This window comes from Streptomyces wedmorensis (assembly GCF_000716445.1).
Taxonomy (GTDB): Bacteria; Actinomycetota; Actinomycetes; order Streptomycetales; family Streptomycetaceae; genus Streptomyces; species Streptomyces wedmorensis.
On sequence record NZ_JNWK01000013.1, the window covers coordinates 57,672 to 145,583 of the forward strand.

Below are 87,912 nucleotides of genomic sequence, written 5' to 3' on the forward strand. Positions count from 1 at the left end.
CCAGCGTCGAGGGCGGCGACGACCGCAAGATAGATTACAGCCGTCATCTAAATATCAGTCTAGAATAGATTTCACTCGACATCCAACTGGGAGGGGTGACCGATGGGCCGCGTATCGCAGGCACAGGCACAGGAGAACCGCCGACGGGTCGTGGAGACCGCCTCCCGGCTGCTCCGGGAGCAGGGCACCCACCTGAGCGTCGCCGACCTCATGAAGTCGGCCGGCCTGACCCACGGAGGCTTCTACAAGCAGTTCGCCTCCAAGGAGGCCCTCATCGACGAAGCCACCGCCCACGCGTTCGCCGAACTCGCCCAGCACCACGAGGACGGGCTCGATCAGTACGCCGGGCAGCGCGACGCCGCCCAGCGGGCGCTGATCGACGCCTACCTCTCCGTCGAGCACCGCGACAGCCCGGCTGACGGCTGCCCCGCCGCCGCACTCGCCACCGACATGGCCCGCGACGGAGGAGAGACCGAGGCCCGCCGCGTCTACACCCAGGGGGTGGGTGACTTCGCCGACTTCCTCGCCGCCAAGGACCAGGACGGCATCACCCGGCTGTGCACCATGCTCGGCGCACTCGTCCTGTCCCGAGCCACCAACGGCACCCCGCTCTCCGACGAGATCCTCACCGCCGCACGCACGGCACTGATCGGCACCAACTGACCGCAGAAACGGTGCAGGGCGGCACGCCGCAGGAAGGGCGCGCTTCTTTGCACCCTGTCGCCCTCCACTTCTCGTGAACGGCTCTCCCGCGTTGCATCGCACCGCCGCACGCACCCGGGCACCCTGCCGCCCAGATCGAGAAGCGCAAGGTCCGCAGCCGAGTCCACTCCGAAACGATCAGTAGTCGGTGGGACGGGTTCTGTGGCGGCGCCACTCGCTCGGGGTGGTTCCGTAGGCGGCGCGGAAGCGCCGGGTGAAGTGGCTGGGGCTGGTGAAGCCGCACCGGGCCGCGACGGCTGAGACGGGTAGTGCCGCGTGACGGGGTGAGACCAGGAGTCGGCACGCCGCTTCCAGTCGCTCGGCGATGAGCCACTGTTCGAGCCGGATGCCCGCGCGTGCCAGCACGACGTAGAGCTGCCGTTTGGAGATGGCGTGTTCCGCGGCGATGTGTTCCGGCCCGAGATCGGGATCTGTGAGGTGGCGGCGTGTGTACGCCATGATCCGGGTAGCCAGGGAGTTGTCCATGGCCTCTCTGACCCGTTGGTCCCGTTCGTCGTGTGCAGCCGAGGTCAGCAGGGCGCGTACGAGGTCGGTGGTGGCGTTGGCGAGGGCGCCGGCTCCGGGGTCCGCTTCGAGACGGCCCGGATCCCGGAACAGCGACCGCAAGTGCCCCAGCAGCAGGTCGTGCACGGGGCTGGAACGAAGTCGTACGGAGGCCCGGATCACGGTGTCGACCGGCAGGCCGAGATGCTCCATGTCGACGGTGAGGGCCTGCGAGGCGCCGTGCCCGGACCAGCCGTAGGTGCGGGGTGCGAGTTCGTGGAAGACGCAGATGTCCTGCGGCCCGAGGGTGAACCGGGTGCCCGCCTGTTCGGCTCGGTGGATGCCTTGGGTCTGGAGTGAGACCGACACCACGGGGCGGTCTCGGTGCTGGCGCACGTGCTTGGCCGTGCGGCGGACCTCGAGCCCGGAACTCCGCATGTCGAAGAGGTCCAGGCCGCCCATTCGCCAGCCTTCGATGCGGGCGCTGATACCCGTCTCGCATTCCTCGTGGACGATCTCGTTCGGCACGGAGTTGTCCGTCATCGCGTGGCGGAACGCGTCCACCCTGTCGCGTGGCGCGAGGTCCTCCAGGTCCAGCAGCAGCACGAACCAGCCCTCCAGCGCGGTCTTCGGGTGCGGCGGCGCCCATCCTCCCGGTGACACCGGGCACCCGGTTGCCCTCCCGTGCACGGGTCTGTTCCTTTCGTGCCCGCACGCCTGTGAAGGCCTGCGTCGAGGGGCAGCAGGCCAGCACGTACAGGCAACCGGTCCTCTCGCCTGGCCTCTAGCTTCGGATGTGCGCCGCCTGACCCGCGCGGCGTGCACCCTCGATCCGCAGAGAGGTCCGATCCGTGACTGACCACGCATTCGTCGCGCCGGTTCTGGAGCCGCTGGCCGCAGCCTTCGCCGAGGCGACCGGAACGCCGCCGTTCCTGTTCGAGCTGGCTCCGGTGGAGGGCCGTAAGACCGTCGAGGAGGTGCAGTCCGGCGATGTCGAGCTGCCCGCGGTCGACGAGGAGTGGGTGACCGTCGAGGGCGGGCCGACCGGCGAGGTGCGGGCCAGGATCGTGCGGCCCGCCGGCGCGCAGGGTGACCTGCCTGTGATCGTCTTCGTGCACGGCGCCGGCTGGGTCTTCGGCAGCGCCCACACCCACGACCGGCTGGTGCGTGAACTGGTGGTCGGAACCGGTGCCGCGGTGGTCTTTCCCGAGTACGACCTTTCCCCCGAGCACCGTTACCCGGTCGCCGTCGAGCAGGTCTGGACCGTTGCCCGCTGGGTTGTCACCGACGGTGGAGCGCACGGGCTGGACGCCGGCAGGATCGCGGTGGCCGGCGACTCGGTCGGTGGCAACATGAGCGCGGTGCTGACCCTGCTCGCCAAGGAGCGCGGCGGCCTGACGCTCGCTCACCAGGTGCTGTTCTATCCGGTGACCGACGCCAACTTCGACACCGGCTCCTACCGCCAGTTCGCCGAGGGCTACTTCCTGCGGCGCGACGGTATGCAGTGGTTCTGGGACCAGTACACCACCGACGACAGCCAGCGCGCCGAGATCACCGCCTCCCCGCTGCGAGCCACCGTCGAGCAGCTCGCCGGCCTGCCCCCGGCGCTGGTGATCACCGCGGAGGCGGACGTGCTGCGCGACGAGGGCGAAGCGTACGCCGCCAAGCTGCGGCAGGCCGGCGTGGCCGTGACCGCCGTCCGCGTCCAGGGTGTGATCCACGACTTCGTCCTGCTCAACGCCCTGCGCGGCACCCAGGGCGCCGAGGTGGCCATCGCGCTGGCCATCGCCACGCTGCGCAAGGCCCTCGCCGCCCACTGACACCCCCCGGTCGGACGGCGGGCAGGGGATCGGAGCGCCGCCACGGCCCGGGCCCCGGCCGCCGACCGCGCCCGTGCCCAGCCCGAGGAGACCCCATGGCCACCAGCGACAGCAGCCCCGAGGAACCCGCGGCTCCAATCCCGCCCGCCGGAGGCCGCCACCACGAGCCTGATCTGCGCGGCATGACCCGCATCACCCTGCGGCCCATCGCCTCGCCGATGCCGCTCGGCTTCTATACCGTGGCCATCGCGTCGACCATCGTCGGCTGCCTCCAGCTCGGCCTGTTCGAGGACGGTGCCGAGCGCGCCGTCGCCCTTACCATCCTCCCTGCGTTCGTCCTGCAACTCCTTGTCGGATGGTTGGCGTTCGGCGCCCGGGATGTCCTGGCGGCGACCCTGATGGCCTGCTTCTCCGGTATGTGGCTGGCCAGTTCGCTGGTCCTGGCCACCGCGCCGACGGGTGGCTCCCGGGTGCTGGGCGTGCTGAACCTCTGCTTCGCCCTGTTCGCCCTGCTGATGGCCGGCGTCGCCAAGCCCAAGCGTGCGCTGTGGCTGGTGCTGTGCACCGCCGTGCCGCGCTTCTCGGTGGCCGCGGCCGCCAACCTGACCGGCGTGCACTGGCTTCTCAACCTTTCCGGCACGCTCGGGCTTCTGCTGGCCGCGGTCGCGATGTACGCCGCCTTCGCCCTGATGCTGGAGGACATGCGCGGCCAGGAAGTGCTGCCGCTCGGCCGCACCGGCCCCGCCCGCCAAGCCGTCGACGGCGACCTGACGGTCCAGCTGCGCAACCTCGAACGCCACGCGGGCGTCCGCCGCACCCTCTGAGCCCGCCAGCGGGCCGGCCAAGCAGCGCGCGGCCGTGCTTGTGCCCGCGCCCCTTTGACGTGACCCCACCGAGAGTGAGAGCCCCATGTCCACGATGCCGGTCAGCGGTGTCACCCCCGCACCCGGGACCGGCGAGCGCGCCGACATCGTCCTGCGCAACGCCAGGATCCACACCGGTGACCCGCTGCGCCCGGCCGCCACCGCGCTCGCTGTCCGCGCGGGCAAGATCACCGCCCTTGGCGACGACGCGGCGGTCGCCGCCCACGTCGGGCCCCGAACCAGAGTCGTCGACGCGCTGGGCCGACGCGTCGTCCCCGGCCTGAACGACTCGCACCTGCACGTCATCCGCGGCGGCCTCAACTACGTGCTGGAGCTGCGCTGGGACGGCGTGACCTCGCTGCGCCAGGCGTTGGCGATGCTGCGTGAGCAGGCCGGACGCACCCCGAAGGGGCAGTGGATCCGGGTGGTCGGCGGCTGGTCGGCCGACCAGTTCGCCGAGCGGCGGATGCCCACGCCCGCCGAGCTGAACCAGGCCGCCCCCGACACCCCGGTGTTCGTCCTGCACCTTTACCAGTCCGCGATCCTCAACCGGGCCGCCGTCCAAGCCGCCGGCTTCACCCGGGACACCCCCGACCCGCGCGGCGGGCAGATCGTCCGCGACCGTCACGGCCGGCCCAACGGGGTGCTGCTGGCAGCGCCGAGCGCGCTGATCCTCTACTCCACCCTCGCCGCCGCGCCGACCCTGGACGCAGCGGACCGCAAGGTCTCCACCCGGCACTTCCTGCGCGAGCTGAACCGCTTCGGCCTCACCTCCGCCGTGGACGCCGCCGGCGGCTTCCAGAGCTTCCCCGACAACTACGCCACCGTCATCGACCTGGCCCGCGAGGGCGAGCTGAGCGTGCGGATCGGCTACCACCTCTTCCCGCAGACCGCCGGGCAGGAGATCGCCGACCTCACCCGCTGGGTGGAGAGCGTGCGGCCCGGCGACGGCGACGAGTGGCTGCGACTCAACGGCGCCGGGGAGAACCTGACCTGGGCCGCGGCCGACTTCGAGAACTTCTCCGAGCCCTGCCCCCAGCTGTCCGCCGACTACGAGGGCGAGTTCGAGCGGGCCGTGAGGCTGCTGCTGGAGCACGGCTGGGGATTTCGGCTGCACGCCACCTACGACCAGACCATCCGCCGGGATCTCGCCGTCTTCGACAGGCTCGCCGCCGAGGGCCTGTTCCCCGGCGGCAACCGCTGGCTCTTCGACCACGCCGAAACGGTCACCCACGACAGTCTGGAGCGGATCGCCGCGCTCGGCGGCGCGATCAGCGTCCAGAACCGGATGTCCTTCCAGGGCCAAGCCTTCACCGACCGCTACGGCCCGCAGGCCGCCGCGCACACCCCGCCGCTGAAGGAGATGCTCGCCAGCGGCATCCCGCTGGCGGCCGGCACCGACGCCACCCGGGTCTCCTCCTACAACCCCTGGGTCGCCCTGCACTGGCTGGTCACCGGCCGCACCGTCGGCGACCTGGCGCTCTACCCGCCGGACCGGCTGGTCTCCCGCGAGCGCGCCCTGGAGCTGTACACGCGCGGCGGCGCCCGGATCACCGGTGAGGACGACGTCAAGGGCGTCCTCAGGGAGGGCTGGTACGCCGACTTCGCCGTCCTCAGCCACGACTTCTTCGCCGTGCACCCGGACGACATCGCGCACATCGAGTCCGTCCTGACCGTCGTCGGCGGCCGGATCGTCTACGCATGCGGCGAATACGAAGGCCTCGACGAAGCCCTCCCGCCGCTCAGCCCTGCCTGGAGTCCGGTCGCCCGCTTCGGCGGCTACCAGGCCACACCACCGCCGTCGGCCGGCGTTCGCCAAGCCGATCTCCTGACGCAGGCGGCCGCAGAAGGAGAGCAGCACCGGCAGTGGAGAGCCGCCCGCGGCCTCGCCGCCCCCGACGAGCAGCCCGCCGCCCTCGACCCCTGCTTCGGCCCCTGACCCGACCTGGGCAGCTACCCGCCGAGCCCCTGCCGCACCACCACAACCACCAGTCACCCAAGGAAGGGCCCCTCGTGTCCGACTTCAGCTTCGACCTCGACGCCGTCACCGCCGCCCCCAGCCGTGACCTGCTCACGCCCGACAACGCGATGATGCTGTTCGTCGATCACCAGCCGCAGATGTTCTTCGGCGCCGCCAGCGCCGACCGCGTCGCCGTCATCAACGCCACCGTGGGCCTGGCCAAGGCCGCCAAGGTCTTCGACGTCCCCGTCGTCCTGTCCACCGTGGCCGCCGCCTCCTTCTCCGGCCCCATCCTGCCGCAGCTGCGCGAGGTCTTCCCCAAGCACGACATAGTCGACCGGACCTCCATGAACGCCTGGGAGGACGCGGCCCTGGTGGAAGCCGTCAAGGCGACCGGCCGCCACAAGATCGTGCTCAGCGGCCTGTGGACCGAGGTCTGCCTGGTCCTGCCCGCCCTGTCCGCACTCAGCCAGGGCTACGAGGTGTACGTCGTCGCCGACGCCTCCGCCGGCGTCACCCCGGCCGCCCACGAACACGCCATCCAGCGGATGACCGCCGCCGGCGCCGTCCCCGTCACCTGGCTGCAGGTGCTCCTGGAGCTCCAGCGCGACTGGGCCCGCACCGAGACCTACGCCGCCACCACCGACGTGGTCAAGGAGCACGGCGGCGCCTACGGCCTGGGCATCGTCTACGCCCGCACCATGATCGACCCGCACGCCGCCGGCTGACCGGAGCCATCCGACCATGGACACCGACACCGGACTGCTCCTGCTGCGCCTCCTCGTGGGTCTGCTGATCGCCGCCCACGGAGTACAGAAGGTCAGCTTCCTGCTGGGCGGCAGCGGACTGGCGGGCGGCACCGAGGAGTTCCGGCACGACGGCTTCCGCGGCGGGACCCTCACCGCCCTCACGGCGGGAGCCGGCCAGATCGGCTCCGGCCTGCTGCTGGCCGCCGGAGCCCTCACCCCGCTCGCCGCCGCCGGAGCCATCGGCGTGATGACCGTCGCGCTCACCGTCAAATGGCCCAACGGCCTGTGGGTGCAACACGACGGCTACGAGTACCCCCTCGTCCTCATCGGCACCGCCACCACGCTCGCCCTCACCGGACCCGGCCGCCTCTCCACCGACCACGCCCTGAACCTTCCCCACTGGCCCGCCTGGTCCGCCCCGGCCGCACTGGCCCTCGGCGTGGCCGGCGGCCTGGCCGTGCGCGCCCTGCTCCACCACCCGCCCTCACCCCAGACTCCGCCGAGGTCCCCGTGACCCCACCCACGCACCACGCGTTGGTGCCCGCCCCGTACCCGGAAGGATTCCGATGATGACCGGCCGTCCGCTGAGCCGACGCCACACCCTCAAGGGCGCCGTCGGTGCCGCCGCCGCCCTCACCCTCGCCTCGGCCACCGGGGCCCCGTCGGCTTCGGCTGCCGACGGGGCCGGAACCGAGGCCGACGGGGCCGGAAAGGCGACCGTGGTCCTGGTCCACGGCGCGTTCGCCGACGCCGCCAGCTGGAACCCCGTCACCGAACGGCTCCAGCACCAGGGCTACACGGTGACCGCCGCGGCCAACCCGCTGCGCGGCCTCGCCCACGACGCCACCCACGTGGCGGCCCGGCTCGCCGCGATTCCGGGCCCCGTCGTCCTGGTCGGCCACTCCTACGGCGGCGCCGTCATCACCCAGGCCGCCGCCGACGCGCCCAACGTCAAGGCCCTCGTCTACGTCTCCGCGTTCGTCCCCGACGCCGGAGAGATCCTCGGCGAACTCGCCGCCCGGTTCCCCGGCTCACAGCTCGACGCCGCGCTCACCCCCGTCCCCGTCCCCGGGGCCGACGGCACCACCGCCACCGACCTCTACATCCGCCCCGACCGCTACCACGACGTCTTCGCCCAGGACGTGGCGCGCTCCACCACCCGGGTACTCGCCGCCGGGCAGCGCCCGCTCAGCGCATCCGCGTTCACCGACCGGGTCAGCGCCGCCGCATGGCGCACCCTTCCATCGTGGAACCTGATCTCCACCCAGGACCGGGGCATCGTCCCCGCACTCCAGCGGTTCCAGGCCGCCCGGGCCCGATCCCGGACCACCGAGGTGCCCACCTCCCACCTGCCGATGCACAGCAGGCCCGACGCCGTCACCGCCCTGATCCGCGCCGCCGCCCGCACCGTCCGCCCCTGACCCCCGCACTTCCGAGGAGCTTCCCCGTGTCGTCCCCCGAATCCACCGCGCCTCACGCGCGTGACCTAGCCCAGGTCGAGGCCGCCAACGCCACCGGCCGCATCCCCGTCGTCTTCATCCACGGCCTGTGGCTGCTGCCCACCAGCTGGGACCGCTGGGCCACCGTCTTCGAGCAGGCCGGCTTCGCCCCGGTCCTGCCGGGCTGGCCCGACGACCCGGCCACCGTCGAGGAGGCCCACGAGCACCCCGAGGTCTTCGCGGGCAAGAGCGTCGGACAGGTCGCCGACCACTTCTGCGACCTGATCGGCCGTCTGAAGCGCAAGCCGGTGGTGATCGGCCACTCCTTCGGCGGGCTGATCACCCAGATCACCGCCGGACGCGGCCTGTCCCAGGCATCAGTGGCGATCGACCCGGCGCCCTTCCGGGGCGTGCTCCCCCTGCCGCTGTCCTCCCTGCGCGCCGCGAGCGCCGTGCTCGGAAACCCGGCCAACTACCACCGCGCGGTGCCGCTGACCTTCGACCAGTTCCGCTACGCCTTCGCCAACGCCGTCAGCGAAGAAGAGGCACTGCGGCTGTACGGCACCTTCGCGGTGGCCGCCCCAGGCGAGCCGCTCTTCCAAGCCGCAGCCGCCAACCTCAACCCCTGGACCGAGGCGAAGGTCGACACCCACGCGGCCGGCCGCGGACCGCTGCTGATCATCTCGGGCCAGAAGGACAACACCGTGCCCTGGGCGATTGCGAACGCCGCCTACAAGAAGCAGGCGCAGAACGAGCACGCCGTCACCGAGATCACCGAAATCCCCGGCCGGGGCCACTCCCTGACCATCGACAGCGGCTGGCGCGAGGTCGCCGACACCGCGCTCACCTTCGTCCGCCGCTTCGTCGACCCGACCACCTGAGACACCCCCGACCACAACCGACCAAGCCGGACCCACACGGTGCCAGCCCCCCCGCCCACCGGACCTTCCACGAGGCGCACCGGCGGCCGAACAACCATGACAAGGAGAACCGATGGACCTGCCCAGTCAGCCGCCAGCAGCCAGGCGACCGGGAGCGCGCCGGGCGGCACGCCTGCCGATCGTGGCGCTCACCACCCTCACCCTGCTCCTCACCGCAGGGCTCTCGCCCGCGACGGCGACCGAAGGGCAGTGGCTCAACGAGGGAGGCCCGGCCCGCTCCCCCGAAGCCATGGCCTCCGACTGGTTCCGCGGCGACAACTACCAGTTCGTCCGCGGCGAGGACAACCAGATCTGGTGGCGCTACGCCAACGGCAGCTGGCGCGTCATGCCGGGCAACGGCCGCACCCACCACCGCCCCGAGGTCATGGTGATCGAGGACGAAGCCGGCCCCCACCTGGTCGTCTTCCACACCGGCGACAACGGGGAGGTCTACTACAGCCTCCTGGGAGGCGCCGCCGGAAACATCTGGTCGCCCTGGACACAGCTGGGCCACGTCGGCACGAGCAACGGCATCTCCGCCGCCGGATTCCGCAACAGCGCCCGGCTGACCACCGTCGTCGGCGACCGGGTATGGGTCGCGGAGATGACGATGTCCAACGGCCGGGTCACCACCGGCCCGTACTGGCGCCCGCAGACACACCCCCGGGTCTTCACCGCCTCCCGCTACATCCATGCCCCCATCATCACCAACGACGGCGTGTCGATCGCACGCGAGGTCGAACTCATGGATGCCATCATCGGGTGGGACCGCAACGTCTGGATCTCCCACACGAGTCTGGACAATTTCACCAATGCCACCTACGCCGCCGTACCCGGCAACGCCCAGTGCGAGTCCGTGAGCCTGGGCCGTGGCGGCCCGGAGCAACTGGTCACCGACCGCAACAACCCGGCCTGGAGGGCGCAGCGGAACGTGGTACTCGGCTGTATCAGCCCCAACGACCACCAACTGTGGCTCAACCGCTCCACCGACGGCGGCTACACCTGGCAGGGCTGGAACCACAGCACCGGCGGTCCCTCGCCCTCCGACGCCGCCCCGTCGATCGAAGGCGCACCCGGGGGAGAGGTCTTCGCCGGCATCTCGTGGGGGAACGACACCGCCCCCTTCTCGCGGCACATGGTCGTCAACAAGCGCGTCCTGTGACCATCCTCCGCTCCGCGATGGTGCCCGTTGGCGGTGTGGATGCCGCTTCGGTCATGGCAATCGAGCTGGTGGGTCCGCTGGACGGCCACGTGATCCCGGCCGTCCGCTCGCCTGCCATCGAAGAGGGCCGCAACCGGCGGCCTATGCGGCCCCCTGCCACCCCGGGTCACGGGTGGAGGGAGCGCGGGCTCCCACCGCTGCCCGCGTGTAGCGCCCGCCAGTCGCTGGGGGTGATTCCGAAAGCACCTTTGAAGGCGCGGCTGAAGTAGGCGGCGTTCGGGAAGCCCCACCGGTGCGCCACCGCCGCGATCGAGCGATGCTGTGCCCAGGGGGCCGCAAGTTCCGCGCGGCAGCGTTCGAGGCGCTGCGACCGAACCCACTCGCCCAGGTGCACACCGTTTCGGGACAGGACCTTGTACAGCTGCCGGAGTGAGACGTGGTGGTAGGCCGCGACACGGGCCGGCGTCAGGTCGTGATCACCGAGGTGAGCCCGGACGTAGTCGATGACTCGCAGGCACAGGGTCTCGTCCGCAGTCTGACAAGCCGTGCGGTGGTTGCCGAGCCGGGCCGTGATGAGGGCGCGCAGCAATTCGATGCCCGGCCTGCCCGCTGCCTGCAGGTCGTGCGCGGGAGACGCCGCGGGCCGGGCCTGCTGGCGCGCGATCCGCCGCAGGCACGTGGCGGTAAGGTCGGCCAGCGGGTCCCGGCGGCTGAACGGCACTGCGGTAGCCAGATTCAACAACCGTTCAGGTAGGGCGAGTTCGGTGCGCGGGATGCGGAAGTAGTGCTGATGGATCCCGTCCCTGTTCAGGAGCGTGTAGGGGCGCGTGGTGTCGTAAAGCGCCAGGTCACCGGGCCGCAGCACAGCTTCCCTGCCATCCTGCACGACCACGCTGCTGCCGGTGACCTGCAGCCCGACGAACACGCTCGGCTCCATGTCGTCCCGGGCAAGTGCGGGAGTGCGCCGAACGACGGTGGCGTTGGCTCGCACCGAGCAGACGGTCAACGGTCCGACACGGCTGATCACCCCTGCGGTGCGGATAAGCCGCGGGTCGGGCTGGTGGGTGATCTCCACCCGCACCACGCTGCTCCAGATCACCTCGCGAATCGCCTCCGCCCGCTCGCCAGGCGCCATGGCCGTGGTGTCGATCAACATCTGCTGGTCGCCTCCCCTTGGGCCCGCTCGACAGGCTGGCGCCTGAGCAAAGTCAAACGGGTGGCGGCACTGTTGACAAGGCGCGGCCTGGCTGACCACCTCAGAGTGAGCCCGACTGAGGGCCTTGTGCTTGCCGTTCATGGGCGCCAGGGTGTCCGGGTGCGTGCTGACCCTGTTCCTGACGGCCTGTGGGAACGGGTGGCCCGCTGCTGCCACCCGCTCCCGAACGTCGCCATCGGTATCCCGGTCGGCTTCGCGTTCCGGACCGGGCGGCTCTCGCCGGCATCATGTACGTCCTACGGACCGACGTCGCCTGGCGCGATCTCCCGGCCGAGACCGTGGGCTGCTCCGGAGTCACGGCCTGGCGCCGACTTCGGGACTGGACCGAGGCCGGCGTCTGGCCACGTCTGCACGCCGCCCTGCTGACTGAACTCCGCCGCGCGGACTCGTTGGACCTGGACGACTGTGGGCGTGCGGTACGGGTGGGCGGTGTCGGCGGCGTAGAGGCGGGCGTGGTGGTTGAAGTCCTCTTGGACGTGGACGATGTCGTACGGCGCGATCCGCCGGCCGATCTCGGTCGTCGCGGGCTCGCGGGGCGTCGGCGCGCTGGAGATGCTCTCGGGCAGCCCGGCGATGTTGTAGGTCAGCACGCTGAAGGTGCCCGATTCGGTGGTGCCGACGGCCGTTGCGGGTGGCACCGTCGCGGTTGGTCCGACGAGGGCGGCTGCCACGGCCGCCAGTCCGGCGAGGAGTCGGCGCATGGGCATCTCCTGGTGAGCGGGGCCGGCGGTGGCGGGGCGTCGGCCGGGCCCGACGGAGGTGCCCGTCCGGGCCCGGCCGGTCGGGTCAGGCGCAAGCGTCGGCGTTGAGCGTGAAGGCCGTGGGGGAGGGAGCCGAGCCGGTATGGGTTCCCTGGACTCCGAAGCTCACGGTCGCCCCCGGGGCGATCGTCCGGTTCCAGTCCGTGTGGCGGGCGCTGACGGCGGTGCCGCTCTGGGTGACGGCGGCGTTCCACGAGCTCGTGACGCGCTGGCCGGCCGGGTAGGTCCAGGCCAGCTGCCATCCGTCCACGGCCGTCGGACCGGTGTTCTTGACGGTGATGTTCGCGGTGAAGCCGGTGCTCCAGACGTTGCTCACCGCGTACGTCACCGTGCAGGAGGCGGTGGGCGGTTCGCCGCCGGCGGAGGTCCGCTCGGCGGCGTAGGCGGCGAGCCAGGCCAGCGGCGCGTTCCAGTTGACCGCCACCTCGTTGGTCGAGTACGAGTCGATGTGGTCGACGTAGCAGGCGGCGGGGGCGCAGCCGCGCAGCGTCTCCTGGGCCACGGGGTCCTGGAGCGCGCTGTTGGGGCCGCCCGCGAGCGAACCGGCGGGCGGGTGGGGCAGCGAGGCGTCCAGCTGGTGTGCCCAGAAGCGGTGGTGCTGGTTCTGCGAAGACGTCTCGCCGTGGCCGGTGACGTAGGACACGCCCAGGGCGTTGCGCCCCAGCAGGTAGTCCATGGTCTCCAGGGCACCGGCGCGGTAGCGCGCGTCGCCCGTCAGCTCCCCGGCGACGGCCATGACGATGGCGTCGTTGGCGACCGCACCGTTCGATCCCCAGAAGTAGCCGTCGGCGGGGACGGGTACGGCGTACCCCTGGGCGGCCATCCTGGACAGGTAGCCGTCGGCCGCGGCGGTCACCGAGGTGCGGATCCAGGCCGTGTCGGCGGCGGGCAGCCCGTTCGGGACGGTGGCCAGGACGAGCCGGCCGAGTGCGGCGGTGTCCGCCCAGCCGAAACCGTACGGGCTGAAGGCGTCTGCGGAGGTGTGCCAGGACGAGGAGGTGACCGCGTCCCGGTAGGCGCTCTCGCCGGTCGCCGCGTACAGCTCGGCCGCGGCCCAGTAGAACTCGTCGGTGACCCGCGTGTCCCCGTAGGCCCCGCCGCCGGTGCTGTCGGAATCCGGTGCGTACATTGCCGGGCTGGTCCGCGCGGCGCTCCACGCCCGGCGTGCGGCCGACAGGCAGCGGTCGGCGTAGGCGGAGTCGTACGGCCGGAAGACCCGGGCGCACTGCGCGGCGGCTGCCGCGAGGTTGAGGGTGGCCGCCGTGGACGGGCGGTGCAGCTCGCGTGGCTGGGAATCCTGTTCGGGGCGCGTCGGCATGCCGGTCCAGGCGGCGTCATGGATCTTGTGGAACGCCATGCCCGCGTGCGGCTCGCCGTCGGGCACCTGCATCCGCATCAGGAAGTCGAGTTCCCACCGCGCCTCGTCGAGGACGTCGGGTATGCCGTTGCCGCGCTCGGGGACGCGCAGGGTGGAGTCACCCAGCGCTGCGTCCTTGCCCGCTCGCTCGGCCCGCTCGAAGGAGTTGACGAGCAGCCAGGTGGAGATGCCGCCGTTGACCACGTACTTGCCGTGGTCGCCGGCGTCGTACCAGCCGCCCCTGACATCCTGGGTGTAGTCGCACACTCCGGCCTGACACGGGACGGAGACGTCGCCCTTGTTGGGTGCGACGCCGAGGTGTCCGGCCGGGCGTGCGTAGGCGGAACCCACGAGGGAGGCGTCGATCGCGATGCCGCTGCGCTGGTGGTGGAAGAACGCCATCGTGTCGGAGCGCAGCGTGTCGTAGAGGTCCACGCGGATGTCGAAGGGAGCGCTGCTGCTGCCGTCCACGGTCAGGACGTATCCGGTGCCCGCCGTCCGGTGCGAGGAGAAGTCCGCCACCTGGACGGACTGTCCAGAGGGGGCGTCCGCGCCGCGCGGGACGGTCGAACCGGAGGCGACCACCGCCCCGGACGCGTTCCGCACCTGCCAGCCGAGTGCCTGCGTGGCCGTGGTGACGACGGTGGCGCGCTTCGGCCCGTCGGGCAGATAGCCGACCTGGTTGACGCGTACGACTGTGGCCGCCGCCGTCGCGGCGGATGCGCCCGCAGCAGCCTCAGCCGGCACAAAACCCCCGATGAGGAGCGCACCCGTCAGGAGCGTGGCGGAGAGGCGTGCGGGGCGGCGCAGTAACGAAGCCGTGGTGGGGGGCATGGGCGGCTCCTACGGGATGTGGGGGTCAGCAGGAAGAAGCGCTGGTGGCGTCGCGAGCCGGCGGAGAGCCGGGGGTCATCTCGGATGAGCAGGTACTGACTCCCGCCTGCGGCCCACTTCTCCTTCGCCGGCGCCGCTGGTGGGGCACAGCCGGTGGGAGCGCTCCCAAGAAGATCTGCAGCGGACATTAGTGACGCCCGGAGCCGTCGTCAACGGTCCCGACGCGGGCACCACGAAGTCGGCTGCCCGTCGAAGCGCGACGCGCGAGATCCACCGGGGTAGCGTTCGGCGCGCTGGTGCAGGTGACCCACCCGTCGCGAGGGAAGGAACGGACACTGGCCCCCCAGCCGGCGGAGACGCTCTCCGTGGCCCTGCTCGTTCTCGTGCTGGCCTGTGCGGTCACGCGCCCTTTCGGGTGGCCGGAGGCGGTCGTGGCCGTCCCGGCCGCAGTCGTGGTGATCGCAACCGGAGCCGTCTCCTACGGCGACGCACTGGCGGAGGCGGAACGGCTCGCGCCGGTGATCGGGTTCTTGGCGGCCGTACTGGTGCTGGCCCAGCTCTGTGACGACGAGGGGTTGTTCCAGGCATGTGGAGCCTGGATGGCGCGTACGGCGGCGGGTCGGCCACGCCGGCTCCTCACCCAGGTGTTCCTGGCCGCGTCGGCGATCACGGCGGTGCTCAGCCTGGATGCCACGGTGGTGCTGCTCACGCCTGTGGTGTTCGCCACCGCGGCCCGGATCGGCGCCCGGCCGAAGCCACACGTCTATGCCTGCACCCACCTGTCCAACACGGCCTCCCTGTTGCTGCCCGTCTCCAACCTCACCAATCTGCTCGCCTTCGCCGCCAGCGGGCTCAGCTTCACCCGGTTCGCCGCGCTGATGGCCCTGCCGTGGGCGGTGGCGATCGGCGTCGAGTACCTGGTCCTCCGGCGTTTCTTCGCCACCGACCTGGACGCCGGGGCGCGGGCGCCCGCCGCCGTCGAACCGCCGCCACTGCCGCTGTTCGCCCTGGTGACCGTGGGATGCGCGCTCGTGGGCTTCGTGCTGACCTCGATGGCCGGCGTCGACCCGGCGTGGGCCGTCCTGGCACTGTGGCTCTCGCTGACCGTCATCGGAGGAGGCTGATACCCATGGCCGTGGTCGTCTGGATCGCCGAGGGCACCTGGCCCGCCTGTGTGGACGCCGCCCGCGCGCACACCCCGGCGGACGCCGAGACCGTCCTGCTGCACGTCACCTCGGTCGACGTCCCGGGTGCGGCCCATGGCGCTTTCGCCGGGCTCATGGGCCGTGGCCACCCCTCGGGGAACCGTCCTGCCGAAGGCTGGGGGAGGGACCCCGGAACGCACCTGGAACACCTCGCGGCCGACTCCGCGCGGCAGTTGCTCCAGGATGCCGCCGACCGTCTGGGGCGCCCCTGCACGCGTACCGAGCGCACCGGACGAGTCGAGTGCGAGGTCGTCGCCGCGGCCGAGGGGTGTGACCTGCTGATCCTGGCCCGGGACGGCGACCGTGCCCACCTCGGACCGCACAGCCTCGGTCCCGCCGCACGCTTCGTCGTCGACCACGCCCCCTGCCCGGTGCTGCTCGTGTGGCCCGAACCGCCGCCGGGACCGCCCACTTCGCCGCCTCCTCTTCCGCGTCGTACCGGCTGACGGGCGACGAACCGCCGGCCGGCGGGGCCGGTCACGCGCCCTGCTTCCGCGCGAGGCCGGCCGCGAGCGGGAGGCTTGCTGTGGCCGATGTGGCCGATGTGGCCGATGTGGCCGATGTGGCCGACGTGGAAGGGGGCTGAGCGGGACTCAGCGGTTGAAGGTCAGCCGGGGTGCCGCGTTGCGGGCCAGCGTGTGGGCCTGGTCGGGCCACCAGGTGCCGGCCGGCGGGTCGACGATGCCGTACTCGGGGTCGATCGTGCCGCCGGTGTTGCGCGTGCAGCTGCCGTCGGACTCGCCGGGGATCTTGACCCACAGATAGGCGTCGACGAGCGGGACACCGGTGTCGGCGGTCGGGCGCGCGCCGAGGCCGCGGCCGGGCGCGTTGCACCAGATCTCCGGGTCGCCGGTGTACTTGCCGGGCTCCGGGGTCCAGGCGCCCAGACCGTTGCGGCTGGTGTCGATGACGAAGTGGTGCAGGGCGTCGTTCGGCGGGGTGCCCACGTTCTGGTCGAACCAGGCGTCGGTCCAGCGCCAGGTGGCCGGGTCGGCGGAGTCGACCGCGTTGCCCGGGGCGCCGTCGTTGGGCGCGGCGGGCGAGTAGTACTGGGTGGCGCACCAGTCGGTGTGGCCGCGGGCGTGCTCGGGTCCTTCGGTGGCGAACCACATGCACTTGGCTATCCAGCCGCCGTAGCGCGCGTTGTGATCGGTGGGGTGGGTGTTGGACACGTTGAGGGCGAAGCCGTCGCTGTCCTGGACACCGGCGTCGAGCAGTCGTCGCGCCATGTCGCCGACGGGCCGCCACAGGACGTTGCCCGCGTCGAGGTAGACCGCGGTGCGGGCCTTGGCCTTGATGGTCCTGACGGCGTACGCGAGGTCGGCGACGCGGGTCGCCGTGAGTTCGCCGGTCGGGTCCACGCCCGGCCCGCAGTCGCTCGGGAGGAGGGCCAGGCCGTCGGGCTCGACCACGACGACGGCCTTGCTGTCGCCGATGCCGGCGGCGAAGGCGTCGATCCACTGCCGGTAGGCGGCGGAGGACGCGGCGCCGCCGCTGGAGTACTGGGTGCAGTCCCGGCCCGGCACGTTGTAGGCGACCAGGACCGGCGTCCGGTTCACCAGCCGGGCCTCGCGGACGAGGCTTCTCACCTCGGTCCGGACCTCGTCGGGTGTGCCTTCGGTGAACCAATCGGCCTGCGGCCAGCTCGCGAGCCTGGCCATGTTCAGGGCGTTCGCGAAGTCGCCGTTCCCGAGGTCGGTGAGCGCCTGCTTGGCGGCCTTGCTGTGCGGGTCCACGTAGAACCTCGTGGCCGGGGTGAGCGCGTCCGCGACGGGTGCGGCCTGCGCCTGCGCCTGCGTCGCGATGAGGGCGGCACAGGCCGCGAGCGCCGCGAGGGCGGCGGTCGTACGGCGCCGGAGGCTGCGTGGATTCATGGGGGCTCCTGGTCGGAGGGATGGGGCGAGGAGGGCCGGTGGTGCCTGTGGCCCGGTCGCGGGGCGGCGGATACCGGGCCACAGGAGTCGGATGTCAGTAGCCGTAGATCATCTTGTAGGCGGCCTCCGGGAGGAACTGGCCGGCCGTGGAACCGGTTCCGACGCCACAGTTGCCGTCGGACTCGCCCGGGGCCTTGATCCACAGCAGCATCTCGGCGCCGCCGCCCAGCCGGGTGGGCGTGCCGATGCGGCGGCCGGCCGCGTTGCACCACTCGCCGTTGGAGCCGTTGCCGTTGCGGCTGGTGTCGACGACGAACGGCTTGGTGTAGCCGTAGCGGGCGGCCAGTTCGCTGTTGACGGCGTTGCCGTAGGCGGTGTTCTGGGCGGTGGTGTAGTAGTTCGAGATGTTGAGGGAGAAGCCGTGCGCCTGTCGGAGCCCGGCTTCGTGGAGGCGCTGGGCCATCGTCGCCGCGCTCACCCAGCCGGGGTTGCCGGCGTCGAGGTAGACCCAGGTGTTGGGGGCCTGGCGGTTGAACTCGGCGAGGGCGCCGCTGATCATGCCCTGGCGTTCGCGGATCTGGGTCTGGTTCAGGCAGCCGTAGTCCGCGAGGGAGTCGGGTTCGAGGACGACGACGGCCGGGCGGTTGGCGATTCCGCCGGCGAACTGCGCGATCCAGGTCGCGTAGGCGGAGGCCGACGAGGCTCCGCCTCCGGAGTGCCCGCCGCACGAGTCGCGGAGGTAGATGTTGTACGCGACCAGGACGGGCAGCTTGTCGTGGAAGTCCGCTGCGCCGACGTACGCGCCCGCCGCGGTGCCGATCGTGCCGCTCCAGGCGCCGAACCAGCGGGCCATGGGCGTGTTGGCGAGGGAGGTGTTGATCGCGGGGGCCCGGCCGTCGCCGGGGTTGGCGGCGACCCACTTCCTCGCGCTGGAGTCCGGGTCCGTGTAGAACCCGCTGGTCATGGTGGTGGGATCCGCAGCGTGGGCGGACGGGGCGACGGCGAGCGCCAACGGCAGTGCGGAGAGGGCTGCGACGAGGGCGCGGATTCTGCGGCGCATGGCTGTACCTCGATTTCCTGACGGCGGACGCGTCGACCGCTCTCGTCCCGAGCGGTGCGACGCGGTGAGGAATTGCGGTGGTACGAAGTTCTCCGTGCGGCGGCTCACGGAGGCGGCGCCCCGGCGGGGACACCAGCGCACTCCGGACGCACAAGAGCCGGTGGAAGCGCTCCCACTGGAAGCGTTCCCAGGCCATGATCTGTGGGGCCGAGGTGTGGCCGTATCGTGTGATGCGCCCATCGAGACTGTCAAGTGCGCCCACTTGAACAGCACTTCACAGGACGAGGGGAAGGGTTTACAGTCCTGAAACTGGAAGCGCTTCCAGCCTTCCAGGTGTTCAGATGGAGGGAGGAGGGCAGCTCATGGCGCAAGGTGCGCCGAACCGGCAGTCGACACTCGACGAGGTGGCCGAACTGGCCGGCGTCTCGCGATCGGTGGCCTCGCGTGTGCTCAACAACGCCCCGCACGTCAGCCGCGCGAAACGCGAGGCCGTCGAGCGGGCGGTCCTTCGACTCGGATACGTGCCGAATCCGACCGCCCGGGCGCTGGCGACCCGTCAGACCGGTGCGGCCGCCCTGGTCGTCTCGGGAGAGGATCCGTCGATCTTCGCGGACCCGTTCTTCGCTCAGGTGATCGTGGGTGCCTCGGCCGCGCTGGAGGAGGCCGAACTGCACCTGATGCTGTGTCTGGCGGCCTCCGACCGGGGGCGCCGGCGCGTGGAGCGGCTTCTCCGGTCCAAGGGGGCCGACGGAGTGATGCTGATGGCGCTGCGCGAGGACGATCCGCTGGCCCGCATGGCGGAAGAGGCGGAGATTCCCGTGGTGTTCGGCGGGCGCCCGGTCGGTTTGGACCCGCGTTGGTATGTGGACGTGGACAACCTCGGAGGAGCGCGTGCGGCGACCGAGTACCTGATCTCGCTCGGCCGGACCAGGGTCGTGACGATCTGCGGGCGGCTGGACACCGAGGTGGGGCGCGCCCGTTACCGCGGCTACCAGGACGCCATGCTGGCGGCCGGCCTCGAACCGTATCCGCCGGAAGCCGGTGACTTCACCGAGTCGAGCGGCGCGGCCGCCATGGCGGCGCTGTCGGCGCGGCACCCGGAGCTGGACGGAGTGTTCACCGCCAGCGACAACATGGGGGCCGGGGCGTTGCGCACACTGCGTGATGCCGGCCGCCGCGTCCCCGTCGACGTCGCCGTGATCGGCTTCGACGACCTGGCCGTGGCCAGGATCTCCGATCCGCCGCTGACCACGGTGCATCAGCCCGTAGAGGGTCTCGGTCGTGAGATGGCGCGCATGCTCGTCGCGCTCATCAACGGGCAGGCCCCCACCCCACTGATCCTCCCCACGCGTTTGGTCACCCGCGCCAGCGCCTGACGAACCGCCTCCCGACGGGGCCTGGCGTACGGCCCCGTGCTCCGGCCCGCGCTCTGCGTGCGCCCCCCTTCCCGCTCACCCGTGCGCCCTTCCGCGCTCACCCGCGCCCCGCGTACGGCCTGCCCCCTGCCAGCCGGCTTGACAGACCGTCAAGGTGGCGGCAGGGTTTCGACGCCACCTTTTGGGAGCGCTCCCACTCTGGGAAGGAGCTCCAAAAGCATGGCTTCACCCCGGCCTTCGAAGGCCGCCTCCCACGCCGACCGCCATCGAAGCGACCTGTCGGCGTACCTCCAGCCCCCTGACGCATCGAGGAGATGCCATGTCCCGCTCGTCCGTGCCGCGCGCCCGTATCCGCTCCGTCGTACTCGCCTCCGCCGCGGCGACGCTGGCCCTCGCCCTCACCGGCTGCTCGACCTCCGGCGACGCTTCCGCCTCCGCCGACGGGAAGATCACCCTCACAGTCGGCACCTTCGGGACCTTCGGATACAAGGAGGCCGGCCTGTACGACGCGTACATGAAGCAGCACCCGGAGATCACCATCAAGGAGAACCCGACGACCGCCGAGGGCAACTACTGGACGGCCCTGCAGACCCGCCTGTCCGGCGGCGGACTCGACGACGTCCAGGCCCTGGAGGTCGGCCGCATAGCCCGCGCCACCTCCGAGGACCTCGCCGACGCCTTCGCCGACCTGTCCGACGCCCCCGGTGTCGAGAAGAAGAACTACCTGCCCTGGAAGTGGGACCAGGCCACCACTGCCGACGGCAGGACGATCGGCCTGGGCACCGACGTCGGCCCGATGGCCATCTGCTACCGCCAGGACCTGTTCAAGGCCGCGGGTCTGCCCTCCGACCCCGAGTCCGTCGGCAAGCTGTGGGCGGGCGACTGGGCGAAGTTCGTCGAGACGGGCAAGCGGTACCAGGCCAAGGCACCCAAGGGCACCTCCTTCATGGACAGCGCCACCGGTCTGTTCAACGCCGTCGTCTCCAGCAGCACCGTCCAGTACTACAAGGACGGCAAGCTCGCCTACAAGGACTCGCCCAGCGTCAAGACCGGCTGGGACCTGGCCGTCAAGGCCGTCCAGGGCAGGACCAGCCAGGGTCTGAAGATGTTCGACACCCCCTGGCAGACCGCGTTCTCCAAGTCCACCTTCGCCACCACGGTCTGCCCCTCCTGGCAGCAGGCGAACATCCAGCAGTTCTCCGGCCCGTCCAACAAGGGCAAGTGGAACATCGCCCAGCCCCCGGCCGCCGGCAACTGGGGCGGTTCCTTCCTGGCCGTACCGGCCTCCGGCAAGCACGTCGACGAGGCCAAGAAGCTCGTCGCCTGGCTCACCGCGCCCGAGCAGCAGGCGAAGGTCTTCCAGAAGGTCGGCAACATCCCCGCCAACCAGGCTGCCCATGACCTGCCGGGCGTCGTCGACTACAAGAACGCCTACATCGGCCCCGACGCCGCCACCGGACAGATCTTCTCCACCGCCGCCAAGGCCATCCAGCCCGCCGAGATCGGCCCGCACGCGCAGGACCTGACCGGGGCGTTCAGCACCGGCGTCCAGCTGATGGAGCAGAACGGCAAGAGCCCGGAGGAGGCGTGGAACGCCACGGTGCGCCAGATCGACAGCACCATCCAGTAGCGCTCCCCGCCCTCACCTCTTCCGGGCCGCCGTAGCGGGGGAGCGGGTGGCCGGCCACCGGGGAGCCGGCCGCCCCCACCCCGTAGCGACGCGACCGGCCGTGACCACCGAAGGAACCGCCCGTGGCCTCCACGACCGCACCCAGCCGCAACGGCCCAGCAGGCCGTCAGGACACTCCACCGCCCCACGCCCACCCCTCCGGCCCCTCGGTCCGGCGCAGCCGCCTGCACCGCTGGGACACCAAGGGCACGCCGTACGCCCTCGTCGCACCCTTCTTCCTCGTCTTCGCCGCCTTCGGCCTCTTCCCGCTGCTCTACACGGGGTGGCTCTCCTTCCACCGGGTGAGCCTGTACAACGTCGACCGCGCCGAATGGGTCGGCCTGCGGAACTACACCGACCTGTTCACCGGTCAGGTCAGCCACTACTTCTGGAACGCGCTCCTCAACACCTTCACCCTCGGTGTCCTGTCCACCGTCCCGCAGCTGCTGATGGCACTGGGTCTCGCCCACCTGCTCAACTACCGGCTGCGCGCCCGCGGGTTCCTGCGCACGGCGCTCCTCGCCCCGTACGCGACCTCCGTCGCCGCCGCCACCCTCGTCTTCGCCCTGATCTTCAGCCCCGAGGGGGGCATGGCCAACTGGTTCCTCGGCTTGTTCGGCGCCGGGCCCGTGCACTGGGAGGCCGGTCGCTTGAGCTCGCAGTTCGCGATCTCCGTGATCGTCACCTGGCGCTGGACCGGCTACAACGCCCTGATCTACCTCGCCGCCATGCAGGCCGTGCCGCGCGAGCTGTACGAGGCCGCCGCCCTGGACGGCGCCAGCCGCTGGCAGCAGTTCCTGCACGTCACGGTCCCCGCCCTGAAGCCCACGATCCTCTTCACGGTGATCGTGTCGACCATCGGAGCCACCCAGCTCTTCGGCGAGCCCTATCTGTTCGGTGGCCAGAGCGGCCACCAGGGCGGCACCGATCACCAGTACGAGACCCTCGGAATCCTCATGTACGACCAGGGCTTCCACTCCAGCATGCTCGGGCGCGCCAGCGCGGTCGCCTGGATCATGTTCGGCCTGCTGCTGCTCATCGGGCTCGTCAACGCGCTGATCACCCGCCGCCTGCGCGCCTCCCAGTGACGTGGAGTACGACATGACCACCACCGCCCCCGTGTCCGACCGTCCTCACCGGACGGCGACGCGACCGTCCGTCCGCGCCGGCAGGGCCGGCGGACAGCACCGGGCCGGGCCACTCGCCCACATCGTCCTCGGACTCGCTGCCCTGGCCTCGCTGTTCCCGCTGTACTGGACGCTGGTCGCCGCGTCCACCGACAGCCACGCGGTCGTCTCCAGCCCGCCCCCGATGCTGCCCGGCGGCAACCTCTTCGAGAACCTCACCTACGTCTGGCACAACGCCGGCGGGCGTGGCATGGGCGTCGCCCTGCTCAACTCCACGCTCGTCGCGGGCGCCGTCACCGTCACCACGGTGACCTTCTCCGTGCTCGCCGGCTTCGCCTTCGCCAAACTCCGGTTCCGGGGGAAGAAGGTGATGCTCGGCCTGGTCCTGTCCACCCTCGCCGTGCCCGCGCAGCTCAGCGTCGTACCCCTGTTCATCCTGACCAAGAACCTGGGACTGGGAAATCACCTCGGAGCGCTGATCCTGCCCGTCCTGGTCACCGCCTTCGGCGTCTTCTTCATGCGGCAGTTCCTCTCCCAGGCACTGCCCACCGAACTGCTGGAGGCCGCGCGCGTCGACGGCGCCAACTCGCTGCGCGTCATCTGGCACGTCGTCTTCCCCGTCGCCCGCCCGGCGATGACGGTCCTGGGCATGCTGACCTTCGTCCAGTCCTGGAACGACTTCCTCTGGCCGATCATCGTCATGAACGGCTCCACCAACCCGACCGTGCAGGTCGCCCTCGCCGGACTGGGAACCGGCTGGTCGACCGACTGGTCCGTCATCACCGCCGGAGCGCTCATGGGCACCCTGCCGCTCCTCCTGGTCTTCGCCCTCTTCGGCCGGCACATCGTCGGCGGCATCACCCAGGGCGCCATCAAGGGCTGACCTCTGCCTCCTCTCCTCGTCCCACACCTCCGCCAAAGGGAGACTCCGCCATGCCCGCAACCCCCGCCACCGCCCCCGCCTCCACGGCCGTCGACCGCCTCCACTTCCCGCCCGGCTTCCTGTGGGGCGCGGCCACCGCCGCCTACCAGATCGAGGGCGCCGTCGCCGAGGACGGCCGCACGCCGTCCATCTGGGACACCTTCTCCCGCACCCCCGGGAAGGTCGCCAACGGCGACACCGGCGACATCGCCTGCGACCACTACCACCGCTACCGCACGGACGTCACCCTGATGTCCCACCTCGGTCTTCAGGCGTACCGCTTCTCCCTGTCCTGGCCCCGCATCCAGCCCCGCGGGCGGGGCCCCGCCAACGCCGCCGGCCTCGACTTCTACAGCCGGCTCGTCGACGAACTCCTCGACGCCGGCGTCCAGCCCGTCGCCACCCTGTACCACTGGGACCTTCCCCAGGCGCTGGAGGACGAAGGGGGCTGGACGGTACGCGAGACCGCCGAGCGCTTCGGCGAGTACGCGGCGCTGGCCGCCGACGCACTGGGCGACCGGGTCGCCCTGTGGACCACGCTCAACGAGCCCTGGTGCTCGGCCTTCCTCGGCTACGGCTCCGGCGTCCACGCCCCGGGCCGCACCGACCCCGCCCTGGCCCTGCGCGCGGCCCACCACCTCAACCTCGGACACGGCCGCGCCACCGCGGCCCTGCGCGCGTCCCTGCCCGCCCACGCCCGGATCGCGGTCTCCCTCAACCTGCACCACGTCCGGCCGCTTACCCAGGAACCGGCCGACCTCGACGCGGCCCGCCGCATCGACGCCGTCGCCAACCGAGTCTTCACCGGCCCGATGCTCTCCGGCGGATATCCGGCCGACCTCCTCGCCGACACCGCCCACGTCGTCGACTGGGGCACCCTCGTCAAGCCCGGCGACGAGTCCGCCATAGGCGCCCCCATCGACCTCCTGGGCATCAACTACTACACGCCCGCCGTCGTCTCCGCCCCGATGCCCGGAGCGGCTGCGGTCAACCACGCCCACGGCGAGAGCGACCACTCCCCGTGGCCCGGCTCCGAGGGCGTCAACTTCCACCTCCCGCCCGGCGACACCACCGACATGGGCTGGACCATCGATCCCACCGGGCTCTACGACCTCCTCATGGCCACGTCCCGCGCCCACCCCGGCCTCCCCCTCGCGATCACCGAGAACGGCGCCGCCTTCCCCGACATCCCTTCGGCGGACGGCCAGATCCAGGACCACGACCGGATCGACTACCTCCACCGGCACCTCAAGGCCGTTCACCAGGCCATCGCCGACGGTGCCGACGTACGCGGCTACTTCCTCTGGTCGCTGCTCGACAACTTCGAGTGGGCGTACGGGTACGAGAAGCGCTTCGGCGCCGTCCACGTCGACTACACCACCCAGCTGCGCACCCCGAAGCGCAGCGCCCGCTGGTACGCCAGGGCCATCGCCGCGAACGCGATCCCGGGTCTTTGAGCCTCAAGGACGGAGCAGGATCCTCCCGACGCGGGGATCGCCGCTGCCCGTGAGTTCCATGGCCCGCTCGAACTCGTCGATGCCCAGCTGGTGCGTGACGAGTTCGAGCGGCGTCAGCCGTTCCGCGGAGAAGGCGCCTACGGCGTAGGACCAGGCGCCGGAGGAGGCTCCGAAGGCGGTGCCGATCGACAGCTGCCGTGCGACCACCTCGGTGGGATCGAGTCCTTCCGCTCCCTGGACCGGGATGCCCGTGAGAACCAGACGTCCTCCCGGCCGCAACAAGGACGTCGCGGCGCGCGCGCTCGACGTCGCGCCCGCGGCGTCGATCACCACGTCGAAGTCCGCGAGACCGGAGGCGCGGTCCCACGTCCGGTAGGCGGTGGCTCCGAAGCGACGGGAGAGATCGGCTCGGTCGGGGCTCGTACCGACGACCGTCAGCTCGCTCGGGGAGAAGGCGCAGAGGAGCTGTGCGGCGAGCAGCCCGAGGGCGCCGGAGCCGATGACGGCCACCCGTGAACCGGGCAGCGGGCGCGCCTTCAGGACAGCGGCGGCCGCGCAGGCGGCCGGCTCGAGGAACGCGGCGGCGGTGAGATCGGCGTCCGGCGCGAGCGTGTGCAGCAGACGAGCGGGGAGGACGAGGGTGGGGGCCATGGCGCCGGGAAGGGTGAACCCCGTCTCCTCGTAGCCGACGGTGCACAGGTTGGTGTCGCCGTCGCGGCAGGGCGCGCAGGTCTCGCAGTTCCGCAGCCCTTCGCCCACGACCTTGCGGCCGAGCAGGGAAGCCGGCGCGCCCTCTCCCACGGCGGTGACGGTGCCGGACCACTCGTGGCCAGGGGTGACCGGATAGCGCACGTACGGAACGGGGCGGCGACCCAGGTAGACGTCGCGGTCGCTGCGGCTGATCCCGACGGCATGCACGCGCACCTGGGCTTCGCCGGGCCCCGCCTGACGAGGCACGTGCTGCACGAGGCGAATCGTCTTGGGAGCGTCGAGGACGACAGCCTGCCCCCGGCGGCTCACAGGAAGCCGCCCTGGCCGGTGGGCGGAGTGGGACACATGGGGCGACTCCTGTCGTTCGATATTTCGGGCATCGTTCGAAATTGTGTCGCGACGATACGAAGCATGGTGGGGTGTGTCAACGGGCCTCATTCTGCGGGGCCTTCTGTGCCGCAAGGCGCCTCAGTAGCCTGTTAACGCTCACATCCTCGAGTCGCGACTGGCTGTGCAGCGACTGGTCTCTCTGCATAAAAAACCAGTAACCGCCGTACGAACCCTTGAGTTGCGAGTCTGTTAGCGCTCACAATGTGTCGCGTTCGACAGCCCGCCGGTCGTCGGGGGCCTACGCACACTCCGCCTCCGCCCAGCGCAACCACCGCTGCGCAGCCGCACCTTCGCCGGGCCCGGCCCCTTCAGGGCACCGCCCTGTACGACGCACGTCCCCGAAAGGAACCACGACATGGCCCACAGAGCCCTCCGTGTCTTCACCGCCGCCGTTCTGGCCGCTGGTGTGCTGACCGCCTGCACCACCGAGCCCGCGCCCACCGGTACCACCGGCGGCACCGGCAAGGGCTCCTCCGACGGCAAGCTGGTGCTCGGGTTCGCCCAGGTGGGAGCCGAGAGCGGCTGGCGCACCGCCAACACCAAGTCCGTACGCGAGGCGGCCGAGAAGGCCGGCATCACGCTGAAGTTCTCCGACGCGCAGCAGAAGCAGGAGAACCAGATCAAGGCGATCCGCACGTTCATCCAGCAGAAGGTGGACGTCATCGCCTTCTCCCCGGTGGTGGAGTCCGGCTGGGACACCGTCCTCAAGGAGGCCGAGAGCGCCGGCATCCCGGTGATCCTCACCGACCGTGCGGTCGACTCGCAGGACACCTCCCTCTACCGGACCTTCCTCGGCTCCGACTTCGTCAAGGAGGGGCAGGAGGCCGGCAAGTGGCTCGTGAAGGAGTACGAGGGGACCTCCGAACCGGTCAACGTCGTCGAGCTCCAGGGCACCACCGGCTCCGCACCCGCCAACGACCGCAAGGCCGGCTTCGCCGAGGTCGTCAAGGGCGACTCCAAGTTCAAGGTCGTCGCGTCCCAGACCGGGGACTTCACCCGCGCCAAGGGCAAGGAGGTCATGCAGGCCTTCCTCAAGTCCCACAAGGACATCGACGTCCTGTACGCCCACAACGACGACATGGCCCTGGGCGCCATCCAGGCCATCGAGGAGGCGGGCAGGAAGCCGGGCACCGACATCAAGGTGATCTCCGTCGACGGCATCAAGGACGCCTTCGTCGCCATGCAGGAGAAGAAGATCAACGTGGTGGTCGAGTGCAACCCGCTCCTCGGCGACCAGCTGATGGAACTCGCCGAGAAGGTCGCGGCGGGGGAGAGCGTCCCGCGACGGGTCGAGGTCAAGGAGGGCGTCTTCACCCAGGACCAGGCCGCGGCCGCCCTGCCCGGCCGCCAGTACTGACCCGACGCCCGCACCAGACCGGGGGCGGTCCTCGCGCCGCCCCCGACCCCTCAGGAGAGGAGGGCGGATGGCAGTCCCACCCACCCCCACACCCACCCGCACCGACCGGCCGGTCCTGGAGGCCCAGGGCATCCGCAAGGTGTTCCCCGGCGTCCTCGCCCTCGACGGCGTGGATCTGCGCCTCTTCCCCGGCGAGGTCCACGCCCTGATGGGCGAGAACGGCGCCGGGAAGTCGACCCTCATCAAGGTGCTCACCGGCGTCCACCCGCCCGACGCGGGAACGGTCTCCGTCGACGGCGGCTTCCAGCGATTCGCCGAACCGCTGGAAGCGCAGCACGCCGGAATCAGCACGGTGTACCAGGAGGTGAACCTGTGCCCCAACCTCTCGGTCGCGGAGAACATCCTCATCGGCCGTGAACCCCGGCGCCTGGGGCTGGTCCACTGGTCGGCCCTCCACGAACGCGCGGCACGGCTCATCACCGAACTGGAACTCGACCTCGACGTCCGCATGCCGCTGGGCACGTACTCCCTCGCCGTCCAGCAACTGGTCGCGATCGTACGGGCCGTGGACGTCAAGGCGAAGGTCCTCATCCTCGACGAGCCCACCTCCAGCCTCGACCGGGACGAAGTCGCCCAGCTGTTCACCCTGGTCCGCAGACTGCGCGACCGGGGTGTCGCGATCCTCTTCGTCACCCACTTCCTCGACCAGGTCTTCGACCTGTGCGACCGGGTGACCGTCCTGCGCAACGGGCGCCTCGAAGGCGAGTACCGGATCGACGAGCTGACACCCGTCACCCTCGTACACCGCATGGTCGGCAGCGAACTGGGCATTCTCGACGAACTGGCCGAGACATCCCACACCGGCACCACTGACGGCCCCGGTTCCGGGGACGCGCCCTTCCTCAGCGCCCGCGGCCTCGCGCGGGCCGGTGGCGTCCAGCCCTATGACCTGGACATCCACCGCGGCGAGGTCATCGGCCTGGCCGGGCTCCTCGGCTCCGGACGCACCGAGGCGGCCCGGCTGCTCTTCGGCGCCGACCACGCCGACGGAGGCGAGCTGCGGATCCACGGCAAGCGCGCCGTCCTGCGCTCGCCGCGCGCCGCGATTGCCCACAAGATCGCCTTCTGCTCGGAGAACCGCAAGGCGGAGGGTCTGATCGGCGAACTCACCGTCCGCGAGAACATCGTGCTCGCCCTCCAGGCCGCACGCGGCTGGACCAAACCCGTTTCCCGCACCCGGCAGGACGAGATCGCCGCCCGGTGGACCGAGGTTCTCGACATCCGCCCGGCCGACCCCGAGGCAGAGGTCCGCAACCTCAGCGGGGGCAACCAGCAGAAGGTGCTGCTCGCCCGATGGCTGCTCACCGACCCCGAGCTGCTGATCCTGGACGAACCCACCAGGGGCATCGACATCGGTGCCAAGACGGAGATCCAGAAACTGGTCACCAGCCTGGCCGCGGAAGGCACAGCGGTCCTCTTCATCTCCGCCGAACTCGAGGAGGTGCTGCGGCTGAGCCACCGCGTGGGCGTCCTGCGCGACCACCGGCTCGTCGCCACCCTCCCCAACGACACGACCCTGACGCCCGACCGGATCCTGGGCGCCATCGCCACCGGAGCCACCTCATGACACCACCTGACGACACCGGCGCTGGGGGGCGCCCGGTCCGGGCGCCCGGCACCCGGCGGCTCATGGAGCACCGCCTGTTCTGGCCCGCCGCCGTGCTGGCCGCCCTGCTGGTGGGGAACGTCGTGTTCACCCATGACTTCCTCGCCGTCCGCGTCCAGAACGGACACCTGTACGGCAGCCTGATCGACATCCTGCAGTTCGGTGCCCCCCTGATCCTCGTCTCGCTCGGCATGACGCTCGTGATCGCCACCCGGGGCATCGATCTCTCGGTCGGCTCGACGGTCGCCATCGCCGGCGCCCTCGCGTGCGAGCACATCGCCACCGCGAAGGACCCGGGGAGCCTGTCCACCGTCCTGTCCGCGATCGCGCTGGCGGTCGGCGTGGCCGCCGCGATCGGACTGCTGAACGGCTTCCTCGTCGCCCGGCTCGGCGTCCAGCCCATCATCGCCACGCTGGTCCTCATGGTCGCCGGGCGCGGCGTGGCCCAGCTGATCACCGACGGCCAGATCATCAGCGTGTCCAGCAGCGCCTACAAGATGATCGGCGGCGGCTACTGGCTCACCCTCCCCTTCGCCGTCCTCCTCGCCGCGGCCCTCGTCGCCGTCACCTCCCTCGTCACCCGGCGGACCGCGCTCGGGCTGCTCATCGAATCGGTGGGCGGCAACCCGGTCGCCAGCCGACTCGTCGGCATCCGGGCAGTCGGCCTCCTGGTCATGGTCTACGTCGTCAGCGCCGTGTGCGCCGCGGTGGCGGGCCTGATGATCAGCTCCAACGTGTCCAGTGCGGACGGCAACAACGCCGGCCTGTGGATCGAACTGGACGCGATCCTCGCCGTCGTCATCGGCGGCACCGCCCTGACGGGCGGTCGTTTCTCCCTCGGTGGGACGGTCCTGGGCGCGCTGATCATCCAGACCCTCTCGACCACGATCTACACCCTCGGCGTACCGCCCGAGACCACCCTCGTCTTCAAGGCCCTGGTCGTCATCGTCGTGTGTCTCGTCCAGTCGCCCGCGTTCCGCGCGCGACTCTCACGCCGTCGCCGAACGGCCGCCCCGGACCCGGCATCCGCGGCCGGCGACCTGACGGCCCGCCGGCAGGAGGTCCACCCGTGAGCACCACCCTCACCAAGCCGCTCCACCGCTTCTCGGCACGGCACGCCGCCCACCTGCCGCTCATGGTGACGGCCACGCTGCTGGTCGCGATGTTCTCGATCGGGTCCGTGCAGTACGAAGGCTTCTTCTCCGCGCAGGTCCTGCTCAACGTCCTGATCGACAACGGCTTCCTGCTCGTCGTGGCGATCGGCATGACGTTCGTCGTCCTCACAGGCGGGATCGACCTCTCGGTCGGCTCGATGGTGGCCCTGTCGACCATGCTGACGGCCTGGCTCGTCGAACAGAACGGCCTGCCGCTCGCGCTGGCGGTGCCGGTGGTCCTGCTGGTGGGAGCAGGGGGCGGTGCCCTCATGGGCTGGGTGATCCACGCCTTCGAGATCCAGCCCTTCATCGTCACTCTCGCGGGCATGTTCCTCGGCCGCGGCCTCTGCTACATGATCAGCACCGAGTCCATCTCCCTCACCGACCCGACGACCACGCGGATCGCCCAGACGCGGGTGCTCCTGCCCGGGGGCCTGTTCGTCTCACCCGCCGTGATCATCGCCCTGGTCGTGCTGGCACTCGCCTTCGTCGTCCTCCACCACACCCGCTTCGGCCGCACCGTCTACGCCTTGGGCGGCAACGAGTCCTCAGCCCGTCTCATGGGCCTGCCCGTAGGGCGCACCAAGGTCGCGGTGTACGCCGTGAGTGGCCTGTGTTCCGCCCTCGGCGGTCTGCTGCTGACCTTCTACATGCTGTCCGGCTACGCCCTGCACGCCGTCGGCATGGAACTCGACGCCATCGCCGCCGCCGTGATCGGCGGGACGCTGCTGACCGGTGGTTCCGGCTTCGTCCTGGGAACCGCCCTGGGCGTGACGGTCCTCGGTCTGATCCAGACCATCATCAGCTTCCAGGGCACGCTCAGTTCGTGGTGGACCCGCATCGTCATCGGCGGTCTGCTGTTCGTCTTCATCCTCCTCCAACGCCTCTTCGGAGGATCGCGCCAGGCGGAATAGACCCCTCGCCGAGTGCGAACCCCGAGCCGTCCGCCGCGTATGAACGCGCCCGGGGCGGGGGCAGGGCCATCCCTGCCCCCTTTCCGGCTGCGCCCTCTCGCCGACAAGGAACCTCCATGAACCCAGCACCGTCCCCCTTCACCGGGGTCCCTCCGGTCTGCCGTCCCGAACCGTACGCTGGACAACGATGGACCTTCGGCTTCCCCGGCGGACTCACGGCGGAGGTGCACACTCGCGGCGCCCGCCTCCACGGGCTGTGGGCGCCGGACCGGAACGGCACCCCGGCCGACATCGTCCTCGCTCCCCACGACCCCGCCCGGGCGGCCGACACCGCCCGGTACTTCGGCTCCACCGTCGGCCGCTACGCCAACCGCATCGCACACGGCCGGTTCTCCCTGGACGGGAAGCCGTACCAGCTGACCACGCAGGAGAACGGCCACTGCCTGCACGGCGGCACCGACGGCTTCGACCCCCGCCTCTGGGAAGCCGAGAGCGTGCACACCCCGGAGTGGACCGGTGTGCTCCTGCGCCTCCGGAGCCCGGACGGAGACCAGGGGTTCCCGGGAAACCTGGACGTCACCGTCAGCTGTCTCATCGGCCGCGTCGGCGAACTCGCCTTCACCTACTCGGCGGTCACCGATGCGGCCACCCTGGTCAACCTGACCAACCACGCGTATTTCAACCTCGACGGCGAAGGCGCCGGCGACATCCTCGGACACGAACTCGCCGTGCACGCCTCCCACTACACTCCGGTCGACAACGACCTCCTTCCCCACGGGGACCACCGCCCCGTGTCCGGCACCGCGTTCGACCTCCGCCGGCCGCTGAGGATCGCCGACGCCCTGGCCCGCCCCGGCGCGGACGGCGGGTACGACCACAACTTCGTCTTAAGTCCGCACGGCGACGAGGCACTGCGCCCCGCCGCCGTCCTGTACGCGCCGGCCACCGGCCGCCGCATGGAGGTGCTGACCACGGAGCCCGGGCTCCAGGTCTACACCGCGGGTCAGTTCGACGGCACGGTCCTCGGCAAGAGCGGTATGCCCTACGGGGCGGGCGCCGGCATCGCGCTGGAGACCCAGCACTTCCCCGACTCGCCGAACCGCACCGGTGACCCGTCTCCGGTGCTTCGGCCTGGCGAGGAGTACAGGTCGAGTACGGTCCTGAGGTTCGGCACCTGTGACTGACCGTGTGGACATGGCTGTGCCCGCCGGCGGAGGAGCCGGCGGGCACAGCCATGTCCGGAGCGGTGTCAGGCACCCGCCCTGCGCTTGTTCCACACGTCGAAGCCGACCGCCGCGAGCAGCACGAGGCCCTTGATGACCTGCTGCCAGTCGGTGCCCACCCCGACGAGGTTCATGCCGTTGTTGAGCACGCCGAGGACCAGGCCGCCGATGATGGCTCCCAGGACGGTCCCGACTCCACCGCTCATCGACGCCCCGCCGATGAACGCGGCGGCGATGGCCTCCAGTTCGAAGTTCACGCCCGCCTTCGGCGAGGCCGCGTTGAAGCGCGCGGCGAAGACGAGCCCGGCGAGCGCCGCGAGCATTCCCATGTTGAGGAACACGGCGAAGGTCACCTTCTTGTCCTTGACTCCGGACAGCTTGGCGGCCGGCAGGTTCCCCCCGATCGCGTACACGTGGCGGCCGATCACCGCGTTGCGCATCACGTAACCGAAGCCGACCAGCAGCGCGGCCAGGATCAGGAGGACCACGGGGGCGCCCTTGTAGCTTGCGAGCAGCAGGGTGGTGACCAGGACAGCGGCGACCAGTGCCGTCAGCTTCAGCGCGAACAGGCCCGTGGGGAGCGGCTCCAGAGCGAATTCGCGCTGGCGACGGCGGTCCCGCACCTCCTGGAACACCACGTAGGCGACCAGTCCCAGGCCGAGGAGCAGGGTCCCGTTGTGGTAGTTGGTCTGCGGTCCCACCTCCGGCAGGAAGCCGTTGGCGACCTTCTGCAGTCCGTCCGGGAACGGGCCGAGCGTCTGACCCTTGAGGAAGATCTCCGTGAACCCGCGGAACAGCAGCATGCCGGCGAGGGTCACGATGAACGACGGTATGCCGACGTACGCGATGAAGAAGCCCTGCAGGGCGCCGGCGACGGCTCCCAGCAGCAGGGTGAGGAGCACCGCGACGGGCCAGGCCACATGGTGCTCGACCATGAGCACCGCCCCGATGCCACCGACCAGCGCCATCAGGGAGCCCACGGACAGGTCGATGTGCCCGGAGATGATGACGATCATCATGCCGATGGCCAGGATGAGGATGTAGCTGTTCTGCAGCACCAGGTTGGAGACGTTCCGCGGCAGCAGGAGGTCGCCGCCCGTCCAGATCTGGAACAGGAGCACGATCAGGCCGAGTGCGAAGAGCATCCCGTACTGGCGCATGTTCCGCCGGACGCCGTCCAGAAGCACCCGGGCCAGCGGTGCCCCGGTGGACGGAGCCCCGCGGCCCGGGGGCGCCGGTGTGGTCGTCTTCGTGCTGACGTCGGTGCTCATGCCTGGTGTCCTTCGCTGGAGGCGGCGCCTGCGGTGACCGCCGGTAGTACGGGGGTGTCCTGCGTCATGTGCCGCATCAGGACTTCCTGGGTGGCGTCCTCGCGGGCGACTTCGCCGGTCAGCCGGCCTGCGGCCATGGTGTAGACGCGGTCGCACATGCCGAGCAGTTCGGGCAGCTCGGAGGAGATGAGGAGAATCGCCTTGCCCTCGGCGGCGAGCCGGTCGATCACGGTGTAGATCTCGAACTTGGCTCCCACGTCGACTCCGCGGGTGGGCTCGTCGAGGATGAGGACGTCCGGCCCGGCGAGGATCCACTTGCTGAGAACGACCTTCTGCTGGTTGCCGCCGGAAAGGCGGCCTACCGGCTCGAGGACGTTCGGAGCCTTGATGTTCATGGTCCGCCGGTACCGTTCGGCCACCTTGCGCTCCTCATGCCCGTCGACGACGCCGCGGCGGGCGAGGGCGCCGAGGGACGCGAGCGAGATGTTCCGGCTCACGGAGTCCCCGAGGTTGAGCCCGTAGTGCTTGCGGTCCTCCGTGACGTACGCGATGCCGTGGGCGACCGCCTCGGGGACCGTGCGTGTCCGTACCTCGCGGCCGTCCTTGAGCACGGTGCCCTGCTCGTAGTGGCCGTAGGAACGGCCGAAGACGCTCATCGCGAGTTCGGTCCGGCCGGCACCCATGAGGCCCGCGACGCCGACGATCTCCCCGCGGCGGACCTGGAGCGAGACCCCGTCGACGGCCTTGCGGCCGCGGTCGAGGGGGTGACGTACGGTCCAGTCCCGGATCTCCAGGACAGGGTCGGCGTCGGCCGGGCCCTCGTACGGCGTGCGGTCGGGGAACCGGCTGTCGAGGTCCCGCCCCACCATGCCGCGGATGATGCGTTCCTCGGTGGTGGCGGGGTCCCTGACGTCGAGGGTCTCGATGGAGCGCCCGTCGCGCAGGATGGTGACGGAGTCGGCGATCTGGGCGATCTCGTTCAGCTTGTGCGAGATGATGATCGACGTGATGCCCTGGCTTTTCAACTCCCGCATCAGCCGCAGCAGTTTCGCGCTGTCCTCGTCGTTGAGCGCCGCGGTGGGCTCGTCGAGGATCAGCAGGCGGACGTTCTTCGCCAGCGCCTTCGCGATCTCCACGAGCTGCTGCTTGCCGACACCGATGTCGGCGACCCGTGTCTCGGGATGTTCGTCGAGCCCGACCCGCCTGAGCAGTTCGGAAGCACGGCGCAGCGCCTCGTGCCAGTCGATGATCCCGCGCCGGGACGGCTCGTTGCCGAGGAAGACGTTCTCGGCGATCGACAGATAGGGAACGAGTGCGAGCTCCTGGTGGATGATGACGATGCCGCGCCGCTCGCTGGCCCTGATGTCCTTGAAACGGCACGGCTCGCCTTCGAAGAGGATCTCGCCCTCGTAGGTGCCGTGCGGGTGGACGCCGGACAGGACCTTCATGAGCGTCGACTTGCCGGCACCGTTCTCTCCGCACAGGGCGTGCACCTCGCCGCGCTCCACGGACAGGGTCACGTCGGACAGTGCTCTGACCCCGGGGAAGGTCTTCACGATGGACCGCATCTCGAGGACGGGGCCGGACGGGGACGAGACGGAGACGGGAACCTTGGGGGAGTCGGCCGGGGCGGGCGTCATCGCAGTTCCTCGGCGTTGATGTAGCCCGAGTCGACCAGGACCTGCCGGTAGTTCGTCTTGTCGACGCTGACCGGATCGAGCAGGAAGGCCGGGACCACCTTCTTGCCGTTGTCGTAGGTGGCGTCGTCGTTGATCTCGGGCTTCTTGCCGGCGAGGACGGCGGTCACCATGTCTGCGGCGACCTGCGCGAGTGCGCGTGTGTCCTTGTAGACGGTCTGCGTCTGCTGGCCCGCGATGATCGACTTCACGGAGGCGACCTCCGCGTCCTGGCCGGTGACGACCGGCAGCGGCTTGGCGGCGCTCCCGTAGTCGTCGGACTTCAGGGCGGACAGGATGCCGATGGAGATGCCGTCGTAGGGGGAGAGCACGGCGTCGACCCGGGCGGTGGAGTACGAGGAGGTCAGCAGGTCGTCCATGCGCTTCTGCGCCGTCCCTCCGTCCCACCGCAACGTGGTGACCTGGTTGAGCTGGGTCTGCTGGGAGCGTACGACCAGCTGCTTCTTGTCGAGGTAGGGCTTCAGCACCTTCATGGCACCGTTGAAGAAGTACTTGGTGTTGTTGTCGTCGTTGGACCCGGCGAACAACTCGATGTTGAAGGGACCCTTCTTCGAGCCGGCCTTCAGCCCCAGCTTCTCGACGATGTACGTGGCCTGGAGCTCGCCGACCTTCTCGTTGTCGAAGGAGGCGTAGTAGTCGACGTGCGGGGAGCCCAGGATGAGCCGGTCGTAGGAGATGACCGGGATGTGGGCGTCGGCCGCCTGCTGCAGGACGTTGGACAGCGCCTCGCCGTTGATGGCGGCCACGACCAGGGCGTCGACGCCCTGAGTGATCATGTTCTCGATCTGGGCGACCTGCTGGTCGGGGTCGTCCTCGCCGTACTGCAGGGTCGTGGCGAAGCCGGCCTTCTTCAGACTTTCGGTCATGTTGCGGCCGTCGGCGATCCACCGCTCGGAGGATTTGGTGGGCATCGCGATGCCGATGGTGAGGTCCTTCGTGTCCTTCGACTCCTGGCTGCCGCCCTCGCTGTTCTGCCCGCAGGCTGTCAGGAGCAGGGCACAGCCGGTGGTCACGGCCAGGAGGGCGGATGCGGATCGGAACTTCTTCATGGGTTACCTGGCAATCCCGTCGTCGAGTGCGGCTCCGGCCGAGGGACGGGTCCGGCGGCGGCGCGTGAGCTCGCACCACCGGGACGGCGCCGTTCCGGCTGGGTGGCCGGGGCGTCGGCGCCCCGGTCGAGGTTGATTGTTAGCGCTCACAACAGCGTGATACAAGAGGCGCTAAGGTTTTTCTCGCATCGATGTACAGCCGTAAACACGGAGAAGGGAGGCGAACGTGGCGAATCCCGCGGAAGACGTCCGCCCGCCGACGATGGCCGACGTCGCACGAGAGGCGGGGGTCTCCCACCAGACCGTCTCCCGGGTGCTGAGCGATCACCCCAACGTGCGCGCGGCCACCCGGGAACAGGTCACCCTGGCCATCGAGCGGCTGGGCTACCGTCGCAACTCCGCCGCACGCGCCCTGGTGACGCGCCGTACGAGGACGCTGGGTGTCATCGCCGTCAACACCGCCCTGTACGGCCCTGCCAGCACCCTGACCGGCCTGGAGGAGGCGGCCCGGGAGCAGGGCTACCTCGTCTCGACCGTCAGTCTGCGCACCGGAGAGGGGCAGGGGCTCAAGGACGCCATCGACCACCTCGCGTCCTGGGGCGTGGAGGGCGTTGTCGCCATCACCCCGCAACGCTCGCACGTGCAGGCGCTCGCCGAGCTGGACGCACCCTTCCCCGTGGTCACCGTGGAGGGTGGACACCAGCTCGACCTGCCCGGCGTCTCCCTCGACCAGGAGCTCGGCGCCCGCATGGTCACGGAGCACCTGCTCGCCGCCGGGCACGGCAACGTCTGGCACGTGGCGGGTCCCGACGACTGGCTGGAGAGCGAGGCCCGCACCGCGGGATGGCGCACCGTCCTGGAGGAGGGCGGCATCCGCCCTCCGCGCGTACTGACGGGGGACTGGAGCCCGCTGTCCGGGTACCGGGCGGGACAGGAACTCGCGGGACTCGCCCTGGCCCGTCGCGGGGCGACACCGGTCACGGCCGTCTTCGTCGCCAACGACCAGATGGCGCTCGGCGTCCTGCGGGCGCTGCGCGAGGGCGGGATCCGCACCCCCGGACAGGTCGCCGTCGCCGGCTTCGACGACATCCCGGAGGCCGAGTTCTTCCCTCCGCCGCTGACGACGGTCCGCCAGGACTTCGCCGCCATCGGGCGCCGGAGCATCGGGCTGCTGGTGGACCACATCGAGGGTCGCGCCCGGAAGGTCGAGCACCTCCTGGTGGAACCGCAGCTCATCATGCGTGCGAGCACGCGCCCCTCGAACGAATCCTGACGCGGGGGGCCGGGCTCTCCCACCACCTCCTGGCGGCCGGACTGGAGGCCGGTGACAGGTCTCCAGTCTGCTGTGTCTGCTGTGTCTGCTGTCTGGGGCCTGCCGTCTGATGTCCGGCGTCCGGCGGCGCACGCGCGTCGGTCCGCCCGCGCAAGCGCTCCGTCGACCGTTCCGTCCGCTCGGCCCTACCGCCTCCCGGCAGGCCGGGCGCGACGCCGGGGTTGCCCCCGGGACGGTAGGTGAGCGCTCACTTCAGAGGCCCTTCTTCTTGCCGAATGTTCGACAGAACTGCACGCAGCTCTTGCCCAGTCAATTGTGAGCGTTAACAATCAGGGTGCTCCTCTGGCCCTGTTCATGACGAGAGAGACCGCATCGTGACCACACACGCCCTTTCCGGCCCCGCAGCCCCTCACCAGTCCGAGGCATGCACCATCGGAGTCGACTTCGGCACCCTCTCCGGGCGCGCCGTCGTGGTCAGGGTCCGGGACGGCGCAGAACTCGGTTCGTCGGTCCACGAGTACCGCCACGCAGTCATCGAAGACCACCTTCCCTCCACCGGCGCCCCCCTGCCCCCCGACTGGGCCCTGCAACACCCCGAGGACTGGCGCGACGTCCTGCGTACCGCTGTTCCGGCGGCGCTCGCCGACGCCGGAGTCGACCCGGCCCGCGTCATCGGCATCGCCACCGACTTCACCGCGTGCACGGTCCTGCCGACCGCCCAGGACGGCACTCCGCTCGCCCTGACGCCCGAGTGGGCCGACCGCCCGCACGCCTGGCCCAAACTATGGAAGCACCACGCGGCCCAGGCCCATGCCGACCGCATCAACGCCCTCGCTCACGCACGCGGCGAGAAGTGGATCGCACGGTACGGCGGCAAGATCTCCTCCGAGTGGCAGTACGCCAAGGCCCTGCAGGTCCTGGAAGAGGACCCGGCCGTCTACGCCGCCTGCGCCCGCTGGATCGAGGCGGCCGACTGGATCGTCTGGCAGCTGACCGGAACCGAGTCCCGCAACACCTGCACCGCCGGCTACAAGGGCATCCACCAGGACGGGACCTACCCCTCGCCCGACTTCCTCGCCGGACTCCACCCGGACTTCGCCGACTTCCCCGCCACCCGCCTGGAGCACCCCCTCTCCCCGCTGGGCTCCCGCGTCGGCACCCTGAGCAGCCGGGCCGCACACTGGACCGGTCTCCCCGAGGGTATCGCCGTCGCGGCGGGCAACGTCGACGCCCACGTCGCCGCACCCGCGGCGGGCGCCGTGGAGAACGGCCGGATGCTCGCCATCATGGGCACCTCCACCTGCCACGTACTCAACGGCGCCACCCTCGCCGAGGTCCCCGGCATCTGCGGGGTCGTCGACGGCGGCATCGTCGAGGGTGCCTACGGTTACGAGGCCGGCCAGAGCGCGGTCGGCGACATCTTCGCCTGGTGGCTCCGCCAGGGCGTCCCGGACCACTACCGCGCCGAGGCCGAGGCAGCGGGCGAGGACCTCCACCGACTCCTGACCCGCAAAGCCGCCGACCAGCCGGTCGGCGCGCACGGCCTGGTGGCCCTGGACTGGATGAACGGCAACCGTTCCACCCTGGTCGACCACCACCTCTCCGGAGTCATCGCCGGCCTCACCCTCGACACCCGGCCCGAGGACGTCTACCGGGCCCTGCTCGAATCCACCGCCTACGGCACCCGGATGATCGTCGAGACCTTCGAGGGCGGCGGGATCCCCGTCGAGGAGTTCATCGTCACCGGAGGGCTGAGGAAGAACGCGCTGCTCATGCAGATCTACGCCGACGTGCTCCGCCGCCCAGTGTCCGTCGGCACCTCCGAGCAGGGTCCGGCGCTCGGCTCGGCCATCCACGCCGCCGTCGCCGCGGGCGCCTACCCCGACGTCCGTTCCGCCGCTTCCGTGATGGGCAGCGTCCAGCGCCACGCGTACGTGCCAGACCCCGCACGGGCGGACGCCTACGACGCGCTGTTCGACGAGTACCGCGCCCTGCACGACCACTTCGGTACCGGAGCGGACCTCCTCCTGCACCGCCTGCGACGGATCCGCAACACCGCACGCCTCGTCACCACCGGCTGACCGGGGCGCCTCTTCGCCCCGGCCTCCAGCGGCCCGACCTCTCCGCCCCAGCACCTCCGAGGAGCACACCCGACATGACGCTCGCCCAGCCCGACCGCGAGATCTGGTTTCTCACCGGAAGCCAGGCCCTCTACGGCGACGACACCCTGGCTCAGGTCGCCGACCAGTCCCGCGCCATCTGCGACACCCTCGCCGGGCAGCCCCGGATGACCGTCCGCCTGGTGTGGAAGCCGGTCCTCACCGACGCGGCCGCCATCCGCGCGATCTGCCTGGAGGCCAACGCCGACGACCGCTGCATCGGCCTTATCGCCTGGATGCACACCTTCTCCCCGGCCAAGATGTGGATCGCCGGCCTCGACGCCCTGAGCAAGCCCCTGCTCCACCTGCACACCCAGGCCAACCGCCAACTGCCCTGGTCCACCATCGACATGGACTTCATGAACCTGAACCAGGCCGCCCACGGTGACCGCGAGTTCGGCTTCGTCCAGACCCGCCTCGGTGTCCCGCGCAAGACCGTGGCGGGCCACGTCTCCACCCCCGAGGTCGTCGACCGCATCGCCGGTTGGGCCCGCGCCGCCGTCGGCCGCTCCGAACTCACCACCCTCAAGCTCGCCAGGTTCGGCGACAACATGCGCGACGTCGCCGTCACCGAGGGCGACAAGGTCGAGGCCCAGCTGCGGTTCGGCGTCTCGGTCAACACCTACGGCGTCAACGACCTCGTCGCCGCCGTCGACGCCGCCCCCGACGACACCGTCACCGCCCTCGTCAAGGAGTACGAGGACCTCTACGCCCTCGCGCCCGAGCTGCGGCCCGGCGGCGAGCGCCACGAATCCCTGCGCTACGCCGCCCGCATCGAAGCCGGCCTGCGCGCCTTCCTCACGGAAGGCGGCTTCCGCGCCTTCACCACCAACTTCGAGGACCTCGGCGGCCTGCGCCAGCTGCCCGGCCTCGCCGTGCAGCGCCTGATGGCGGACGGCTACGGATTCGGCGGCGAAGGGGACTGGAAGACCTCCACCCTGCTGCGCGCGCTGAAGGCGATGGCCCACGGCCTGCCCGGCGGCACCTCCTTCATGGAGGACTACACCTACGACCTCACACCAGGCCAGGAACTCATCCTCGGCGCCCACATGCTGGAGGTCTGCCCCTCGATCACGACGGCCAGGCCCGCCTGCGAGATCCACCCGCTCGGCATCGGCGGACGCGAGGACCCGGTCCGACTCGTCTTCGACGCCGACCCCGGTCCGGCCGTCGTCGTCGGCCTCGCGGACATGGGCGACCGGTTCCGTCTCGTCGCCAACCACATCGACGTCGTCGCCCCGCCCGAGCCGCTGCCCCAGCTGCCCGTCGCCCGCGCCGTCTGGCGGCCCCGCCCCGACCTCCGTACCTCCACCGAGGCCTGGCTGACGGCCGGAGCCCCGCACCACACCGTCCTGACCACCGCCCTCGGAGGCGAGGAGCTCGACGACCTCGCCGAGATGCTGCGGACCGAACTCGCCGTCATCGACGAGGACACGACCGTACGGCGCTTCACGCGCGAGCTGCGCTGGAACCAGGCCTACCACCGTCTGGCACAGAGCCTGTGAACGCCTCCGCCTCCACCCCGACCAGGACGGAGTCCTCCGTGAGCACCACCGTTTCCGAGGAGCTGCGCCGCGAGGTGCTGGAGGCCAACCTCCGCATCCCCCGGGCCGGTCTGGCCACCCTCACCTGGGGCAACGTGAGCGGAGTGGACCGACAAGCCGGCGTCTTCGTCATCAAGCCCTCGGGTGTGGCCTACGACGTGCTGAGCGAGGAGGACCTGGTCGTCGTCTCCCTGTCCGACGGAAGCGTCGTGGAGGGCCACCTGCGACCGTCCACCGACACAGAGACGCACCGGAGCCTCTACCTGGCCTTCCCCTCCATCGGAGGCGTGACCCACACGCACTCCACCCATGCCGTCGCCTTCGCCCAGGCCCGGCGCGCGATACCGGTGCTCGGCACGACCCACGCGGACACCTTCAACGGGCCCGTCCCCGTCACCGCGGCCCTCACCCCCGAGCAGTGCGCCAAGGACTACGAGTACAACACCGGCCAGGTCATCGTGGACCTGCTGGGCCGTGACGACACCCGGGCCAGGGAGGTCCCCGGCGCCCTCGTCGCCCACCACGGCCCCTTCACCTGGGGCGAGGACGCCACCGCGTCCCTGGAGCACGCCATCGTCTGCGAGGCGGTGGCCGAGATGGCGCTCCACACCATCGCCCTGGGCACGGTCGAACCCCCGCAGCACGTCCTGGACCGCCACTTCACCCGCAAGCACGGCCCGGATGCGTACTACGGCAACCGTCCCTCCCTCTGACACGCCGAAAGGGGAGCCAGGATCATCCTGGCTCCCCTCCGTCGGCGGTGTGGGATCAGCTGCGGGTCCAGCGCTGGTTGGTGCCGTTCCAGCAGGTGTAGAGCTGGATCAGCGTGCCGTTGGCCGTGCCGTTGGCGGCGGCGTCGAGGCAGAGGCCGGACTGGACGCCGACGATGGATCCGTCGGAGTTGAGGCGCCACTTCTGGTTGTCGGCGCCCCAGCAGTTGTAGATCTGGACCTTGGCGCCGTTGGCGGTGCCGGCGGCGTCGAGGCACTTGTCGCCGTAGACCCTGAGCTCACCGGCCGCGGTGAAGGTCCACTGCTGGTTGGTGCGGCCGTTGCAGTCCCACAGCTGGACCTGGGTGCCGTCCGTGGTGACGGCTCCGGGCACGTCCAGGCAGCGGCCCGAGGCGACTCCCTTGATCTGTCCGGCACCGGGAGAGGGGGTCGGCGTGGGCGTCGGCGTCGTGGAGACGGCGTTCAGCGCGTTGAGCACGGAGGTGTAGGCCGGCTTCTTGCTGCCGTCGCCGTTGAACAGGAGCGGAGTGTGCTCGGCCCGCCAGGAGTCGGTGTCGCGCACGCCCCACACGGTGATGCCGAGGCAGCGCGGGACCGCCAGGCAGTCGTTGGTCACGTTGGCGTAGGTGGTGCCCGAGGCGCCCTGGATGTCGAGCTCGGTGATGGCCACGTCGACGCCGAGGGCGGCGAAACTCTGGAGCGTGGTACGGAAGTTGCTGTTGTACGGGCTGTCGTTGTTGAAGTGCGACTGGAAGCCGACGCAGTCGATCGGCACGCCGCGCTGCTTGAAGTCCTTGACCATCGCGTACATGGCCTGGGTCTTGGCCCAGGTCCAGTTCTCGACGTTGTAGTCGTTGTAGCAGAGCTTGGCGGCCGGGTCGGCGGCGCGCGCGGTGCGGAACGCGACCTCGATCCAGTCGTTGCCGGTGCGCTGCAGGTTGGAGTCGCGCCGGGCACCCGAAGTGCCGTCGACGAAGGCCTCGTTCACGACGTCCCACTGGGGGATCTTGCCCTTGTAGTGGGCCATGACGCCGTTGATGTGGTTGACCATCGCCTGGCGCAGCGCGCTCCCGCCGAGGTTCTGCATCCAGCCGGGCTGCTGGGAGTGCCAGGCCAGGGTGTGGCCGCGCACCTGCTTGCCGTTCTGCACCGCCCAGTTGTAGACGCGGTCGGCGGCGGTGAAGGTGAACTGCCCCTGCTGCGGTTCGGTGGCGTCGATCTTCATCTCGTTCTCGGCGGTCACCGAGTTGAACTCGCGGTTGGCGATCGTCGTGTACGTCGAGTCGTTGAGCCGGCCCGAGGCGATCGCCGTGCCGAAGTACCGGCCGCTCTGCTTCGCCGCGCTGCCGAGCGTGGTCTCGGCGGCGTGCGAGGTCAGAGGTGCCACGATCACGGCGGTGGCACCGAGGACGCCGGCGATCAGCGCCGCGGACAGGCCGCCGGTCCTCCGGCGGAGAGCGGTCGGGGAAAGAGCGCGTGAGCGCATGAAAGAACCTCCTGGAGTGAATTCGCGGAAGGCTGTGAAGGCGGCAGAACGAATCCGCGTCGGTGCTGTCTTCGTGGATGAACAAAAGACCCGCGCACTAACTGGGCGTACCGAAAAGAGGGAGACGCCACCTCGGGAATCAGTGTGGAAACGCGGCGGAAACAAGTCAAGACTTTCGAAGATGTTTCGAAGGGCGGCCCGCTTCGAAAGAATTTCGATGCGGACCGCCCTTGATCTGTGCCTATCGTCAGACAGGGGTTTCCGGACAGGTGAGGTCGAACCACGGGAAATGGGCCTCATTGGTGGACGGACGGCCTTGGGAGCCGGCGTAGAGGCCGATATGCACACTGGTGAACAGCGGGGCGAGAAACGTCGCTTCGACGGTGGCCAGTTCCTTTCGGGAACCGCCGGGCGGCGCGTAGAAGAAGGAATGGCGGAAGCCGCGGATACGGACCTCCAGGCGGACAGGGCCCGGGGGGAGGGGAACGCCGGCGAGGACTTCGGTCCCGCGGCGCAGAGTCAACCCCTCCGTCGTGCGGAGGAACAGGAGGTGGGCGTCGTCGTCGAGGACCACGGCGAGGCCCGCCTCCTCACCCGGCGCACCGGGGGAGAAGCGCAGTTCGGTGGAGGCGTCGCAGTCGGGCTGCTCCTGCGGGCGGGCCAGGAGGGACGGGGTGGTGCGCTCGCCCAGGCGCTCGGGACGCAGCCGGAGCCGCAGCCCGTCGCCCGTGGACCAGAACCGCGAGCGCGGGGTGCGCAGGGTGCTCCAGTCGGCGGTGAGCGTCGCGAAGTCGTCGTGGAGGGGACTGTTGTGGCCGCGGTGGGCGACGGGGGCGAAGACCGGCCGGCCGTCCTCCCAGGTGACCCGGCTGAGGAACGTCTCCCGGCCGATGGCGGAGCCCGGCCGGACGCCCAGGAGGACGGCCCGCCAGTCTCCGTCCGGGGTCTGGACGAGATCCGCGTGCCCGGTGCAGGTGACCGGGCCCGCGGAGGGCGCGAGGACCGGATTGCCGGGGACGCCCGTGTAGGGCCCGGTCACCTGGTGGGCGCGGGCGGCCACCACGCTGTGGTCCACATCGGTGCCGCCCTCGGCGGTGAGCAGAAGGTACGTGCCGTCGATCCGGTAGAGGTGCGGGGCCTCCGACCAGCGGGCGCCCGGACGGCTCCCCGACCACAGGACGTACTCGGGCCCGGTGAGCCGCCGTTCGCGAGGCAGGTACTCGCGCATCCAGATCTCGGTGCGGCCCGCCGCCTCGTCGAGGACGCGGGCGGCGGTGAACCAGGCCCGCCCGTCGCCGTCCGGGCCGTCGTCGAAGAACAGCGACGGATCGAAACCCTCGCCGTCCAGCCGGTACGGCTCCGACCACGGCCCCGCCGGGTCGGTCGCCGTGACGACGAAATGGCCGGGGCCGTCCATCAGCGTGCAGACGAGATGGAAGACCCCGTCATGGTGCCGGATCGTCGGAGCGAACAGCCCCCGCGAGGGCCCGCACCCGTCGAGGTCGAGCTGCGACGCCCGGTCGAGCGCGGAGCCCAGTCGCCGCCAGTGCGTCAGATCGCGGCTGTGGAACACGGGAAGGCCGGGGAACCACTCGAAGCTGGACGTCACCAGGTAGTAGTCCGTCCCCATGCGGCAGACGGACGGATCGGGCCGGAACCCCGGCAGTACGGGATCGCCGAACCACCCGGTCACGGTACGGGGACGATCTCGACCGGCACGGACAGCACGCGGTCGGCCCCGGGGTGACGCACGGGACCGCGCAGGGTGAAGGAGCCCCGGAGCGGAAGATCGCCGCTGGACCGTCCGACGGCCACACCGATCTCCCCGGGTTCCACCCGCCTCCGCAGGTCGATCCCGGTGAAGGAGGTCCGGTCGGCATGGACGGAGAAGGTGATCCGGGCGGCCGCGCCCGGCTCCAGCTCGACCCTGCCGAACCCGGCGAGCCACTTCTCCGGCCGGACGACGGTCGCCTCGGGATCGGAGAGGTACAGCTGCACCACCTCCGTCCCGGCGACCTCGCCGACGTTCCGCACGGTCACCGAGACGGAGACGGCTCCGTCCGTCGCGGCGGCGGGATCCACGGAGAGGTCCGAGCAGGTGAAGCCGGTCCAGCTCAGCCCGTGGCCGAAGGGGAACAGCGGGGTCGGGTCCACCGAGCTCCAGTCGGTGGGCCCGCCGAGCCGCGAGCGCAGATACGTGCCGGGCTGGCCGCCGGCCTGGCGGGGGATGGAGACCGGCAGCCGCCCGGACGGCTCCGCGGCGCCGCTGATGATCCGGGCCAGCGCCGTCCCGCCCTCCTCGCCGGGGAAGAAGGCCTGCACCACGGCCGACGCGCGCTCCGCGAGCGAGCCGAGCGCGTACGGCCGTCCGGAGACGAGGACCAGGACGGTCGGCACCCCGGAGTCCAGGACGGCGGAGGCGAGCGCGGCCTGGTCGCCGGGCAGGTCGAGGGTCTCGGCGTCGCAGCCCTCCCCGGAGGTGCCCCGGCCGAACATGCCGGCCCGGTCCCCGAGGACGAGGACGTTCACGTCCGGCTCGTCCGCGGTGACCGTGAACCCGGCGGCGGCGAGTGCCTCGCCGAGCGTCGGTATCTCCACCCCGGGGGCCCCGGGCAGTGCGACATGGTTGGGGAAGGAGTAGCAGCCGAGGAAGGAGTGGGGGTCGTCGGCGTACGGCCCGCTGACGGAGACCCGGCACGGCCGCAGCGGCAGGATGCCGTCGTTGGCGAGCAGCACCGTGGACCGCTCGGCGATCAGCCGGGCCAGCTCCCGGTTCTCCGGCGGGTCGAGGTCGACCGGCTCGGGCTTGACGGGCTCCCAGTCGGGGTCGAGCAGGCCGAGTTCGGCCTTCTGCAGCAGGACCCGCTCCGCGGCCCGGTCGATGAGCTCCTCCCGTACCGCTCCTGCCCGTACGAGTGCGGTCAGCGGTTCGGCGTAGCAGCGGGCGGTCGGCAGCTCGACGTCGATCCCGGCGGTCAGCGCCAGCGCGCCGGCCTCGCCGCGCGAGCCGGTGACGCCGTGCCGGGTCTCCAGGAAGGAGACGGCGTAGTAGTCGGCGACGACCACCCCGCCGAAACCGAGCTCGCCCCGGAGCAGTTCGGTCAGCAGCCGCTCGTCGGCGGCGACCGGGACACCGTCCACGTCGGTGTAGCTGTTCATCACCGACCGGGCGCCCCCCTCGCGCAGCGCCCGGACGAAGGGCTCGACCAGCACGTCGGCGAACTCGCGCGGCCCCGAGGGCACGGGGGCCATGTTCCGGCCGCCGCGCGAGGCCGAGTACCCGGCGAAGTGCTTGAGCGTCGCCACGATCCCGGTGCCTTCCAGGCCCTGCACATAGGCGGTGCCGATCGCCCCGACGAGATAGGGGTCCTCGGCGATGCACTCCTCGGTCCTGCCCCACCGGTAGTCCCGGACCACGTCCAGCACCGGGGCAAGTCCCTGGTGGACGCCGACCCGTCGCATGTCGGTGCCGATGGCGGCGGCCATCCGGCGCACGAGACCGGGGTCGAAGGACGCGCCCCAGGCGAGCGGCCCGGGGAAGACCGTCGCCCCGAACGTCATGAAACCGGTCAGGCACTCCTCGTGCGCGACCGCCGGGATCCCGAACCGGCCGGACTCCGTCACCTGCCGCTGGAGCGCGGCGAGCCGCTCCATCCCGGCCTCGGCGGTGATCGGCGCGGTGCCGTACACCCGGGTCAACTGGCCGAGCCCGTGGGGGATGACGTCGTCGAAACCGGGCGCGGGCTCGCCGGAATCGTCCTCCATCGGCGCGACGGGTGCTCCCGGATTCGAGGGCAGCGCCCAGAAGCCGGCGAGCTGCCCCGCCTTCTCCTCCACCGTCATCCGTCTCAGGAGATCGGCGACGCGCTCGGACGCGGGCAGGAGGGGGTCACGCCAGGACTCGGTCAAGGGGTTCTCCTAGGAACGGGGCGGGGCGGTGGAGAGCCGGACCTTGAGCTCGGTCGACAGCTCCATCCGGGGGCTGACCAGGGGCTGGTCCTCCAGAAGCTGGAACAGGGTGCGGGCGGCGAGCCGGCCCATCTCCTCCAGCGGCTGGCGGACCGTCGTCAGCGGCGGCGACAGCCAGTCGCACATCGGCAGGTCGTCGAAGCCGACCACGCTCAGGTCCTCCGGGACGCTCAACCCGGCCTGCCGCGCGGCTTCGTAGACGCCCATCGCCTGCTGGTCGCTGCCGGCGAAGATCGCCGTCGGCGGGTCGGGGAGGGCGAGCAGTTCCTGGGCGCGCCGGAACCCGCCCTCGTGCTGGAAGTCGCCGAAGCGGATCAGGTCGCGGTCGACCTCGACCCCGGCCCGCTCGAGCGCCGCCCGGTACCCGTCGATGCGGGCCTGGCTGCAGAGCATCTCCTTGCGCCCGCCGATCGCGGCGATCCGGCGGTGCCCGAGCTCCAACAGGTGCTCGGTGGCGGCGAGTCCGCCGGCCCAGTTGGTCGCGCCGATACTCGGCACGCCCTTGTCCGGCAGGTCGATCGGGTCGATGACGACCAGCGCCACCCCGGCCCTTTCGACCTGGTCGCGCTGGGCCTGGGTGACCGAGGAGGTGACGAGGATGACGCCGTCGCTGTGGTGCAGGACCGGCAGCGCGGCCCAGCTCGACGGCGTGGCCTCGCCCGGCGGGACCAGCGACACGACGGTGCCGACGCTCCGCTGGGCGCACTCGGCCTCGACGCCGCGCAGGATCTCCACCGCCCACGCGCTGTCCAGACCACCCAGGATCAGGTCGACCAGGCCCGACCTGCGGGCCCTGGCCTGGCGGCCCGGGGGAAGGTAGTTGTGGGACCGCAGCAGAGCCTCGATCCGCTCGCGTGTCGACGGTGCGACATCGGAGCGGCCGTTGATCACCTTGGAGACGGTGGCCTGGGAGACGCCTGCCTCCGCGGCGATGACGGCCAGGGTCGGGCGCTGCTCGCTCAACTTCTCTCCTCTGCGCGGACGCCATCGACCGACGCCATGTACCGCAAACGTTTCGAAGAGTTTCGGATCACGTGACTGGCTTGTCAACCCTGGAAAACGCCGACGTTTCAGGGGAGTTCGGTGAGAAGTCTTGACCAGGACGTTGGTCGTTCCTAGTTTGTGGCCTCACAGAATTCGAGAGTATTACGAAAAGTTTTCGGGCTCGAATCGGCAATCCCCATCCCCGGAGGTCCCATGGCCAGCACCCACCCGAGCCGACGAAGCTTCCTCGCGCTCTCGGGCCTGACCGCACTGTCCGTCTCGCTGACCGCCGCCTGCGGCGGGGGCGGATCCGAGGGCGGAGCGTCGGCCGACGGCAAGGTGTCGTTCGAGTGGTGGAACATCGCCACGACGGAACCGGGCAAGTCCCTCTTCCCGCAGATAGCCACGGCGTTCATGGCCGCCCACCCGAACATCAAGATCCAGACGACCTCGTTGGAGAACGAGGCCTTCAAGTCCAAGCTCACCGCCACCACTTCGTCCGGCAAGCTCCCCGACGTCTTCCAGACCTGGGGCGGCGGCGTGCTGCAGCAGCAGGTCGACGCGGGGCTCGTCGAGGACATCACCGACGTGCTCGACTGGTCGACCCAGCTCACCCCGGTCTCGCTGGAGGCCTACCAGATCGAGGGCCGGACCTACGGCGTCCCGTACGACATCGGCATGGTCGGCTTCTGGTACAACAAGAAGCTCTTCGCCAAGGCCGGGGTCAGCACGCCGCCGGCCACCTGGGCCGAGTTCCTGGACACCGTCGGAAAGCTCAAGGCGGCCGGTGTCACCCCGATCGCCCTCGCGGGCAAGGAGAAGTGGCCGGGCCACTACTACTGGGCCTACCTCGCGATGCGCGTCGCGGGCCTCCCCGCCCTGCAAGAGGCCGCGGCGAGCAAGGACTTCACCGGACCCGGCTTCGTCCAGGCCGGTGCCCACCTCAAGGAGCTGGTCGACCTCCAGCCGTTCCAGCCGTCCTTCCTCGGCGCCGGCTACGCCACCCCGGGCGGCCAGGCCGCCTCCATGGGCAACGGCAAGGCCGCCATGGAGCTCATGGGGCAGTGGGCGCCCTCGGTGCAGAAGGACGCGGGCGCCGACCTCGGGGCGGACCTCGGCTTCTTCCCCTTCCCGACCGTCGAAGGCGGAGTCGGCAAGATCGACGAGGTGTTCGGCGGCGGCGGAGGCTTCGCCCTGCGCAAGGGCGCACCGAAGGAGGCCCTGGAGTTCCTGAAGTTCTTCGTCCTGGAGAACGAGTCCAAGCTGCTGGCCTCCAACGGCTACCTGCCCGTGGTCAAGGGCGCGGAGAGCCAGCTCACCGACGCCAACAAGAAGGTGGTGGCGGGCAGTCTGGCCAAGGCGACCGGCTTCCAGCTCTTCCTCGACCAGGCCTATCCGCCGGCGGTCGGCCAGGAGGTCAACGACAGCGTCGCCGACCTCATCGCGGGCAAGAAGACCCCCGAGCAGGTCACCCAGTCGATCACCGAGGCGGCGAAGAGTGCCTAGCTCCGTGGCCGCCCCGACCAAGGGCCCGGCCGACGAGCGGACGGGGGACGAGCGGACGGAGGGCGCCGCACCGGCGAGCCCGGCCGTCCCGGCCCGGTCGCTCCTGAGCGGCCTCGCCGGCTGGGCGTCGGTGGCCTGGTTCCTCGTCCCCGCCCTGGTCCTCTTCCTCGTCTTCGTCCTCGCCCCGATCGTCGTCGCCGTCCACAACAGCTTCTACAAATGGGGCGGGGTCGGCCCCATGGTCGACTTCGTCGGCCTCGAGAACTACGTCAGGCTCTTCGACGACCAGGTCTTCATCGGCGACATGGGCCGTGGCCTCTACCTGATCGTCCTGTCGATCACCGTGCAGCTGCCCTTCGCGCTCTTCACCGCGGTGCTGCTCAACCAGAAGCTGCGCGGCCGCGCCGTCTACCGGATGCTGTTCTTCGCCCCGTACATCCTCTCCGAGGTCGTCACGGCGGTCCTGTTCACCATGATCTTCCTCCCCGGCGACGGGATGGCCGACCACCTCGCCGGAGCCCTCGGCCTGGAAGGGCTCCAGGGCAAGTGGCTCGCCGACCCCTCGACGGTCATGCCGACCCTGTTCGTGGTCATGACCTGGAAGTACTTCGGCTTCCACATGATGCTCTTCCTCGCCGGACTGCAAGGCATCCCGCGCGAAGTCCTCGACGCCGCCTCCATCGACGGCGCCAACGCCTGGCAGCGCTTCCGGTACGTGACGCTGCCGCTGCTCGGTCCGACGATCCGGATCAGCGTCTTCCTCTCGGTCATCGGCGCGATCCAGCTCTTCGACCTCGTCTGGGTCATGACCGCCGGCGGCCCCAACCACTCCTCCGAGACGATGGCGATCTCGATGTTCCAGTTCGGGTTCAAGCGCTACCAGGTCGGCTACGCCAGCGCGATCAGCGTGGTGCTGTTCATGATCAGCCTCGTCTTCTCCCTCTTCTACCAGCGGTACGTGCTCCGCCGTGACCTGAGCGGGGCCGTCACCACGGGAGGTGGCCGATGAACGCCCGCAAGGCGGCACGCGGTCTGTCGCTGCACGGCGTGATCTGGCTGATCGGCGCCTTCGTCGTCGTACCGCTGATCTACGCGGTGATCTCCGGCTTCAAGAGCACCGGCGAGCTGACGACCAATCCGTTCGGCCTCCCGGAGCACTGGAAGACCGGCAACTACCTCGGCATCCTCGGCGACGGCATGTTCTGGCGGCAGATCGCCAACAGCGCCGGCATCGCGATCGGCACGACGGTGGTCACGGTGGCGGCCTCCGCCATGGCGGCGTTCGTACTGGCCCGCTACGCCTTCCGGGGCCGCGAGCTCTTCTACATGCTCTTCACGATCGGGCTGATGTTCCCGTTCGCGGTGGCCGTCCTGCCGCTCTTCCTGCTGCTGCGCACCTTCGACCTGCTCGACAACCCGCTCGGCGTGATCCTCCCGCAGGCCGCCTTCGGGCTCCCCATGACGATCATCATTCTCCGCGGCTTCTTCCGGACCGTCCCGGCCGAGGTCGAGGAGGCGGCCATCATGGACGGCTGCGGCAAGTTCCGCTTCTTCTGGAAGATTCTGCTGCCGATGGCGCGCCCGGCGCTCGGCACGGTCTCGGTCCTGGCCATCGTCGCGAGCTGGAACAACTTCTTCCTGCCGCTGCTGGTCTTCAACGACCCGAAATGGCAGACGATCCCGGTCGGCGTCCAGCAGTTCCAGGGCCAGTACTCGACCGACTACGCGCTCGTCCTCGCCTACATCGTGCTCGCCATGGTCCCCGCCCTGGCCTTCTACGCGGTCGCCGAACGCCAGCTGATCGGCGGCCTCACCGCGGGCGCCACCAAAGGATGACCCGCCCCGTGTTCCCCCCGTTCCGAGGAGCCCCCGTGAAACGTCTGACAGCCCTGACGGCCGTCATATTGTTAGCGCTAACATCCCAGGCGGTGGCCGAGCCCGCGCCACCCGCGGCCGAGCTCGTACGAGCCGAGGCCGGGCACGTGCGCCCCACCGTCGACTTCCGCACCGACCTCCAGCCCATCGACGGCTTCGGCTTCTCGATGGCCTTCCAGCGGGCCGACCTGCTCAACGGCGCGCGCGGCCTCAGCCCGGCCAAGCGGCGCGAGGTGCTCGACCTGCTGCTCAGCAAGGAGAAGGGCGCGGGCCTCTCGATCCTGCGCCTCGGCATCGGCTCGTCGACCGACAGGGTCTACGACCACATGCCGACGATCCTGCCGGCCGACCCCGGCGGCCCTGACGCCACGCCGACGTACGTCTGGGACGGCTGGGACGGCGGCCAGGTCTGGCTCGCCAAGGAGGCCAAGGCCTACGGCGTGAAACGGTTCTTCGCCGACGCCTGGAGCGCCCCGGCCTTCATGAAGACCAACGGGAGCGAGAACGACGGCGGCGAGCTCCGGCCCGAATGGCGTCAGGCCTACGCGAACTACCTCGTGCAGTACGCGAAGTTCTACCGCCAGGAAGGCATCGACATCACCGACCTCGGGTTCACCAACGAACCCGACTGGACGGCGACCTACGCCTCGATGCGGTTCACCCCGCAGCAGGCCGTGGACTTCCTCAAGGTGCTCGGGCCGACCGTCCGCGCATCCGGGCTGAAGACCCAGCTGGTCTGCTGTGACGCCGCCGGCTGGGACCGCCAGATCGCCTACACCCAGGCGATCGAGGCGGACCCCGAGGCCGACAAGGCCGTACGGACCGTCACCGGCCACCGCTACAGCGGTCCGACCGACGTCCCGCAGCCGACCGACAAGCACGTGTGGATGTCGGAGTGGTCGCCGGACGGCACCACCTGGAACGAGAACTGGGACGACGGCAGCGGCTACGACGGCCTCACCGTCGCCGCCGACATCCAGAACACCCTGACCGTCGGCAACGCCAACGCCTACGTGTACTGGACCGGCGCCTCCCTCGGCGCGACCCGGGGGCTCATCCAGCTCGCCAACCCCGGCGACGCCTACCGGGTGTCCAAGCGGTACTGGGCGCTCGCCGCCTTCAGCCGCTTCATCCGCCCCGGCGCCGTCCGCGTACCGGTCACGAACGCCGACCCTGACCTGCGGATCACGGCCTTCCGCAACACCGACGGCAGCCGCGTGATCGAGATCCTCAACACCGGGACCACCGCGACCACCACCGAGCTAGCCCTGCGCGGCGGGCGCGACCGGAGCCCCGAGGCCTACGTCACCGACGAGACCCGCTCGATCACCCCGGCCGCCGTCGCCACCACCCGCGGCACGACCCTCTCGGCCGAGCTCGCCCCGCGCGCGCTCACCACGATCGTCCTCGACTGAACCGATTCCGACCGAACCGTCCTTGAACGAACCGTCCTTGAACGAACCGCCCCACCCCACCAGGAGTCCGACCATGTCCACGTCCCGGCTTCGCACCGCGTCCCGGATAGTCGCCGCCCTCTCCGCCGCGGCCTGTCTCGCCGCCGGCCTCGCCTCCTCGCCCGCGGCCGCCGACCCCCGCCCCAAGACGCTCGGCGAACTGGCCAAGAAGCACCACAAGTACTTCGGCTCCGCCACCGACAACCCCGAGTTCACCGACGCCGCCTACATGGAGCTCCTCGGCAGCGAGTTCGGGCAGACCACCCCCGGCAACGCCATGAAGTGGTACGCCACCGAACCCGAGCGCGGCGTCTTCGACTTCACCGCCGGCGACGAGGTCGTCTCCTTCGCCAAGGCCCACCACCAGAAGGTCCGCGGCCACACGCTCGTCTGGCACAGCCAGCTCCCCGACTGGCTCACCCAGGGCACCTGGACCGCCGACGAGCTGCGCGCCGTCCTCAAGAACCACATCCAGACGGTGGCCCGGCACTACAAGGGCAAGGTGATCCACTGGGACGTCGTCAACGAGGCCTTCAACGAGGACGGCACCTACCGCGAGTCGATCTTCTACAAGACGCTCGGCCCCGGCTACATCGCCGACGCCCTCCGCTGGGCCCATGAGGCCGACCCCCACGCCAAGCTCTACCTCAACGACTACAACGTCGACGGCATCAACGCCAAGAGCGACGCCTACTACAACCTGATCAAGCAGCTGAAGGCCGACGGCGTCCCCGTCGAGGGCTTCGGCCTCCAGGGCCATCTGGCGCTCCAGTACGGCTTCCCGGCCGGCGTCCAGGAGAACATCCAGCGCTTCGCCGACCTCGGGGTCGAGGTCGCGATCACCGAGCTCGACATCCGCATGGAGCTCCCCGCGACCCCGGAGAAGCTCGCCACCCAGGCCGACTGGTACGCCGACTACGTCAAGGCCTGCCTCGCGGTCGAGAAGTGCGTGGGCGTCACCATCTGGGACTACACCGACAAGTACTCGTGGATCCCCTCCGTCTTCCCCGGCGAGGGCGCGGCGCTGCCCTACGACGAGAACCTGAAGCCCAAGCCCGCCTACCAGGCGATCAGGGAGGTGCTGGGCGGATGATCCGCACGGCGATCGTCGGTACGGGCGGGATCGCGGGCATCTGCCACGTCCCCGCCCTCCGGGCCCAGGCACACCGGGCCGAGATCGTGGCCGCCGTCGACGTGGACGCCGCGCGCGCCGAGGCGTTCGCGGCCGAGCACGGCATCCCCGCGGTCCACACCGACCTGGAGACGATGCTCCGGGAGGAGCGGCCGGACCTCGTCCACCTGTGCACGCCTCCGTTCCTCCACGCCGACCAGGCGGTGGCCTGTCTGGAGGCGGGGGCGTGGGTCTGGTGCGAGAAGCCGGTGGCGCTGTCCCTCGCCGAGCTCGACCGGATCCGCGCCGCCGAGGGGCACGCCGTCGCGGGCGCGGTGTTCCAGCACCGGTACGGCACGGGGGCCCGGTACCTCCGCGACCGCATCGCCGCCGGGACACTCGGCCGCCCGCTCGTCGCCCAGTGCGTCACGGCGTGGTACCGCGACGACGCCTACTACGACGTGCCCTGGCGCGGCACCTGGGAGAGCGAGGGCGGCGGCCCGACGCTCGGCCACGGCATCCACCAGATGGACCTGATGCTCGCGGTGCTCGGCGAATGGGCCGAGGTCCGCGCGATGGCCGGCCGGCTGGAGCGCGACGTCGAGACCGAGGACGTGTCCACGGCCCTGGTCCGCTTCGAGAACGGAGCCGTCGCCACGGTCGTCAACAGCGTCCTCTCTCCACGGGAGGAGAGCTACCTGCGCTTCGACCTCACCGAGGCCACGGTCGAGCTCCGCCATCTCTACGGCTACTCCAACGCGGACTGGACGTTCACCGCCAGGACGCCCGACGTGAAGTGGGACCCGCCGGGCGACGTGCCCAGCTCGCACACCGCCCAGCTCGCGGACTTCCTCGACGCTTACGAGGCGGGGATCCGCCCCGACCTCGGCAGGCACACCATGGAGCTGGTGACCGCCCTGTACAAGGCGGCGATCACCGGACTGCCGGTGCGGCGCGGGGAGATCGACACCGACGACCCGTTCTACCGCTCGCTCAACGGAGGGCTTCCGGGGGTGTTCCGATGACCTTCGAACTCGTCCAGCACGACGACACGTTGACCGTACGGGCCCGCGGTACCGACCTCTTCCGGTACGTGCACCGGCCCGTCATGGACCCCTTCGAGGCACCGAAGCCCTATCTGCACCCGGTGCGCACCCTCGCCGGCGACGTGGTCACCGGCTACCGGCCGCACGACCACCGCTGGCACAAGGGCATCCAGCTCACCGCCTCATGGGTGTCGGGGCAGAACTTCTGGGGCGGCGGCACCTACCTCCGCGGCCAGGGCTACGTGGACCTGCCGAACCTCGGCACGATGCGCAGCCTCGCCCTCTCCGCCGAGACGGGCCACGGCCGCGCCGTGATCACCGAGGACCTCGCCTGGCACACGATGGCGGGCGGGCACTGGATCGACGAGCGTCGCACGCTGACCGCGCGCGACCTCGAAGCCGACTCCTGGACCCTGGAGGTCACCACCGAGCTGACCAACGTCCACGGCGCCGACCTGGTGTTCGGCAGCCCGGGCACGCAGGGCAGAGAGCTCGCCGGATACACCGGCCTCTTCTGGCGCGGCCCGCGCGACTTCACCGGCGGCGCCGTGATCGGACCCGCCATGGGGGAGAAGGGCGACTGGCTGGCCTTCGTCGGCACCCACGACGAGGTCGACCGGTCCTCCACACTCCTCTTCCTGGACGATCCGGAAGCCCCCTGCCGGTGGTTCGTCCGCAGCGAGCCCATCCCCGCGGTCAACCCGTCCCTGGCGTTCGAGGAGGAACTGCCGCTGGCGCCCGGCGCCACCCTCGCGCGCCGCTACCGGATCGTCGTCGCCGACGGCGTCTGGACCCCCGAGCGCCTGGCCCGCCACGTCGAGGAGCACCCGTGGTGACCCCGTTCCCCGGCGGCGTGGGGATCTCCGGGGTGACCGTCTACGACTGGGAGACCGCCGACGGACTCTGCGGCGGCACGCCCCACATGCACCTCGTCTGCTCGGAGGCGTATGTCGTCATCGGCGGCGAGGGCAGCGTCCAGACGCTCACCACCACCGGCTTCGCCGAGACCCCGCTGCACCTCGGCGACGTCGTCTGGTTCACCCCCGGCACGATCCACCGCCTCGTCAACGCCGGCGGCCTGCGTCTCGTGGTGCTCATGCAGAACAGCGGGCTCCCCGAGGCGGGCGACGCCGTCTTCACCTTCCCCGCCCCCGTCCTCGCCGACCCCGAGGCGTACCACGCGGCGGCCGCTCTCGTCGGCGACCAGGCCACGGCGGCGCGCCGCCGCCGCGACCTGGCGCTCGAAGGATTCCAGGCGCTGAGGGAAGGCGGGCTGCCCGAGTTCCACAGCGCGGCCCACCGCCTGAAGCACGAGCTCCTGGACGACTGGGAGGCCCGCTGGCGCCGCGGCCCCCTGGCCGCCGCCCGCACCACCGGCCGCCAGCTGCAACGGCTGAGGGCCGGCGACCTCACCCACCTCGGCCACGGCGCGGTGTCGCGCCTCGAACGCCCGGAGCGCCCCCGCTTCGGCATGTGCGGCCTCCTCCACCCCTACTCCCTCCCGGCCGGACCGCGCAGCGGTCCGTCGGGATCACCCCACCCCCGTCCCCCGAAGGAACACTGATGCGATTCCGCCATCCACCCCTGGTCCTGAGTCTCGTCCTCGCGGTCCTGTCGTCCCTGCTGCTAGGGGCGTCTCTCCTCGGAGCCCAGCCCGCCGCCGCGGCGACCGTCGACACCAACGCCTGGTACGTCCTGGTCAACCGCAACAGCGGCAAGGCCCTCGACGTCTACAACCTGGCGACCGGCGACGGCGCCCGCATCACCCAGTGGACCAGGAACGACCAGAACCAGCAGCAGTGGCAGTTCGTCGACTCCGGCAGCGGCTACTACCGCGTCAAGTCCCGCCACTCCGGCAAGGTCCTCGACGTCCAGGGCGCGTCCACCGCCAACGGCGCCGCGATCACCCAGTACACCGACGCCAACGGCACCAACCAGCAGTGGCGCCTGGCCGACAGCGCGGACGGCCACGTCAGGCTCGTCGCGCGCCACAGCGGCAAGGCCCTCGAAGTCCAGGGCGCCTCCACCGCCGACAACGCGAACGTCGTCCAGTACGACGACTGGGGCGGCGCCAACCAGCAGTGGCAGCTCGTCAAGGTGGGCGGCGGCACCCCCGGCACCTGTGCCCTTCCCTCGACGTACCGCTGGTCGTCGACGGGCGCGCTGGCGCAGCCCAAGGCCGGATGGGCCTCGCTCAAGGACTTCACCGTCGCCCCCCACAACGGCAAGCACCTCGTCTACGCGACGACCCACGGCACCACGGGGACGGGAGTGGGCTGGGGCTCGATGAACTTCACCCCGTTCACCGACTGGTCGCAGATGGCCACGACGGGCCAGAACAAGATGTCGAATTCCGTCGTCGCACCCACGCTCTTCTACTTCGCGCCGAAGAACATCTGGGTGCTCGCCTACCAGTGGGGCAGGACCGCCTTCTCCTACCGGACGTCGAGCGACCCCACCAACCCGAACGGCTGGTCGGCGGAGCAGGAGCTCTTCTCCGGAAGCATCGCCGGGTCGGGCACGGGCCCCATCGACCAGACGCTCATCGGCGACGGGACGAACATGTACCTGTTCTTCGCCGGTGACAACGGCAAGATCTACCGGGCCAGCATGCCGATCGGGAACTTCCCGGGCAGCTTCGGCTCGTCGTACACGACGATCATGAGCGACACGGAGAAGAACCTCTTCGAGGCGCCCCAGGTCTACAAGGTCAAGGACCAGAACCAGTACCTCATGATCGTCGAGGCCCGGGGCGCGAGCGAGCAGCGCTACTTCCGCTCGTTCACGGCCTCCAGCCTGAGCGGCTCGTGGACGCCGCAGGCCGCGACCGAGAGCAACCCCTTCGCCGGCAAGGCCAACAGCGGCGCCACCTGGACCAACGACATCAGCCACGGCGAGCTGATCCGCGCCGGCGCCGACCAGACCTTCACGATCGACCCCTGCAACCTGCAGTTCCTCTACCAGGGTCGTGATCCCAACTCCGGCGGCGACTACGGCCAGTGGGCCTACCGCCCGGGTCTGCTGACGCTCCAGCGCTGACCACGTGGCGGGCCCGGTCGTCACCCGGGCCCGCCATGGTCGCGGGCCAGGGCCGCGTCCGGGACCGGCGTCACCTGTGCCGGCCGCCCACCGGGCGACGCCGGCGGACCGACCCCGTCTCACGTCGTATTCTTTGCCGACGCAGAGGCCGGTCGCCGTCCGCCGGTGGACCGCTTCCCTGGAGAGGGTGGGAATGGGGCTCATCGACGTGGACCACGCGGGGCTGGTCGTCGCGGCGCAGGCCGGTGACGACCGGGCGCGCGAGGAACTGATCGCCGCGTACCTGCCGCTGGTCTACAACATCGTCGGGCGAGCACTGAGCGGCCATGCAGACGTCGACGACGTCGTCCAGGAAACCCTGCTGCGTGTGGTGCGCGACCTGCCTGCCCTGCGCGCCCCCGAGAGCTTCCGGTCCTGGCTCGTGTCGATCACGCTCCGCCAGATCAACACCCACCTGCACCGGAAACACGCCTTCGCCGAACGGACCACGGCCATCGACGAGGCGCACCGGATACCGGATGCCGGCGCCGAGCCCGTGGACACGGCGATCCTCCGGCTGCATGTCTCGGACGAGCGCCGTCGCGTCGTCGAGGCCAGCCGGTGGCTTGATCCGGATCATCGGGTGCTGCTGTCGCTCTGGTGGCAGGAATGCGCCGGTTCGCTGAGCCGTGACGACATCGCCGCCTCGACGGGGCTCACGGTCGCCCATGTCGGCGTACGCCTGCAACGCATGCGCGAGCAGCTGGAACTGTGCAGGACGATCGTCGCCGCGCTGGAGGCCGACCCGCGCTGTCCCCGATTGGACGAGGTCGTCGTCGGCTGGGACGGCCTGCGCGCATCGGTGTGGCGCAAGCGCATGGCGCGGCACACCCGTGACTGCCCGGTCTGCACGGCGCCGACGGCGGAACGGGTTCCGGCCGAGCTGCTCCCCCTCGGCCTCGCGACACTGGCCGTGCCGGCCGGACTGGTCTCCGCGCTCGCCGCCAAGGGCCTGCTGTCGGGTACCGCCGCGATCGCCGCCGGGCCGGCCACGGCACACCTCGCTGTCGGCACCGCGACGGGGGGAGGTGGCCTGCCCGTCGCGCTGACCGGCAAACTCGCGGCGATCACCGCTCACCCGCTGGTGAGCCTCGCCACCGGCGCGGTGCTCATCGCCGGAACCGCCGCCTATGTGACCTGGCCCGAACCGGCGCCTCGGGTGCCCGCCGTCATCGCCGCCCCCACGGCCGGCACCGCCTCGCCGGTCCCGTCGCGCGCCACGACGTCGGACGAACCGTCCCCCGTGAGTCCGTCCGCCGCCGCAGCCACTGTTCCGCTCGGCGCGGGGTCGCTGGAGTCCGTGGACGAACCCGGCCTGTTCGTCACCCATACCGGCGACCACGCGACGCTCGGTCGGGTCTCCGCGTCCAGCGGCGCGCAGACCCGCAACCGGGGCACCTTCACGGTCATCGCGGGGCTGGCCGACACACGGTGCGTCACCTTCCGCGCCGCGGACGGCCGGTATCTTCGCCACTCCTACCTCCGGCTGCGGCTGAGCGCCGACGACGGCAGCAGTCTGTTCCGTGAAGACGCGACCTTCTGTCCGCGCCCTGGGTCGGTCGCGGAGTCGGTGACCCTGCATGCGCACAACTATCCCGGCTCCGTCCTCCGCCACCGTGACGGAGGCATCTGGCTCGACGGCTCCGACGGAACACGGGCCTTCGCCGGGCAGGCATCCTTCATCGTGCGCCGGACCTGGTCCTGAGAGTCGCTCCTGCACCATGCCGTTTCCCACCAGGCAGTGAGTCGGGTGCCTCGCACCGCCTCCGCGGGGACGACCGAACCGCGGGGCTCGGCATAACGCTTTCTGCCTGCGACATGCGTCACTGAGCGAACTTCCGGACGGCGCGACTTTTCTGTTACGCGACCGCGAGTTCGGCAGCCTCCACTTCAGGGGTGACTTTCCCCCACTGGCGTATCCCCCTGAAGAGAGGTCTCCCATGACGCAACGCCCCCACCTGAACCGCGACCCGCGAGGAAAGGCATGAAGGGCCTGCACCGGCTCCGCCGCCGTCGCCGGACCTGGGCGATAGGACTGTCGGCCGCAGCGGTGATCGCCGGTGCCCTTACGCTCCTCCCCAACTCCGCCGGAGCCGCGGCCCTGGGTACCGAGGCGGCCCCCTCGGGCCGGTACTTCGGCACGGCTGTGGCCGCAGGCCGGCTCGGCGACTCGGCGTACACCGCGATCGCCGACCGGGAGTTCAACATGATCACCCCGGAGAACGAGATGAAGTGGGACGCCATCGAGCCGTCCCGCGGCCGTTTCGACTTCGGTCCCGCGGACCGGATCGTCGACCGTGCCCTGGCACGCGGTCAGCGCGTACGCGGCCACACCACGGTCTGGCACTCGCAGCTTCCCTCCTGGGTGGGCTCCATCCGCGACGCGAAGACGCTGCGCGGCGTGATGAACCACCACATCACCACCCAGCTGACCCACTACAAGGGCAAGATCTACGCCTGGGACGTGGTCAACGAGGCGTTCGCCGACGGCGGCGGCGGCCGGCTCCGCGACTCGGTCTTCCAGAAGGTGCTGGGCGACGGCTTCATCGAGGAAGCGTTCCGCACCGCCCGCGCGGCCGACCCCTCGGCCAAGCTCTGCTACAACGACTACAACATCGAGAACTGGTCGGACGCCAAGACCCAGGGCGTCTACCGCATGTTGAAGGACTTCAAGTCCCGCGGCGTGCCCATCGACTGCGTCGGGTTCCAGAGCCACTTCGGGTCGGGTGGACCGCCGGCGAGCTTCAGGACCACCCTGGCCGCCTTCGCCGCCCTGGGCGTCGACGTCCAGATCACCGAGCTGGACATCGCCCAGGCATCACCCACCCACTACGCGAACACGGTCAGCACCTGCCTTTCCGTGGCCCGGTGCACCGGCATCACGGTGTGGGGCGTCCGTGACAGCGACTCCTGGCGGAGCGGCGAAAGCCCCCTGCTGTTCGACCGGAACGGCAAGCCCAAGCCCGCCTACACCGCCGTCATGAACGCTCTCACGTCCGGCTCCGGCACCACGCCGACCAAGCCGACCGACCGTGCCGGGGAGATCAAGGGTGTGGCCTCCGGCCGCTGTATCGACATCCCCGGCTCCGCCACGGCCAACGGCACCCGGGCGCACCTGTGGGACTGCGGCGGACAGGCCGGCCAGCGCTGGACCCACACCGCCGCCAAGCAGCTGAAGGTCCACGGCGACAAGTGCCTGGACGCCAAGGGAAAGGGCACCGCCAACGGCACCCCGGTGATCATCTGGGACTGCAACGGCGGCGCCAACCAGCAGTGGGACATCAACGCCGACGGCACGATCACCGGCATCCAGTCCGGGCTGTGCCTCGACGCCGTCGGCGCGGCCACCGCGAACGGCACCACGATCCAGCTGTACACCTGCGCGTCGGTCGGCAACCAGAAGTGGACCGCCCCTTCCGCGACGGGCAGCGGCGTGTGTGCTCTTCCTTCGACGTACAAGTGGAGCTCGACAGGTGCCCTCGCCCAGCCGGCAAACGGATGGGCCGCGGTGAAGGACTTCACCCACGCCATGCACAACGGCAAGCACCTGGTCTACGCGTCGAGCGCGTCGGGAACCTCGTACGGCTCGATGGCGTTCAGCCCCTTCACGAACTGGTCCGACATGGCGTCGGCCGGCCAGACGAAGATGAGCCAGAACGCGGTGGCGCCCACGTTGTTCTACTTCGCGCCGAAGAAGATCTGGGTCCTTGCGTACCAGTGGGGTGCGTCGCCCTTCAGCTACCGCACGTCCAGCGACCCCACCAACCCCAATGGCTGGTCCGCGCCCAAGCCACTGTTCACCGGCGGCATCCCCCGCACCGACTCGGGCACGGGCCCGATCGACCAGACCCTGATCGCCGATGAGAAGAACATGTACCTGTTCTTCGCCGGTGACAACGGCAAGATCTACCGGGCGAGCATGCCGATCGGGAACTTCCCCGGAAGTTTCGGCTCGTCGTACACGACGGTCATGAGCGACACGGCGAAGAACCTGTTCGAGGCGCCCCAGGTCTACAAGGTCAAGGGCCAGAACCAGTACCTCATGATCGTCGAGGCCCGGGGCGCGAGCGAGCAGCGCTACTTCCGCTCGTTCACGGCCTCCAGCCTGAGCGGTGCGTGGACGCCGCAGGCCGCGACCGAGAGCAACCCCTTCGCGGGGAAGGCCAACAGCGGAGCCACCTGGACCGACGACATCAGCCACGGTGACGTGGTCCGCAGCAACCCCGATCAGACCATGACGATCGACCCCTGCAACCTGCAGTTCCTCTACCAGGGCAAGTCCCGCACCGCGGGTGGCCCCTACGACCGACTGCCGTACCGGCCGGGCGTCCTCACGCTGCAGCGCTGACCCGCCCGATCCACGGTCACACAAGGAGAACACCCCCCTCATGAACAACCCCACGAACGGCGCGCGCCGCGGGCGTCACCGTCGTCGCTGGAGCGCCACCGCCCTGCTGCTCGGTGTGCCCGCCGCCGTCGTCCCGTACCTCCTGTTCACCCAGGAGGACTCGCAGGCCGCGACGGTCGACGCCAACGCCTACTACCGGCTGCTCTCCGTGCGCAGCGGCAAGGCCCTGGACGTCAACGCCTTCTCCACCGCCGACGGCACCCGCATCCAGCAGTGGACCGACCAGAACACCGCCAACCAGCAGTGGCGGCTGCGGCCCACCGGCGACGGCTACTACGAGCTGGTGAACCGCAACAGCGGCAAAGTGCTCGGCACAGCGGGCGATTCGACCGCACCGGCGGCGGCCGTCGAGCAGCAGACCGACAGCTCCTCCGCCTCCCAGGAGTGGCGGATCGACGAGGTGAGCGGTTCCGGCGCCGTCACCTTCACCTCCCGCAGGAGCGGCCAGGTCCTGGACGTCTCCGGAGGCTCCACGGCTCAGGGCGCGGCGATCATCCAGTATCCCGGCAGGGGCAGCGCCAACCAGCAGTGGAGGCTGCTGAAGGTCGCCGACGCGCAGGCGGCCGCGGCCGGACCGTACACGTGGCGGAACGCCCAGGTGGTCGGCGGCGGTTACGTCACCGGGCTGGTGTTCAACCCACGGGAGAAGGGGCTGCTGTACGCGCGTACCGACATGGGCGGCGCCTACCGCTGGGACAGCGCGGCCGAGCAGTGGATCCCGCTGACCGACTGGCTCGGTGAGAAGGACTGGAACCTGCTGGGCATCGACGCGCTGGCCACCGACCCCGTCGACCCCGACCGGCTCTACCTCGCGGCCGGCACTTACACCAACGAGTGGGCCGGCAACGGCGCGCTCCTGCGCTCCACCGACCGGGGCCGCACCTTCCGGCGCACCGACCTGCCGTTCAAGCTGGGCGGCAACGAGGACGGCCGCGGGGCGGGCGAACGGCTCGTGATCGACCCCTCGGACAACCGCACCCTGCTGCTGGGCACCCGCAAGAACGGCCTGTGGCGCAGCACCGACAGCGGTGTGACATGGCGGCAGGTCTCCTCGTTCCCCGTCAAGGACGGGGCGAGCAGCGGCGCGGGCATCTCCTTCGTGACGTACGGTCCGGCAGGCAGCAACACGGTCTACGTCGGCGTCGCCGACAAGTCCACCTCCCTGTATCGGTCCACCGACGGCGGCACCACCTGGCAGGCCGTCCCCGGACAGCCCACCGGCCAGTTCCCGCAGCATGGTGTCCTCTCCGGCGACGGCTCGCTCTACCTGACGTACACCAACGCCCCCGGACCCAACGGCGTGACGGCGGGCTCGGTGTGGAAGCACACGCCGAGCGGCGGGGTCTGGAAGAACGTTTCCCCCTCTCAGGGCAGCTACGGCTTCTCCGGACTGGCCGTCGACCCGCGCAAGCCGTCCACGGTGATGGTCACCACCCTTGACCGCTGGTGGCCCGAGGACGAGATCTACCGCACCGCCGACGGCGGCACGACGTGGAAGGCGCTGGCGGACAAGTCGGTGCGGAACGCCTCCGCCGCTCCCTACGTCGGCACCCACACCGGGCACTGGATGACCGCCCTGGCCATCGACCCCTTCGACTCCGGGCACGTGCTGTACGGCACCGGCAACGGCATCTGGCGCAGCAAGGACGCCACCGCCACCGACAGCGGCGGCACCAGCCACTGGACCGTCGGAGCGCGCGGCCTTGAGGAGACCGCGCTGATGGACGCGATCGCCCCACCGGGCGGCGCCACCGTCCTCACCGCCATGGGCGACCAGGGCGGATTCCGCCATGACGACCTGACCAAGGTGCCCGCCGGGCGACTGGGCAACCCGATGATGACCAACAGCACCGACATCGACTTCGCTCAGGCCAACCCCTCGATGATGGTCCGGGTCGGCCGTGGCGGCGCGCAGGACGGCGCATACTCCACCGACGGCGGCACCAGCTGGACCGGCTTCAAGGCGGAGCCGGCGCCCGGCGCCCAGGACGGCCATGTCGCGCTCGCGGCGGACGGCTCCACCATCGTCTGGACCCAGGCCGGCCAGGCCCCGTACCGCTCGACCGACAAGGGGGCGAGCTGGTCCAAGGCCCACGGCCTCGGCACCGACGCGGTCGTCGTCGCCGACCGCTCCTCGGCCAGGACCTTCTACTCACTGTCCGGCGGCACGCTCCACGCCAGCACGGACGGCGGCGCGACCTTCACCGCCCGCGCCACGAACCTGCCCGCCGGCCGGCTCACGGCCGTCCCCGGCGTCGCCGGAGACCTGTGGATCGCCGGCGGCGGCCAGGGGCTGCTGCACTCCACCGACGGCGGCCGCACCTTCACCACGCTCGCCACGGTGCGGTCCGCGTCCGCCCTCGGCTTCGGCAAGGCCGCACCCGGCGCCTCCTACCAGGCCCTCTATCTGATCGGTACGGTCAAGGACGTCACCGGCGTCTTCCGCTCCACCGACAAGGGTGCCACCTGGCTCCGCGTCAACGACGACGCCCACCAGTGGGGCGCCATCGGAGGCGTCGGCGTCGTCACCGGCGACCCCGACACCTACGGTCGCGTCTTCGTCGGGACCAACGGACGCGGCCTCCAGTACGGTGACCCGTCCTGACCCTCCCCCCGAGCGGGGCCGCAGGCACGATGCCTGCGGCCCCGGCAGGTGCTACGGCCTCCACCCGGAGGGCCGACCCGTTGGCGACACGCCTCGCGGGCTGCTTGCGCGGCCGGCTCAGTCGGACCGGGCGGGGGCTCGTAGTTCGACCTTGTACCCGCCCTGTGGGGTGGATTCGGCGGTGAGGATGCCGTCGAGCAGTTCGGCGCGTTCCTTCAGACCGATGAGGCCGTGGTGGGCGCTGGGCAGGGCGACAGACGGGCGGGTGGGGGCGGTGTTGGTCACGGTGACGCCGAAGTGGTGTGCGTCGTGCCACAGGCGTACCTCGGCGCGGGCGCCGGGGGCGTGTTTGCGCACGTTGGTGAGTGCTTCCTGGACCGTACGGTAGACGGTGCGCTGAGCGGTGGTGCTGATGCCGGCGGGGAGCTCCCCGGCCAGGGTGGTCTCGATGCCGCTGTTGGCGATGAGCTGCTGGAGTTCGGCGAGGGTGGGCTGGGGGGTGAGTGCGGTTTCCCTGCCGCCTGAGGCGCGGAGCAGGGTGACCATGTGGCGAAGTTCGTCCAGGGTGTTCGCGCTCAGGGTGCGGATGGTGCGAGCCGCCTCTCGGGCGTCGGGGTCCTTGGCGGCCACCTGCATCGCTCCGGCCTGTACGGCGATGAGGCTGACCTGGTGGGAGACGACGTCGTGCATCTCGCGGGCGAGTTGGGCGCGCTCGCTGGCGAGGACGGTCTGGGCGTGCAGGGCACGTTCGTGTTCCCGGGCCTCTTCGACCTCGACGAGCTGTCGGGCCACGTCGTGCCTGGCCTGCACGAGCTGGCCGAACAGCACGGGGGCGACGGCCGTGGCCAGCGTGTAGACGAACTGGACGAGCGTCCATGTCCGGTCGCCGTCGAACGCGTCGGACAACGGCCAGTCGAGGGTGTCCACCCCTGCGTTCAGCAGGGCACAGCCGGCCAGCATCGGTCGGTTGCGGGTGGACGCGGCCAGTGTGTACAGGGCGGTGATCGGCGCGACCGCGACGTCCATGAACAGGGTCATGGGCAGGGTGAACAGGAAGACGGCGAGCGGGAAGCGCCTGCGCAGGAACAACGCCGTGCTGCCGAGGGCGACGCAGGCCCAGACGAGAGGGGTCCCCTCGCCGTAGAGGTTGATCCAGGCGTCGAGCACGGCGAGGACGACGAGACCCCCGTCGACGACCCAGGGGGGTACGCGCCGCCACAGCGCCCGGCCCGTGCTCATCGCCCGTTGTCCCGTGACGGGTCGTCGCCGTTCCTGCCGAGCAGTCCGGCGCGCTCGGCGAGCAGTGCGGCCTGGACACGGCTGGCGACCCGCAGTTTGTTCAGGATCGAGCTGACGTGGTCCTTGACGGTGCCCGCGCTCAGATGGATACGGGTGCCGATCTCGGCGTTGGACAGTCCTTCCGCGACCAGGACGAGGACGGCGCGCTCCCGGTCGCTGAGCAGGTTCACCCGTGCCACCTCCGCGTCCTGGGGTGCTCCCGCCCCAGGGTGACCGCGCAGCAGCGCGCGTGAGGCTTTCGGGGACATCACCACTCCGCCGGCGGCCAGGGTGCGCACGAGCTGGGCGAGCTGCTCGGGCTCGGTGTCCTTGAGCAGGAAGCCGGCGGCACCCGACCGCAGCGCGGTGAGGATGTACTCGTCGGTGTCGAAGGTGGTCAGCATCGCGACGTGCGGCGGTGCGGCCAGTTCCTGGATCTTCCGCAGGACGGTCAGGCCGTCCACGTCCGGCATGCGGATGTCGAGGAGTACGACGTCCGGCCTCTCGCGCCGGATGACGTCGGCCGCCTGCGCCCCCTCCGCGGTCGCGACGACCTCGATGCCATCGGACGCGTTCAGGATCATCTGGAAACCGGACCGCACCAGGGCCTCGTCATCCACCACCACTACCCGGATCACCGGCGTTCCGCCTCACACTCGTCTGCTCCGTCCGGCCTCTCGGCGATCCGTGTCGGCACCCGCACCGGGGCGTCCACGCTCTCGTACGGTGATCGCCTGCCGTCGACAGTACGTCCGGCAGGGTACGCGGTGGCGCGACGACCGTGGAGTGTGGACATCCGGCGGGTCGGCTCCAGCCGTTCGGGGGGAACGATCCCGTCCGTCGGCGGGCAGGTGCACGAAGGACGGCGGATGGTGTCGGCCGTCCTCGTCCGCTGGAGTCGGTCCATGGGCCCGCACGAGTCCGCGGGCCGCAGCCGTTTCCCCACCATTCGAGGACGACCCCGTCATGCCCCGCCCGTTCCTGCGTCAGCCCGTCCGCGCTCTGCGTCGCTGTGCGGCGCGACCCCGTGTGCTCTTCGGGGGTGTGTACGGGGCGGTGCTGGCCAGTTCCATGGTGGCCGCCCTGACGGAACAGGGTGAGACGGCGCCCGCCGACCGGTTCAACAGCGCCCAATGGCTCCTGGTGACGGCTTTCGCCTCGGCCTTGGCCCACGGCTACGCGCATCTGATGGCCCTGCGTGGCGACCGGACCCATCACGGTGTGCGCGCCGGGGTGCGGCTGTTGCTGTCCGAGTGGCCGTTGGTGGTGGCGACGGTGCCGACGCTGGGCGTGCTGCTCGGCGCCGCCTGGGGATGGTGGCCCACGGCGGACGTCGAGTGCGTGGTCTTCGCCGTGAACGTGGTGCTGCTTTTCGCCTGGGGTCTGTCCGCGGCCCGCGCCGCCGGTCGCACCTGGGGCTCCGCCGTGAGGATCGGCACGGTGGACGCGTTGCTCGGCCTCGTGGTCGTGGTGGCCAACGCCGTCATCAAGTAGGACGGTGGGCCGTCCGGGCCCGCGAACCGTCCTGGGCGCTGTTCCGCCACTCGGCGGGGCTGGTCTCCGCCGGTCGGCGGGGATCTCATCGAAGCCCGTCGGATGGTCCGCCTCCTGGCGGCGCCCGGAGATTGTCCGTATGACACAGATACAGCCGCCGCAGGAGAACTCGCCTCCGCTGCCCCGCACTTCGACCGAGTCCGCCAGGAAGCTCTCCGGAGGTCCCTCGACGGGGCGCCTGGTCGGGGTGGATCTGGCCCGCGCGCTGGCGGTGTTCGGCATGTACATCGTGCACATCGGCCCGCCACTGTCGGCCACGGACGGCGTCGCCAGATGGGTCCGGTACCTTGCCGACGGCCACTCGTCGGTTCTGTTCGCCACCCTCGCCGGGTTCTCGCTGATGCTGATCGCCGGGCGCCGTGAGCCGAAGACCGGCCTGGCGGGCCGGCAGGCGAAGGCCCGGCTCGCGATCCGCGCCGTGGTCCTGCTGGCGCTGGGCACCGTGCTGGCGATGGAGTACGGGGAAGTGATCATCCTCGGCTTCTACGGTGTCTACTTCCTCCTCGCCCTGCCCCTGCTGCGGCTGTCCGCCAAGGCACTGGCGATCACCGCGGCCGGGCTCGCGCTCGTCACACCCCAGCTGGCGTTCGTCCTGAACGCGCGGCTCAGCGAGTCCGTCCAGCAGACCGTCGACTCCTACGACCCGCTCAAGAAGATCAGCGAGGTCGGCGTGCTCGACCTGCTGCTCACCGGCTTCTATCCGACGATCACGTGGATGTCGTTCGTGGTCGCCGGCATGGCGCTGGCCCGCCTCGACCTGTCGGCCGTCTCCGTCCAGCGTCGCCTGGCCGCGCTCGGTGCCGCTCTGACCGTCGGCGCGTACGGCCTGTCCCTGGTGCTGGCGGGCAAGGACGCGCTGCACAGCACGGCGGAGGACGGGAAGTCGTCCGCCGGGTTCGAGAAGGCCTCGTCCTTCGGCAGCGGATCCTTCGAGGCCCCCCGGCGGGCGGCCTCGGAACTGCTGTCCGCCGGGCCGCACAGCGGCACCACGTTCGACATCGTCGGCAGTGTGGGCGTCGCCATCCTCGTGACCGTGGGCGGGACGGTGCTGATGGACCGCCTGCCGCGCCTGCGCTGTCTGGCCAAGCCGGTCATCGCCGTGGGCACCATGTCCCTGACGGCCTACGTCGGTCACTTCCTCGCCCAGCCCATGCTCGGCATATCGGCTGGCGAAAGCAGCCAGACGTCCTGGATCCCCGTGCTCCTGTTCATCCTCGGAGCGATCGCGTTCGCCGCGGGCTGGTCCCGCTTCTTCCGCCGCGGACCGCTGGAGGCGTTGCTCAACGCCGCCACCAAGCCGGCGAAGCACATCCGATGAGGCCGGGCCGGGACGGTCGGCACGCATGGCCCGTCCCGGCTGCGCCGATCCACGTGACCCGCAAGGGCTGTTCCCATCAGCCCTTGCGGGGGCGGTGCCCGGCGCGGGCGTGCCGGTCACGGCTCACGGCGCAGCAGCGTAGCCCGGTGTCGGCGGCACGCCGCCGACTGGACCCCCGCTCGATCAGGCGTGGCACTCCTCGTGGTCTCTGCGTGGACCTCCGCCCCGCCGTGCGGCGGGGGCGGCCGGTGGGACACCCGCGCTACCCGCCGGGGCGCCCCGCCGGGGTCAGGAGCTGGGTCGCGGCCAGCTGTGCGTAGAGCTCGTCCCTGTCCACCAGTTCCTCATGGGTGCCGATCGCACGGACCGTGCCGGCGTCCATGACGACGATGCGCTCGGCGTTCGTGACCGTCGACAGGCGGTGGGCCACCACCAGGACGGTGGTCTCGCGTGCCGTCTCGGCGATGACGTCCCGCAGCGCCAGCTCGTTGACGGCGTCGAGCTGCGAGGTCGCCTCGTCCAGGAGTAGCAGCCGGGGCCTGCGCAGCAGTGCGCGGGCGATCGCGACGCGCTGGCGTTCGCCGCCGGACAGCTTCGAGCCGCGGTGCCCGACCAGGGTGTCCAGGCCGTGCGGGAGACGGTCGACGAGCGTGTCGAGCCTGGTCCGGGCGAGGACGGCGCGGATGTCGTCGTCCGTCGCGCCGGGCGCGCTGAAGACCAGGTTCTCCCGCAGGGTGCCGGCCAGCACCGGCGCGTCCTGCTCGACGTACCCGATGGCGGACCGCAGCTCGGCCAGCGGCCACTGGCGTATGTCCTTGCCGTCTACCAGGATCCGGCCGCCGGTCGTCTCGTAGAACCGCTCGATGAGCGAGAAGACCGTCGACTTGCCCGCGCCCGAAGGCCCGACGAAGGCGGTCATCCCGGCGCCCGGCACCTCGAAGTCCACCTGCTGGTGGATGGGCGGCAGCCCCGGTCCGTAGCGGAAGGACACATCCTCGAAGCGGACCGACGCCGGACGCGCCTCGGTCCGCACCGGCTTGTACGTGGCCGGCCGCTCCGCCGCGAGGCGGTCCACCTCCTTGATCCGGGAGATCGCGGCCGCGCCCTCCTGGTACGCGGAGGCGGCCTCGACCAGCTTGTACACCGGCTCCATCAGGTAGAACAGGTACAGCAGGAAGGCGATGAGCGTGGAGACGGGGATGTCCCCGGACGCCACCCGTGCCCCGCCGACCGAGAGCACGGCGAGGAACGCCAGCTCGACGGCGAGGTTGTCCGCCGTTCCCAGCAGGGCCTCCCACTTCGCGCCGCGCACACCGTGGCGCCACGCCCGCCGGGCCGACGCCTCGATGCGAGCGGCCTCCCGCTGCTCGGCGCCGGATGCCTTCACCGTGCGGAACGCGCCGAAGGCCCTCTCCAGGCCGGTGGACATCTCCCCGACCGCTGCCTGGGAACGCTCGGCGGCCTGCCCGATCTTCGGCATCACCAGGGCGGCGCCCGCGCCGACGGCCGCGACCACGACGAGGGTGACGCCGAGCAGGACGGCGTCCAGGAACGCCATCACCATGACCGCCGCGATCAGCGTGAGCGCCCCGGTCGCGGCGTTGACCACGTCCTGGGTGCTGACGGCCCGCAGGAGTGTGGTGTCGGAGGTGACCCGTGACATCAGATCGCCCGGCTGCATCCGGTCCACCGCCGTCAGCCGCAGGTGCAGCAGTCGGCCGATCAGGCTGCGGCGGGCGGCCAGGACCACCGACTCCGCCGTCCGCTCCAGGACATAGGCGCCGAACGCCTCGGCCACCGTGCTCAGCAGCACCAGCACGGTCAGCGCCAGCAGAATGGTGGCGAGCGTGTCACCGGACGAGAGCCGGTCGACCAGCGCCTTCGTGGCCAGCGGCTGCAGCAGTCCTCCGGCGGCCCCGACCAGCGCCAACAGCAGACCGAGTACGACGGTCCACCGGTGCGGTCGGACATACCCGTACAGCGCCTTGAGCGTCTCGCGGACGAGCAGGGACTCGACACCCGTCGTCTCCGGGGCGGATGCGGTGTTCACAAGAATCCTCTCCTGGTGGTCTGCCGCTATGGCAGGGCGAGCGCCCCGTAGCTGGCGTCACGACGGTCCGCCGCACCGGCCGCTGAACCGGTGTGAGATGGCCAGCTCATGCTCGTGTGTACGGCGTGTCATGCCCCAGCCTGCAAGGCGGGACGTCTCTTCGACCATCCGACGATCGTCGGGCGGGCCCCGCCGAGTGGCTGGGAGAGGAGATCCCCCAAGAGGCGAGAGAGCAGGGGAAGAATCCCCGTCCCTCGGCGGAGAGCAGTCGCATGGCCGCTGGAAGGAGCGCATCGCCGGTAGTACCTGGAGGTGAATGGAGCCCTGCCGCGGTGCTGACCACTGGGAACTACCGTTGTGTCAGGTGACGTGTCGGTCGACGCGGGCATCCCGCTCAACATGGATCGGCCGGGCGCCGTCTCGCCGAGCTCCTCGATCTGATCGTCAAACGGTGAGCATGGCCTGTAGTTGGGCCGGACAGCGGCCGCGAGTGCCGTGGCCACCGGTGTGAGGCCCGGACGGGCGGGTCACGCCTGGCCAGGAGCCCCCCGCCCTCAGCTCGAGACGGCCTCGGCCCAGCCGCGGTTGACGGTCTCTCTCGCCATCTCCGTCTGCGCCTCCGTCGGAAACGTCGGCGTGCCCTCGACCGTCGGCAGTTTCTCCGCGGCGGCCTTGTCGAGGGTGCCGTCCTCCTCCATGGCGTCCATGAGGACGGGGCGTGCATAGGCGCCGAGCCGGAGGTTCTGGCCCTCCGGGCTGAAGACGTACTCCTGCCACAGACGTGCCGCCGCGGGGTGCGGAGCGTCTTTGTTCACCCCGTTCGCGTAGTACTGAGCGAAGCTGCCGTCGAAGGGGATGGCGGTCCGCCAGTCGACGTCCGTGCCATTCTCGCGGAATTCGTCGGCGTATCCGAGGTTGAGGAAGTCCCAGTCGATGCTGATCGGGGTCTGGCCCTTCGCGATCGTGGCCGGGGTGGATTCGACCGGGATGAAGTTGCCGTTCTCGCTGAGCTCGGCGAAGAAGTCGATGCCGGGCTGGACGTCGTCGAAGGAACCCCCGTTCGCCAGGGCCGCCGCGTAGACCCCGGCGAAGGCGGAGCCGGACTTGGTGGGGTTGCCGTTGAGCGCGACCTTGCCTTTGTACTCGGGCTTGCGCAGGTCGGCGAAGGTCGCGGGGCAGGTCTTGACGCGCTTGGCGTCACAGCCGATCGAGATGTAACCGCCGTAGTTGTTGTACCAGCGGGCCCGGTCGTCCTTCTGTTCCTTGGGGATCTCGTCGTACGCGGCGACCTCGTACGGAGCGAGCAGGCCCTGCCGTGCCGCGGACTGCGCGAACGAGCCCCCCACGTCGATCACGTCGGGGGCGCGGCCTTCCCCCCTGTGCTCCCTCAGGGCGTTGATCTCGTCCTGGCTGGTACCTTCCGGGTTCTCCACGATGACCTTGATCCCGTACTTCTTCTCGAAGCCGTCGATCAGTGCGCCGTAGTTGGCCCAGTCGCTCGGGAGCGCGATCGTGTGGAGCGAGCCCTCCTTCTTCGCCGCTGTGGTCAGTGCTGCCATGCCGCCGGCGTCCGCGGCGGAGGTGGCCACCGCGGGTGCACTGGGCGCGGTGGTGGGCTTGTCTCCGCAGGCGCCGAGGGGCGCCGCGAGGACCAGGCAGGCGGCGACGAAGGCTGTCCGGAGACGAGGTGCGGGCACAAAGGCTCCATAACGGGCGGTCGCGTACTGATCGAGGCCAGCGTACGTTCGGCGGCCTCGGCAGCGCAGTCCCAGACGGTGGTGTCCGCTGTCTTCCCTGCGGCCGCCGTACCGGCGCGTTCTCAGAACCCTTCGTCGTCCCACCCGGCCAGGAGCGCCTCTCCGAGATCCATCGCGGGCGGTGCGGCCCCGTCGTGGAGGGCCTGCTCGCTCCAGATGATCTTGCCGCGGGCGGTGTAGCGGGTGCCCCAGCGCTCGGCGAACTGCGCGACGAGGAACAGGCCGCGACCACCCTCGTCGGTGGCCTCGGCCCGGCGCAGGTGCGGGGAGGTGCTGGACCCGTCGGAGACCTCGCAGATCAGGCTGCGGTCGTACAGCAGCCTCACCCGGATGGGCTCGGTGCCGTAGCGGATGGCGTTGGTTATCAGCTCGCTGAGGATGAGTTCCGTGGTAAAGGCGATGTCCTCCAGGCCCCAGTCCGCCAGTCGGCGGGCGCAGGCGTTGCGCACCGGGGACACCGCCGCGGGGTCGGGGGGTACGTCCCACTCGGCGATCCGCGCGGGGTCCAGTCGGCGGGTGCGCGCCACCAGCAGCGCGACGTCGTCGCTGGGCCTGGTGGGCGGCATCGCGTCGATCACCACGGTGCAGGTTTCCTCCGCGGTGCGGGCGGGCCCGGCCAGAGCGGCGCGCAGCGCTGCCAGGCCCGCGTCCGGATCGCGGTCGCGGCTCTCGATCAGCCCGTCGGTGAAGAGTGCCAGCCGGGAGCCTTCGGGCAGGGTGACCGTCATGGTCTCCATGGGCAGGCCCTCGCCCAGGCCCAGCGGCGGGGAGACCGGCACCTCGGGGAAGGACACGGTTCCGTCGGGAAGGATCAGAGCGGGGCCCGGATGCCCGGCGGTGGCGGCCGTCACCTGTCCCGAGACGGGATCGTAGAGGGCGCACAGGCAGGTGGCTCCGGTGATCCCCTGCCACTCCTGCTCGTCGGTGTCGATGTGGGCGACGAGCTCGTCCAGGTGGCTCAGGAGTTCGTCCGGGGGCAGGTCGAGGGTGGAGAAGTTGTACACGGCGGTGCGCAGGCGGCCCATGGTGGCGGCGGCGTGGAGACCGTGGCCGACGACGTCGCCGACCACCAGGGCCACGCGGGCGCCGGGCAGCGGGATGACATCGAACCAGTCACCGCCCACACCGGCCTGGGCGGCCAGATAGCGGTGCGCGACCTCGACGGCGGACTGCTCCGGTACGCCCCGGGGCAACAGGCTGCGCTGCAGGGTGACGGCCATGGTGTGCTCGCGGGTGTAGCGGCGGGCATTGTCGACGGACAGCGCCGCCCGGGCGGTCAGCTCCTCGGCGAAGGACACGTCCTCCTCGTCGAAGGGCGGGGAGTCCTGGGTCCGCCAGTAGCCGGCCATCCCCAGCACCACGCCCCGGGCCCGCAGGGGCACGGCGATCAGGGAGTGGATGCCGCGGTCCAGGATCTGCAGGGCGTTGGCCGGGTCCTGGGTCCGCCAGCCGTGGGTGGCGCGCAGGTCCGCCTCCAGGACCGCGCGGCTGTCGGCCAGCCCGGCGGCCATGGGGCTGGTGGGAACGAACCGGATCAGCCGGCCGACGGGGTAGAGGGGGTGGTCGCCCTGAAGGCCGACGCGGGCGGTGCGGCGCATCTCGGTGGTCGCTTCGGGCGGCTCCTCGCCGCGCAGCACCGGGTCCAGCAGGTCGACGGTGACGACGTCGGCGAACCGTGGGACCGCCACCTCCGCCAGTTCCTCCGCGGTGCGCTCCACGTTCAGCGTCGTTCCGACCTGCATCCCCGCGTCGTAGAGCAACTTCAGCCGCTCGCGGGCCACCTCGGCCCTGCCGGAGAGTGCCCGCAGCTCGGTGGTGTCCCGCAGCGTGACGACGGTCCCGGCCTGCCCGTAGGGCGCGGTGGGCCGGATGTTCACCGCCAGCAGCCGATCGGCTGCCATGTGTAGCTCGTCGGTCGCGGAACGGCCTGATGCGATCGGATCGGCGATCCCCTCTTCCAGACCGAGGTCCGTGACGGGGAGCCCTTCCGCGTCCACCGGCAGGTCCAGCAGCCGCCGCGCCTCGTCATTGGCCAGCAGCAGCCGTCCACCGCCGCCGACGATCAGTACGCCCTCTCGCACCGCGTGCAGCACCGCGTCGTGGTGCTCGTACATCCTCGTCATCTCGGCCGGTCCCAGGCCATGCGTCCGGCGCAGCAGCCGACGGCTCACCAGGGCGGTTCCGCCCGCGGACAGGGCGAGCACCGCGGCCGCACTGCCGAGGACGACCGGCAGCTGCCGGTTCACCATGCTCTGCACGTTCTGCACCGTGACCGGGGAGGAGACGATGGCGATGACGCGGCCGTCGGAGTCCTTGACGGGGACCACCGAGACCACGGACTTCCCCAAGGACCCTTCGAAGGTCTCGGTGAAGGATTGGCCGGCCACCGCCTTGGAGAAGGGGCCGACGACGTGCTTCCCGATCTGCCGTGGGTCGCTGTGGGCGAGGGTGACCCCGGAAAGTGTGTACACGTTGATGCCGTCGACCCCGGCGATCTTCCGGGCCGCCTCGGCGCTCGGCTGTAGCACTGCGCTCGGATGGGGGCTGCGCAGGGCCGCGACGATTCCCGGAGATTCCGCGAACGTTCCGGCGGCGGCGAGCGTACGGTGCCGGGCGTCCACCATGCCGGCGCTCCGGGCTTGGACCACGAGCGCCACCACCGCGGCGGCGACGAGCAGCACCACGACCGCCAGCTGCAGGAGGAACACCTCGCCGGCCACGCTGCGCACGCTCAGAAGGGAGGACAGACGCTGCGGCCGCCGCGCCTCTCCCTTGGGGTGCTGGGCGTGCTCCTGACGCTCCTGGTGGCTTCCTGGGCGGGGACGCCGAGAGGGAGAGGAAGAGCTCGTGGTCGAGCCGAGCAGCCGACGTCGGACGTGTCCAAGTAGGTCGCTCATACTCCATCTTCTAACCTCTATGGGCCGTCGGCAGCGGGGAGCGACGGTCGCCGAGCCGGCGATCCGGGCCCTTCCGCGGAGCGAGGGTGTGGCGCGGCGCGTGGGGGACGTGCAGGCCGCCGTTACCGCCCTGCTGCGCTGAGCCGGCCACCGGCGGCCGGGGCGTTTCTCTTGGCTCAATCCTCGCCACGGCGCACTTCGCGCCGCGGAATGCCCATGGTGTCCGGAATAATGGATGGAACGGCGAGTGGAAGGGGACATCTCGTGCCATCGGCTCGGCCGGGGGGCGAGGAGACCCACGGCCCGTTCTGGTCCGAGCCGGGAACGCTGCTCGAGCACGTGCCCGTGGCCGTCTTCGGCCTCGATGACGGGGACCTCGTCCGTTACTGGGGGCCCGGCGCGCGGGACCTCTTCGGATATGACGCCACCGACGTCCTGTCGAGGCCCGGCGCCGTTCTCTTCGCCGACGGGCCCCGGGGCGCCCCCGATCCGTGCGCCCGGCTGACCGAGCGAGGCCGGACCCAGGGTTACTGGAGGGGGCGGCTGACGGCCCGGCATCGTGACAGCACCGTCTTCGACTGCGGCTTCCGGGCCTTCTCCGTGACCGGATCCGGCGGACCTTCGGTGGTGATGGTCCTGGCGAGCCGTAGCGACGAGCTCGATCGGGTCAAGACCAACCTCGCCTTCCTCGACGCCCTCTTCGAGACTTGCCCCATCGGTCTGGTCATGCTCGACCAGGACCTCCGGTACGTCCATCTCAACCGGGCGCTCGCCGACATGGACGGTCTGCCGATCGAGGCCCACCTCGGGCGGCGCATGGACGAAATCATGATCATGTCCGACGATGGTGAATACCAGCGCATGCTCCGCGGCGTCGCCCTGGGCGGAGCACCGGTCGTGGGGACCCTGGTGGGCATGCGTCCGCGGGGGCATCCGGACCGTGACCAGGTGCGGTCGGTGAGTTTCTTCCCCCTGAGCCAGGCGGTCGGCTCGCGCCCCGGAGTGGGCGGGCTGATGTTGGACGTGACCGACCGGGAACAGGCCATCCTGGAAGCCACCGCCAGCCGTCGACGGCTGGCTCTGCTGGACGGGGCCTCCACTCGCATCGGGACCACCCTGGACGTGAACGTCACCGCCCAGGAGCTGGTCGACGCTGCAATGCCGGACTTCTGCGACGCCGCCGTGGTCGAAGTCGTGGAGTGGATGGACGAGGCAGAGGTCTTTGACCCGGCGCGACCGCTGTTCACCCGCAGAATCGCCTCCGGGACGATCCTGCCCCCTCCGGCCACCGAACTCGTGAGTGGGGTGGAGACGGTGCGGTATCCGCCCGGCTCCGTCATCCACGACATGCTGAGGACCGGTCGCGCCCTCTCCGCCGTGGTGGACGAGGAGTTCCTGGCCCGGACCGTCCTCATCGAGTCACGCGCACGGCTCTTCGCCGAGAGTGGGTTGGCCTGCGTCCTCGTTGCCCCGCTCATCGCCAGGGGCACGGTCCAGGGAATCGCCATGTTCGGCCGGTCCACGGGCCGGCCGGCCTTCACCCGGGACGATGTCAGCCTGGCCAGTGAGCTCGCCTCACGGGCTGCGATCTGCCTGGACAACGCCCGTCTGTACAGCCGCGTCCAGGACATCGCCCTCACTCTGCAGCGGGCGTTGTTGCCCAGCGCGTTGGCGACCAGCCCGTACGTGGACGTGGCCCACCGGTACGTACCCGGCAGTCGGATCACCGAGGTCGGCGGCGACTGGTACGACGTGATCAGCCTGCCCGACGGCCGAGTCGTTCTCGTGGTGGGCGACGTGATGGGGCACGGTGTGTCGGCCGCCGCCGCCATGGGCCGCCTTCGTATCACCACCAAGGCTCTGGCCAGGCACGACAGCGAGCCCGACGACCTCCTCACCGAGCTCGACGCATGCGCCCAGGAGGCCGGCATCGAACTGGCGACGTGCCTGTACATCGTCTACGACCCGAAGAGCGGAGTAGCCCGCATCGCCAGCGCCGGCCACCCCCCGCCCCTGGTACTCCGGCCGGACGGCACAGTGGAGACCATCGACGACGTCCTGGGAGTCCCTCTCGGCGTCGGCGGCTGTCCTTTCCGGACGATCGAGATCGAACTCCCCGGGAACGCGAGTCTCGCCCTGTATACCGACGGCCTCATCGAGACACGAGGCGCGGACCTCGAGGTCGGTCTGAAGGCATTGCGCGCCGAACTGGGCAGGACCTCAGGCCCGTTGGAAGCAATGGCGGACCGCATTCTTGCGAGCCTGCTGCCCGCCCCGCCGGCCGACGACGCGGTTCTGGTCCTCGCCCGCGTCCGCCGCGCCCATTGAGGAGGCGTCGAGTCCGGTGTGTCTTGGCGGCCGCTTCATCGCTCGTGTGCAGCTCCGTTCAGGACAGCGAGCCTGGCTCGTCCACCAGCTCGACACCCTTGTGCGCGTCGACCAGCACCGAGCCGCCGTACCGGCCCTTCCGGGGCTGGTCGGCGGCCTTCACCGGCCCACCCCTGGGCCTCGATCGTGCGGCCTGCCGCCTCCAGCTCCCTGGCGATCAAGAGGTGGGTGTGGCCGTTCGGGGCGCCCGGGCCACGCCCGGCTCACCCAGCACCTACCGGTAGTCGAACAGGTCCGTGTCCGACGCCTTCGACCTCCGCGCTCGCCTGGCCTTCTGTCGGCCACGGCAGGTCCATCGCCCGGCTCAGGTCGGCATCCGGTTCGGTGCCTGCGGCGCCGAGGCTGGAGGACTCTTCTCTGCCGAGGTCGGTGAGGTCTTTGCCCCCGAAGGTGTAACAGCCGGCCGTGCCGCTCATGAGGAGGGCGGCGGACAGGTACAGGGCGGCGGGCCGACGGAGACGGGGGCGGTAACGGCGGGGGCTGTCGGACATGGGGTACCTCCCAGGCGGGTCTGGTGCGGATCCCGCACCTGAGTTCACCTTCGAGGGCTCGTGCTTCCGGTCTCGTGCGCCCCTGTTTCCGCCGCCGCGGGGTCGTATCGCGGTTACGTTTCAGACTGGATCGAGGCCAGGTCGAGGGTGGCGGTCGCGCCTCCGCCGGGGGCGTTGGCGAAGGTCAGCCGCGCTCCGAGGACATCGGCCTGCCCCAGCGCGATGGTGAGTCCGAGGCCGTGGCCGCGCCCCCGCTCGGAGGTTCCCGTACGGAAGCGCTGCGGTCCTTCGGCGAGGAGCGTGGTGGGCAAGCCGGGTCCGTGGTCCCGTACGACGATCCGCGTGCCGGTGACGGTGACCTCGACAGGGGTGGCTCCGTGCCGGTGTGCGTTGGTCACCAGGTTGACCACGATCCGCTCCACCCTTCGCGGGTCGGTCTCCACGACCTGGGCGTCCCTGGTCGTGACGACGGTCTGCGTCCCGGTCCGGCGCACGACGTCGGCGACCAGGTCCCCCAGGGGTACGACGTCGGTCCGGGCCCGTTCGGCGCCGGCGTCGAGCCGGGAGATTTCCAGGAGGTCCTCGACCAGACCGTTCAGTGCCAGGGCCCGGTCGCGTACGAGTTCCGCCGCTTCGTCGTCCTGCGGGAGCAGTCCTGCGGCGGTGGACAGGCCCATCAAAGGGGTGCGCAGTTCATGGGCGACGTCCGCGGTGAACCGCCGCTCGTTCTCCAGCTTGCGCTGCAGGGCTCCGGCCATCACGTCCACGGCGGCCGACATCTCGGTGATCTCGTCACGGGCTCGGCCGCGGGAGCCGATCCGGGCGTCGAGGTCGCCGTCGGCGATGGCCCGGGCGGTGCGGGAACCGTGGCGCAGTCGGCGGTTCATCGGTTCGGTGGCCAGCGCGGCGAGCGGCACGACGACGGCGAGGGCGGCGAGCACGGCTTTGATGATGCTGCGATCCAGGAGCTGGAGGCTGCGTACCTCGGTACTCATGTCCGTCCGCGCGACGAGTACCCGGTTGCCGGCGACGGGCTGGGCTGCCCACAGCCAGTACCAGTCGGGGGGTTCCCGGTCGTACCAGGTCACGTACAGACCTCTCGGGTCCTTGGCTGCCAGTGCCCGCGCGAGGGGCGCTTCCAGCTGTTGTGGGGACCTGATCTCGACGTCGATGGGTGTCGTGCCCGTGCGGGTGTACTCGCGCTCTGCGGCGGTCAGCCGGGCGGCGACGCGCTGCTCGCCGGTGCGGTCGCCGCGTTCGGATATGGCTTGGTGGACGAGTACGCCGATCACTGCGGCCACCGCGCAGCAGGCGGCCGCGGTCAGGGCCGCGATCTTCCAGCGCAGGGCGCGTGGGTTGAGGAGTGCCATGGGCCGGTTCGGTCTCTCAGTCGCGGACGAGTTTGTAGCCGAAGCCGCGGACGGTCTCGATCCGGCCGGTTCCGATCTTCTTGCGCAGGCGCAGTACGCACAGGTCCACGACCCGGGAGTCTCCTTCCCAGCCGTAGTCCCAGACGTCGCGGAGCAGACGTCGGCGGTCCAGCACGGTGCCGGGTGCCGCGGCGAACTCCAGGAGGAGGCGTAGTTCGGTGGGGGTCAGCGGGACGGGCCGGCCGTCGCGGTGCACTTCCAGACCGACGGTGTTCACGGTCAGGTCGCCGAAGACCAGCACTCCGGGGATCACCGCACTGGCTTGGGTCGCGGGTACGTGCGTGTCCGGGGAGCGGGTCGGCGGCTTCTCGGCCTCTTCGGGTCGTCCGAAGCTCGCGCGGCGCAGCAGCATGCGGATGCGGGCGACGAGGACGGCGGTGTCGACGGGTTTGACGACGTAGTCGTCGGCGCCTGCTTCCAGGCCTGCGACGACGTCGAGGGCGTCGCCGCGGGCGGACATCATCAGGATCGGTACCAAGCTCTCCTCCCGGATGCGCTGGCACAGCCCGATGCCGTCGAGCTCGGGCAGCATGACGTCCAGGATCAGCAGATCATGGGCATCGGCTCGGAATGCCTCCAGGCCGGCGAGGCCGTCCGCGGCCACTGCGACCTGATAGCCGTAGCGCTCCAGGAAGAGCTGGACGGCGCGGCGGATGACGGCGTCGTCCTCGACGACGAGGACGCTGACGGGGCCTGGTACTCGGATGGCCGACATACCACCAATCTGCTCATGGGCGGTCATATGTTCCTCGTCATCGTAGTCAGCGGGTCGGGTGGCGTGGTCACAGCCGCAGCGAGGCCGCGACGGGGAGGTGGTCGCTGCCCGTGGCCGGGAGCGACCAGGAGGAGGCGGGGCCGACTCCCCGGACGAGGATCTGGTCGATGCGCACCAACGGGAACGATGCCGGCCAGGTGAGGCCGAAGCCCGCGCCCGCTTCGCCGTGTGCGGAGCGCAACTGTGAGGTCAGCGGGCTGAGCGCGGTGTCCTCGTTCGTCCCGTTGAAGTCGCCCATCACGATGACTCGGGGCAGTTGCTCGGCCCGCACGGCCTCGGCGAGATTCCTTCCCGCCTCGTTGCGGCGGGCGGTGGCGAAGCCGAGGGAGGTCACCCGTACCGACGCGAGGTGAGCGGCGAATACGGCGACGGGGCCTTGCGGGGTGTCGACCGTGGCCCGTACCGCACGGGTCCAGGGCATGATCGGCACGGGTTCCACCCGGCGCAGCGGGTACGTGCTCCACAGCCCGATGCCGAGGTGCACCGAGTGGTACGGGTAGGCCTCGGCCAGCTCGCGCTCGTACGCGGGTGTGCTCTTGGAGGACAGCTCTTCCAGGGCGAGGACGTGCGCCCCGGACCGGGCGAGGGCACGCGCGGTGCCTTCGGGATCAGGGTTCGCCTCGTCCACGTTGTGAGTGACCACGATCAGGTCTCCGCCCTCGGAGCTCTTGCCGGCCACCACACCGTGAAAGAGCGAGCCCCAGACGACCGCGGGCGCGATCACGGCAACGGCCGCGATCCGGGAGCGTCGAACCGCCGCGAAGGTGAGCAGAACCGGAACGCTCAGTCCAGCCCACGGCAGGAAGGTCTCGAACAGGCTGCCGAGCTGGCCGACCCCGTTGGGGATCTGGGCGTGCAGCGCCATCAGCAGGGCTGCGCAGAGCGCGAAGCCGGCGATCAGCCGTCCGCGACGGCCCGCGCGGGCGCGGGCTTCACGCGACCCGGCACCATCCTGGGGCGGGTCGGCGGGCCCCGTTCGGGTGGCGGGACTGGGGCGGTGGGGAGTGCTCAACATGACAACGGCCTCCGGCGGTCACGTACACCGGGAATCGGGTACGGGCACAGAGTCGCGTGGGCACGCTTCCAGCCGACCTGATCACTGCTTCGAGCGCCCCACGGCTCTGTTTCAGGTACGTATCGACCCGAGCTGATCGGGCAGGCAGTGCGCCGGCGACGGTGTGCCGGGTGATCCAGCGGCTGCGGCCGCTGCTCGCGATCGAGCCGGCCGCCCGTCCGGCCGACGCCCTCGAGCGGCTGTGGATCGTGGACGGCACCCTGATCCCGGTCCGAGACCGGAAGACGGGGGCGTCCTCGCGCAACCACCGGTTCTCGGCGAACGTGCAGGTCATCATCGACGCCGGCGCGAAACTGTGCGTTCGCGGCGCGTTTGGCTGCGCGGACGTTCTGACCCGGCGACTTCGGTGGACGGCGAATCTCCCGGCAATGGCCGGCACCGCTGCTCCGAAGGCGGGCTCCAGGGACGTGAGCCTGCATGCGGGCTTTGTAGAACGTGGTGCTGTAGGGACGGGCCGTCGTCCGCGGCGGTGACCAGTCACATGCTCAGGGTTGTGGCCCTGCAGCTGACGCAGGCGAGGCCACTCGAGCGGCCGTAACGGTGGATCGGCTCCGCGCAGAGCGTGCATGGTCCGATCTCCCATACCGGACAGCCCAGTTCGTCTGCGATGGCTGCGCGCTCGCGGGTGGACAGGCGGCGCATCTGCACCGGCCGGCTGGGGGCTCGGTAGGGGTGATCGGGGGCGGTGTCGAAGGTGTGGAGGCCCGTAGCGGACATCATGTCCCGCCGGGGACGCGGGTCGCTGAAGTACTGGCGGTCCTGGTTGCCGTAGCGGCAGGAGCTGTCGAGTTCCTCTTCGGAGTAGGTGACCGGCTCGTCATCCGCCGGCAGGTCCTCCGGCTCGCCTTCGCCGTGGCCGGTGAGGTCGCGCCACCGCTGCACGTCTTTGGCAAGCGCCCAGAGGTAGGAGGCGCGCCTTGGGTCCTGGGTGTTGCGGACACGCACGGCTACGTGTTCGCCGTCGGCACTGGTGACGACGAGTTCATCCAGAGCGGTGGCGCGTTCCTGTGGGACGCACAGGGCGGGCAGGAACCAGCCGCTGTGGAACTTGCCGCAGTGGGAGCCCGTTTCAGGGCAGGATCGCTCGCTGCTCGCGGTGCACTTCCAGATCTGGAGGTGCCGCACACCACCTCGGACGATCATCGCCAGGGGCGAGACGATGCGCTGCCAGGGCACGTCATCCACCCTCGTCCATGGTGCACGATCGATGATCTCCGACGACGCGTCGCCGGTCACCCAGAGGGGCGCTATGCCGTTCTCCCGGGCTCGCCCGGAGCGCCGCCGTACTCGGCTCGCACTGATGGGGGAGTACTGCGCCTCCCACCCCACCCGTCCGCCGGCACCCGACACCAGGACGTCGGTGACGATCCGGCCGTCCGACGACCGAGCCTCGACCTGGACGTCGAGTCCGTGACGGAAGGCGGAGCGGGCTATGCGCTCCTTCATGGCCTTGTGCTTGTCGCTTTCCTCGGGCGTCGCGGCATGCGTCAGCGGAAGGTGCGCGGCCACCCACACGACACGGCCGGCGCGGCGCTGCCGACGTACGAACATCCACGGCGTCTTGTCGGCGAGTGCGCACTGGCAATCGCCGCCCCGGTAGTCGGTCAGGCACTGCAGAAGATCACGGTCCCGCTCCCCGACGGGCTGGGTGATTTCGTCCAGCAGTCCAGGGCGGTCCGGGTGGCCCAAGTCCTCGAAGGTCAGATTGATCGTGATGCCGTACTTGGTGTGGTACACCCCGTTGGCCATGGAAAAGACGATAAGCGCTCGCGCGAAGTGCTGGAAGGACGCCCGCAGTTGGCGGAGGCAGCAGTCCTGATGGTCGGCGTCCACGCAGCGGATCCCGTTGTCCTGGCACGGCCAAGGGCGTGTCTTCCTGAAGCATGGGGCTGTGGCCACGCTGATCGGCCGGAACTTCCACTCCCGCAGACCACGCCACGCCCTAGACTGCGACCGCTCCAAGACCTGGAGATCATCGGGAGGGCGCGCAAGATGAAACGAACACTGATCAGCGCATTCGCGGCCGTGGCGTTAGTCGTGTCCGGGGGGAGTGTCGCCACCGCTTCCGACAGCGCTCCGCCACGCACCACGCACGGCCCTTGCCAGTACACGCAGACCCCGGACGAGCCGCCGGCGCGCCCCGTTCCGCTGCCGCCCGACCCGCGGCGCACCCCCAGTCGCGGCACGGTGGATTTGGCGGTTCCGACCAGCCAGGGCTCGGTCCCGCTGCACGTGGACCGGGCCAAGGCGCCGTGCACGGTGCAGAGTTTCCTGCACCTGGCACGGCACGGGTTCTACGACCGTACGGTGTGCCACCGTCTGACGGCGTATCCGACGCTGAAGGTCCTGCAGTGCGGCGACCCGACCGGTACCGGTGAGGGCGGCCCCGGGTACAAGTACAAGGACGAGCTGCCGGTGGACCTGCCGCCCGCACCCACCGATCCCACCGGCACGCGTCGCCTCTACGGGCGCGGCCTGCTGGCGATGGCCAACGCCGGTCCGAACACGAACGGCTCACAGTTCTTCGTCGTCTACGGCGACTCCGCACTGCGACCGAACTACACGGTGTTCGGCACGGTCGGACCCGACGGTCTGACGACACTCGACAAAATCGCCGCCGCAGGCATCGAGCCGACCGCGGAGAACCCGGCACCGGTCGACGGCACACCCGTCCTGCGGACCGAGCTGCTCCGCGTCCGGCCGTCCTGCCGGCACTGACGCACCGCGACGTGGCCACGTCCTCGATGAGCATGCCCGGCGCCTGCGGCCGCTCCAGGCGAGTGAAGCGTCCGGGTGCGGAAGGGGAGGGCTTTGGACCTTGTGCCCGGACTACGTGAAGCGCCCAAGGCCCAACCTCCGCACTCCGTACGATGCTGCCCGTGGACATAGCACCGGTTGTCCGGTCCCGGCTCCCTGCCGGGGCCGGACTCCGTCTTGGGCGTACGGGTGGCCCGACCCGCGTAACTCCGAGCGTATTCAGCCACCGGCCGCCGCCGATGCACTTCCGGCTGCCCGGCTGCCCGGCTGGCGTCCGGGAGGCCCGAATCGTCCGCCGCGACGCGCCTCCCGTCAAAGAGATACGCGCTGGCCAGGAGACCCCAGCCGGCTGCTCTCGCGGGGCAGTCGGGCCCTGGTCAGATCGTGACCGGGCCGTGGGCGGTGGCGAACTCGACCGAGACCAGGCCTGGTTCCTCATCTTCGACCCAGGTGACGTCAATCTGGTCGAGGGGGTGGTCGGCCGGTTCGCCGAGGAATTCGGCGATGGAGGCGGCGTCGCCGGCGATGGAGACTCCGTGGATGGTGGTGGAGGTGCGCGGGTCGGCGCTCGGGCGCTCCTCGCTGGGGACCAACCAGTGGAGGAAATAGGGTAGTTGCGGGTCCTCCAGTAGTTCCAGCAGGCCGATCTGCTTCCACCTCAGGTCGAACCCGTCGGGGCGGACACGGTGGCCCTCGGTCGAGGTGCGGCCGAGGCGGGCCTCGACCGAGGCGATGTCGTCGACGGAGACCACCCAACCGAGCCAGCCGCCGCCCTCGGCGGCGCGGCGCGCGACCGCCTGGCCGAAGGGTGCGCGGTCGGCGGCGGGGTGGTCGAGTGTGGTGACGACCTCGACGTAGGTGCCGCCGCTCAGCGGGAGAATGAAATTGCGGGTGCCGAATCGCGGGTGCACGCCGCCGTCGACGAACCCGGCGCCGAGGGCCGATCCGATCCGCTGGACGGTCGAGACGAAGCTGTCGCGGGCCACCGCATAGGACACGTGATCAAGTCGCACTTCGGCATCATCACCCGACAACCCGTCCACATCCCGACGCCACGCCCGCCGCCCCGGCCGCGTCCGCCGTGGAATCAGCCGTGGAGCGGATCGATCATCGTCATCCCGGCTGGGGAGGCCCGGTTGAAGCCGGGCAGCAGCACCGCAGCCTCGCCGAGGCCCCGACCCGCTCGATCAGCCGCTGCCACGATTGCCGTGCCACTGGCCGGCTGTATCCGAGATGCAGCCGTCAGTTGCCTCTCCGTAGCCAAGGGTCGTTGCGTCAGGTGCGCCGTCGGATGTCTTCCAGTAGATGGCGAAGCGGCCGTAGGGTCAGGTGGTCGGGTCGTTCTGGAGACGGTGTGCGAGGGGCGGAGCAGGCCGCCGTCTCACCGGCTCTGCGGAACACCTCCTGCTAGTTCTCGGGCAACTGCGGGAACGGCCCCCGATCAGCGCTTCTGGAACCACGGCTGCCGGCACGCCTGCGGTAACCCCGTCCGCTCCCGTGGTCGATCCGCGGACCACCAGGATCCCCAAGTCGGGCGTCGCCGGCAGATCAGTGCGCGTCCGAGGGCGAGGAAGGCTTCGTGGGATGTCGTCGCGGAGCGGGTGCCGTCGAGGTGCGACTGCGGTTCCACGGGCAAATTGGCCTTACAGCCGGCCTGAGCGCGATCGCGGCAGCGGCTCGCGCTCTGCTCTGGCCGAGATCCCAAAGTCCTTGACGCCCGCCCTGTGCCACCGCCACGAGTCACCGGACGAGCTCTGGCCATGGTCGTGAGAATCGCCGGTTTGGTTAACCGGTGATCCGCTGCTACGTTGCCGCGTCGCTTCAGCACCTCAGATCCCTTGTTCAACCACGGGGGCTTCTCCTTTGAGGTGGCGGCATAGAGAGGCCGTGGGCCGGCTGCCCATGGCGGTGCCTCGCCTCCCGGCCGACCGCCCTCGCTCCTGACCGTCGCCCAGACCGCCGGAGTGACGGTGATCACGGACGCCATTCGGAGGGTGCTGCGTAGGCTTGTGCACTCGTCGCGGTGGGTCTCGGCAGGGCGATCGAAGCCCTCTCGGAGCACCTGGCGATTCGTCAGGAAAGTCGGCAAGTGGTCAGCACGAGTCCTGAAGACCCTGGGGAATGCTGCCCGAACATGCGACTCGTCGTAGGGTGAGAAAACAGCCCTTGACCTGCAAAAACGCAGGCAGGGAGCCTACGTCCAGGAGTACCTCGATGATACGTACCATGTTCAAGTCCAAGATCTAGCAAATGGATGTTTGCGCAGGTCAGGGCAGTGATGGCCGGGCCCAGGTCAGCGAACGGTCAGCATCGGTCCCATGAGGTCCCCGGTGGCTGACCAGGGGCACGGCACGGGGCTCGGTCGCGGACTCGAGACCGGCTGGATCAGCCCTTCAGGCCGGCCGTCCACGCCTCGACCTCGTCGGAGCGGCGCGGCAGCGCCTCCGACAGGTTCCGGTTGCCGTCCTCGGTGACGAGGATGTCGTCCTCGATCCGGACGCCGA

The 87,912-nt window shown here is 70.6% G+C and carries 64 protein-coding genes and 4 pseudogenes; 43 read left to right on the forward strand and 25 right to left on the reverse strand.

Features of this window, described 5'->3' with window-relative positions:
• Window positions 1-102: 102 nt before the first annotated feature.
• Entirely contained in the window at window positions 103-663 is a 561-nt protein-coding gene (locus tag OO54_RS13270; protein WP_033203048.1) for a TetR/AcrR family transcriptional regulator, read from the forward strand.
• A gap of 177 nt (window positions 664-840) precedes the next feature.
• Here the strand turns inward: OO54_RS13270 and OO54_RS13275 are convergent, their stop codons facing one another.
• The gene (locus OO54_RS13275; protein WP_234439589.1) at window positions 841-1,869 is read right to left on the reverse strand and encodes an AraC-like ligand-binding domain-containing protein; all 1,029 of its coding nucleotides are present in this window, start codon (window positions 1,867-1,869) and stop codon (window positions 841-843) included.
• Between the two features lie 188 nt (window positions 1,870-2,057).
• Between OO54_RS13275 and OO54_RS13280 the strand changes: the two genes are divergently transcribed.
• The 8 genes from OO54_RS13280 (at window position 2,058) to OO54_RS13315 (ending at window position 10,119) form a co-directional block, all read left to right on the forward strand.
• On the forward strand, window positions 2,058-3,026 hold the full coding sequence (locus tag OO54_RS13280; RefSeq protein WP_033203049.1) for an alpha/beta hydrolase: 969 nt from the start codon (window positions 2,058-2,060) through the stop codon (window positions 3,024-3,026).
• 95 nt (window positions 3,027-3,121) lie between these two features.
• Window positions 3,122-3,850, forward strand: a complete 729-nt coding sequence (locus OO54_RS13285) for a GPR1/FUN34/YaaH family transporter (RefSeq protein ID WP_033203050.1) — start codon at window positions 3,122-3,124, stop codon at window positions 3,848-3,850.
• Between the two features lie 85 nt (window positions 3,851-3,935).
• The gene (locus OO54_RS13290) at window positions 3,936-5,828 is read left to right on the forward strand and encodes an amidohydrolase (protein WP_033203051.1); all 1,893 of its coding nucleotides are present in this window, start codon (window positions 3,936-3,938) and stop codon (window positions 5,826-5,828) included.
• A gap of 74 nt (window positions 5,829-5,902) precedes the next feature.
• Window positions 5,903-6,577, forward strand: a complete 675-nt coding sequence (locus tag OO54_RS13295; protein ID WP_033203052.1) for a hydrolase — start codon at window positions 5,903-5,905, stop codon at window positions 6,575-6,577.
• A gap of 16 nt (window positions 6,578-6,593) precedes the next feature.
• Window positions 6,594-7,112: a DoxX family protein gene (locus OO54_RS13300; protein WP_033203053.1), complete on the forward strand. Its 519-nt coding sequence runs from the start codon at window positions 6,594-6,596 to the stop codon at window positions 7,110-7,112.
• Window positions 7,113-7,167: 55 nt separating this feature from the next.
• Window positions 7,168-8,019, forward strand: coding sequence for an alpha/beta fold hydrolase (locus OO54_RS13305; protein WP_267888973.1), 852 nt, complete (start codon window positions 7,168-7,170; stop codon window positions 8,017-8,019).
• Window positions 8,020-8,045: 26 nt separating this feature from the next.
• A complete protein-coding gene (locus OO54_RS13310) occupies window positions 8,046-8,918 on the forward strand; it encodes an alpha/beta hydrolase (RefSeq protein WP_033203055.1) in 873 nt (290 codons plus the stop codon).
• Between the two features lie 112 nt (window positions 8,919-9,030).
• Complete coding sequence (locus OO54_RS13315; RefSeq protein WP_157856471.1) at window positions 9,031-10,119, forward strand: hypothetical protein; 1,089 nt, start codon at window positions 9,031-9,033, stop codon at window positions 10,117-10,119.
• Window positions 10,120-10,285: 166 nt separating this feature from the next.
• Here the strand turns inward: OO54_RS13315 and OO54_RS45845 are convergent, their stop codons facing one another.
• Window positions 10,286-11,275 carry an AraC-like ligand-binding domain-containing protein gene (locus OO54_RS45845; protein ID WP_033203057.1) on the reverse strand — a complete coding sequence of 330 codons (990 nt, stop codon included), beginning with the start codon at window positions 11,273-11,275 and terminating at the stop codon, window positions 10,286-10,288.
• A gap of 159 nt (window positions 11,276-11,434) precedes the next feature.
• On the opposite strand from OO54_RS45845, the pseudogene OO54_RS43545 reads away from it, so the two are divergent.
• Window positions 11,435-11,742 (forward strand): annotated as a pseudogene (locus OO54_RS43545) (transposase); the annotation flags it as partial.
• On the opposite strand, the pseudogene OO54_RS43550 reads toward OO54_RS43545, so the two are convergent.
• Both OO54_RS43550 and OO54_RS13330 read right to left on the reverse strand, forming a co-directional pair.
• Window positions 11,740-12,036, reverse strand: a pseudogene (locus OO54_RS43550) (jacalin-like lectin); the annotation flags it as partial. The pseudogenes OO54_RS43545 and OO54_RS43550 sit on opposite strands and share 3 nt — an antisense overlap.
• 85 nt (window positions 12,037-12,121) lie before the next feature.
• Entirely contained in the window at window positions 12,122-14,287 is a 2,166-nt protein-coding gene (locus tag OO54_RS13330) for a glycoside hydrolase family 9 protein (protein ID WP_033203059.1), read from the reverse strand.
• Window positions 14,288-14,589: 302 nt separating this feature from the next.
• On the opposite strand from OO54_RS13330, the pseudogene OO54_RS13335 reads away from it, so the two are divergent.
• A pseudogene (locus OO54_RS13335) lies at window positions 14,590-15,375 on the forward strand (SLC13 family permease); the annotation flags it as partial.
• Between the two features lie 41 nt (window positions 15,376-15,416).
• Complete coding sequence (locus OO54_RS13340; protein ID WP_033203060.1) at window positions 15,417-15,938, forward strand: universal stress protein; 522 nt, start codon at window positions 15,417-15,419, stop codon at window positions 15,936-15,938.
• Window positions 15,939-16,085: 147 nt separating this feature from the next.
• Here OO54_RS13340 and OO54_RS13345 read toward each other — a convergent pair whose 3' ends face one another.
• Together OO54_RS13345 and OO54_RS13350 are read right to left on the reverse strand one after the other, a co-directional pair.
• The gene (locus OO54_RS13345) at window positions 16,086-17,366 is read right to left on the reverse strand and encodes a glycoside hydrolase family 6 protein (protein WP_033203061.1); all 1,281 of its coding nucleotides are present in this window, start codon (window positions 17,364-17,366) and stop codon (window positions 16,086-16,088) included.
• Window positions 17,367-17,460: 94 nt separating this feature from the next.
• On the reverse strand, window positions 17,461-18,426 hold the full coding sequence (locus tag OO54_RS13350) for a glycoside hydrolase family 6 protein (protein WP_033203062.1): 966 nt from the start codon (window positions 18,424-18,426) through the stop codon (window positions 17,461-17,463).
• Window positions 18,427-18,788: 362 nt separating this feature from the next.
• On the opposite strand from OO54_RS13350, the gene OO54_RS13355 reads away from it, so the two are divergent.
• From OO54_RS13355 to OO54_RS13375, 5 genes are all read left to right on the forward strand, one after another.
• A complete protein-coding gene (locus OO54_RS13355; RefSeq protein WP_033203063.1) occupies window positions 18,789-19,802 on the forward strand; it encodes a LacI family DNA-binding transcriptional regulator in 1,014 nt (337 codons plus the stop codon).
• 319 nt (window positions 19,803-20,121) lie between these two features.
• Entirely contained in the window at window positions 20,122-21,432 is a 1,311-nt protein-coding gene (locus OO54_RS13360; RefSeq protein WP_033203064.1) for an ABC transporter substrate-binding protein, read from the forward strand.
• Window positions 21,433-21,554: 122 nt separating this feature from the next.
• Complete coding sequence (locus OO54_RS13365) at window positions 21,555-22,559, forward strand: carbohydrate ABC transporter permease (RefSeq protein WP_033203065.1); 1,005 nt, start codon at window positions 21,555-21,557, stop codon at window positions 22,557-22,559.
• Between the two features lie 13 nt (window positions 22,560-22,572).
• The gene (locus OO54_RS13370) at window positions 22,573-23,481 is read left to right on the forward strand and encodes a carbohydrate ABC transporter permease (protein WP_033203121.1); all 909 of its coding nucleotides are present in this window, start codon (window positions 22,573-22,575) and stop codon (window positions 23,479-23,481) included.
• 50 nt (window positions 23,482-23,531) lie between these two features.
• A complete protein-coding gene (locus OO54_RS13375; protein WP_033203066.1) occupies window positions 23,532-24,977 on the forward strand; it encodes a GH1 family beta-glucosidase in 1,446 nt (481 codons plus the stop codon).
• Between the two features lie 3 nt (window positions 24,978-24,980).
• On the opposite strand, the gene OO54_RS13380 is transcribed toward OO54_RS13375, so the two are convergent.
• The gene (locus tag OO54_RS13380) at window positions 24,981-25,943 is read right to left on the reverse strand and encodes a zinc-dependent alcohol dehydrogenase (protein ID WP_234439588.1); all 963 of its coding nucleotides are present in this window, start codon (window positions 25,941-25,943) and stop codon (window positions 24,981-24,983) included.
• Between the two features lie 490 nt (window positions 25,944-26,433).
• Here OO54_RS13380 and OO54_RS13385 point away from each other — a divergent pair, with 490 nt between their 5' ends.
• From OO54_RS13385 to OO54_RS13405, 5 genes are all read left to right on the forward strand, one after another.
• Window positions 26,434-27,435: an ABC transporter substrate-binding protein gene (locus OO54_RS13385; protein WP_033203068.1), complete on the forward strand. Its 1,002-nt coding sequence runs from the start codon at window positions 26,434-26,436 to the stop codon at window positions 27,433-27,435.
• A 67-nt stretch (window positions 27,436-27,502) separates the two neighbouring features.
• Complete coding sequence (locus OO54_RS13390; protein ID WP_051786915.1) at window positions 27,503-29,062, forward strand: sugar ABC transporter ATP-binding protein; 1,560 nt, start codon at window positions 27,503-27,505, stop codon at window positions 29,060-29,062.
• Window positions 29,059-30,174 (forward strand): ABC transporter permease, encoded by a 1,116-nt coding sequence (locus OO54_RS13395; protein ID WP_051786916.1) that lies wholly within the window; start codon window positions 29,059-29,061, stop codon window positions 30,172-30,174. Before OO54_RS13390 ends, OO54_RS13395 begins: the two co-directional genes overlap by 4 nt.
• The gene (yjfF, locus tag OO54_RS13400) at window positions 30,171-31,169 is read left to right on the forward strand and encodes a galactofuranose ABC transporter, permease protein YjfF (RefSeq protein WP_033203070.1); all 999 of its coding nucleotides are present in this window, start codon (window positions 30,171-30,173) and stop codon (window positions 31,167-31,169) included. Before OO54_RS13395 ends, yjfF begins: the two co-directional genes overlap by 4 nt.
• A gap of 116 nt (window positions 31,170-31,285) precedes the next feature.
• A complete protein-coding gene (locus OO54_RS13405) occupies window positions 31,286-32,353 on the forward strand; it encodes an aldose epimerase family protein (RefSeq protein ID WP_078905182.1) in 1,068 nt (355 codons plus the stop codon).
• A gap of 65 nt (window positions 32,354-32,418) precedes the next feature.
• On the opposite strand, the gene mmsB is transcribed toward OO54_RS13405, so the two are convergent.
• From mmsB to chvE, 3 genes are read right to left on the reverse strand one after another with little or no spacing between them, the layout of a single operon-like run.
• The gene (gene mmsB / locus OO54_RS13410; RefSeq protein ID WP_033203071.1) at window positions 32,419-33,663 is read right to left on the reverse strand and encodes a multiple monosaccharide ABC transporter permease; all 1,245 of its coding nucleotides are present in this window, start codon (window positions 33,661-33,663) and stop codon (window positions 32,419-32,421) included.
• On the reverse strand, window positions 33,660-35,303 hold the full coding sequence (mmsA, locus tag OO54_RS13415; RefSeq protein ID WP_033203072.1) for a multiple monosaccharide ABC transporter ATP-binding protein: 1,644 nt from the start codon (window positions 35,301-35,303) through the stop codon (window positions 33,660-33,662). Before mmsA ends, mmsB begins: the two co-directional genes overlap by 4 nt.
• Window positions 35,300-36,409: a multiple monosaccharide ABC transporter substrate-binding protein gene (gene chvE / locus OO54_RS13420; RefSeq protein WP_033203073.1), complete on the reverse strand. Its 1,110-nt coding sequence runs from the start codon at window positions 36,407-36,409 to the stop codon at window positions 35,300-35,302. The genes mmsA and chvE overlap by 4 nt, the downstream gene beginning before the upstream one ends.
• Before the next feature lie 226 nt (window positions 36,410-36,635).
• Between chvE and OO54_RS13425 the strand changes: the two genes are divergently transcribed.
• From OO54_RS13425 to araD, 4 genes are all read left to right on the forward strand, one after another.
• Window positions 36,636-37,682, forward strand: a complete 1,047-nt coding sequence (locus OO54_RS13425) for a LacI family DNA-binding transcriptional regulator (protein ID WP_033203074.1) — start codon at window positions 36,636-36,638, stop codon at window positions 37,680-37,682.
• A gap of 374 nt (window positions 37,683-38,056) precedes the next feature.
• On the forward strand, window positions 38,057-39,763 hold the full coding sequence (gene araB, locus OO54_RS13430) for a ribulokinase (RefSeq protein ID WP_033203075.1): 1,707 nt from the start codon (window positions 38,057-38,059) through the stop codon (window positions 39,761-39,763).
• Between the two features lie 74 nt (window positions 39,764-39,837).
• Window positions 39,838-41,346 (forward strand): L-arabinose isomerase, encoded by a 1,509-nt coding sequence (gene araA / locus OO54_RS13435; protein WP_033203076.1) that lies wholly within the window; start codon window positions 39,838-39,840, stop codon window positions 41,344-41,346.
• A 38-nt stretch (window positions 41,347-41,384) separates the two neighbouring features.
• Window positions 41,385-42,098 carry an L-ribulose-5-phosphate 4-epimerase AraD gene (gene araD / locus OO54_RS13440; RefSeq protein WP_033203124.1) on the forward strand — a complete coding sequence of 238 codons (714 nt, stop codon included), beginning with the start codon at window positions 41,385-41,387 and terminating at the stop codon, window positions 42,096-42,098.
• A 55-nt stretch (window positions 42,099-42,153) separates the two neighbouring features.
• Here araD and OO54_RS13445 read toward each other — a convergent pair whose 3' ends face one another.
• From OO54_RS13445 to OO54_RS13460, 4 genes are all read right to left on the reverse strand, one after another.
• On the reverse strand, window positions 42,154-43,602 hold the full coding sequence (locus OO54_RS13445; protein WP_033203077.1) for an endo-1,4-beta-xylanase: 1,449 nt from the start codon (window positions 43,600-43,602) through the stop codon (window positions 42,154-42,156).
• Window positions 43,603-43,849: 247 nt separating this feature from the next.
• Complete coding sequence (locus tag OO54_RS13450) at window positions 43,850-45,295, reverse strand: glycoside hydrolase family 43 protein (RefSeq protein ID WP_033203078.1); 1,446 nt, start codon at window positions 45,293-45,295, stop codon at window positions 43,850-43,852.
• Complete coding sequence (locus tag OO54_RS13455) at window positions 45,292-47,511, reverse strand: beta-glucosidase (protein ID WP_033203079.1); 2,220 nt, start codon at window positions 47,509-47,511, stop codon at window positions 45,292-45,294. Before OO54_RS13455 ends, OO54_RS13450 begins: the two co-directional genes overlap by 4 nt.
• Window positions 47,512-47,520: 9 nt before the next feature.
• A complete protein-coding gene (locus OO54_RS13460; protein ID WP_033203080.1) occupies window positions 47,521-48,534 on the reverse strand; it encodes a LacI family DNA-binding transcriptional regulator in 1,014 nt (337 codons plus the stop codon).
• Between the two features lie 234 nt (window positions 48,535-48,768).
• Here OO54_RS13460 and OO54_RS13465 point away from each other — a divergent pair, with 234 nt between their 5' ends.
• The 12 genes from OO54_RS13465 (at window position 48,769) to OO54_RS13520 (ending at window position 65,638) form a co-directional block, all read left to right on the forward strand.
• Complete coding sequence (locus OO54_RS13465; RefSeq protein ID WP_033203081.1) at window positions 48,769-50,061, forward strand: extracellular solute-binding protein; 1,293 nt, start codon at window positions 48,769-48,771, stop codon at window positions 50,059-50,061.
• The gene (locus OO54_RS13470; protein WP_033203082.1) at window positions 50,054-51,070 is read left to right on the forward strand and encodes a carbohydrate ABC transporter permease; all 1,017 of its coding nucleotides are present in this window, start codon (window positions 50,054-50,056) and stop codon (window positions 51,068-51,070) included. Before OO54_RS13465 ends, OO54_RS13470 begins: the two co-directional genes overlap by 8 nt.
• The gene (locus tag OO54_RS13475; protein WP_033203083.1) at window positions 51,067-51,897 is read left to right on the forward strand and encodes a carbohydrate ABC transporter permease; all 831 of its coding nucleotides are present in this window, start codon (window positions 51,067-51,069) and stop codon (window positions 51,895-51,897) included. Before OO54_RS13470 ends, OO54_RS13475 begins: the two co-directional genes overlap by 4 nt.
• Before the next feature lie 92 nt (window positions 51,898-51,989).
• Complete coding sequence (locus OO54_RS13480; protein ID WP_234439587.1) at window positions 51,990-53,351, forward strand: glycoside hydrolase family 30 protein; 1,362 nt, start codon at window positions 51,990-51,992, stop codon at window positions 53,349-53,351.
• A gap of 73 nt (window positions 53,352-53,424) precedes the next feature.
• Complete coding sequence (locus OO54_RS13485; protein WP_033203085.1) at window positions 53,425-54,483, forward strand: endo-1,4-beta-xylanase; 1,059 nt, start codon at window positions 53,425-53,427, stop codon at window positions 54,481-54,483.
• Window positions 54,480-55,526: a Gfo/Idh/MocA family protein gene (locus OO54_RS13490; RefSeq protein ID WP_033203086.1), complete on the forward strand. Its 1,047-nt coding sequence runs from the start codon at window positions 54,480-54,482 to the stop codon at window positions 55,524-55,526. Before OO54_RS13485 ends, OO54_RS13490 begins: the two co-directional genes overlap by 4 nt.
• Window positions 55,523-56,383, forward strand: coding sequence for a DUF6807 domain-containing protein (locus tag OO54_RS13495; RefSeq protein WP_033203087.1), 861 nt, complete (start codon window positions 55,523-55,525; stop codon window positions 56,381-56,383). Before OO54_RS13490 ends, OO54_RS13495 begins: the two co-directional genes overlap by 4 nt.
• Window positions 56,380-57,111: a cupin domain-containing protein gene (locus tag OO54_RS13500; protein ID WP_033203125.1), complete on the forward strand. Its 732-nt coding sequence runs from the start codon at window positions 56,380-56,382 to the stop codon at window positions 57,109-57,111. Before OO54_RS13495 ends, OO54_RS13500 begins: the two co-directional genes overlap by 4 nt.
• On the forward strand, window positions 57,111-58,586 hold the full coding sequence (locus tag OO54_RS13505; protein WP_033203088.1) for a non-reducing end alpha-L-arabinofuranosidase family hydrolase: 1,476 nt from the start codon (window positions 57,111-57,113) through the stop codon (window positions 58,584-58,586). The genes OO54_RS13500 and OO54_RS13505 overlap by 1 nt, the downstream gene beginning before the upstream one ends.
• Before the next feature lie 193 nt (window positions 58,587-58,779).
• Entirely contained in the window at window positions 58,780-60,330 is a 1,551-nt protein-coding gene (locus OO54_RS13510) for a sigma-70 family RNA polymerase sigma factor (RefSeq protein ID WP_033203089.1), read from the forward strand.
• A gap of 279 nt (window positions 60,331-60,609) precedes the next feature.
• Entirely contained in the window at window positions 60,610-62,973 is a 2,364-nt protein-coding gene (locus tag OO54_RS13515; protein WP_033203090.1) for a non-reducing end alpha-L-arabinofuranosidase family hydrolase, read from the forward strand.
• 40 nt (window positions 62,974-63,013) lie between these two features.
• Window positions 63,014-65,638 carry an RICIN domain-containing protein gene (locus OO54_RS13520; RefSeq protein WP_033203091.1) on the forward strand — a complete coding sequence of 875 codons (2,625 nt, stop codon included), beginning with the start codon at window positions 63,014-63,016 and terminating at the stop codon, window positions 65,636-65,638.
• 117 nt (window positions 65,639-65,755) lie between these two features.
• Here OO54_RS13520 and OO54_RS13525 read toward each other — a convergent pair whose 3' ends face one another.
• Window positions 65,756-66,877, reverse strand: a complete 1,122-nt coding sequence (locus tag OO54_RS13525) for a sensor histidine kinase (RefSeq protein WP_033203092.1) — start codon at window positions 66,875-66,877, stop codon at window positions 65,756-65,758.
• Complete coding sequence (locus OO54_RS13530) at window positions 66,874-67,500, reverse strand: response regulator (RefSeq protein ID WP_033203126.1); 627 nt, start codon at window positions 67,498-67,500, stop codon at window positions 66,874-66,876. Before OO54_RS13530 ends, OO54_RS13525 begins: the two co-directional genes overlap by 4 nt.
• Window positions 67,501-67,972: 472 nt before the next feature.
• Here OO54_RS13530 and OO54_RS13535 point away from each other — a divergent pair, with 472 nt between their 5' ends.
• Both OO54_RS13535 and OO54_RS13540 read left to right on the forward strand, forming a co-directional pair.
• A complete protein-coding gene (locus tag OO54_RS13535) occupies window positions 67,973-68,410 on the forward strand; it encodes a hypothetical protein (protein WP_324611703.1) in 438 nt (145 codons plus the stop codon).
• 139 nt (window positions 68,411-68,549) lie between these two features.
• A complete protein-coding gene (locus OO54_RS13540) occupies window positions 68,550-69,788 on the forward strand; it encodes a DUF418 domain-containing protein (RefSeq protein ID WP_078905185.1) in 1,239 nt (412 codons plus the stop codon).
• A gap of 262 nt (window positions 69,789-70,050) precedes the next feature.
• On the opposite strand, the gene OO54_RS13545 is transcribed toward OO54_RS13540, so the two are convergent.
• The 3 genes from OO54_RS13545 to OO54_RS13555 form a co-directional block, all read right to left on the reverse strand.
• Window positions 70,051-71,838, reverse strand: a complete 1,788-nt coding sequence (locus tag OO54_RS13545) for an ABC transporter ATP-binding protein (RefSeq protein ID WP_033203094.1) — start codon at window positions 71,836-71,838, stop codon at window positions 70,051-70,053.
• 554 nt (window positions 71,839-72,392) lie between these two features.
• Window positions 72,393-73,535, reverse strand: a complete 1,143-nt coding sequence (locus OO54_RS13550; protein WP_033203095.1) for an ABC transporter substrate-binding protein — start codon at window positions 73,533-73,535, stop codon at window positions 72,393-72,395.
• Window positions 73,536-73,657: 122 nt separating this feature from the next.
• Window positions 73,658-76,324: a SpoIIE family protein phosphatase gene (locus OO54_RS13555; protein ID WP_033203096.1), complete on the reverse strand. Its 2,667-nt coding sequence runs from the start codon at window positions 76,322-76,324 to the stop codon at window positions 73,658-73,660.
• Between the two features lie 432 nt (window positions 76,325-76,756).
• Here OO54_RS13555 and OO54_RS13560 point away from each other — a divergent pair, with 432 nt between their 5' ends.
• Window positions 76,757-78,820 carry a SpoIIE family protein phosphatase gene (locus tag OO54_RS13560; protein WP_033203097.1) on the forward strand — a complete coding sequence of 688 codons (2,064 nt, stop codon included), beginning with the start codon at window positions 76,757-76,759 and terminating at the stop codon, window positions 78,818-78,820.
• Between the two features lie 263 nt (window positions 78,821-79,083).
• Here the strand turns inward: OO54_RS13560 and OO54_RS45850 are convergent, their stop codons facing one another.
• The 4 genes from OO54_RS45850 to OO54_RS13575 form a co-directional block, all read right to left on the reverse strand.
• The gene (locus OO54_RS45850) at window positions 79,084-79,371 is read right to left on the reverse strand and encodes a hypothetical protein (RefSeq protein ID WP_157856473.1); all 288 of its coding nucleotides are present in this window, start codon (window positions 79,369-79,371) and stop codon (window positions 79,084-79,086) included.
• A gap of 113 nt (window positions 79,372-79,484) precedes the next feature.
• Window positions 79,485-80,741 carry a sensor histidine kinase gene (locus tag OO54_RS13565; protein ID WP_033203098.1) on the reverse strand — a complete coding sequence of 419 codons (1,257 nt, stop codon included), beginning with the start codon at window positions 80,739-80,741 and terminating at the stop codon, window positions 79,485-79,487.
• Window positions 80,742-80,757: 16 nt separating this feature from the next.
• Window positions 80,758-81,543 (reverse strand): two-component system response regulator CseB, encoded by a 786-nt coding sequence (gene cseB, locus OO54_RS13570; RefSeq protein WP_033203099.1) that lies wholly within the window; start codon window positions 81,541-81,543, stop codon window positions 80,758-80,760.
• A 40-nt stretch (window positions 81,544-81,583) separates the two neighbouring features.
• Window positions 81,584-82,591 (reverse strand): endonuclease/exonuclease/phosphatase family protein, encoded by a 1,008-nt coding sequence (locus OO54_RS13575; protein ID WP_234439586.1) that lies wholly within the window; start codon window positions 82,589-82,591, stop codon window positions 81,584-81,586.
• 143 nt (window positions 82,592-82,734) lie between these two features.
• Here OO54_RS13575 and OO54_RS13580 point away from each other — a divergent pair.
• A pseudogene (locus OO54_RS13580) lies at window positions 82,735-82,962 on the forward strand (IS5/IS1182 family transposase); the annotation flags it as partial.
• A 166-nt stretch (window positions 82,963-83,128) separates the two neighbouring features.
• Here OO54_RS13580 and OO54_RS13585 read toward each other — a convergent pair.
• Window positions 83,129-84,484: a competence protein CoiA family protein gene (locus OO54_RS13585; protein WP_051786918.1), complete on the reverse strand. Its 1,356-nt coding sequence runs from the start codon at window positions 84,482-84,484 to the stop codon at window positions 83,129-83,131.
• Window positions 84,485-84,643: 159 nt separating this feature from the next.
• On the opposite strand from OO54_RS13585, the gene OO54_RS13590 reads away from it, so the two are divergent.
• Complete coding sequence (locus OO54_RS13590) at window positions 84,644-85,369, forward strand: peptidylprolyl isomerase (RefSeq protein WP_033203101.1); 726 nt, start codon at window positions 84,644-84,646, stop codon at window positions 85,367-85,369.
• A 416-nt stretch (window positions 85,370-85,785) separates the two neighbouring features.
• Here the strand turns inward: OO54_RS13590 and OO54_RS13595 are convergent, their stop codons facing one another.
• Window positions 85,786-86,421, reverse strand: coding sequence for a VOC family protein (locus OO54_RS13595; RefSeq protein ID WP_033203102.1), 636 nt, complete (start codon window positions 86,419-86,421; stop codon window positions 85,786-85,788).
• Between the last annotated feature and the right edge of the window lie 1,491 nt (window positions 86,422-87,912).

What these genes read in the sequence shown, in the direction of transcription:
- OO54_RS13525 (WP_033203092.1), bottom strand. Translation starts at nt 66,877, where the DNA reads ATGAGCACGGGCCGGGCGCTGTGGCGGCGCGTACCCCCCTGGGTCGTC.
- OO54_RS13565 (WP_033203098.1), bottom strand. Translation starts at nt 80,741, where the DNA reads ATGGCACTCCTCAACCCACGCGCCCTGCGCTGGAAGATCGCGGCCCTG.
- OO54_RS13340 (WP_033203060.1), top strand. Translation starts at nt 15,417, where the DNA reads ATGGCCGTGGTCGTCTGGATCGCCGAGGGCACCTGGCCCGCCTGTGTG.
- OO54_RS45845 (WP_033203057.1), bottom strand. Translation starts at nt 11,275, where the DNA reads ATGTTGATCGACACCACGGCCATGGCGCCTGGCGAGCGGGCGGAGGCG.
- araA (WP_033203076.1), top strand. Translation starts at nt 39,838, where the DNA reads ATGACGCTCGCCCAGCCCGACCGCGAGATCTGGTTTCTCACCGGAAGC.
- OO54_RS13505 (WP_033203088.1), top strand. Translation starts at nt 57,111, where the DNA reads ATGCGATTCCGCCATCCACCCCTGGTCCTGAGTCTCGTCCTCGCGGTC.
- OO54_RS13515 (WP_033203090.1), top strand. Translation starts at nt 60,610, where the DNA reads ATGAAGGGCCTGCACCGGCTCCGCCGCCGTCGCCGGACCTGGGCGATA.
- OO54_RS13290 (WP_033203051.1), top strand. Translation starts at nt 3,936, where the DNA reads ATGTCCACGATGCCGGTCAGCGGTGTCACCCCCGCACCCGGGACCGGC.
- OO54_RS13490 (WP_033203086.1), top strand. Translation starts at nt 54,480, where the DNA reads ATGATCCGCACGGCGATCGTCGGTACGGGCGGGATCGCGGGCATCTGC.
- OO54_RS13375 (WP_033203066.1), top strand. Translation starts at nt 23,532, where the DNA reads ATGCCCGCAACCCCCGCCACCGCCCCCGCCTCCACGGCCGTCGACCGC.
- OO54_RS13405 (WP_078905182.1), top strand. Translation starts at nt 31,286, where the DNA reads ATGAACCCAGCACCGTCCCCCTTCACCGGGGTCCCTCCGGTCTGCCGT.
- OO54_RS13385 (WP_033203068.1), top strand. Translation starts at nt 26,434, where the DNA reads ATGGCCCACAGAGCCCTCCGTGTCTTCACCGCCGCCGTTCTGGCCGCT.
- OO54_RS13285 (WP_033203050.1), top strand. Translation starts at nt 3,122, where the DNA reads ATGGCCACCAGCGACAGCAGCCCCGAGGAACCCGCGGCTCCAATCCCG.
- OO54_RS13370 (WP_033203121.1), top strand. Translation starts at nt 22,573, where the DNA reads ATGACCACCACCGCCCCCGTGTCCGACCGTCCTCACCGGACGGCGACG.
- OO54_RS13530 (WP_033203126.1), bottom strand. Translation starts at nt 67,500, where the DNA reads ATGATCCTGAACGCGTCCGATGGCATCGAGGTCGTCGCGACCGCGGAG.
- OO54_RS13395 (WP_051786916.1), top strand. Translation starts at nt 29,059, where the DNA reads ATGACACCACCTGACGACACCGGCGCTGGGGGGCGCCCGGTCCGGGCG.
- chvE (WP_033203073.1), bottom strand. Translation starts at nt 36,409, where the DNA reads ATGAAGAAGTTCCGATCCGCATCCGCCCTCCTGGCCGTGACCACCGGC.
- OO54_RS13575 (WP_234439586.1), bottom strand. Translation starts at nt 82,591, where the DNA reads ATGTTGAGCACTCCCCACCGCCCCAGTCCCGCCACCCGAACGGGGCCC.
- OO54_RS13330 (WP_033203059.1), bottom strand. Translation starts at nt 14,287, where the DNA reads ATGCCCCCCACCACGGCTTCGTTACTGCGCCGCCCCGCACGCCTCTCC.
- OO54_RS13390 (WP_051786915.1), top strand. Translation starts at nt 27,503, where the DNA reads ATGGCAGTCCCACCCACCCCCACACCCACCCGCACCGACCGGCCGGTC.
- OO54_RS13345 (WP_033203061.1), bottom strand. Translation starts at nt 17,366, where the DNA reads ATGAATCCACGCAGCCTCCGGCGCCGTACGACCGCCGCCCTCGCGGCG.
- OO54_RS13355 (WP_033203063.1), top strand. Translation starts at nt 18,789, where the DNA reads ATGGCGCAAGGTGCGCCGAACCGGCAGTCGACACTCGACGAGGTGGCC.
- OO54_RS13485 (WP_033203085.1), top strand. Translation starts at nt 53,425, where the DNA reads ATGTCCACGTCCCGGCTTCGCACCGCGTCCCGGATAGTCGCCGCCCTC.
- OO54_RS13510 (WP_033203089.1), top strand. Translation starts at nt 58,780, where the DNA reads ATGGGGCTCATCGACGTGGACCACGCGGGGCTGGTCGTCGCGGCGCAG.
- OO54_RS13540 (WP_078905185.1), top strand. Translation starts at nt 68,550, where the DNA reads ATGACACAGATACAGCCGCCGCAGGAGAACTCGCCTCCGCTGCCCCGC.
- OO54_RS13315 (WP_157856471.1), top strand. Translation starts at nt 9,031, where the DNA reads ATGGACCTGCCCAGTCAGCCGCCAGCAGCCAGGCGACCGGGAGCGCGC.
- OO54_RS13300 (WP_033203053.1), top strand. Translation starts at nt 6,594, where the DNA reads ATGGACACCGACACCGGACTGCTCCTGCTGCGCCTCCTCGTGGGTCTG.
- OO54_RS13465 (WP_033203081.1), top strand. Translation starts at nt 48,769, where the DNA reads ATGGCCAGCACCCACCCGAGCCGACGAAGCTTCCTCGCGCTCTCGGGC.
- OO54_RS13445 (WP_033203077.1), bottom strand. Translation starts at nt 43,602, where the DNA reads ATGCGCTCACGCGCTCTTTCCCCGACCGCTCTCCGCCGGAGGACCGGC.
- OO54_RS13590 (WP_033203101.1), top strand. Translation starts at nt 84,644, where the DNA reads ATGAAACGAACACTGATCAGCGCATTCGCGGCCGTGGCGTTAGTCGTG.
- OO54_RS13360 (WP_033203064.1), top strand. Translation starts at nt 20,122, where the DNA reads ATGTCCCGCTCGTCCGTGCCGCGCGCCCGTATCCGCTCCGTCGTACTC.
- cseB (WP_033203099.1), bottom strand. Translation starts at nt 81,543, where the DNA reads ATGACCGCCCATGAGCAGATTGGTGGTATGTCGGCCATCCGAGTACCA.
- OO54_RS13520 (WP_033203091.1), top strand. Translation starts at nt 63,014, where the DNA reads ATGAACAACCCCACGAACGGCGCGCGCCGCGGGCGTCACCGTCGTCGC.
- OO54_RS13305 (WP_267888973.1), top strand. Translation starts at nt 7,168, where the DNA reads ATGACCGGCCGTCCGCTGAGCCGACGCCACACCCTCAAGGGCGCCGTC.
- OO54_RS13270 (WP_033203048.1), top strand. Translation starts at nt 103, where the DNA reads ATGGGCCGCGTATCGCAGGCACAGGCACAGGAGAACCGCCGACGGGTC.
- mmsA (WP_033203072.1), bottom strand. Translation starts at nt 35,303, where the DNA reads ATGACGCCCGCCCCGGCCGACTCCCCCAAGGTTCCCGTCTCCGTCTCG.
- OO54_RS13495 (WP_033203087.1), top strand. Translation starts at nt 55,523, where the DNA reads ATGACCTTCGAACTCGTCCAGCACGACGACACGTTGACCGTACGGGCC.
- OO54_RS45850 (WP_157856473.1), bottom strand. Translation starts at nt 79,371, where the DNA reads ATGTCCGACAGCCCCCGCCGTTACCGCCCCCGTCTCCGTCGGCCCGCC.
- OO54_RS13475 (WP_033203083.1), top strand. Translation starts at nt 51,067, where the DNA reads ATGAACGCCCGCAAGGCGGCACGCGGTCTGTCGCTGCACGGCGTGATC.
- mmsB (WP_033203071.1), bottom strand. Translation starts at nt 33,663, where the DNA reads ATGAGCACCGACGTCAGCACGAAGACGACCACACCGGCGCCCCCGGGC.
- OO54_RS13350 (WP_033203062.1), bottom strand. Translation starts at nt 18,426, where the DNA reads ATGCGCCGCAGAATCCGCGCCCTCGTCGCAGCCCTCTCCGCACTGCCG.